Annotated in this window: 111 protein-coding genes and 3 pseudogenes (1 of these 114 cut by a window edge); 53 read left to right on the top strand and 61 right to left on the bottom strand. The window is 59.5% G+C overall.

The genetic code is table 11. The features are described from left to right. The first annotated feature begins 625 nt into the window (after positions 1-625). Positions 626-832: a hypothetical protein gene (locus GGD53_RS04235; RefSeq protein ID WP_004676311.1), complete on the top strand. Its 207-nt coding sequence runs from the start codon at positions 626-628 to the stop codon at positions 830-832. 486 nt (positions 833-1,318) lie between these two features. Here the strand turns inward: GGD53_RS04235 and GGD53_RS04230 are convergent, their stop codons facing one another. The 7 genes from GGD53_RS04230 to GGD53_RS04200 form a co-directional block, all read right to left on the bottom strand. Further along, positions 1,319-1,567, bottom strand: a complete 249-nt coding sequence (locus GGD53_RS04230) for a hypothetical protein (RefSeq protein ID WP_184453874.1) — start codon at positions 1,565-1,567, stop codon at positions 1,319-1,321. A gap of 103 nt (positions 1,568-1,670) precedes the next feature. Beyond that, entirely contained in the window at positions 1,671-2,378 is a 708-nt protein-coding gene (locus GGD53_RS04225; RefSeq protein WP_184453872.1) for a TfuA-like protein, read from the bottom strand. Then, positions 2,375-3,562: a YcaO-like family protein gene (locus tag GGD53_RS04220; RefSeq protein WP_184454315.1), complete on the bottom strand. Its 1,188-nt coding sequence runs from the start codon at positions 3,560-3,562 to the stop codon at positions 2,375-2,377. Before GGD53_RS04220 ends, GGD53_RS04225 begins: the two co-directional genes overlap by 4 nt. 42 nt (positions 3,563-3,604) lie before the next feature. Continuing rightward, a complete protein-coding gene (locus GGD53_RS04215) occupies positions 3,605-3,817 on the bottom strand; it encodes a hypothetical protein (protein ID WP_184453870.1) in 213 nt (70 codons plus the stop codon). Between the two features lie 20 nt (positions 3,818-3,837). Next, positions 3,838-5,682, bottom strand: coding sequence for a peptide antibiotic resistance protein (locus tag GGD53_RS04210; RefSeq protein ID WP_184453868.1), 1,845 nt, complete (start codon positions 5,680-5,682; stop codon positions 3,838-3,840). Between the two features lie 9 nt (positions 5,683-5,691). Beyond that, on the bottom strand, positions 5,692-6,117 hold the full coding sequence (locus GGD53_RS04205; protein WP_064804372.1) for a helix-turn-helix domain-containing protein: 426 nt from the start codon (positions 6,115-6,117) through the stop codon (positions 5,692-5,694). A gap of 163 nt (positions 6,118-6,280) precedes the next feature. Then, positions 6,281-6,913, bottom strand: coding sequence for a class I SAM-dependent methyltransferase (locus tag GGD53_RS04200; RefSeq protein ID WP_184453866.1), 633 nt, complete (start codon positions 6,911-6,913; stop codon positions 6,281-6,283). Between the two features lie 513 nt (positions 6,914-7,426). Between GGD53_RS04200 and GGD53_RS04195 the strand changes: the two genes are divergently transcribed. Continuing rightward, the gene (locus GGD53_RS04195) at positions 7,427-8,296 is read left to right on the top strand and encodes a DUF6030 family protein (RefSeq protein WP_184454313.1); all 870 of its coding nucleotides are present in this window, start codon (positions 7,427-7,429) and stop codon (positions 8,294-8,296) included. A gap of 18 nt (positions 8,297-8,314) precedes the next feature. Here GGD53_RS04195 and GGD53_RS04190 read toward each other — a convergent pair whose 3' ends face one another. Then, positions 8,315-8,668 carry a hypothetical protein gene (locus tag GGD53_RS04190; protein ID WP_184453864.1) on the bottom strand — a complete coding sequence of 118 codons (354 nt, stop codon included), beginning with the start codon at positions 8,666-8,668 and terminating at the stop codon, positions 8,315-8,317. A 193-nt stretch (positions 8,669-8,861) separates the two neighbouring features. On the opposite strand from GGD53_RS04190, the gene GGD53_RS04185 reads away from it, so the two are divergent. From GGD53_RS04185 to GGD53_RS04135, 11 genes are all read left to right on the top strand, one after another. After that, positions 8,862-9,935, top strand: coding sequence for an endo-1,4-beta-xylanase (locus tag GGD53_RS04185; protein WP_184453862.1), 1,074 nt, complete (start codon positions 8,862-8,864; stop codon positions 9,933-9,935). A 31-nt stretch (positions 9,936-9,966) separates the two neighbouring features. Continuing rightward, a complete protein-coding gene (locus GGD53_RS04180) occupies positions 9,967-11,118 on the top strand; it encodes a glycosyltransferase (RefSeq protein ID WP_184453860.1) in 1,152 nt (383 codons plus the stop codon). Beyond that, positions 11,118-11,624: an acyltransferase gene (locus tag GGD53_RS04175; RefSeq protein ID WP_064804382.1), complete on the top strand. Its 507-nt coding sequence runs from the start codon at positions 11,118-11,120 to the stop codon at positions 11,622-11,624. Before GGD53_RS04180 ends, GGD53_RS04175 begins: the two co-directional genes overlap by 1 nt. Further along, entirely contained in the window at positions 11,621-12,523 is a 903-nt protein-coding gene (pssM, locus tag GGD53_RS04170; RefSeq protein ID WP_184453859.1) for an exopolysaccharide glucosyl ketal-pyruvate-transferase, read from the top strand. The genes GGD53_RS04175 and pssM overlap by 4 nt, the downstream gene beginning before the upstream one ends. A 147-nt stretch (positions 12,524-12,670) precedes the next feature. Continuing rightward, the gene (locus tag GGD53_RS04165; RefSeq protein WP_184453857.1) at positions 12,671-14,173 is read left to right on the top strand and encodes a lipopolysaccharide biosynthesis protein; all 1,503 of its coding nucleotides are present in this window, start codon (positions 12,671-12,673) and stop codon (positions 14,171-14,173) included. 30 nt (positions 14,174-14,203) lie between these two features. Beyond that, positions 14,204-15,235, top strand: a complete 1,032-nt coding sequence (locus GGD53_RS04160; protein ID WP_184453854.1) for a polysaccharide pyruvyl transferase family protein — start codon at positions 14,204-14,206, stop codon at positions 15,233-15,235. Between the two features lie 11 nt (positions 15,236-15,246). Beyond that, positions 15,247-16,068 (top strand): galactosyl transferase, encoded by an 822-nt coding sequence (locus tag GGD53_RS04155; RefSeq protein ID WP_184453852.1) that lies wholly within the window; start codon positions 15,247-15,249, stop codon positions 16,066-16,068. A gap of 81 nt (positions 16,069-16,149) precedes the next feature. Further along, positions 16,150-17,088: a glycosyltransferase gene (locus tag GGD53_RS04150; protein WP_184453850.1), complete on the top strand. Its 939-nt coding sequence runs from the start codon at positions 16,150-16,152 to the stop codon at positions 17,086-17,088. 24 nt (positions 17,089-17,112) lie between these two features. Next, a complete protein-coding gene (locus GGD53_RS04145) occupies positions 17,113-17,994 on the top strand; it encodes a glycosyltransferase family 2 protein (protein WP_184453848.1) in 882 nt (293 codons plus the stop codon). Then, entirely contained in the window at positions 17,991-18,974 is a 984-nt protein-coding gene (locus tag GGD53_RS04140; RefSeq protein WP_184453846.1) for a glycosyltransferase family A protein, read from the top strand. Before GGD53_RS04145 ends, GGD53_RS04140 begins: the two co-directional genes overlap by 4 nt. A gap of 24 nt (positions 18,975-18,998) precedes the next feature. Next, positions 18,999-20,339: an O-antigen ligase family protein gene (locus GGD53_RS04135; protein ID WP_184453844.1), complete on the top strand. Its 1,341-nt coding sequence runs from the start codon at positions 18,999-19,001 to the stop codon at positions 20,337-20,339. A gap of 340 nt (positions 20,340-20,679) precedes the next feature. Here the strand turns inward: GGD53_RS04135 and GGD53_RS04130 are convergent, their stop codons facing one another. Then, the gene (locus GGD53_RS04130; RefSeq protein WP_184453842.1) at positions 20,680-22,776 is read right to left on the bottom strand and encodes an acyltransferase family protein; all 2,097 of its coding nucleotides are present in this window, start codon (positions 22,774-22,776) and stop codon (positions 20,680-20,682) included. A gap of 223 nt (positions 22,777-22,999) precedes the next feature. On the opposite strand from GGD53_RS04130, the gene GGD53_RS04125 reads away from it, so the two are divergent. Beyond that, complete coding sequence (locus GGD53_RS04125; protein WP_184453839.1) at positions 23,000-23,461, top strand: glucuronosyltransferase; 462 nt, start codon at positions 23,000-23,002, stop codon at positions 23,459-23,461. Beyond that, complete coding sequence (locus tag GGD53_RS04120) at positions 23,458-23,934, top strand: glycosyltransferase (protein WP_184453837.1); 477 nt, start codon at positions 23,458-23,460, stop codon at positions 23,932-23,934. Before GGD53_RS04125 ends, GGD53_RS04120 begins: the two co-directional genes overlap by 4 nt. 39 nt (positions 23,935-23,973) lie before the next feature. Here the strand turns inward: GGD53_RS04120 and GGD53_RS04115 are convergent, their stop codons facing one another. The 4 genes from GGD53_RS04115 to GGD53_RS04100 all read right to left on the bottom strand — a co-directional run bounded on the left by GGD53_RS04115 (position 23,974) and on the right by GGD53_RS04100 (position 30,067). Beyond that, positions 23,974-24,669 carry an SGNH/GDSL hydrolase family protein gene (locus GGD53_RS04115; RefSeq protein ID WP_184453834.1) on the bottom strand — a complete coding sequence of 232 codons (696 nt, stop codon included), beginning with the start codon at positions 24,667-24,669 and terminating at the stop codon, positions 23,974-23,976. 212 nt (positions 24,670-24,881) lie between these two features. Next, positions 24,882-26,189, bottom strand: coding sequence for an HlyD family type I secretion periplasmic adaptor subunit (locus tag GGD53_RS04110; protein ID WP_184453832.1), 1,308 nt, complete (start codon positions 26,187-26,189; stop codon positions 24,882-24,884). Between the two features lie 15 nt (positions 26,190-26,204). Beyond that, positions 26,205-27,968, bottom strand: coding sequence for a type I secretion system permease/ATPase (locus tag GGD53_RS04105; RefSeq protein ID WP_184453830.1), 1,764 nt, complete (start codon positions 27,966-27,968; stop codon positions 26,205-26,207). A 479-nt stretch (positions 27,969-28,447) separates the two neighbouring features. Continuing rightward, positions 28,448-30,067: a right-handed parallel beta-helix repeat-containing protein gene (locus tag GGD53_RS04100; RefSeq protein ID WP_184453828.1), complete on the bottom strand. Its 1,620-nt coding sequence runs from the start codon at positions 30,065-30,067 to the stop codon at positions 28,448-28,450. 689 nt (positions 30,068-30,756) lie between these two features. Between GGD53_RS04100 and GGD53_RS04095 the strand changes: the two genes are divergently transcribed. Beyond that, positions 30,757-31,464, top strand: a complete 708-nt coding sequence (locus GGD53_RS04095; RefSeq protein ID WP_184453826.1) for an Ig-like domain-containing protein — start codon at positions 30,757-30,759, stop codon at positions 31,462-31,464. A gap of 331 nt (positions 31,465-31,795) precedes the next feature. Here GGD53_RS04095 and GGD53_RS04090 read toward each other — a convergent pair whose 3' ends face one another. From GGD53_RS04090 to GGD53_RS04070, 5 genes are all read right to left on the bottom strand, one after another. Continuing rightward, positions 31,796-32,500, bottom strand: a complete 705-nt coding sequence (locus tag GGD53_RS04090; RefSeq protein ID WP_184453823.1) for a hypothetical protein — start codon at positions 32,498-32,500, stop codon at positions 31,796-31,798. Next, positions 32,500-34,776: a polysaccharide biosynthesis tyrosine autokinase gene (locus tag GGD53_RS04085; protein WP_184453821.1), complete on the bottom strand. Its 2,277-nt coding sequence runs from the start codon at positions 34,774-34,776 to the stop codon at positions 32,500-32,502. Before GGD53_RS04085 ends, GGD53_RS04090 begins: the two co-directional genes overlap by 1 nt. 51 nt (positions 34,777-34,827) lie before the next feature. Next, a complete protein-coding gene (locus tag GGD53_RS04080) occupies positions 34,828-35,547 on the bottom strand; it encodes a sugar transporter (protein ID WP_184453819.1) in 720 nt (239 codons plus the stop codon). 85 nt (positions 35,548-35,632) lie between these two features. Next, positions 35,633-36,844, bottom strand: coding sequence for a polysaccharide biosynthesis/export family protein (locus GGD53_RS04075; RefSeq protein WP_064804417.1), 1,212 nt, complete (start codon positions 36,842-36,844; stop codon positions 35,633-35,635). Between the two features lie 302 nt (positions 36,845-37,146). Beyond that, complete coding sequence (locus tag GGD53_RS04070) at positions 37,147-38,556, bottom strand: O-antigen ligase family protein (RefSeq protein ID WP_184453817.1); 1,410 nt, start codon at positions 38,554-38,556, stop codon at positions 37,147-37,149. A 302-nt stretch (positions 38,557-38,858) separates the two neighbouring features. On the opposite strand from GGD53_RS04070, the gene GGD53_RS04065 reads away from it, so the two are divergent. Together GGD53_RS04065 and GGD53_RS04060 are read left to right on the top strand one after the other, a co-directional pair. Further along, positions 38,859-39,458 carry a transglutaminase-like cysteine peptidase gene (locus tag GGD53_RS04065; RefSeq protein ID WP_184453815.1) on the top strand — a complete coding sequence of 200 codons (600 nt, stop codon included), beginning with the start codon at positions 38,859-38,861 and terminating at the stop codon, positions 39,456-39,458. A gap of 268 nt (positions 39,459-39,726) precedes the next feature. Continuing rightward, positions 39,727-41,046 (top strand): UDP-glucose dehydrogenase family protein, encoded by a 1,320-nt coding sequence (locus GGD53_RS04060; protein ID WP_085779128.1) that lies wholly within the window; start codon positions 39,727-39,729, stop codon positions 41,044-41,046. 174 nt (positions 41,047-41,220) lie between these two features. On the opposite strand, the gene GGD53_RS04055 is transcribed toward GGD53_RS04060, so the two are convergent. Both GGD53_RS04055 and GGD53_RS31600 read right to left on the bottom strand, forming a co-directional pair. Next, positions 41,221-42,012 (bottom strand): metallophosphoesterase family protein, encoded by a 792-nt coding sequence (locus tag GGD53_RS04055; protein ID WP_184453813.1) that lies wholly within the window; start codon positions 42,010-42,012, stop codon positions 41,221-41,223. Between the two features lie 71 nt (positions 42,013-42,083). Further along, positions 42,084-42,320, bottom strand: a pseudogene (locus GGD53_RS31600) (TolC family protein); the annotation flags it as partial. Between the two features lie 352 nt (positions 42,321-42,672). Between GGD53_RS31600 and GGD53_RS04050 the strand changes: the two are divergent. Further along, the gene (locus tag GGD53_RS04050) at positions 42,673-42,915 is read left to right on the top strand and encodes a KTSC domain-containing protein (protein WP_184453811.1); all 243 of its coding nucleotides are present in this window, start codon (positions 42,673-42,675) and stop codon (positions 42,913-42,915) included. A 161-nt stretch (positions 42,916-43,076) separates the two neighbouring features. On the opposite strand, the gene GGD53_RS04045 is transcribed toward GGD53_RS04050, so the two are convergent. From GGD53_RS04045 to ung, 3 genes are all read right to left on the bottom strand, one after another. Further along, on the bottom strand, positions 43,077-43,682 hold the full coding sequence (locus GGD53_RS04045; protein ID WP_184453809.1) for an alpha/beta hydrolase: 606 nt from the start codon (positions 43,680-43,682) through the stop codon (positions 43,077-43,079). Between the two features lie 10 nt (positions 43,683-43,692). After that, positions 43,693-44,625, bottom strand: a complete 933-nt coding sequence (locus tag GGD53_RS04040) for a VOC family protein (RefSeq protein WP_184453807.1) — start codon at positions 44,623-44,625, stop codon at positions 43,693-43,695. A gap of 134 nt (positions 44,626-44,759) precedes the next feature. Then, positions 44,760-45,461: a uracil-DNA glycosylase gene (ung, locus tag GGD53_RS04035; protein ID WP_184453805.1), complete on the bottom strand. Its 702-nt coding sequence runs from the start codon at positions 45,459-45,461 to the stop codon at positions 44,760-44,762. A 230-nt stretch (positions 45,462-45,691) separates the two neighbouring features. Between ung and GGD53_RS04030 the strand changes: the two genes are divergently transcribed. The 3 genes from GGD53_RS04030 (at position 45,692) to GGD53_RS04020 (ending at position 49,024) form a co-directional block, all read left to right on the top strand. Further along, on the top strand, positions 45,692-47,116 hold the full coding sequence (locus GGD53_RS04030) for a phosphomannomutase (RefSeq protein ID WP_184453803.1): 1,425 nt from the start codon (positions 45,692-45,694) through the stop codon (positions 47,114-47,116). A gap of 40 nt (positions 47,117-47,156) precedes the next feature. Continuing rightward, positions 47,157-48,584: a mannose-1-phosphate guanylyltransferase/mannose-6-phosphate isomerase gene (locus GGD53_RS04025; protein WP_088392964.1), complete on the top strand. Its 1,428-nt coding sequence runs from the start codon at positions 47,157-47,159 to the stop codon at positions 48,582-48,584. Between the two features lie 134 nt (positions 48,585-48,718). Next, entirely contained in the window at positions 48,719-49,024 is a 306-nt protein-coding gene (locus GGD53_RS04020) for a hypothetical protein (RefSeq protein WP_088392962.1), read from the top strand. Between the two features lie 25 nt (positions 49,025-49,049). On the opposite strand, the gene GGD53_RS04015 is transcribed toward GGD53_RS04020, so the two are convergent. After that, positions 49,050-50,006, bottom strand: coding sequence for an endonuclease/exonuclease/phosphatase family protein (locus tag GGD53_RS04015; protein ID WP_184453801.1), 957 nt, complete (start codon positions 50,004-50,006; stop codon positions 49,050-49,052). 259 nt (positions 50,007-50,265) lie between these two features. Between GGD53_RS04015 and GGD53_RS04010 the strand changes: the two genes are divergently transcribed. Further along, positions 50,266-51,282: an NAD-dependent epimerase/dehydratase family protein gene (locus tag GGD53_RS04010; protein WP_184453799.1), complete on the top strand. Its 1,017-nt coding sequence runs from the start codon at positions 50,266-50,268 to the stop codon at positions 51,280-51,282. A 36-nt stretch (positions 51,283-51,318) separates the two neighbouring features. Here GGD53_RS04010 and GGD53_RS04005 read toward each other — a convergent pair whose 3' ends face one another. Beyond that, positions 51,319-51,705 carry a hypothetical protein gene (locus GGD53_RS04005; protein ID WP_184453797.1) on the bottom strand — a complete coding sequence of 129 codons (387 nt, stop codon included), beginning with the start codon at positions 51,703-51,705 and terminating at the stop codon, positions 51,319-51,321. 184 nt (positions 51,706-51,889) lie between these two features. After that, a complete protein-coding gene (locus GGD53_RS04000) occupies positions 51,890-52,042 on the bottom strand; it encodes a hypothetical protein (RefSeq protein ID WP_009988813.1) in 153 nt (50 codons plus the stop codon). 235 nt (positions 52,043-52,277) lie between these two features. On the opposite strand from GGD53_RS04000, the gene GGD53_RS03995 reads away from it, so the two are divergent. The 6 genes from GGD53_RS03995 (at position 52,278) to GGD53_RS03970 (ending at position 58,499) form a co-directional block, all read left to right on the top strand. Then, positions 52,278-52,982, top strand: a complete 705-nt coding sequence (locus GGD53_RS03995; protein ID WP_184453795.1) for a CerR family C-terminal domain-containing protein — start codon at positions 52,278-52,280, stop codon at positions 52,980-52,982. Next, positions 52,979-53,992 (top strand): secretion protein HlyD, encoded by a 1,014-nt coding sequence (hlyD, locus tag GGD53_RS03990; protein WP_184453793.1) that lies wholly within the window; start codon positions 52,979-52,981, stop codon positions 53,990-53,992. Before GGD53_RS03995 ends, hlyD begins: the two co-directional genes overlap by 4 nt. Further along, positions 53,989-55,734 carry an ATP-binding cassette domain-containing protein gene (locus GGD53_RS03985; RefSeq protein ID WP_184453791.1) on the top strand — a complete coding sequence of 582 codons (1,746 nt, stop codon included), beginning with the start codon at positions 53,989-53,991 and terminating at the stop codon, positions 55,732-55,734. The genes hlyD and GGD53_RS03985 overlap by 4 nt, the downstream gene beginning before the upstream one ends. Next, a complete protein-coding gene (locus GGD53_RS03980; RefSeq protein ID WP_184453789.1) occupies positions 55,731-56,858 on the top strand; it encodes an ABC transporter permease in 1,128 nt (375 codons plus the stop codon). Before GGD53_RS03985 ends, GGD53_RS03980 begins: the two co-directional genes overlap by 4 nt. 1 nt (position 56,859) lies before the next feature. Then, the gene (locus tag GGD53_RS03975) at positions 56,860-57,972 is read left to right on the top strand and encodes an ABC transporter permease (protein ID WP_184453787.1); all 1,113 of its coding nucleotides are present in this window, start codon (positions 56,860-56,862) and stop codon (positions 57,970-57,972) included. Positions 57,973-58,103: 131 nt separating this feature from the next. Next, positions 58,104-58,499: a DUF1236 domain-containing protein gene (locus GGD53_RS03970; protein ID WP_064804450.1), complete on the top strand. Its 396-nt coding sequence runs from the start codon at positions 58,104-58,106 to the stop codon at positions 58,497-58,499. 150 nt (positions 58,500-58,649) lie between these two features. On the opposite strand, the gene GGD53_RS03965 is transcribed toward GGD53_RS03970, so the two are convergent. The 4 genes from GGD53_RS03965 to GGD53_RS03950 all read right to left on the bottom strand — a co-directional run bounded on the left by GGD53_RS03965 (position 58,650) and on the right by GGD53_RS03950 (position 61,605). Next, positions 58,650-59,693 (bottom strand): Gfo/Idh/MocA family protein, encoded by a 1,044-nt coding sequence (locus GGD53_RS03965; RefSeq protein ID WP_184453785.1) that lies wholly within the window; start codon positions 59,691-59,693, stop codon positions 58,650-58,652. A gap of 9 nt (positions 59,694-59,702) precedes the next feature. Further along, positions 59,703-60,488, bottom strand: coding sequence for a ThuA domain-containing protein (locus GGD53_RS03960; RefSeq protein ID WP_184453783.1), 786 nt, complete (start codon positions 60,486-60,488; stop codon positions 59,703-59,705). 193 nt (positions 60,489-60,681) lie between these two features. Continuing rightward, positions 60,682-61,023 carry a DMT family transporter gene (locus GGD53_RS03955; RefSeq protein ID WP_064804454.1) on the bottom strand — a complete coding sequence of 114 codons (342 nt, stop codon included), beginning with the start codon at positions 61,021-61,023 and terminating at the stop codon, positions 60,682-60,684. Positions 61,024-61,041: 18 nt separating this feature from the next. Then, positions 61,042-61,605: a TetR/AcrR family transcriptional regulator gene (locus GGD53_RS03950; RefSeq protein ID WP_184453781.1), complete on the bottom strand. Its 564-nt coding sequence runs from the start codon at positions 61,603-61,605 to the stop codon at positions 61,042-61,044. 166 nt (positions 61,606-61,771) lie between these two features. On the opposite strand from GGD53_RS03950, the gene GGD53_RS03945 reads away from it, so the two are divergent. Further along, on the top strand, positions 61,772-62,182 hold the full coding sequence (locus GGD53_RS03945; RefSeq protein ID WP_184453779.1) for a group II truncated hemoglobin: 411 nt from the start codon (positions 61,772-61,774) through the stop codon (positions 62,180-62,182). Beyond that, a complete protein-coding gene (locus GGD53_RS03940) occupies positions 62,179-62,550 on the top strand; it encodes a DUF423 domain-containing protein (protein ID WP_184453777.1) in 372 nt (123 codons plus the stop codon). The genes GGD53_RS03945 and GGD53_RS03940 overlap by 4 nt, the downstream gene beginning before the upstream one ends. A 254-nt stretch (positions 62,551-62,804) precedes the next feature. Here the strand turns inward: GGD53_RS03940 and GGD53_RS03935 are convergent. The 5 genes and pseudogenes from GGD53_RS03935 to GGD53_RS03915 form a co-directional block, all read right to left on the bottom strand. Then, a pseudogene (locus tag GGD53_RS03935) lies at positions 62,805-63,101 on the bottom strand (antibiotic biosynthesis monooxygenase family protein); the annotation flags it as partial. A 9-nt stretch (positions 63,102-63,110) separates the two neighbouring features. Beyond that, entirely contained in the window at positions 63,111-63,383 is a 273-nt protein-coding gene (locus tag GGD53_RS03930) for a hypothetical protein (protein WP_184453775.1), read from the bottom strand. Continuing rightward, positions 63,380-63,787: a DUF2325 domain-containing protein gene (locus GGD53_RS03925; protein WP_184453773.1), complete on the bottom strand. Its 408-nt coding sequence runs from the start codon at positions 63,785-63,787 to the stop codon at positions 63,380-63,382. Before GGD53_RS03925 ends, GGD53_RS03930 begins: the two co-directional genes overlap by 4 nt. 107 nt (positions 63,788-63,894) lie before the next feature. Continuing rightward, a complete protein-coding gene (locus tag GGD53_RS03920) occupies positions 63,895-65,244 on the bottom strand; it encodes a cell envelope integrity protein TolA (RefSeq protein ID WP_184453771.1) in 1,350 nt (449 codons plus the stop codon). Between the two features lie 56 nt (positions 65,245-65,300). After that, positions 65,301-65,726, bottom strand: coding sequence for a hypothetical protein (locus GGD53_RS03915; protein WP_184453769.1), 426 nt, complete (start codon positions 65,724-65,726; stop codon positions 65,301-65,303). A 255-nt stretch (positions 65,727-65,981) separates the two neighbouring features. Here GGD53_RS03915 and GGD53_RS31595 point away from each other — a divergent pair. The 3 genes and pseudogenes from GGD53_RS31595 to GGD53_RS03905 all read left to right on the top strand — a co-directional run. Beyond that, positions 65,982-66,481: pseudogene (locus GGD53_RS31595) on the top strand (hypothetical protein); the annotation flags it as partial. Between the two features lie 94 nt (positions 66,482-66,575). Next, a complete protein-coding gene (locus GGD53_RS03910) occupies positions 66,576-66,920 on the top strand; it encodes a glycine zipper domain-containing protein (RefSeq protein WP_184453767.1) in 345 nt (114 codons plus the stop codon). Positions 66,921-66,929: 9 nt separating this feature from the next. Further along, positions 66,930-67,328 (top strand): hypothetical protein, encoded by a 399-nt coding sequence (locus GGD53_RS03905; RefSeq protein ID WP_184453765.1) that lies wholly within the window; start codon positions 66,930-66,932, stop codon positions 67,326-67,328. Positions 67,329-67,674: 346 nt separating this feature from the next. On the opposite strand, the gene GGD53_RS03900 is transcribed toward GGD53_RS03905, so the two are convergent. Together GGD53_RS03900 and GGD53_RS03895 are read right to left on the bottom strand one after the other, a co-directional pair. Beyond that, positions 67,675-68,232 carry an RNA polymerase sigma factor gene (locus tag GGD53_RS03900; RefSeq protein WP_011426507.1) on the bottom strand — a complete coding sequence of 186 codons (558 nt, stop codon included), beginning with the start codon at positions 68,230-68,232 and terminating at the stop codon, positions 67,675-67,677. 9 nt (positions 68,233-68,241) lie between these two features. Then, positions 68,242-68,448 (bottom strand): NepR family anti-sigma factor, encoded by a 207-nt coding sequence (locus GGD53_RS03895; RefSeq protein WP_011426508.1) that lies wholly within the window; start codon positions 68,446-68,448, stop codon positions 68,242-68,244. Positions 68,449-68,696: 248 nt separating this feature from the next. On the opposite strand from GGD53_RS03895, the gene GGD53_RS03890 reads away from it, so the two are divergent. The 5 genes from GGD53_RS03890 (at position 68,697) to treZ (ending at position 75,903) form a co-directional block, all read left to right on the top strand. Next, complete coding sequence (locus GGD53_RS03890; protein ID WP_184453763.1) at positions 68,697-69,491, top strand: response regulator; 795 nt, start codon at positions 68,697-68,699, stop codon at positions 69,489-69,491. Between the two features lie 192 nt (positions 69,492-69,683). Next, positions 69,684-70,679 carry a sensor histidine kinase gene (locus GGD53_RS03885; RefSeq protein WP_184454311.1) on the top strand — a complete coding sequence of 332 codons (996 nt, stop codon included), beginning with the start codon at positions 69,684-69,686 and terminating at the stop codon, positions 70,677-70,679. A 403-nt stretch (positions 70,680-71,082) separates the two neighbouring features. Further along, positions 71,083-72,444 carry an NAD(P)-dependent oxidoreductase gene (locus GGD53_RS03880; RefSeq protein WP_184453760.1) on the top strand — a complete coding sequence of 454 codons (1,362 nt, stop codon included), beginning with the start codon at positions 71,083-71,085 and terminating at the stop codon, positions 72,442-72,444. 15 nt (positions 72,445-72,459) lie between these two features. After that, on the top strand, positions 72,460-73,773 hold the full coding sequence (preA, locus tag GGD53_RS03875) for an NAD-dependent dihydropyrimidine dehydrogenase subunit PreA (RefSeq protein WP_184453758.1): 1,314 nt from the start codon (positions 72,460-72,462) through the stop codon (positions 73,771-73,773). 141 nt (positions 73,774-73,914) lie between these two features. Continuing rightward, on the top strand, positions 73,915-75,903 hold the full coding sequence (treZ, locus tag GGD53_RS03870) for a malto-oligosyltrehalose trehalohydrolase (RefSeq protein WP_184453756.1): 1,989 nt from the start codon (positions 73,915-73,917) through the stop codon (positions 75,901-75,903). Between the two features lie 69 nt (positions 75,904-75,972). Here treZ and GGD53_RS03865 read toward each other — a convergent pair whose 3' ends face one another. Next, complete coding sequence (locus GGD53_RS03865; RefSeq protein ID WP_184453754.1) at positions 75,973-76,407, bottom strand: DUF6766 family protein; 435 nt, start codon at positions 76,405-76,407, stop codon at positions 75,973-75,975. Between the two features lie 430 nt (positions 76,408-76,837). On the opposite strand from GGD53_RS03865, the gene GGD53_RS03860 reads away from it, so the two are divergent. Beyond that, on the top strand, positions 76,838-78,517 hold the full coding sequence (locus GGD53_RS03860) for a glycoside hydrolase family 13 protein (protein ID WP_184453752.1): 1,680 nt from the start codon (positions 76,838-76,840) through the stop codon (positions 78,515-78,517). 99 nt (positions 78,518-78,616) lie between these two features. Here GGD53_RS03860 and ftrA read toward each other — a convergent pair whose 3' ends face one another. Then, positions 78,617-79,615: a transcriptional regulator FtrA gene (gene ftrA, locus GGD53_RS03855; protein ID WP_184453750.1), complete on the bottom strand. Its 999-nt coding sequence runs from the start codon at positions 79,613-79,615 to the stop codon at positions 78,617-78,619. Positions 79,616-79,684: 69 nt separating this feature from the next. On the opposite strand from ftrA, the gene GGD53_RS03850 reads away from it, so the two are divergent. Further along, on the top strand, positions 79,685-80,095 hold the full coding sequence (locus tag GGD53_RS03850) for a rhodanese-like domain-containing protein (RefSeq protein WP_184453747.1): 411 nt from the start codon (positions 79,685-79,687) through the stop codon (positions 80,093-80,095). Positions 80,096-80,134: 39 nt separating this feature from the next. Here the strand turns inward: GGD53_RS03850 and GGD53_RS03845 are convergent, their stop codons facing one another. Further along, positions 80,135-81,157: a zinc-dependent alcohol dehydrogenase family protein gene (locus GGD53_RS03845; RefSeq protein ID WP_184453745.1), complete on the bottom strand. Its 1,023-nt coding sequence runs from the start codon at positions 81,155-81,157 to the stop codon at positions 80,135-80,137. A gap of 102 nt (positions 81,158-81,259) precedes the next feature. Here GGD53_RS03845 and GGD53_RS03840 point away from each other — a divergent pair, with 102 nt between their 5' ends. Then, a complete protein-coding gene (locus GGD53_RS03840; RefSeq protein ID WP_184453743.1) occupies positions 81,260-82,159 on the top strand; it encodes a LysR family transcriptional regulator in 900 nt (299 codons plus the stop codon). A gap of 29 nt (positions 82,160-82,188) precedes the next feature. On the opposite strand, the gene GGD53_RS03835 is transcribed toward GGD53_RS03840, so the two are convergent. After that, positions 82,189-82,833: a TetR family transcriptional regulator C-terminal domain-containing protein gene (locus GGD53_RS03835; RefSeq protein ID WP_184453741.1), complete on the bottom strand. Its 645-nt coding sequence runs from the start codon at positions 82,831-82,833 to the stop codon at positions 82,189-82,191. Positions 82,834-83,132: 299 nt separating this feature from the next. On the opposite strand from GGD53_RS03835, the gene GGD53_RS03830 reads away from it, so the two are divergent. The 3 genes from GGD53_RS03830 to hydA are packed head-to-tail and all read left to right on the top strand — an operon-like array spanning position 83,133 to position 86,426. Beyond that, on the top strand, positions 83,133-84,386 hold the full coding sequence (locus tag GGD53_RS03830; protein ID WP_184453739.1) for a Zn-dependent hydrolase: 1,254 nt from the start codon (positions 83,133-83,135) through the stop codon (positions 84,384-84,386). Further along, on the top strand, positions 84,386-84,955 hold the full coding sequence (locus GGD53_RS03825; RefSeq protein WP_184453737.1) for an endonuclease domain-containing protein: 570 nt from the start codon (positions 84,386-84,388) through the stop codon (positions 84,953-84,955). Before GGD53_RS03830 ends, GGD53_RS03825 begins: the two co-directional genes overlap by 1 nt. A 16-nt stretch (positions 84,956-84,971) precedes the next feature. Then, positions 84,972-86,426: a dihydropyrimidinase gene (gene hydA, locus GGD53_RS03820; protein WP_184453735.1), complete on the top strand. Its 1,455-nt coding sequence runs from the start codon at positions 84,972-84,974 to the stop codon at positions 86,424-86,426. A 58-nt stretch (positions 86,427-86,484) separates the two neighbouring features. Here hydA and GGD53_RS03815 read toward each other — a convergent pair whose 3' ends face one another. Next, on the bottom strand, positions 86,485-86,898 hold the full coding sequence (locus tag GGD53_RS03815) for a cupin domain-containing protein (RefSeq protein ID WP_184453733.1): 414 nt from the start codon (positions 86,896-86,898) through the stop codon (positions 86,485-86,487). Between the two features lie 94 nt (positions 86,899-86,992). Between GGD53_RS03815 and GGD53_RS03810 the strand changes: the two genes are divergently transcribed. From GGD53_RS03810 to GGD53_RS03780, 7 genes are all read left to right on the top strand, one after another. Beyond that, positions 86,993-87,778, top strand: a complete 786-nt coding sequence (locus GGD53_RS03810) for an ABC transporter ATP-binding protein (protein WP_184453731.1) — start codon at positions 86,993-86,995, stop codon at positions 87,776-87,778. A 211-nt stretch (positions 87,779-87,989) separates the two neighbouring features. Then, on the top strand, positions 87,990-88,370 hold the full coding sequence (locus GGD53_RS03805; protein WP_184453729.1) for an endonuclease domain-containing protein: 381 nt from the start codon (positions 87,990-87,992) through the stop codon (positions 88,368-88,370). Further along, the gene (locus GGD53_RS03800; RefSeq protein WP_184453727.1) at positions 88,367-89,296 is read left to right on the top strand and encodes an ABC transporter permease; all 930 of its coding nucleotides are present in this window, start codon (positions 88,367-88,369) and stop codon (positions 89,294-89,296) included. Before GGD53_RS03805 ends, GGD53_RS03800 begins: the two co-directional genes overlap by 4 nt. Continuing rightward, positions 89,293-90,420 carry an ABC transporter permease gene (locus tag GGD53_RS03795; protein ID WP_184453725.1) on the top strand — a complete coding sequence of 376 codons (1,128 nt, stop codon included), beginning with the start codon at positions 89,293-89,295 and terminating at the stop codon, positions 90,418-90,420. Before GGD53_RS03800 ends, GGD53_RS03795 begins: the two co-directional genes overlap by 4 nt. A gap of 59 nt (positions 90,421-90,479) precedes the next feature. After that, complete coding sequence (locus tag GGD53_RS03790; protein WP_184453723.1) at positions 90,480-91,451, top strand: ABC transporter substrate-binding protein; 972 nt, start codon at positions 90,480-90,482, stop codon at positions 91,449-91,451. Between the two features lie 395 nt (positions 91,452-91,846). Next, the gene (locus tag GGD53_RS03785; protein WP_184453721.1) at positions 91,847-93,037 is read left to right on the top strand and encodes an efflux RND transporter periplasmic adaptor subunit; all 1,191 of its coding nucleotides are present in this window, start codon (positions 91,847-91,849) and stop codon (positions 93,035-93,037) included. A gap of 12 nt (positions 93,038-93,049) precedes the next feature. Beyond that, positions 93,050-96,370 carry an efflux RND transporter permease subunit gene (locus tag GGD53_RS03780; RefSeq protein ID WP_184453719.1) on the top strand — a complete coding sequence of 1,107 codons (3,321 nt, stop codon included), beginning with the start codon at positions 93,050-93,052 and terminating at the stop codon, positions 96,368-96,370. A 112-nt stretch (positions 96,371-96,482) separates the two neighbouring features. Here the strand turns inward: GGD53_RS03780 and ureG are convergent, their stop codons facing one another. The 19 genes from ureG to GGD53_RS03685 form a co-directional block, all read right to left on the bottom strand. Next, the gene (ureG, locus tag GGD53_RS03775) at positions 96,483-97,094 is read right to left on the bottom strand and encodes an urease accessory protein UreG (RefSeq protein WP_184453717.1); all 612 of its coding nucleotides are present in this window, start codon (positions 97,092-97,094) and stop codon (positions 96,483-96,485) included. 89 nt (positions 97,095-97,183) lie between these two features. Beyond that, positions 97,184-97,855 carry an urease accessory protein UreF gene (locus GGD53_RS03770; protein WP_184453715.1) on the bottom strand — a complete coding sequence of 224 codons (672 nt, stop codon included), beginning with the start codon at positions 97,853-97,855 and terminating at the stop codon, positions 97,184-97,186. Positions 97,856-97,861: 6 nt separating this feature from the next. Next, positions 97,862-98,476 carry an urease accessory protein UreE gene (gene ureE / locus GGD53_RS03765; RefSeq protein ID WP_184453714.1) on the bottom strand — a complete coding sequence of 205 codons (615 nt, stop codon included), beginning with the start codon at positions 98,474-98,476 and terminating at the stop codon, positions 97,862-97,864. An 88-nt stretch (positions 98,477-98,564) separates the two neighbouring features. Continuing rightward, positions 98,565-99,428: a GGDEF domain-containing protein gene (locus GGD53_RS03760; RefSeq protein WP_184453712.1), complete on the bottom strand. Its 864-nt coding sequence runs from the start codon at positions 99,426-99,428 to the stop codon at positions 98,565-98,567. 330 nt (positions 99,429-99,758) lie between these two features. After that, a complete protein-coding gene (locus GGD53_RS03755) occupies positions 99,759-100,430 on the bottom strand; it encodes a TIGR02117 family protein (protein WP_184453710.1) in 672 nt (223 codons plus the stop codon). A gap of 28 nt (positions 100,431-100,458) precedes the next feature. Next, complete coding sequence (gene ureC, locus GGD53_RS03750; protein ID WP_184453708.1) at positions 100,459-102,171, bottom strand: urease subunit alpha; 1,713 nt, start codon at positions 102,169-102,171, stop codon at positions 100,459-100,461. A 3-nt stretch (positions 102,172-102,174) separates the two neighbouring features. Continuing rightward, entirely contained in the window at positions 102,175-102,813 is a 639-nt protein-coding gene (locus GGD53_RS03745) for a Urease operon accessory protein (protein ID WP_184453706.1), read from the bottom strand. Between the two features lies 1 nt (position 102,814). Beyond that, on the bottom strand, positions 102,815-103,222 hold the full coding sequence (locus tag GGD53_RS03740; RefSeq protein WP_184453704.1) for a lysozyme inhibitor LprI family protein: 408 nt from the start codon (positions 103,220-103,222) through the stop codon (positions 102,815-102,817). A gap of 17 nt (positions 103,223-103,239) precedes the next feature. After that, positions 103,240-103,545, bottom strand: coding sequence for an urease subunit beta (locus GGD53_RS03735; protein WP_003542314.1), 306 nt, complete (start codon positions 103,543-103,545; stop codon positions 103,240-103,242). 10 nt (positions 103,546-103,555) lie between these two features. After that, positions 103,556-103,807, bottom strand: coding sequence for a DUF1272 domain-containing protein (locus GGD53_RS03730; RefSeq protein WP_184453702.1), 252 nt, complete (start codon positions 103,805-103,807; stop codon positions 103,556-103,558). Between the two features lie 9 nt (positions 103,808-103,816). Then, positions 103,817-104,119, bottom strand: a complete 303-nt coding sequence (locus GGD53_RS03725) for an urease subunit gamma (protein ID WP_064695492.1) — start codon at positions 104,117-104,119, stop codon at positions 103,817-103,819. Positions 104,120-104,147: 28 nt separating this feature from the next. Continuing rightward, entirely contained in the window at positions 104,148-104,969 is an 822-nt protein-coding gene (locus GGD53_RS03720) for an urease accessory protein UreD (RefSeq protein ID WP_184454309.1), read from the bottom strand. A 138-nt stretch (positions 104,970-105,107) separates the two neighbouring features. Further along, the gene (gene urtE, locus GGD53_RS03715; RefSeq protein WP_184453700.1) at positions 105,108-105,803 is read right to left on the bottom strand and encodes an urea ABC transporter ATP-binding subunit UrtE; all 696 of its coding nucleotides are present in this window, start codon (positions 105,801-105,803) and stop codon (positions 105,108-105,110) included. A gap of 18 nt (positions 105,804-105,821) precedes the next feature. After that, positions 105,822-106,340 (bottom strand): hypothetical protein, encoded by a 519-nt coding sequence (locus GGD53_RS03710; protein ID WP_184453698.1) that lies wholly within the window; start codon positions 106,338-106,340, stop codon positions 105,822-105,824. 77 nt (positions 106,341-106,417) lie between these two features. After that, a complete protein-coding gene (gene urtD / locus GGD53_RS03705) occupies positions 106,418-107,173 on the bottom strand; it encodes an urea ABC transporter ATP-binding protein UrtD (protein WP_184454307.1) in 756 nt (251 codons plus the stop codon). A 5-nt stretch (positions 107,174-107,178) separates the two neighbouring features. Further along, the gene (urtC, locus tag GGD53_RS03700) at positions 107,179-108,342 is read right to left on the bottom strand and encodes an urea ABC transporter permease subunit UrtC (RefSeq protein WP_184453696.1); all 1,164 of its coding nucleotides are present in this window, start codon (positions 108,340-108,342) and stop codon (positions 107,179-107,181) included. Beyond that, positions 108,339-109,964 (bottom strand): urea ABC transporter permease subunit UrtB, encoded by a 1,626-nt coding sequence (urtB, locus tag GGD53_RS03695; RefSeq protein WP_184453694.1) that lies wholly within the window; start codon positions 109,962-109,964, stop codon positions 108,339-108,341. Before urtB ends, urtC begins: the two co-directional genes overlap by 4 nt. A gap of 111 nt (positions 109,965-110,075) precedes the next feature. After that, positions 110,076-111,368, bottom strand: coding sequence for an urea ABC transporter substrate-binding protein (gene urtA / locus GGD53_RS03690; protein ID WP_184453692.1), 1,293 nt, complete (start codon positions 111,366-111,368; stop codon positions 110,076-110,078). A 181-nt stretch (positions 111,369-111,549) separates the two neighbouring features. Continuing rightward, positions 111,550-113,454, bottom strand: a complete 1,905-nt coding sequence (locus tag GGD53_RS03685) for an acid phosphatase (RefSeq protein WP_184453690.1) — start codon at positions 113,452-113,454, stop codon at positions 111,550-111,552. Between the two features lie 178 nt (positions 113,455-113,632). Between GGD53_RS03685 and GGD53_RS03680 the strand changes: the two genes are divergently transcribed. Next, positions 113,633-114,143, top strand: the 5' end (the start) of a protein-coding gene (locus tag GGD53_RS03680; protein WP_184453688.1) for a hybrid sensor histidine kinase/response regulator. The gene runs 2,873 nt beyond the window's last position; the window shows 511 of its 3,384 coding nt (coding positions 1-511); the start codon lies at positions 113,633-113,635; the stop codon falls past the right edge of the window.

The following is a 114,143-nucleotide window of genomic DNA, read 5'->3' as shown; positions in this document are numbered from 1 at the left end:
TGAAATAAATATTTTTACCTTTTGGTAAAATTTTATTAATACTTTACTCATCCATGGGATTATTAAATTTTGAACCCACAGCGAACAGCGACGAATTCTTTCAGAAAAAAGTAAAACTGCCGACGTTATTTCCGATTTGCCCTTGTCGGCAGCGGCGTGACTATAAACGAGGCGGCCACGACCGATTGCCCGGCAGTGTCTGGACTGGCCGGCTCCAAAGACCTGGCGACGTAATTCAACATCAACGAATGATGATCTGGAGACGAATGAAACTTTAATATGCCGGCAAATCAAATGATTATCACCGTTCATCACGCCACTGGCCAGATCGGTATAAGGGCAGCCTTCGACTGATCATGACAAGTTCTCCTGATGAGCCGAGACCCTCGAAACGACAAGCCGCAGCCTAAGAGAAGACCAGCTTCGATCGAGCGGCTCCCCCGACATGGAACGATGAACCTCCGGCACGAAAGACCTCACCTCATTCAACGGCTGAATGTCTGCTTATGACCAAACCTGTGTCGAAATGGTCGCACCCGCCGTCGAATTAACCGTTCATAAAGCATTTGCTTGCTCAACTTATAATTTGTGTCATGGTCACTGTAAGTAGTGAGGAGCCGACCTGATGAGTGATATGGCATCGCAGATTCCGGAATTTGGTTATGATGAACGCGTGATGATCTGCCGGAAACAGATTGAGAAGGCGGTTTATCAGTTCATTGCAAACACGAAGGTCGAGGGGTGCGATCCGGCAGAAGTCGCAATGGCCATCGCGGACATTGCCGACGATTACATTTTACTGCTGGCACAGAAGCGCAATTTGACCCATTGAGATCAAGGATCGGCCAGGCTGGCCGGTCGGCAGACGACCGCTGAAACGACAATCGTCGCCGTCTCCTTGCCCGGAGACAACGTCAACGAAACCGCTTACCATTCATTTGAACCTATCTTTTATGCAAGGCGTCGAATAAGCTCTGAACGAGCGGCAGTCGTCCGGCGGCCCGCGAAATGCCGGGGACCTCTTCGAAGCTAACAATTCAGATGATTGCCGATACATTGAGTCTGCAGGGCAGCTCGTATTCACCCGGCACCACTCGTCTCTTGAACCGATCAAGCCCCACTATTCGCGACCCATCACCGGTACAAGGGCGCTCATAACCTCGAAGCCCAAGTTAATTTTCACGGGTTATCCAAAGTTCTGAAGCAGCAAGGCGCCGCCCGGCGCATCGGCCCGGAACCGCAATCGATTCTCGCAAAGCGCGATGCGTAGATCGGATGTTAAAGCGTCCTTTGTGCGTCCGATAGGACGCACGGCGCTTTAATGACTTTTTATGCTCACCAGGGGAACCGGAGAGCTCAATTCGGCCAACTCTCTGGTCAGCCCCTCCCCGACTTCCTGCTTCACCGCCTCAAGAGCAAGGTCGAGGCAATTCGTCGCGAATTGCAGTTTGACATCCTGAGCAACCTGTCGCGCATAGGCGATCATCCGTGCCAGTGCAACCAGTTCGTCCAGAGCGTCTTTCGCCCCCGGATCTCCATCTAGCTTAATAGTCGATGTCACGCCCATGCCCATTTTCTCCAACGAATGGAAGGAATGATACGCGGGCTGACGTGGTCGAGCCCGTGAAAAAAGCGTGACACAACTCTCGGTGACGATCGTCGTCTTCGCTTCACAATGCGGACCGTGTGGAGAACGAGGTTTCGCGCAGTTTCCAGGACAAATCGGCATTCACGCGAATATCGGCGGTCGACTGCACCACCTCCAGCAATTCCAGCGCATCGATGCGTTTTTGATCAACGGAATGCGACACGAGGGTGGCCAGAAGGTGCGGGCGATCCGGCTCGGCTACGTCAGCGCATTGCTCGACGATTGCCCGCCACGTCCGCCTCTTGAAAAATATTGCGCTCGCGGCGTCTTCGATGACTTGGCGCAGCCCATCTGGGAGCAACTCATTCCTTTCCATGGCATCGAGCGTGGCGCTGACATTGACGAGCGGCATCGTCAGCGGCTTGCCGCCCAGCGCGCTCGGCGCGTGCACGAGCGCAACGGCGGCATCGTCGACCAGCCGACCCGTCCGATAGTCTTCGAAAATGCGGCCGACCCCGATCATCCCGAATGAATGACATTCCGCAGCGCGTAGCGCGCCCATGCTTGCCGCCCCGAGGACCGCCACGCCAAGCGAAAGAGCATGCAGAATTTCCTTATGCCAGACCGGTGCAGCGTATTCGAAACCGCCATCGATCAGGCCGATGACATTGGCACCCTGTTCCACCACAGCCAGAACATCGCCCTGCGTAGCGGGCGGCAGGACCCGTATCCCCTCGCCGGCAAGTGAGGCTGCGTCGGGAAGACTGGGACCCGCGAAAATGAACTTCAAAAACCTATCGCTCTCGCGAGCGCCCTTGTTCCAAACTGGCGAGCACGCGGCCCTTCCGGATTTTCGAGTTCGGGGATAACCACCTTGACGACGCCAAAAGGAAGCGTGTCGTCGCTGAGGCGTACGGCGATGACCGAACCGATCCCTTTGTCTCGCAAAGCCTCCAGCACATGCTGCAGCAAATGCGCCAGATCCCGATGTCCCGGCGTTCGGTGGTGGACAGGACCGGCAGCCGGCGAGACGGGAACTGCGTCGAAGGCTCGCCGCATCAGCGGCGGCAAGGATCTCGAAAACGTGGCGGGAGAAATATCGTCCCTGGCTCCGCTGATATAGGTGAGTCTGGATTGCGCGGCTTCCGTTACCGCTCGGATGGCCGCGCGCACGGGAGACGGATGGGCCCCCGTACCGCCGGTCACCTCGACAAGGCGAATGTCGCTGCCGCCGTGGCGATCCCGCTGGCCTGGAACGGAACCCCCAGGCCCCAGAATGGCGGTGAAACAGGGAATGGCGATGTCGCTTGTGATATCGAAGAGCCGGAGCGCCAATCCTGATTTTTCGATCTTGTCGATCAACCCGGTCAGTGCATCATTCTGAAAGCCGCGGGGGTCTACGCAGCCGGCATAACGATCCCTTTCCGCGCCAACCTGCCATAGTACATGCGCATCCCGCTCGATCCGCTCGAGCACACCGTGGAAAACGGCCTCCTCGATATTATTTCCCGATGCCAAGCCGTCAGATGACATCCAGTATCGCGCATCGCGCGTGCGGTCGAGCAGCACCGCTTCAAAAGGGATATGAATCGTCTCGCCGGTGAGGATATTGATGCCGGCCACCCATTCCGTCTCCTCGTCCGGCCCGAGATCGGGTTTATGCATGGCGATCAGGCAGCTCAGCGTATCGATCTTGTGCCCCATCGCCTGCAGACCGAACGAGGTGCTGCGGACAAGATCGACGAAAGGCTCGCCGGCAACTGCCCGTTCCACGGCTTCCATGACGGTGGATACTTTGGCGCCGATATCGGTCAGACCCTTCCCCTGAGCAATCACGATTGAGCGCGAATTCGGAGTATAGGCGCACCAGACGGGAATTCCGACGTCATCAAGCCCGGTATGTCGTGCAACTCTTGTTATACCGAACCGAGCTAAAAAAGGCTCGACGCGGGAAAGAGTTTCCCGCGGCGATATGATCCTGTCGGAATATATCGACCGGTCCGTCAGAATGCCGGCTCAGCCGTCGACGTGACCGGAAAGCGCGACCTGCGCCGACGAAACGGCGACGGCCAAATCGACGCCCTTCACGAATATGCCGCCGGCTTTGCGCAGGCTGCTCGCCGTCGTCAATTCCCCCGTCGGATTGAGCGGTTTGACGGTGCCTGCGTCGAGATCGGCGAGCCAAAGCCCTTCCTCGCCCGGTATTCCTATAATGACAGCTTTCGCCATGGTTTGCCCCTCAGCTATTGTTAAAAACCAGCCTTCAACAGGCCCTCCCGATATAGCTCTTTTTGCCAGTGCTCCTTGAAGGGAACGATGGCGAGCCACTTCTCGACGTCGAACACCGGATTGATGCTTTCGGCGCGCTGCCGATGGAAGAGTGCCCGTTTTCGATCGCCGATCATTGCGCAACTGGCCGCGGCGATACGATGGGCCGGCGCTTTGTCTTTCATCGCCTCGACATAGGCGATGGCCTCCTCATACTGTTCCAGGAAGAAACTTGCTCCCGCGGCACACCAGAGATAGGCGTCAGGCGCAATCGGATTGAGCGAAATTGCCTTTCTGATCTTGGCGAGCGCGTCGCCGGGGCGGGATGCATGCACAAGCGTGTCGGCATGGCTGTAGATGACATCGGCAAAATGCGGACTGAGCTCTTCCGCCAGATGAAGGGCTGCAACGCTGGCATCCACATCACCAAGATAAAGTCTGGTGACCCCGAGCTCGCGATGGCCCGCCGCCGATCCCGGATCTCGTTCGATTGCGCGAAGCGCATGCTGCTCCGCCAGGTGCAGCAGTTCATTGTTTCCCTGCGCCGTCACGAGCCACTCGCTGGTGAAAGTTCTTGCCAGCCCGGTAAATGACGGAGAGAAATCCGACCTATGCGACAGCGACTGTTTGAACGCCTTCCTTGCCCGGCGGATATGCGGCAGCGTCAGCTTGCTCATCAGGCTGGAGCCGATGAGATAGGCGTGATACGCCTCAGGATTGGCTTCGAAACGTAGCCGTTCCTCCTCGTTTTCAGCCAGCTCACGCGCCACCGATTCGGTCAACTGCTGGGCGAGAACGCGCCTTTGACGCGGCAATATATCGGGGGTCATCTTAAAGCGATTGGCCCAGACGATCTCATCGGTGGGGAAATAGATCAGCTGGGCGAACAATCCCTCTTCGGAAAATCGGGTGTCGAGAAGATACGTGATCGAGTGCCTGGCGACCACCGTCGCTTTTTCGGAGTCGCGGCGGATCTGTCCGGCCGTATGCGGAGCGACGATGGAAATATGCCGAAGCGCACAGAGTTCGATTGTGACGTCTTCGATCAGGGCGTTGGCAAGTGCAAGTCCGGCATCGGCGTGCTTCGCCGTCGGGGGAAGTAACACCAGACGGGGAAGGATCCGCGGGATCGGCGATATGTGTTCAATATTGGTCGACTGGCTGCCGGGCTCGGGACGCTTCACCTCCACCCTTGCTTGGCCGCCGCCTTCCGGCAATCTCTCGCCGAACGATGCGCCGCCGGATAGCCGATGCAGCAATGCCCTGACCTGCTCGTCATTCGGATCCCGCTCGAGGATTTGCAGGGCGGCGCTGGAAATGATGCGCGCCGCGCCCGGCTTTTGCACATCGGGCAACGCCTCCAGCAATGCTTGACGCAATTGCAGCGCATGGGCGTCCCGCTGCGCCCTGATCCAGGCATCTATCTGCTTTGTCGCCGGCTTGATATTTCCGATGAAACCGCGCTGCGTCGATTCGGCGATCGCCTGTAGTCGATCCAGCGGCGGGCCGCCGGCCCGAAAGACATCCAAATCGCTGGAAACCACCTGCTTGTTGAGGCACACCGTCGTGGCAGTGAAATCGAAAGCTATGTCAGTGCGTCCGCCGTCCATCTCGCGGATGCGGGATAGCATTTTGCGCAAATTGAGCCGCGCCAATTCGGGCTCGACGTCGCTCCATAGAAACTGGGCCAGTTCATAACGGCTGAGTTCATGGCTCGCACCCGCATAGATGTGGGCCATCATCAACAGACCTTTGATCGGATAGCGAACCGGCTCGCCATCCGACTCAGTCAGCCGCAGATCGCCGAATGTCTGCAGATGAAGCACGATCCATCCTCAGTTGTGTACAACCGGATCCTGCAGGTCGCTATCGACGTCAGGCAATCCCGTCATCGCCAGACTTTTGGCCAACGCCACCAGCTTCTGCCTGATGTTGGGATCCTCGATGGCGATGAACGCTTTATTGAGCGCGAGCCCTTCCTTCGAGGACAAAAACTTGTTCAATTCGCTCGTCTCGCCTTCGATCGGCCCGGAACCGCCGTTCTCGAAGAAGAAGCCGACCGGCACGCGAAGGATCTCGGAAATGCGCTGAAGGCGGCTGGCGCCGATCCGGTTCGTTCCTTTTTCGTATTTTTGAATCTGTTGGAAGGTGATGCCAAGAAGTTCGGCCAAACCATGCTGGGTCATGCCGAGCGTCTTTCGCCGAACTCTCACGCGGTTGCCAACATAGACATCGATGGAGTTCGGCGATTTGGCCTTCATCTGCTTAAGTCTCCCGCTTCATCAATACGCCCGCTGTATAATGGAGAGTTTAAGCAAGAATGCAACTAAAAGTAAATATTTCATCACGGTTTTTTTTGCACAGCACGCAGTAGAAACAACCTCCGGACTACTGCGGCGAACGGCGCAATGTCGCGCCGACCGGCTAAAGCGGCTTGTCGGCGACGGCGATCATTGATTTGGCAAAGGCAGGAATTCTTCCAACATATTCGAAACGGACGTTATCGAAGCCGGTCTCCAGCAACAGTGTGCGCAATGTGTTTTTCGACCAGAACTTGATATGCCCATGATCCTTCAACGGCATGAAGTGATCGTCCATTTTTCCCGTCGCAGCCAGTGCAAGATTCTTCAGATAGCCGTGATAGGGCGTCGATATCACCGCGATGCCGCCCGGCTTGACGAGATCAAACATCGTCGAGGTGAAGCTCTTCGGATCGTAGACATGCTCGACGACCTCCAGGCTGATAACGGCACTGAAACTGCCATAATCCCGGGACAGGTCGTCATAGGCAGAACCGACGCTCAGCGCCAGACCTGGATGACGGATATTGGCCTTGCCGATCCCGTCGCTGGAGGGATCGACGCCGACGACATCATATCCTGCTTTCGCAAGAGCCGCAGCGGCACCGCCGGTGCCGCATCCGAGATCGAAGACGTCATTTTCCGCAGAACCGTCGAAATGATCCCCCAGTACATCGAAGATCTTGGGCAAGATGTAGGAGTGCGCGGTTGTCGGTTTGGCGTGAATATAAGTGGTTGCGTCTAGCTCGATGGACATGGTCTCTCCTTTCTGCTGTTGCACGCAACCCTATCGATTAATGCGTCGAAAATTTGATCTAATTCGCCTAAATCCGTTCAGGATATAAATATAGGTCCGGCATAATTTAGAATTCATCAGATAACTTTGAACGCTCTGCGCGAAAAAATTGCTGAAATTAAGCCAATTTACCCCAAATCGCCATTAAATATCTTAATACTCTCGACCGAGAGCTGAAATTAAACATGTCAATTCAACAATATTTTCAAAAAACTCGGATTTATTTCAATCCAATTCGGATAACGCCCCTCTATGCCACCACAGAAGCGGCAAGATCAGCGGCTAGCCCTCGCCGAATTGCCGAACGCTGTATTGGAATTCTCGGCTGGAATCCTGTTGAAGCGCTCTCGGCGAACATGCGGGCGCGGATGAAAGGGCGCTCGGTTGCAGACACGAAGCCAAGGATATTTAACCGGATCATGTATACTCCAGACAGACCAACGAAACCCTTCTCGCGTGCCGGAGAAGACAAGCTTGCCCGATAATTCGCCCCCCGCATATGCGAAACAGCCGGCAGGAAAACCGCGGATTCCCGTGATCTTCTGGTTGTTGCTGACGATTTCCCTCTCGCTGGTCATCGGAACGGTGCTTCTGTCCAACGACATGAAACATTTAAAGGCGGTTGGCCATTATTTCGGCTTCGACCTTTTCCCCCCTGAGGTTAAGCCGCCGCCGCCCAAAGCCCTTCCCAGACCGGCGCCGCCGGCGGTCTACAAGCTTCCCCTGCATGCCACCGAAGCGCCCGTGGCACAGACCGCGTCGGCCTTTCTGCGCACATGGCGCATATCCGGGCCTGCAATGTGCGCGGCGCTGCGCCAGGCGGGCGTTCAGACCAGCGAATGGGCGGCGGCCAGCTTCAACGCCGACACGTTCGAATGCTTTTACGAGCACAGCGCCAAGCGTGAAAAGGATCAGCTTGCGAATTCCATCTTCGTCATTGTTCGTGGCGATGCCGCTGGCACGATCAGCAGCATGCGCGTGAAGATCGTCAATCCCGGAACGGATCAGAATGGCCAGCTCGATCCGGCTATCCTGCGAGTTTTCGAAACCATGCTGCTTCAACCGCAATGGCTCGATTTTCATGAGACCCTGAATGCGATAAAAAACCTGAAGGATGTCAAGGAAGACGGCTTCGGAGCCAATATCGCCTTCACCCACGAAGTGCTCAATCCGCAGCGATACAATTTTACCCTCACGCTGGAGGCAACGTCGGGCCCCCAGAAAAGGGCGAGGAATTACTTTTCCGGCAGAACATGGCTTCCCGCGCCGGAGCCCGCAATTGCGGCCAACCGCACGCAGCCGGAACTTCCCCATCAAGAGCCGCCGGCAGTAAATCACAATTAGAACCGCATGCGGCGCACTTCAGGCGATGCGACCTGCATCACCGTGATGCCGGGACAGGACCCTGTAAAGCTCCGTCAAGCTGTCTGGACCTGGCCGTTCGGCCCCTTCACCGTCGGCCAGACGCCAGAGACGCTCTACATTGAGATCCTGAGTAGCCTGCGCAAGTTCGTCGTTGAGCGAGCGAACGACGCGTGCCGATCGACGCAATAGCAACGAGGTTCTGACGAGCGCGCCGAACAGGATGAGAATGATGCCGACAACGCCGAGAGCAAACGCCGCGAACTGCCGATCATCAAAAAGGGATACGCCGCTGCGAACGGTCGCCATAAAAAAAGCGGCATAGCTCATCAGATAGTTAAACCAATCTTCCATAACGAGCTCCCTCCGCAGCGGTTTAATATCTTGGATTACGCAGAAAAGTCTAACAATTGCCGTCGCTATCCACGCCGCCGAAAATACGTACCGATGTATTAATTAAGATCGAAGCCGCGATGGATCGTAATCCGCAAGCTTGGCCCTTCGATTCCGCCGAAGACGTTAAACACAGCCAACAGTGAGAGAAAGAATGAATAGAAGACGTTTCCTCGCCTCCGTTCCGCTCGCCCTGTTATCTGCCCGCGCCGGTCAGGCTTTGGCGCAGGTGCCGCCGTCCGCGGGGCTGCGCGCCCTTGCCGACAGAAAATCGTTTCGATTCGGTTCGGCGATCGATCCGGAGGATGTCGGCAATCCGATTGCGTCGCAGATATACATCGACAACGTCAATTCGATAACGCCGCGAAACCAGCTGAAGTGGAATGCAACGGAAAAAAGGCCAGGCGTCTTTTCCTTCGGCCCTGCCGATCAAATCGTTGCGTTTGCACGCAAAAACAACATGAGGGTTTATGGACACACGCTTGTCTGGTATCGCACGCCCGACTGGGTGTCCGCCATCACCGATGCTGCGACCATTCGGGCGGCGATGAACCGTCATATAAAACAGGTTGTCGGTCGCTATAAGGAGTCGATCGATGCGTGGGATGTGGTGAACGAGCCGTTGGAATATGATGTGCCGGATCTGCGGAACTGCGTTTTCCGACGCCTTCTTGGCGACGACTATATCCGCATGAGCTTCGACATGGCACACGAGGCCAATCCCGACGCGATGCTGGTTCTCAACGAGACGCACCTGGAGAAAAAATCCGACGTGTTCGAACAGAAGCGTGCACGCATCCTGAAGATTGTCGAGGATCTCGTCGCCAGAAAGACGCCGATCTGCGCCGTCGGGCTGCAATCGCATTTCCGCCCCGGTCTTGATCGGATCGATCCGGAGGGCATGGGCCGATTCTGTGCAACGCTGAAGGATATGGGTGTCGGGGTTTTTATCACCGAACTCGATGCGTCCTGCCACTTCCTCAACCGCGACAAAGGCTCCGCACCGGTCTCCTATGCCGAGATTTTCGGTGACGTGATCACCATCGCAGCCGAGCGTGGTGACTTGAAAGGCGCCACCGTTTGGGGCATGTCGGAGAAATATGGCGGGCTTGACGAGAAGGACACCAACCCCGGCGCGGCATGCACGAAGCGCGTTAATCTTTACGACGAAAACAACGATCCGAGAAGTTCGATTGACGGCATCAAGCGGGCAATAAAGGCAATGTGATCGCCAAGACAGTGGAGACGCGAACAGATTCATGAGAAAAGCCGTTATTTACGTGGAAAAATTTCTGCCTGCCAGCCAGGCATTTGTTCTCAACCAGGCGGTGGCGTTTCGCTCCTTCGAAGCTGAAATTCTTGCCGGTTCGCGAATCTCTTCCGCCCATACAAAAAAATCGACTGTCCCGGTTCATGACATTCGTCGGTCTCCCGTTGCGCGGGCCGGTGAGCTACTTCTGAAAATCCCGCAGGTCGGCCTGCCTTTTCTCTTTCCCGCGATCAGCCAAGCCGATCTTGTCCATGCCCATTTCGGCAAGAACGGCTATGTCATCGGTCCGCTCGCGCGCGCCGCCGGCAAGCCGCTCGTCACGACGTTTCATGGCTTCGACGCCACCTATCGTGGCGATCCGAAAAAACCGGGCGGCTTCAATCAGGTGCGTTTCTTCGCCAAGGGCCGGAGCGAGATGGCAGGCTGGAACAGCTGGAACATCGCCGTTTCCGATTTCATCCGAGAGCGGTTGCTGGCGCTCGGCTTCCGCGCCGACCGCGTCTTTCGCCATCACATCGGCATCGATCTCGATCTCTTCAAAATGGAGCCGCGTCCACGAAAAAAGGGGCTGGTGGTTTCCATTGCCCGTTTCGTCGACTATAAGGGCCACCGCTTCATGATCGACGCGCTTTCACGCGTGGCGGCCGCCGGCACCCCGGTTGAATTCGTCATGGTCGGACAGGGACCATTGAAGGAGGAAATCGAAGCCTTGGCGCGCCGTTCCTTGCCAAGCGTCACGATCCATGAAAATCTGTCGCAGACGGAGATAAGGGATCTGCTCGCCAGTGCGGAACTCTATCTTCACGGCAGCGTGACGCTCGACAATGGTCACGCGGAAGCCTTCGGCCTCGCCAATCTGGAGGCCGAAGCCGTCGGCACTCCGGTAGTCGCATTCCGCTCGGGAGGCGTGGGCGAAGCGATCGAAGAGGGGAAAACTGGTTATCTCGTGGAGGAGCGGGATGTCGCGGGCATGGCGGAAGCGGTCGGAAGGCTGCTCAACGACCAGGCCCTGTGGACAGCCTTCAGCGCGCGGGCACCGCTTCTGGTGGCCGAGCGCTTCGACATACGTCGTCAAACGGGGATGCTAGAGGACTATTACAGTTCCGTACTAGACCAATTTTCCAGCCGGGGTCGGACTTGATGGTGCAGACAGGAAAGAAGCCGAAGTGGGGACTGAACGTATTTCGGCCGCTGCGGAACGGGATCGTTAAGGCCAAGTGGCTCTATTATACGAAATTCTGGGGTATGGACATCGATCCCACTGCCAGTTTTTCGCTGAGCGTGCGCTTCGACAAGACCAACCCGAAGGGACTGCATATCGGCGCCGAAACCTACGTCGCCTTTGAAGCCGCCATCCTGACCCACGACCTCACACGCGGGCTCTACCTTCACACGAGGATCGGCAAACGCTGCTTCATCGGCGCCCGCAGCATCATCCTGCCCGGCGTGGAGATCGGCGACGAATGCGTCATCGGCTCCGGCTCGGTGGTGACCAAGAGCGTGCCGCCGCGCTCGCTCGTGGCCGGCAACCCGGCCAAGATAATCCGCAGCGACATCAAGATCATTTCGCGTTACGGACGCATGGCCCGCGAGGACGAAACGGTCACGCAGATCGTGACGCACTTGCCGACTGGAGAAGCACGATGAAGATGTTTGCCTATCGCGGGAAACACGAGAATTTCGGCGACGAACTGAACCATTGGCTCTGGGAACGTCTGCTGCCCGGCTTCTTCAATGACGACGAGAGCCAGCTCTTTCTCGGCATCGGTTCGATCCTCTACGATAATTTCGACCCGAACATACAGAAGATCGTCTTCGGCTCGGGCTATGGCGGCTACACCAACGCGCCGAAGGTCGACGGCAACTGGACCTTCTACTTCGTGCGCGGAAAAAAGACCGCCGAGGTCCTCGGCATCGATCCGAGCTACGCCATCGGCGATTCGGGCATCCTGACGCGCAGCTGCTGGGATGCGAAGAGCGTTGAGAAGCGCTACCCCGTCTCCTTTATGCCGCACTACGAAAGCGCCATGTACGGCAGCTGGGACAAGGTCTGCGACCTCGCCGGCATCCATTATATCGATCCCCGCTGGTCGGTGGAAACGGTTCTGACCGAACTCAGCGCATCGCAGAAGGTCGTCTCCGAAGCGATGCATGGCTGCATTATCTCAGATGCGCTGCGCGTTCCGTGGCGGGCGATCCGGCCGATCGCGCCGGGCAATCGCGCCAAGTGGCATGACTGGGCGAGTGCGCTCGATCTGGAGATCGATTTCGATCCGATCGGCCCGTCGAACCTCGTCGAAGCAGGCGCATCTTTGGTGCGGAAAAACACATATCTGTTGAAGAACATCACGTTCCGCCACCGCCGCATCCGGCAACTGACCGGCAACTATGTCTTCGGCTCGACCGTCAAGACGTTGCAGCGGGTGGCTGAGAAGCCGGGACAGCTCAGCTCCGACGAGGCTATCGTAAGAGCCCACGAGAAAATGCTGGTCGAGCTGGATCGGCTGAAGCAGGATTTTTCCACGAAGACGGCCAGCGCCCTTTGATGTCGCAGACTCCGTGACGAGGCAATAAGGCATGATGCTTTCTAATTCCGCCAATACTCTCCGCTTCCGCAAGGGCAAGAAGCACTCCGGATGGGCCTGCAGCCCGATGAAATGGTCAACGTCATCGACCTCGGGAGCCGTTCGCCCATGAGCAGTGTTACCGACCGGCTGATTCAAGGCAGCATGTGGCTGAGTTTGTCCCGCGCCATCGTCAACGGACTCTCGGCGCTCAGCACCTTCGTACTCGCCTGGTACCTGGTGCCGGCTGACTTCGGTCTCGTCGCCATTGCAACGACGATCCAGGTCATTCTGAGTTCGGTCACCGAACTCTCGCTCAATCAGGCGCTTATCCGCCACGAGTCGCCCAGCGAAACGCACTTCAGCGCGGTCTGGACCTTGAGCGTGACGAGAAGCGCGATATTGGCGCTGCTGTTTGCCGCCGCGTCCTATCCGATCGCCGAATTTTATGATGAGCCGCGGCTGACGAGCGTCATGCTTGCCTTGAGTTTCAGCCTGCTCTTGAGCGGTCTTGCCAATCCACGCCGTGTCATGCTCCAGCGCGATCTGATCTTCTGGCAGGAATTCGTCCTCAACGTCTCGCAAAAGCTGGTCGGCTTCATCGTGACGGTGGCGATTGCGGCCATCTATCAGAGTTACTGGGCCCTCGTGATCGGCACCCTCGCCTATCAGGTGACCAATATCATCGTTTCCTACACCGTCCTGCCATTCTGGCCGCGCATCACCTTTCGGCACGCACGCGAATTGTTTTCGTTCTCGGTGTGGCTGACGGCCGGACAGATCGTCAACACGCTGAATTGGCGGATCGAATATCTGCTGATCGGAAAGTTGCTCGGCGCCACGCAGCTCGGCCACTACACCGTCGGCAACACCCTTTCGACGCTGCCGACGCGCGAGGCCACGGCGCCGTTGAATCAGACGATCTACCCAGGCTTCTCGAAGGTCCGCAACGATCCGGTCCGGCTGATCGCAGCCTATCAGCGCGCACAGGCGCTGCTGGCCGCTGTGGCGCTCCCGGCGGGCATCGGCATGGCCGTGGTGGCCGAGCCGATGATGCGGCTTGCCTTGGGAGAGAAGTGGATTCCCGCCATCTTCATCGTCCAGGCGCTCGCATCGGTCTTTGCCCTGCAGACGCTCGGCTCGCTCGTCCAACCGCTCGGCATGGCGAAGGGCCATACGAAGATGCTGTTCATCCGCGACACGCAGATGCTGGTGGTCCGCATTCCCATCATCATCGCCGGCCTGATGATGGCCGGGCTTCCGGGTGTCGTTTATGCCCGGGTGTTGACCGGCCTGATTTCCACCGTGGTCAACATGCTTCTCGTCAAGCGCTTGATCAATCTGCCGTTCTTCCAGCAGCTCGCGGCCAACTTCCGCGCGCTTGCCAGCGTCGTCTTGATGGCCGCCGGCGTCTGGGGATTGTCGCACATTCTGAGCATGCCTACAGACAAGCTGCATCTGGCGCTCTATCTCGCCTTCCTCGTCACCACGGGCGGCATCATCTACGCCGGGTCGAGCTTTGTTCTCTGGGTGGCGATGAAGAAGCCAAATGGCCCGGAAACTGAAGTTCAGCGTATCGTTGTCAAGTTCCTGTCAAAAGCAAAACGTATTGCCGTACCCAAATCGGCCTGAAGTTAAACGAACATCAACAAGAGAGGCAGAATGACCAGCCAATCCAGACCGGAGCTGATCGCAAAACTCAACGGCATGATCCATGATTGCCTGAAGGACTATGTCTCGCGCGATGAACCGCTTGCGATTCTCGACTTTCCCGACATCCGCAATTGCGGCGACTCGGCGATCTGGCTGGGAGAGATGGCCTATCTCAGGGATCGCTTCGGCAAGCGCCCGGACTATGTTTCCAGGCTCTACGACTTCTCCGCCGACGAGCTGAAACGACGTGTGCCGACCGGTCCGATCTTCATTCACGGCGGCGGCAATTTCGGCGATATCTGGGTCGCCCACCAGGACTTCCGCGAAATGATCATGGAACGCTTCCCGGATCGGCAGATCATCCAGTTCCCGCAATCGATCCACTACAGTTCGCCCGAGCGCATCGAGCAGTCCAAAAAGGCCATCGGACGCCACAAGAATTTCGTACTGCTGGTGCGCGATGAAGAATCGAAGGAGTTTTCCGAGAAGCACTTCGACTGCACCGTGCGGCTGTGCCCGGATATGGCTTTCGCCATCGGCCCGCTGCCGGAAAGGGCGACGCAGATTCCCGTCCTCGCCATGTTGCGGGAGGATGCGGAACGCGTCGGCGGCGGTGATCGCAAGATTCCTTCCGATATTCCTGTGGAAGACTGGATTACGGAATCGAAGCGGAAGGTGGACATCGCCAAGAAGTTGGGCGTAGCCTCCGCTTATCTCGCATTGAAGCCGAGCGAGGTTGCCTTGCGCAGGTTGGACGCTGCGGCTCATAACCGCTTCGAGCGTGGCATCAGTCAGATTTCGCGCGCCCGCGCGATCGTGACCGACCGCCTGCACGTCCATATCTGCTCGCTGCTGCTCGGCCGTCCGCATGCGGTGCTGGACAACAGCTATGGAAAGATCCGCCGCTTCATGAATGCCTTCTCCGGCGGAACCGACCTTTCCTACAAAGCGACCTCGCTCGAAGACGGAATCGAGTGGGCGCGTCAGCAGGCTGCCAAGGGGCGCGTCGCTGAAAAAGAAGCTGTGGGCCTGCGGGCTTAAGGGGGAATTCGATGCCACTTGTCACCTTCATCATCCCGGTCCGACATCAGGACAACGCGCGCGATTGGAGCAAGCTGAAGGCAAATCTCAGCCAGACCGTGGCCTCCATTTCCAATCAGACCAATGGCGATTGGCGCGGCATCATCGTAGCCAACGAAGGGGCCGATCTGCCTGATCTGCCGGAGAAATTTTCCGCCGTTCGTGTGACGTTTCCACCGAACGACATGCACGAACTCGGAAAGGGCAGCAAGGAAGACTTCCTCGATGCCTTCCGCGCAGACAAAGGCCGGCGCGTTCTGAGCGGCATGCTGGCCGCGGCCGACAGCCGCTTTTTCATGATTGTCGATGACGACGATTTCGTCAGCTCCCGGATCGTGCAATATGTATCGGAAAACCGGGATGCCAACGGATGGACGATCGACAACGGTTACATCTGGGACGACGGCGGCAATTTTCTGCTCGGCCATGATGACTTCAGCCATCTCTGCGGCACCTCGCTGATCATTCGCGCCGATCTGTATGAGCTGCCGCAGCGGTTTGAAGACGCCTCTCTCGGCTGGATCAAGTCGATGCTGGGCAGCCACGTCCGCATTGCGGGCATTCTTGCCCAGCGCGGAGCGCCCCTGACCAAACTGCCCTTCCGGGGGGCAGTCTACCGGGTCGCCCATGGTGGATCGCACAGCCGCGCGCCGAGCCTGATGCGGCAGTATTTTCTCAATCGCGGCGTACTTCTGAAGCCGCGACGGTTGTTGCGCAATTTTCGCAAGCTGAGGGTTCTCGGCGGCGGTTACCGGCGCGAATTCTTCGGCGGGGCGCGGTCGAATCCCGCATAGCAAACCGATCCGTCCAATAGGCATAGGCAGTCAAATCATGAGGCTTTTCTCTTTCGACTTCACCAAAAGGGTTGGTAACTGATGTCGGATCTTTTCGTCAGCGTGCTCTTTTCATCCTATAATGGCGCCAGCCGCCGGCTGCGCCATACTTTGGATTCATTGGTGAGCCAGGAGCTTCCCCATGATCGATGGGAATTGATCGCTGTCGACAACAATAGCAAGGACGATACGTTCGACCTTCTGAAATCGTATAGCGAAAAACTTCCGATCACCATCCTGCAGCAGCGCAAGCCGGGGAAGTCCAGCGCGCTGAATCTGGCCTTGGATCGGGTGAAGGGGGATCTCGTTGTCCTTACCGACGACGACATCCGCGCCGAACCAAATTGGCTGAAAGCGATCGTCGATTGTGCCGCAGCCCATCCGAGCTTTGGCGTCTTCGGCGGCAGAATCGTTCCAGATTGGGAGGAGGAGCCGAAGGACCGCTTTATCGACTGGATTCCCATGGGATCGACATTCGCGATCGTCGATGAAACACAAAGCGGACCGTGCGATCCGACAAAGGTTTGGGGCCCGAACACGATCGTTCGGCGAGAGTTGCTGGGGACGAGCGTACGCTATCGAGAAGACATCGGCCCTCTTCCGGGAAAGATGTTCGCGATGGGTGAGGATGCTGAAATCATCATCCGCCTGGCCGCGGGCGGAGCCAAATCCTATCGATGCGCCGAAGCCGTGGTTCACCACTGGATCCCGGCGTCGAGCGTGACCGAGAATTGGGTGCAGAAACGCGGCGAGCGGCTTGGCTACGGCATGCCGGCACTCTTTCCTGATGAGGTGCCGGAAGGCGTGAGGATAAGCGGCGTTCCATTGCCGACCTGGATCGAAAGCGCACAGTGGGCTTTCCGAGCAGCCCTCCTCTATCTCCTGCCGCGGTCGAAGAAGCGTTTCTGGGCGATTTGGAAATACTACTACATGCGCGGGTATCGTGCCGGGATTCGCCGATACGCGCCGCTGGGGCGGTGATCGATTGGCCCAGGAGACGGTAATTTGAAACTTTCGGTGCTGATCAACAATTTCAATTATGGGCAGTTCTTGCGCCCATGCATCGACAGCGTCCTGTCGCAGACCTATCCCGACTACGAGGTGATTGTCGTCGACGATGGCTCCACGGATGATTCCAGGGAGATCCTCGCTTCCTACGGCGAGCAGATCCGATCCGTATTGAAGGAAAACGGCGGCCAGGCCTCAAGCTTCAACGCAGGTTTTGCGGCTGCAAGCGGCGATATCCTCTTTCTCCTCGATGCCGATGATGCGTTTCTGCCTGGCAAACTCGCGCGCATCGTCGAGGTCTATGACCGCAACGAGATCGACTGGTGTTTCGACCGTGTGACGACCAACCAAGACGACCAGTCTCCCGCGCAGTTGCAGGTGACGCTGTTCGACAAACGGGACACGTTGCGCAGGGGCGGCTTTCCCTCGCTTCCGGTGCCGACCTCCGGCTTGAGCTTCCGCCGCGACCTTCTGTCCCAGATCCTGCCGATGTCGGTCGCGAAAGACGTCGTGCTCAGCGACAATTACATCAAGTTTGCAGCCGCCTATCTCGGTCGCGGCGCCATCGTCGAAACGCCGCTGACCTTTCAGCGCATTCATGCCTCGAACCGCTATACGGGCACGAGCAGGGCAAAAACACTGCGCCCACGGATCATGATCGCCACAGGATTGGAGCTGGCGCGCCGCTATGACGGGCTGCATGCGCTGGGCAAGAGCCTGGTGGCCGGAGGCATTGCCGAAACGACATCGCTTTTGAAACTGAGGAGCGAAGCTCGCAACACGGTGGCCGGCGGTCCGTTCGGCGATGCCGTCAACGAAGTGGCCCTTATGGCCGTGCGCAAGCGTTTGGGCACTATGCTGCGGAGAGGACAGTCATGAACCAGCAGGACACTTTTCCGCGTTCATCAGCCGGAACTGATCCGTCAGGCGCGTCGCCGTTGAACATCGCCGTCGGCGTGCTGACCTATCGGCGGCTGGACGGAATTGCCAAGCTGCTCGACGTGATGACACGCCAGACCAGGCATCCGGCTCGCCCCTATCACCTGACGATGGTGATCGTCGACAACGATGCCGCCGGCAGCGCAAGAGCCACGGTCGAGGCCTTTGGCCAAACGGGCGCCTACGATCTGATCTATGTCGTCGAACCGAACCAGGGCATACCCTTTGCGCGCAATCGCGCGCTCGATTCAGCCCCTGCCGGCACCGATCTCTTCTGCTTTCTTGACGATGACGAATGGCCGGTCGACAGCTGGCTCGATGCAATGCTGGAGACCCGGGAGAAAAACCGCGCCGATTGCGTCTACGGTCCGGTCCAGCCGGTCTATCCCGAGAATCCGCCGGAATATTTCATCAAGGCAAGGGTGTTCGAGCGCAAGAAGAATAAGGACGGTCAGCGCATTTCCTATGCGGCTTCGAACAATGTCATGTTCGATTATCCCCTCATCCGCTCGTGGAATTTGCGCTTCGAAGAGAAAATGCGCTTCACCGGCGGCACTGACTATCTCTTCTTCAATCAGGCAATTCGTCGTGGCATGCAGGTTTTCTGGGCTGACAAGGCGCTCGTCTATGATATCGTTCCCGCCAGCCGCATGACTTGGAAATGGGTGTTGCAGCGACAATACCGGCTCGGCAACACTTTCGCCGTCAGCGAAGTCCTGCACGGCAACCTCAAGCGCCGGCTCTATCGCGCGGCCTATGGCGCCACGAGAGTGATGCTTGGGCTGGTCATGCTGCCGGCGATCCTGGTTTCACCCTATTGGGGCATGCGGGCACTCACCCATGTACTACGCGGTGCCGGCATGGTGAACGGAATTCTCGGACACGCATACCAGGAATACAGGCCCAATGCCGCCTTCTGATACTGTTTGCAGGAGTACACTCGGATGAGTCTCGGCCATTCTTATCTTTCGGACCAGGAAGTCATCCTGCGGCCAGTCGTCCGACCGCGGCCACGTCGCGGCATCAGAAAGGAAACGCTTGTCCGCGTGCTCCTCACCGGAATGTTCTATCTAACACTCTTGCGAACAACCGGGATGTGGTATGGCTATCCCTCAAACTTCAATGAAGATGCATCTGTTGATCCGTTCGCGCAGAAACTGATGCTGTACAGCCTCATTCCGCTGATCGGCCTTTACTTCGTATTGGAACCAAACCGTTTCCTTTCCTATTTTCGTAGGATACCGGTTCTGGTTTTCATCGTTATTATAATTTCAATCATTTCCCTTGGGCTTTCCATCAGTTTTAGCGCATCCGTGCGCGGCATAGCCGCCGTCGCCGTGCTGACAGTAGCGCCGTTGCTTTACCGACATCGATACGGCAGCGTTGAAACCTTCCGGCTCCTGGCGACCTTTGGTATGTTCGCGGCGTTTGCGAACATCCTGTATACCGTGGCCTTGCCAAGATATGGTGTGATGGGAGGATCCTATGCCGGCATGGTTAAGGGTCTATTCTACCACAAGAACGGCCTAGGTCAGTTTTGCGCCGTTAGTTTCATAACCATGCTGTCGCTGGGAATGCCGAGGGGGCCATTACGCTATAGCCAACTTCTACGCTGGGCGGCGTTGCTGTGTACTCTCCTACTCATCGTTGTTTCCAAATCCTCGACTGCGGTTGTTATGGTGGCTATCGGCGTGGCCACATTGGCCGGCTCACGTATGATGCAAACCGTGAGAAACTCACTGGCGCGCTCCTTCATTGTTTTCTTCTTCTGCATTATTTTGGGAGTGGCGGCATCCTTCGCCTATCTTGGCGTTGCACAAGTGATTGCGGACGCATTTGGAAAAGACCTTACCTTTTCCGGACGCACCAACATCTGGGAACAATTGCTGCCTCTGGTATACGACCGCCCTCTTTTTGGTTACGGTTTTGCCGTTTTCCGTCAGCCTGAAATTATGGAGCAATATGTCTCGCTGACCTTCGACGCACGCTCCACCCATAACACCTACTTGGAACTTGCGCTCAACATCGGGGTGCCGGGCATGATTGCCTGGACAGCCTTTATTCTCCAGCGTTTGGGCGGCCGTCTAGTAACGATCCAACGTTCTACCGAGCTTCGTGCCACACACTCCAAGGAAGTTGCAATCATTCTTCTGATCGTGGTTGGCTCAATGATGGAAGCGGGAATGATGCTGGCACCAGTCATTCTCTGGCCCTACCTGGTTGTCTCGCTTCCGCTAAGCAGAATGAAGAGCGGTGGCTCGTCGATGAACACACACAGTGGATAGAAGTTTTACTTATTTTGCGATCGCTGCCGGTGGCCGTGCTTTGATTTATACGTTCATCGAAAAGCCAGTGGGGCGCTACTTCAAATCCATCAGCCTCAGAGCTAAGGTTGTTGCGGCTTAGCGCCTTGGCCTGAAAGTTGGAATCGATCTTTCGGAAAGCACGATGCCTAGACGCACGGCTCCCAGCGCACTGGAAGCCGCCCATTTTTCAACTGGTCGATCTCACACGGCGTCGAGGCCGTGGATGACAGCGCATTAGTTGAATCGGTGCTTGGGCGCATTCGTTGCGGGATGTGTAGAGGTGAAAGTCACCACTGTTCACACAGGAGCTGAAGCGAATTCAGCGCACCGGCGTATCAATATGCCTCACAATACCAGTCACCCAAGACTGTTTGTCGGAAAAAGACGTCGTCCTCATTTTCTCCTCGCCATCCGCCGGAAGGACTGCCCTGGCGGCAACCTCCGAGCCGACCGTCGATAGATGCTGGTTGTCTATGAACAACGGGGCGCCGTCGGCGGCGGAAAAACTGCACCGAGCTCCCGGGCAAAGCGCGTTGAAAGGATCGACCAGGGCCACGCCAGGCGGTGATTTCTCCGCGACACGCGTGATGATATCCCTGACCGGATCGTTGAAATTCGCGACAGCTTTCATCGGAGCATCATATGGTGTCAGATCACGATCGCCGTCGATCCATCTTCCAAACGCCGCTCTGAAGGGTATCGCACGCTGGAGCACGGCACGGACAGGGTTAAAGTTGAACAGCGGAACGTCTTGCAGAAGGACGACATCCTTGTTCATGGCCCGCAATTGGGCGACCTGCGATGCAAGTGCCGACTCCAGGGTCGGCCCATTTTGGTTTTCGGCCTGCTCTGCGCCATTGGCGCCTGGGCTGATATAGCGCGAACCGGTCTCTGCCTCACGCATCGGAGCAGACCAGTACCCGGCCAGGATAACTTTCTTGATCGCGTCGTTTTCACGCAGCAAACCCAATACTTTGGCGTTATAAGCCGAGCATTCTGCAGCATGGAGCGGATGATTGGGCATATAGCGCGTGGCGTCTGTCAGCGGCGGGCAGGATGTTTTGGTAAAGACGTAAAGCTGGTAACCCCGCTCTTGCGCGATGGCTCGCAATCCGGGCGCAAGTGCAGCCGCATGGCTGTCGCCGATCAAGGCTATCGCAGGCTCGGTATTGCCTGCAGGTTGGCAGTTGCTGCCGAGAGCTGGGGCGGTTGCACCATAAGATACGAGGCACGCTTCACGCCCGCCTGCGATCTCTTCAATCCTGGCAACCTGTGAACCAAATCTCTGTGGAACGCCGGCCAGTAGCGCGGTCAGCGCGAAAGGAAGCGCGAAAACCGCCAGGGCCGTTGCGTAGCGCCAAAGTGTGCGGCCATTGGAAAGGCCCGGGCGCCGAAACGGTTTCTCCACGAGATAATACGTCAGAACCGCCAAAATAAATGAGAGTCCAACGATGAGCAAAGCCGTCGATTGCGGCAATGGCCAGACGGATGCGACGCTGGCGAAGCTCAAAAGAGGCCAATGCCACAGATACCAGGAATATGAGACAAGCCCGATAAAAACGAACGGCCGCGAACCGAGTGCAAAAGCCAAGATCGAGCTTGGCGTCGCAATCAGCAGCGCCGACCCGAGAACCGGCAAAAGCGCCGCAGCTCCGGGAAAAGGCGTGGAATCGTTGTAGACGCAGATCGGGACGACAATCAATATCGCGCCGATCAATGCAATGGCATTGACGACTGCGCTTCCCCCCCGATCGAGACGCAAACCCTTTGTCTCCATCACAGCGAGAATGCCGCCAATCCCCAGCTCCCACGCGCGTGTCGGAAGCAGGTAAAAGGTGAAAGCCGGATTGATCTTCAACGCTGCAACGGAAAATATGAAGGAGAGTACGACAAGCGATGCGATTGCGGGAAGAATAGCCCGCTTGAAGTAGCGGTTCAGGAACAAAATGACCCAGGGAAAGACCATATAAAACTGTTCCTCCACGCCGAGACTCCAGGTCATCAGCATGGGCAGCTGGTCGGATGCCGGCGAGAAGTAGTTGCTGGAAAGCCAATAATAGACGTTAGAAAAGCCTAACATGGCGGCAACGGCACTATGCGAAAATTTCCTGAACTCGCCCGGGGACAAGAGGAGAAAACCGATCAGAAACGAAACAGCCAATACGAAAAACAGCGCCGGCAAGATGCGCCGTGCCCGCCGCGCATAGAATCTTGTGAATTTGAATTCCGATTTTAGAATGTCGCCATAAATGTGTCCTGTAATGAGATACCCGGAGATGACGAAGAAAATGTCGACACCAACGAATCCGCCGGAAAATGACCTCAAACCTGCATGAAACAGCACAACGGAAATGACGGCAACCGAACGAAGACCATCTATATCGGGACGGTAAGTGCGTACGGGATTGTTGTGCATCCGATTGTCCTTTCGAGGTGATACAAGACGATACACTGTCACTCGCGAAGTCAATGCCGGCCGAGCCACTCACATTGCATTGCATTCAAAAATGGTGCATTGCAATAGGAAATCACACTCTCCAACGCATGGCTCGCAAAATGTGAACAATTCGCAACGGGCCTAAATATGCTGAGACACCATAGCAGCGCGAACCATAAGATAGTGCGAGGATGGATCTAATATGACTGACGGAAAAAAACGGAAAATTCTCGCCGCTTCGTCCGGAGGTGGTCACTGGGAACAGATGATGGCTATGCGCGCCGCCTTCGAGGGTAGCGAGGTATTTTTCGCCACCACGATTCCCGGTCTCTTAAAAAAGTACGATATCAGCAATGGCTTGGTTTTGCCCGATTGCAGTCGGGATTCAATCGTTATGTCAATCAAGTGTTTTTTCAGCGCGTTCTACATTGTCTTCAAGCTGAAGCCCGATGTCATCCTGTCGACGGGAGCAGCTCCAGGCCTGTTCTGCCTGTTGGCCGGCAGGCTCATGGGCAAACAAACGATCTGGATCGATAGCGTCGCCAATGTCGAGAAACTGTCCTTATCGGGAAAATTGGCCGGCCATATTGCAACGCTCTGGCTCACGCAATGGCAACATCTCTCGCGGCCGGATGGCCCCCATTACGCAGGAGCTGTCCTTTGATCCTTGTCACCGTCGGAACGCAGCTGCCGTTTGATCGCCTCGTCAAGGCGGTCGATACCTTCGCCAAGGATCTGACCAGACCGGTGCTGGCGCAGATCGGCAAGGGCACCTATACTCCACAGAACATGAAATGGATCAAGAATATCGAGCCTGCGGACTTCGATAGGGTCTTTCGCGATGCGACTGTCATCGTCTCTCATGCGGGAATCGGCACCGTCCTCACGGCGAAGCGTTTCGGCAAACCGATCATTCTTGTTCCGCGGAAGGCGGCTCTTGGTGAGCACCGAAACGATCACCAGCTTGCCACGGTCAGCCAGCTTGTCGGCCGGCCGGGCATCTATGTCGCCCAGAACGATGACGAGCTCAAAGACTATCTCCTCCAGGACCTGGACAGCCCCTCTCATCAAGACGTGTCGGATGCCGGCCGGACGTCGCTGGTCAACTATTTGAAGGGTTATCTCGCAACAGGTTGAACCCGCCGACAGGTGCAGACACCCACAGGCGGGGGAGATTCATTCTCCGCAACCGCGGCCGGCTATGTGCCGGGCCAGTTGGGGCACGATGATTTTAGAAGCGACTTCGGGCCGCGGATGTGCGCCGTCAGGAATTGCAGCGGCCAGATCGTCAGGGGTCAGACGCTCCCAATCGGGCCGATAGTCGATAAACTCTAGGCCGCGTTTCCGAGCCTCCGCCTGATGAGCCGAAATATAGCTGCCGACGAAAGGACGGATCAGCCCACGCAGCCCCGAAAACGGATTCATCGCCATGAGGATGATCCGCGCCCGCGGCACGCGTTGATGAAGCTGATCGAGAATGTCGGCAATATTCCTTCGGCTTTGCGCCAGCGACACGAACCGATGCAATGTCGCGTCATTGGCGTAGAGCTCGATCAGAATAATATCCGGCTGCTCGGCAACGACCCGATCCAGTTGGGTCAAAGCCCATGTGGACGTCTCGCCGCTCTTTGCTACGCTGTCGACTCTCACGGATCTCTGCAGGCAGGCAGAAAGCCTTGTCTGGAGGCCGGGCTGCCATCCCCCGCGCGCTGTCAGCGATGTTCCGAAAGCCACTATTTTCAGCGGTGGAAGGTTCTCGGCATCACTCTTTCCAGTCATCAAAACCATCACGAGGCAGGCTAAAAGCAGAACCAGACCCGAGACCAGTCGCCTCTCGGTCGGCGCCGCTCGCCAAAGCCGCAAACATATCATGACAGAACCATATCTCGGCGAGAGCTATACGTCACCGGCAGGAGAACCTTGTGGAACGGCTGGCAGGCCGTTGAAGCCAGCCTTGCAGCAGGCTTGAGACAATATCATGAAGGACAGATTGTCACGTCCGCTTCAGTGCGCAAGTCAGCCTTGCATCCAACCGGGCGATAGCAGCTGCCTCGACATGCCGCAACGACGCCGAGGAGCGCCAATCACTCCTCACGAAATACATGCTGCATCTGATCGGTCAGCGGTTTTGTAAGATAAGAGATAACGGTCCGGTCGCCGATCTTGATAAAGACTTCGGCCGGCATGCCGGGATAGAGCTTTATCGATTTCAGCTTCGCGATACTTTGAGCCTCCGGCTTGACGCGCACCGGATAATAGCTGATCCCCGTCCGCTCATCCTTGACGATATCAGGCGCAATTGAGGTGATCACCGCCTGCACATCGGGCGTCGTGCGCTGATCAAAAGCGCTGAAACGCACATCGACGGATTGGCCGACATGGACCTGGTCGATATCGCGGGTGGCGACCTTCGCCTGAACGGTAAGATCGTCATTTTCGGGAACGACAAGCCCCAGCGTCTGACCGGCTTCGATAACGCCATTGACGGTGTGCACCGACAATTCGTGAACGCGGCCACTGAGCGGCGCGGTGATGTCGAGACGGCGGAGTTGATCGAGCGCAGTGCCGCGGCGCTCCTCATTTTCGGCGATTTGAGCTTCGACATCGGTCAGGTCCTTTGCGATCTCCGAACGACGGTCCTCATCCAGCTGAATCGACTGTCGGTCGATTTCGATCGCCTTGCCTTCGGCCTCCGCCTTTGCAGCGATTTCCTGACCGCTGTTACCCTGGAGATCGGCGCGGGCGCGCTTGAGCGTATTCAAACGCTGAAGCGTGACCAGACCCTTCTTGTAGAGAACATCGACGGCTTCGAGCTCCTGTTCGATCAAGCCGAGGGAATCGCCGGTGGCGTTGATCTGAACAACCAAGCCTTTGATCTGCTCGCCCAATTGATCTTTGCGCGACGCCAGCTGACTCTTCATTCCGATCAGCGCTGACCTGCGGCTGTCGAACAACTTCCGCTCGCCGTCGAGCAGCTGCTGCGCCGCGGTGCTGGATGTCAGATCGCTGAGGTTTTCTTCGACTTCGAACGACTCGGCGCCGATCCGCTCCGCCTTCAGGCGAGCGCGGCGCGCATAAAGCTGAGCAAGCGTACTCTCGACAATCGACAGCTGTGCTCTTGTCGCCGTTCCATCAAGCCGTATCAAAACCTGTCCGGCCGACACATGCTCGTTTTCGGAGACCAGAAGTTCCGAGACGATACCGCCCGTCAGATGCTGGATCTTCTTGACGTCGCCGTCGACGACAACGACGCCTTCGCCAATGACGGCGCTCGAAAGTTCCGTCGTCGCCGCCCAACCGCCGATGCCGCAAACCAACGCTATGGACAGCGCGCCGACAACCGCCACATGGCGATTGAGGGAGCGTTTGGATTCACTAATAACTTTGCTCACGATCTTCCTTCCGGCCTATTCCGCCGCATTGCCGTCGACCACGACCTTAAGCTGAGCCACGCGCTCGGCAATCGGCGTGCGCGCTGCCTCGGTCCGGCTGACCCGCGCCAGTACTTCTTCCTTAGGACCGAATGCGATCATCCTGCCCTCCTGCATCATCAGCACGAAGTCGCACACCGCCAGAACGCCGGAGCGATGCGCGATGACAACGACGATGCCGCCACGTGCACGCACGCTCATGATCGCAGCACTCAGCGCCCGCTCGCCTTCCTCATCGAGATTGGAATTCGGTTCATCGAGCACGACGAGGAATGGTTCGCCGTAGAGCGCTCTCGCAAGCGCGATACGCTGTCTCTGCCCGGCTGAAAGCGCAGCACCGCCTTCGCCGATTTCGGTCTCGTAACCGTTCGGCAGACGCAGAATGAGGTCGTGAACGCGCGCCGCCCTCGCCGCGGTAACCACCGCTTCCGGCGACATCTCTTTGGCGAAGCGGCAGATATTCTGCGCGACGGTGCCGGAGAAGAGCTCGACATCCTGCGGAAGATAACCGATATGCCGGCCGAGTGCGTCGCCGTCCCACTGGTCAAGCGCCGCGCCATCCAGGCGAATGGATCCTCTGACCGTCGGCCAGATGCCCATCATCGCCCGCGCCAGCGACGATTTGCCCGAGGCGCTGTAGCCGATGACACCAAGCGCGCTCCCGGCTTTCAGGCCGAAGCTGATATCGGAGATGACCAGCCGCTGGCCGGCTGGCGGTCCGCTGGCGACGCCTTCAACCGTGACCTGCTTGGAAGGTGCAGCCAGCGCGAGAGGGGCTTGGATCTCCGGAATTGTCTTCAGGAGGTTCGCAAGCCGCGCCCAGCTCTGCTGGGCGGAAACGAAACCGCGCCAATTTCCGATCGCCGCCTCTACAGGCGCCAGAGCGCGGGACGTCAGGATGGAGCCGGCGATGATAATACCCGAAGAGGCCTGACCTTGAATGACCAGGATCGCGCCTGTTGCCAGCGTTCCCGACTGCAGGGCGATACGGAAAATCTTCGACAGCGTCGCATAACCGTTGCCGACATCCGATGCCTGCCGGGTGATGTTCCGGTATTCGCCGTTCTTGCGGTCCCAGATCTCAGCCATGGTGCCTGCCATGCCCATGGCATGAATGACCTCGGAATTGCGGATCGAGCTCTGCGCAAATCCGTTGCGCATGTTGGCGGCTTCCGATTGCCGCTTGGAGAGCGTACGCGTGCCCTGGTTGGTCAGGAACGTCAGAATGGCGAGAACGAGCGATCCGCCGATCGCGATATATCCAATTGCCGGATGGAACAAGAAACAGATAACGAGATAGAAAGGAAGCCAGGGCAGATCGAACATTGCCGTCGGGCCCATGCCGGACAGGAAGGTTCTTATCTGATCGAAATCCCGCAGGGGCTGAAGCCCGTCTCCGCCGATCTTGACCTTCAGCGGCGCTTTGATCAACGCCCGAAACACCCGCCCATTCACCATCTCGTCAAGCGCACCGGCAACGCGAACGAGCATTCTGCTCCTGAGAACTTCGAACGCGCCCTGGAAAGCATAAAGAGTCAGCGCAAGTATTGCCAAGGCGGCCAGCGTCGGTATGCTTTTGCTTGGAATGACCCGATCATACACCTCAAGCATAAAAAATGAACTTGTCAGATAAAGTATATTGATAAGCGCGCTGGCTATACCAATGAAGATCAATCCTCCTTTGCATTTCCGCAAGGCTTTGGACGGTTCATTGACGTCAGCTGCTGAAATTTGAAACACGAAGCAATCCTCTCTACCGCATCGCGCACCAACGAATGCTGGTCCACAGTGCAGTTACAGGCCCTCAAACCCGATCATTGACATGGCTGCCTTCGGATCCCCGGCATCGTTGCCGATCCCGCTTGCGAGCCCTAACATAGAACATAAATCCCACTGAAAAATGACCGAAAATACAAACCTATCACGAGCAATTTCAGGGGGTCTAACTTTAACACTACGATAAGCAAACCAGCCGAAGCAAGTGAATATCGCAAAACCGCCAATAAGGGTTAAAAGCGGCGAGCGTGTGGCAGCTTAAATCCGACCTTTACTAACGAATTAAACTATAAATGCAATCTATAGTTTGTTTTGGCTATGTCAGACGCGAATTTTTTCGATTAAGAGGGTGCCTTTTGCATCGCCCGTTGGCGAAAACTTGGCTGCCTCGCAAATTGAGACCGCCCGCGGCTCACGGGAATGCGCCAGAATCCCGTCCAGCCTCACGCCAGGACGTACGAGGCGTGACTGCCATGGAATGCGTCGACGTTGATCGACACGCTCAAGCTGTCGGTATCGATATGGGAAGCGCCATCGGAGATTTTGTATTGGAAGAACTCACTGACTTTGCCGCTGAGGCCTGCGAGTTTGGTGGCATCGACCGTATAACTATAATCGCCGTCGCTTTCGATGTGGATGACGCCGTATTTTCCGGTCAGCGTCAGGCCGTGCTTGTCCACCGCGTTGTCCCCGAAGCGGCGCAGCAGTATTGTGCCGTTACTCGCATTGTCGTTATCAAGCAGATTTCCGTGATAGGCACTGCCGGTATCTTCCGCAATCTTCAAGCTATCGTGAACCGCAACAATTTTCGGAACGACCGCTGCAGGCACGGTCGCGGCCGGCGTTTCCACGCTAGGCGCCGGAGAAGCTACCTGAGGCGCCGGCACCTCCACATGCTCGGAAACCGGTGCGACAGGAGTCTGCCCATTGCTCGACGACGTGTCGCCGCTCGCGCTGCCCGCTGCGCTGTCAAGCTCGGCCTGCGCTTGTTCGAGCGTCTTGTTTTCACCGATGGAGAACGTGTTCTGCGCAGCGATTGTGGCGGGCATCGTCAGCGTCGACACCGAACTATCGATGACATTGTCGTAGAAGGAGCCCGAAGCAGACCTGTCGACCTTCAGTGCCGACGCGGTCAGGTCGTCGAAGACATTGTCGTGGACAATGATGTTCTCGCGGACATAGGCGGGATTGCCGACAGCGCTGACCAGAACGCCGTAGACGCCGTCGTGCAGGTAATTTCCGCTAATGTCGTAATTTTTCGCGTCGCCGGAGTCGCCAAGGCCGATGCCGTACGACCAGCTGTAGCCGCCATATCCAGAGATGTCATTGTCATGGATGGCGATGTTCGTGCCCGCCTGAGCGCTCAGCCCGAAACCGCCGCCGATAAGCGTATTGCCCTCAACCACGGCATCTTGAGCCCGGATCAGCACCAGGACGCCCTTGGCGCTATTGGTTTCCGTCTGCTCGAGATGATTGTCCTTGATCAGGATATTGCTGCTGTTGTTGAGCTGAATGGCGTCAGCCACGCTCCCCTGACTGTTGGTAACTGTATTGTTGACGAGGGTGACGCCCTTGACCTTATCCATCCAAATGCCATCGGCATGGACACCGGTCAGGGTGCTATTCTCGATCGTGATGTTCTGGCTGCTTTGAAAGCTGAGCGAGCCGGCCTTTCCGGCCAAACCGGTATTCGAGACCTCGACGTTGCGGACGATCCAGTTCGATACACTCCCGGCATAGATCGCGTTGGCGCCAGTATCGGCGATCTTGATGTTCTCGACAATGATGTTCGAAGCCTTGGAACCGTGTATCCCGTTATTGCTGCTGTGAATGACTGGCGCATCACCGATGCCATAGCTGCCGATGGTGATCGGAGCGCTGACAGTGCCGGAATATTTCAGGTCGAACTGTTCGTTAAATACACTCCCGGCAGCAAGCAACACGCTGTCACCAGGATTTAGTTTCAAGGCTTCAACAGCGGACAACGTCGCAAAGGCTGAACTCTCACCGGTTCCGCTGTTATAATCGGATCCCGTCACTGAATTCACGTAATAGACGGTCATGCTGCGATCTCCCGAGGTTATGGAAGACCTTCTAACTGCGGACATCTCTCCGGCTGCTAAAATGAAACACTAAAATGCGCGATATCTCGGAATATTCTTACATTCTGAGCATGATTATTTTAGTGTACTCAAAATATTGTATCGCGATAAGGTTGTAGAGCCAACCCACGCCCATTCTACCTCGATTCGGCACACTACCGCACTGTTATCCGGAGCAAGATGAAGCCGGCATATGCCCCGCTCCAGCGCAGCACAACGTTCCCCAACTAAACCTATATGCGGTTACGGAGGCGTTTATTTCGGCGATATACTACAACCAAGAGGTAATAGGGTCCTACGACATTGCAACTCCGCGTAATAATCCGTCATGATTACCCAATAGCCCTGCAGGGTAATACACCGCAGGACAACATTACTGCATTTGTCATAGAATAACGATTTTCTCAGTACGAAGAATCATCCAAGAGAGATTGCCACGACGTAGGCGATCACTAATTGTTAAAATTATAATATTTATGACTTTCATCGACTTACGCACATTGCACGCGTTTAATTATCGATCAATACACTCTCAAGTGCTTGTCTGTTGTTAACTACACGCTTGACTCTATGTATTAAGATAATCTTAATCATGCGGCTCGCCGAAGTCAAAAGTGACCGGCGAAGATCAATTTCAAGGAGAGACACAGATGGCTATTCACGCAACCGACGATACTGCAACATTTCTGGAAACCGACGTCATTTCCGGGAACCTGCTCAGCAACGACACATCCGATGGCAACCTTTTCCTTCGCGCCTTCGACCAGCAGAGCGTTGGTGCTAAGCAGGGCAACAATCAGATTACCGCAATCGCAGGCGACTACGGCACGTTCTACGTCAAGCCGGACGGAAGCTATACTTACGTATTGAGTGATGCTGCAAAGGTCGGCTTCACTGCCGGTGAGACGCTCCACGAACGGGTTTCCTACAAGATCTCCGATGGCGCCGGCCATACCGATTTCGGCCTATTCACGCTGAATATCCAGGGCGTCACTCAGGTAAAGCCGATTGCTGTTGACGACCATCTCAGCTTCAATGAGGGCGACGCCGTCGGCGGCAATCTGCTGACCAACGACATTCCTGGCGACAATGGCCATCTTTTCCTGCGTCAGTTCGCCAACACCAGCGTAAACGGCGACCCGACCGCAACAACGAACATTGCCGGCACCTATGGAACCTTCCATGTCAAGGCGGACGGCTCGTTTACCTATGATCTAGCCTCGGATATCGCTCCGGGCGACCATATCACCGAAACCATCCAGTACTACAAGATCTCCGATGGTCAGGGCCATACGGATGTCGGCGTTCTAACGCTCAACATCACGGGCACGGACGTCGTCTCCGGCGCCACCGTCTGATCAACGATAAACCGTCTATGATGCAACGCCCGCTGCTTACGCGGCGGACGTTGTCGGTTATCAACCAGTACCGTCACGAAATTTGGCCGTTGGCATCACTGACTAACGGGCGTCTTATCGGACGCGCAAAGGACGCTGTTACGTTCGCAATTCTCGTGTCGCGCTTTCCGAAAATCGAATTCCGCTTTTCGCGCTGATACGCTAGCTCTTTATTTCTCGCATGTCGTTATCACGACGTGCTTTGTCCGCGCTGGCAATGTTTCATCTCAGATGCGGGTGCGGGTTTAGACAGCTTAAGCTTGCTACGCTCTTCAGGAATGGCGGAGAACGATTATCTGCCGCAGCGCTGTCGAAACCGCGCTGTCGCCCCCTCTCCTACGCTCGCCCAAGTTCGATCGAAGATCGGGCGGAGCTGCGGGTTGACCTTCTTTATCGCGGCATTGACCATACAGCGATCGCCAAGTTTCAGCATTGTGGTGAGATCGCTATCAAGCGCAATCTTTGCAGCGGAAAGGGTTACGCTGGTAAAATCGTTCCAGAAATAAAACCGCGACAAAATCATTCCTTGATCGTGGGGCGCGAGCACGACCGAACGCTTCATCATTTCCGCAATCGAAACCGGCTCTTCTGCGATTTTCGACTGCACGGCCGCAAGTCGAAGCCAAAAGTTGCTGTTCGTCGGCATGCACGAGAGGGCATGCCGTAAATATTGACGCGCATTTGACGCCGCAGCTGCCCAAGCGTCGTAGTTGACATTGACGTTCTGTCGATCGAGCTGCGTCAGAATGAGCGTGACGCCGGCGGCGACGATGTCAGATCGGCAATAGTGCCCTTCGACCACCTCGACAGTACGCGCCGCATATCTGGCCGTGACATCGTTCGCGACAGTTTCGCCGCGTTCTATCCTCTCGGCGACGAGCGAAATGCTGGCCGTCCTTATCGAAGCATAGAGCTCCCGGCCGGCCAGCACCGTAAAGACCACGGCGACGATGAGGAAAACGATTCTCGTGGGCGAAACATACCGAATGCCGAGCATCAGCTTTCGGTATAGTATCGCGAATAGCGCTTATAATAATACTCGCTGGAACCGAACGTCCGGTAGAGCTTCATCTGCGCCGGATCGACCTTGGTCAATATAGCGCCGACGCACTTCGTATAGAGATCCGGTTCGGACAACAGTGTCGACTGAACCACCTTCCGCGAAGTCTTGCCCCACTCGATCACGAACACGACCGCGTCGAGCTTCGGGTTAATGGCACGTGCATCCACCACCGGAGCCAGAGGAGGCAAGTCGACGATAATGTAATCGAAACTTTGACGCGCAAACTCGAGAAGCTGATCCATACCGCGCGACGCAAGCAGCTCCGACGAATGCGGAACGCGATACCGCGCCACGGTCGGGAGGAATGCGAGCTTTGTTTTGGGGTCAAGGAGAATGAGATCCTTCAGCGGGCGATTGTCGACGATTGCTTCAAGCAAGCCGGCTTCCGCGTGGCGGCCGATGGCCCGCGTCGCTCCCGGATTGCGCATATCGGCGTCGATAAGCAGGCACCGTGCCCCTTGCATGGCCAAAAGCTTGGCAAAATTGATGGCGGTCGTCGACTTGCCTTCACCGGGCAAGCTCGAAACCACACCGATAACTTTGCAGCGCTGATCGGAGGCACTGATATCGATCGCGATTTTTGCGCTGCGAAGCGTCTCGGCGAATGCCGACAGCGGATGCTCCTCGACATAGGTCGTGGTCTTGCCGCCTCTGGCGATGCTTCGCGGGTTCCCCGGATCGACGAGCGTCGGATCATCGACGTTGTTCTCAATCAGCGGCATCACGCCAAGAGATTCGACGTCGAGCATATCCTTGACATCATCACCGGTGCGGAAGAAGCGATCGCGGAATTCACGGAAAGCTCCAATGCCGCTACCGAACGCGCATCCCAGGAACATGGCGAAAGCGATGACGAGGCTTCTTTTCGGCGCGCTCGGCTTCGTCGGCGTCTCCGCAGTCGTGATGATACGTGCGGCGGTAATTGGGAAGCTCTGCTGCTGGATCGCTTCTTGATAACGCGCCAGGAAGCTCTGATAGAGGTTCTTATAAGTATCCCGCGTCCGCTCGAGCTCGCGGAGCTGCACCTGCGTCTCGCCCGCCGTTGCGGCCACACCCGTTGCCTTATCAACGCTGTCGCGCAGCGATTTTTCGCGGGATTGCGCAACCGTGAGTTCGCTCTGATAGCTCTCGGCGATGCGATTCAGCTCGTCGAACATAAGCCGTTCGTATTCGGCCATCTCCGCACGGAGCCGGACTGCCTGAACGTGGTCGGGGCCAAGCCGCGCCTCGATCTCGGCCTCGAGCTTCGAAGCTTCCAGATATTTCTTGCGAAGGTCGTTTGAAATCGAGCTGTCGAGCACATCGGTCACGATCGCATCGGTCTGCTTGGCTTCGATGATCGACTTGATGCGGGTATATTTCGCCTCCGCCTGCGCCGTTTCGGCCTGAGCCTTGATCAACTGGCTGTTCAGCTCGGAAAGCTGCTGCTCGCTGAGCAAGGTGCCCGATCCTGCCTCGACAAGCCCATGCTCGCTGCGGAATTTCTGCACTGCGAGATCGGTGTCCAGCGCCTGCTGCCGGAGTTCTTCGATACGCTCCTGCAGCCACTCGCCGGCCCGGCGTGTCGCTTCATATTTCGAATTGAGCTTATCGACCAGGTAAACATCGGCGATGGCGGCGGCGATTTCTCGCGCCAGATCCGGCGACTGCGAGGTATAGCTGAGGTCGAGGACGTAGGATTTGCCGACACGCTCGACGTCGATATTTCCGGCGACCGTTTCCGCAGCCCATCGCCGCTTCATTTCCGCATCGGGAGCAACGGCCCCGTCGTCGGCAAACCAGGAGCGAAAATTCAGCAGAGATTTCAGCGTTGCGACAGAAAAGAGTGAGTTCTTCTGTGCAGTGAACACCGGATCATCGACAAGTTTCAGCTTGTCGACAACCGCATAGGCAATCGTATCGGACTTCAACAGCTCGACTTGGCTGAGGACCGTGCCCTCGTCATCGTCCAGCTGGCCGAAAGCCGCCAATTGGTTAATCATCTGATTGTCACTGCGGTCGATCAGCACTTTGGTCTCGGCCGTGTAGACCGGCACCGCAGTCAGGACATAGACGACACCAAGAATGGCAAAGGCGAAAGCGCACACCGCGACGATCCGCCACTGCCGGCGAACGATTGCGATAAGCTTGTCGAAATCGATGAAATCAGCTTCGTTTCCCGTATCGCGGGAAGCGTCGATACGCGGCGTAAGTTTATCTGGTGACAGCAATTTCGATCTCCAACAATGGCGTCAAGCGCTAAGATCTACAGGCAATTCCAGCTATTGTGTGACGGGGATGCTCTGACTGGTCGACTCCGTCGTATCAGAGGACGACTGCCCCGCTCCTCCCGCGCTGACGACTGTCGTCGTCGAAGTCGTCGAACTCGTGGACGAGCTGTCCTCATCGTTCGTATCCGAAACCCTCAGCGTGCCGGCAGTCGTGGTGCTGCCGTCAAACGGCGTACCGTCATCCGACCCGGGACCTGTCTGCCCGATCGAACCGGTGTTGCCGATACCGGATGCTGCCGCTGGCGCACCTGTGCCCGGACCGAGCGCCGCCGTCCCGCCTTCAGCCAGAACCTTTGCAAAGGCTGTCAGCAGCGGCGCAAGATTGGGATCGGCGCCGGCCGCCTCGGCAACAGCTTTTTCGATCGCCAGTTTGAACTGCGGATCCGAGACTTGGCAACTGTTTGCGGCTCGCCCGAGACCGGATCCGATCGCCGCCATCTGTGCGGCATTGGCCTTCTTGGCCTGCTCGAGTACCGGCAATAGGGCGTCGTTACTGCTCCCTACCAGCGCTCGAACACGCGATGACAGAACCAAGGGATCGGACATGTCGAGCAGAACAGCGGGATTGGCGGTAAATCCGCCGACGTCTGCGGGTGTGAGATTTGCGGGACCCAGGCAAGCAGCCGCAAAGGCGCTCGAAGTCATGCCGACAAAAATTGCCGCGGCAATTCCGCTATATGCAAGTTTACGATGAACACTAAACCTTGCCATATAAGTGGCTTCCTTCATCAAATCCGCTATCGGAAACAGGCCACCGGCACCGATCGTTTGCGATCGGCGCCGGCCATTTCCTCAATTAACGCCCGAGCTCTCGCACCGCACTACGAGTATCGCGTGCGTCGTCCGTCACGCCGGCAACAGTGGACGATACCGAGTTTACGATGTCAAGGAACTTGACCAATTCGATAGAGTCCGAATTGGAAACATAGATAATATCCTTGTCTTCCATCTTGAATTGCTGTGCGGCAAACAGGGTTGCCGGATCACGAAGATTGACGCGGATAATCACCGGAACCGTATCGCCCGCAAACCGCGTCGTATCTACATGCATCGCCGCAAGCGTCTTCCTCGGGACAAGGCGATAGAGCAGGACCTGCGCCGGATCCGCACGGTCGTCGCGCAGGCCGCCCGCCTTGGCGATGGCCTCCCCGAGGGTTAGATCCGACTCTTCGAAATCGAACCGGCCGCTGGTGCCGGCGGCGCCGAGCGCGAGGAACGTACGGCGCTCATGATCGACCGAGATCGTATCATCCGGCGCGACATAGATATTCTCCGCTGGGTTTTTCAACAGCGTATTGTAGGCGACGGTAGCCGTTCTGCCGCGGCGCTGCAGCGTCACATTCGTTTCGATGTTATTGGTCGTCAAACCACCCGCGGCGGAAATGACGTCGAGAATGCGCTCACCGGCCGGACTGATCTGAACGCGCTGAGGATTGTTGACGTCACCGAGCACGGCTACCTGACTGGAGCGGTTGGTCGTCGTGGTGATAACAACCTGCGGCTCGATCGCGCGGCTGGCCAGTCGATCTTCGACATCCTGCTCGACGGTCTCCTTCAGGCGGCCGGCAGCCGGAACACGACCCGCATAGGGGATCGTGATCGTTCCATTTCTATCGATGGTCTGCGCCGGCAGAGAGATATAATTGCCGGGCCGGCTACCGGCGTCGGAGGGAATGAAGAGACCGCCGGACTGAGCTTCGAAAATCGCAACCTCGACGACATCGCCGTAACCGAGCGGAATTTCAGGCGCACCGCCACGACCACCGCCAAAACCCTTGAAGGAGGTCGGCTGCGGAGAGGTGAAATAGGACAGGACGTTCTTGCTGAGATCAACCAAGGCGTAGTCGATACCGACGCGACGCTCCTTCGTTGTTACCTTTACCGCCGCCCCTCGATCGACATCTTTGTGATCGGGACCGGATCTTGGCAAGGACGTGCAGCTTGCCAATATACTCGTTAGCGCTACAACAATGGCGACGCGTGTACTACCGACAGGAAAACAACCCATAGAATAACCCGTGTTGACGCCCTTGAAGCTACTGCTCCGCAATCGGACAAATTACAAGACAATCCCTGATCAATAATTACCGAACGCCGTTTATCATTCTCTAACTGTGGCAGCCCGGCAACGCCGAGCCCTTCAGCAAACGAACGGCCTCAGCCCGGCTCTCTGACGCCGGCAATAATCTAAAGGCTGCGTCCGCTATAAAATTTCTTGCGTTTAAGAGTCAACCCGCAGCCCTCAATCAATCGGTATTTTCGAAAAACCTTCATAAATTCCATTCATTTAAACCTTTGTGTGAGGACCGGTTACACATATTGGCGATCCGTTTGGCCGTGACTGCGACCGAGGCTGATCGCAACGACGGCGCTCAGGAATGCGGAAAAAAATACCGCAAAACCAGGGATTTGCAGCGAAAAGTCGACGGCCGCATGAAGGGCGACCAAAACCGTCGCCGCTATTCCGAGCAGAACATAATGCCTCAGGCGCCGCCGCTCGGAGAGCCCGCGCCAGAAAACCTTCGCAAGCACTGCGAAAGTAAGAAACGTCGCAACCGGAAACGTAACCCCCAGCCCCAGAAATCCTTCGAGATAGAAATTATGTGCGCGGTCAAAGATCCCGAAGATGCCGCAGGCCGGATCGCGGTACGCAGAAAACACGGTGCGGAAGGTTCCAAGGCCCGTCCCGGTTAACCAATGATCCGAAATGGCACGCCATATGCCCGGCAGAATACAGAAACGATCATCATCCTCGAGCCGCCGCTCCTGCGCGCGCAAAATCGCCTGCCCTGCAAACATGCTCAACAGCAGAACGATGAAAATGACCGCCGAGAGAAGCTTCAATACCGAGCGCCATCTCGGCGCCGGTGTTAAATATCGCCTCGAGCTGTTCCAATTGATGACAAGCCAGGGAAAATAGATGATCGCGGCAATAAAGGTCGCGAATATTCCGGCGCGTGATCGGCTCAGCATCAATGCGGTGAAACATGCGCACAGGAGCAAAACATAGATCCACGTTCTCAAGAGCAGAAGGTTTCGGCCCGGCTCGCCGGGCGGGTGGATTGAATAGGAACGGGCAATGTCCCTGACCAGCGTCAGCATGAGCAACGTTCCCAGCCCGAGGAAGGTCGCAGCGGTATTGCGGTTGACGAAGACCGCTGTCAGGCTGTCGAGGTAGGCGTGTTTTTCTATGACGATCAGGATGTTGGGAAACAGCGAAAATTGCAGCAGGCCGAAAACGGCGATGCCCCCCGCCGCGAGCCCCAGGCTGGCCAGCACTTTCCGCGCTCGTTGATCGGTATCGCATAAGATAAGTCCGGTCAGAAAGGTCACGAAAGGCAGGGCCACCCAGAGTATCGAGGCAAGCGTGTCCGCCGGTTCGACGGAGATCGCCGCATATTGGACGCCCGCCAGATCGCGCGCAGCGCCCCAGGCTGGATTTGCCAGCCGATTGACCGGCAGTTCGATCGTTTGAATAAATGTCCAGCTCGTCAGCACGACGAGCAAAAGCAAGGCGATCTTGAACACCCACCTGCTTTGTCGTGGCTCCGCAAACAGCAATATCGAAACGATGGCGAGAGCAAACATTCCGATTGCGGCGAAGGCGAAGGGCAAAGGTGTGACACTTCCAAAAGGAATGAGCGTCAATATCACCAGGCCGATGAAGGCAACGAGAATCGCCTCCCGCAAGACCTGCCTGTTGATGAGGTTGGATAACATTTGACTTCACTCACCAGCAGTCAAAACGAGGCAATCACAACCATTACGGTTAATATACTCGTACTAACATAAGTTGCAGATCAAGCGCTTGCGTGTTAAAGTGCAACAGAATTCCACATCGTTAAAATTGTCGCGAATGGCTTAAGCCAATCGAGACAGGACCCCGCTTATGCTCCTTCAAGCAGCAGAAACGGGACAGACGTTCTGTGCCCAATACTTGGCAGATCACTAAATCGCCATGCCATTGACTGAGCCAAAAGGCAAGCCTGATCTCAATCGCTTGCCCTGACGGAGATTAAGAGATGAAGAAAACCTTCGTTACACTTCTGGCACTGGCTTTTACAGCGGGGAATGCCTGCTCTGCATTCGCGGCCGGCCCCGCAGGTTTCGCTCGCGGCCTGACCAACGGTTCGGAGGTCAGCTATATCTCCGAAAAAGGAAAGATCGTTCCGCCCTTCGCCCAGGTGCTGTTCTGCGCCCAGAACCCTGCCGAATGCCGCGACAACAACGGACTGTCGGTGATCGCACTGACGGACAAGGAAATGCTGCAGCTGAAGAATGTGAACAACACCGTCAATCGTACCATGATTGGCCGCAACGATTCCCGCAACGAACTGAACGGCGATGTCTGGAAGGTGAATGTGCGCAGCGGCGACTGCGAAGATTTTGCATTGACCAAGCGCAGCCGGCTGATGGCGATGGGCTGGTCATCGCGCGCCTTGCGGATCGCAACGGCCTATACACCCTCCGGCGAAGGGCACGCCGTCCTCGTGGTCAGAACCGACAAGGGCGATCTGGTGCTCGACAACAGGCAAAGCAGCATCAAGAACTGGCGCGATACAGATCTGCGCTGGGACAAGATCCAATCGGGAACGGACCCGTACGTCTGGTACCGGCTGTAGCAGCCGAGGCAGCCGATAGAGCAATTCGTCTCATTCCAGGATTGAAGTCGAGCCGGCACTCACGAACGGCTCGACTTGTCATATCGCCCACATAAACCTATGTTTTTGCTGTCGAGCGGGTGGCTGGCAGCAAACAGCGGCACCCGCAATACGACTTCCGATGTGGGTATTAAGCGATCTTCGATATTGTCTTTTGGCCCAGATTCAGTATGACGAACGCCATGCTGCGACGCAGCATGACGTTCTACTCTAATGATTTGAGGGAAATATGCGCATCACGATGATTGGATCAGGCTATGTCGGCCTCGTTTCAGGCGTTTGCTTTGCGGATTTCGGCCACGACGTCATCTGCGTCGACAAGGATCTGAGTAAGATCGAGGCCCTTCGCGAGGGCCGTATTCCGATCTACGAGCCGGGTCTCGATCAATTGGTTGCTGAAAACACCAGCACCGGCCGCTTGTCGTTTTCGACGGATGTCGGCGAAAGCGTTCGTGGCGCCGACGTCGTGTTCATCGCGGTCGGCACGCCGTCCCGCCGCGGCGACGGCCATGCCGATCTCTCCTACGTCTATGCCGCTGCGCGCGAGATTGCCACCTATGTGGAGGGCTTCACCGTCATCGTCACCAAGTCGACGGTGCCGGTCGGCACCGGCGATGAGGTTGAGCGCATCGTGCGGGAAACCAATCCTTCGGCTGACGTCGCCGTCGTCTCCAATCCCGAATTCCTGCGTGAAGGCGCGGCGATCGAGGATTTCAAGCGTCCTGATCGGATCGTCGTCGGACTGAATGACGACCGGGCACGCGAGACCATGACCGAAGTCTATCGTCCGCTCTACCTCAACCAGGCTCCCCTGGTCTTCACGAGCCGCCGCACCTCCGAGCTCATCAAATATGCGGCCAACGCCTTCCTGGCCATGAAGATCACCTTCATCAACGAGATCGCCGATCTCTGCGAAAGGGTCGACGCAAACGTCCAGGACGTTTCGCGCGGCATCGGCCTCGATGGCCGTATCGGCTCCAAGTTCCTGCATGCCGGTCCGGGTTACGGCGGTTCGTGCTTCCCCAAGGATACGCTTGCCCTTGCCAAGACGGCGCAGGATTATGACGCACCGGTCCGTCTGATCGAAACGACGATCTCGATCAACGACAACCGCAAGCGGGCGATGGGCCGCAAGGTCATTTCGGCCGTCGGCGGAGACATTCGCGGCAAGAAAGTCGCCATCCTCGGACTGACCTTCAAGCCGAACACCGACGACATGCGCGACAGCCCGGCGATCGCCATTATCCAGACGCTGCAGGACGCCGGCGCCCAGGTCGTCGGCTATGATCCCGAGGGTATGGACAATGCCCGCAAGGTCATCGAGAACATCGAATATGCGAACGGCCCTTACGAAGCCGCTGCCGACGCCGATGCCCTCGTCATCGTCACCGAATGGAACCAGTTCCGCGCCCTCGATTTCAATCGCCTGAAGCAGTCGATGCGCGCTCCGGTCCTGGTCGATCTGCGTAACATCTACCGCAGCGACGAGATCCGCAAACACGGCTTTACCTATACCGGTATCGGCACCAATCTTTATCAGGACGCCTGACAGCGCCTGGCAACTCTCTGAATCTTCTGACGCCGCGGGCACAATCCCGCGGCGTTTGTTTTTGGAGCATGCGCCACGCTCTCTTCGCCCAGCGCATTGGCTTGAAGGCCGGAATCGATTTTCGGAAAGCACGACACGGATAGGGCAGCGCGTCCTTTTTGCGTCCGAAGGGCTCTAAAGCAGCCCTACCCGCGTCCCCTTGATCGTCAGTACGGTCAGCCGGCCCGTCGCCGAAACCGCGGTGTCGATGCCGATGCGTTGCGGACCGAATGTCGGGGCTCGCCCCGGAGTATGTCCGTGGATCACGAGGACAGGAAGCTGTGGCCCCTCGTCCAGGAAGGGCTGCCGGATCCACATGAGGTCGCTGTCTTTTTGTTTCTTGAGATCGATGCCGGGTCTGACGCCTGCATGCACAAACACCACCCTGCCTATCCGCAGCATGATCGGCAGCGATTCCAGGAACTGGATATGCCGCTCGGGTATCATATTGCGAATGACGCGGGCGATCGTTTCATTTCCCGCCGCCGACTGCAGGAGATGCTCGATATCGATGCCGTAGGAGTGCAGCGTCTCCGTCCCGGCGAAACCCAGCCATTCGAGAATGCCCGCCGGTTTGCGATAGAGCTTCACCAGTTCTGCATCGTGATTGCCGCAAAGAACCAGGCGCTGAAATCCTGGCGGCGGGTTCTTGCTCAGGAACTCCAGAACTGCGCTCGAATCGGGTCCACGATCGACATAATCGCCGAGCATGACGATGAGTTTCGGCCCCTGAATGCGTGCTGCGTCCTCCTCGATGCGGCGATGCACCTCGACGAGCTCGTCGTAACATCCGTGAACATCGCTCATGGCGTAGACCGCAGCGAAGTCGCCTTCGGCAAAGCTCAGCCGAGCGCGCTGCTTACGGTTGGCGGCCAATATCGGTATCTGTTGTCGCCACCGTCCTAGATAATTAGACATGTAACCCATTTATGAGACCCGACCACGTGGCGGGTTGATCGATTTCCCATCTATCGCTGCAACGGCACGAATCACAGTGTTCATATGAAGTTGGCCTGATCGCGGCGTCGACAGTGTAGCCGGAACCTGTTTGCCATATTCAGAATGACATGATCCTTCGCCGTTTGCTGAACCGCCTGCGCCATGCTCGCCTGGGCGGCCGTGACAGAACGCTGCGCGTCCAACACATCAAGCAATGAGGATTTGCCATCCTTGTAGCTCCCGATTGAAAGCGCAAGGGTCTCCGGCGTGATCTTCACCTGGGTGCGAAGCGCCGCAGCTCGCCAGCGATAGCGAAACGGCTGCCGCGGAGAACGGCGTTCTGTACTTATCCATAGTTGAGAAGACATCGCGACTAATATTAGGTTGTATTTTAGCACATGATGGTTAACTGCCGGTTAAGCTTATGTCTACAGGATCGATTCTTTCACCTTCAGCTGTGTCATCCAACATTTCCAAAGCTGGGAGAACTCGAAACCGTCGGCTTTCCACAGGCGAAGCCTCCGAAAAAGCTGCATAAATCAACTATAGCGAGAGGCGCTGTGAAAAAATGAACGTTAAAGCAGATCACGCTTGACGACCCTGCGACGCCGCCTAAATATGGTGCGCTGCGAGCGTGAATGACAATATTTGATCAGGAAGCTCAGATCCAAAACTGCGGGGTGCAAAGTGGAAACTGCGGTTGATTCGAAACTTATCGAGGCGATCAGCTACGACGAAGACAGCCGGCATCTACGGGTCTATCTGACCAACGGCCAGAGACGAGAATATGAAGGTGTTCCCAAAGGCGTCGTCGTCGGTTTGACGATGGCAGAATCACCGGGGAATTTTTACATGAAGGCAATAAGAGGCAAATATCCTCATCGCCCCTAAGCATGTCGCGGCAACGACATGCGCAAGGAGCGAATCTGAAAGATCGCGGCGCGCTTTAGATAATCTGTCGATCAACGACGACATGATTGTCATTTCAGCAACGTTGCGGGGCCGGCATTCGCCGGTCCCGCTCAATATCTTGGCCACTGTGCTGGCACAGATCAATAGCCGCCGAGGAAGTCGCCAACCGCATTGATCTCCGATGGCGCGATCTCGTGCCCACCGGCATGCCAGACCGTCCTGACCTCCGCGCCCCGGCCCTCCAGGTGCGCAGACAGCGCCTGGGTCATCGCGACCGGAGCGATGGGATCCCGCTGCCCGGCTGTCACCAGCACCTTTCTTCCCGCGAGCGTCGACCGGGCCTCGGGCTGAAACGGAATGAGCGGATGCATCAAAACCGCCGCGTCGAAGATGCCCTTTTCGATCAGCACATTGGCCAGAATATTTGCGCCGTTCGAGAAACCCAGGCCGAGAATCTGGGAAGCCCGGTATTCATCGGCAAACGCCTTGACGTAGGCCGCCATCTTCTCCGTCGCGCGTGAAAGGTCGGACATGTCGTAGACCCCTTCCCCGGTGCGGCGGAAGAACCGCGCCGCGCCGTATTCGGAAACATCGCCGCGCGGCGAAAGAATCGTTGCTTCGGGCAGCAGCCGTCGGCCGAAATCGAAGAACTGGTTTTCATCGCCGCCGGTGCCGTGCAGCACGAGCAGAATGGGTTTGTCAGGTGCACCGGCATGCAGCCGGTGCACATATCCGGTTTCGGTCATTTCGCCCTCCTTACGCTTCGAGCGGCTGCAGATGCTGCTCGAGCAAGGCGCGAAGATGAGCGTGCTGCTGTGGCAGCTTCAGCGCTTCGCCGAGATGAGCCGTGTCCTCGTCACGGTCGAAGCCGGGCTCGTTGGTCGCGACCTCGAACAAAACACCGCCCGGCGTGCGGAAATAGATCGCCCAGAAATAATCCCGGTCGATGACAGGTGTGACCTGATAGCCCGTATCCATCAGCGCCTTGCGCACTTCGAGCTGCTTTTCGCGATTTTCGACGGCAAAGGCAACATGGTGGACGGAGCCGGCGCCGGGAAGTGCGCGGGCAATGTTCGGCATGGTTTCAAGGTCGATGAGGTGCGCGCCGTTGCCGCCGGGCCTGATCAGCCGTTTGACCCCGTCCCTTTCCTCGGCGACTTCGTAGCCCATGAACTTCAGCAGTTCGCCCGTCGCGCCTTCATCCCTCAGCCGCAAGGCAACGGAATGGAAGCCGCGAATAGCGTGATCCTCGCTGATGCCGCCATGCGTCCACGGCTGGCGGCCATCGTCCTTGACCTCGACGAGCGCAAAGCCGTCGCCATCCGGCCCGGAGAAGTTCAGACGTTTTTCGCCGAAGCTTTCCTCAGCCTTCAGGCCGCCGAGACCAAGCGCGGCGAAACGGTCGCTCCAGAAGCCGAGTGAGTCTTGCGGGACGGAAAATACCGTCGTGCCGACCTCCCCGGTCCCGGGCCGGCCCTGCGCCATCTTCGGGAACGGGAAATAGGTCATGATCGTGCCGGGCGCACCGGTCTCGTCACCGTAGTAGAGGTGATAGACATCGGGCGCATCGAAATTGACGGTCTTCTTGACGCGACGCAGGCCGAGCGCATGGGTGAAAAACTGGTTGTTGGTGCGGGCGTCCTCCGCCATCGACGTGACGTGGTGCAGACCCTTGATCTGATCGAGCATGTGAGACCCCTTTCTGCCCGCCGTTCGCGGGCTTTTGATGGATCATAAATGCGCCTCACCCGGCCTCCGGAATAGACCCTGAGACCAAAACGCATTGTCTATTATTAGTGAACGAAGATCGGGCCGCGTTCACTTCATGCGCCGTGAGGATCTGCCGGCAATTGCCAGTCGATCGGCGCCCGGCCGCGGGACTGGAGGAAGGCATTCGCCTTGGAAAAATGTTTGCAGCCAAAGAAGCCGTTATGGGCCGAAAGCGGCGAGGGATGCGGCGCCTTGAGCACCAGATGCCGCGCCGTATCGACAAATGCGGCCTTGCGCTGGGCATAGGAGCCCCAGAGCATGAAGACGACGGATTCGCATTCGTCATTGACTTTGCCGATAATGGCATCGGTGAAGCGCTCCCACCCCTTGCCCTGATGGGCCGCCGCTTGGCCCTCCTCGACCGTCAGCACGCTGTTCAGCAGGAGCACGCCCTGCCTGGCCCAATGTTCGAGAAAACCATGGCGCGCTGGCGTTATGCCGAGATCCGTCTCCATCTCCTTGTAGATATTGACGAGCGAGGGCGGTATGCGCACGCCGGGTCGGACGCTGAAGCATAGTCCATGAGCCTGCCCAAGTCCGTGATAGGGATCCTGTCCGAGGATGACGGCCTTGACGTTGGCAATCGGCGTCAGATCAAGAGCGCGGAAATATTCGCTGCCCTTCGGGAAGATCCGCTTGCCCACCTGTTTCTGCGCGACGAGGAAGGATTTGAGTTGTTGCATATAGGGGCTTGAAAACTCCCCTGCCAGCGCGGCCTTCCAGCTCTCATCGAGACTAACGGATGTATCGCTCATCAGGAACCCTTCGGCATAGGACGAAACAATGGACACACGGTTCTAACAAAATAGGCTGATGTCGCAATGCCTGCGCTCTCGCGGCGGCTTCAGCCCATCGAAAACCGGCAGCGGGCTGCAGAGCTTGTTCGAGACGTCATCGTCGGTGTTTACTATATGCCCGCTTCGGTATTTACGCCGACTGGCGGGGTGAGTAGAACCTTATTGTGACAATCGGGGCATGTCTTCACATGAAATTCGGCACGAGCGGCCTTCGCGGACTTTCAGTCGATCTCAAGGGACGCGCTTCCGCCCTTTACGCCGCCGCGTTCGGCAAATATCTGCTGCGGACCGGCAGGGCGCAGGCGGGCGACGTTATTCTGATCGGCCGCGACTTTCGCGATTCAAGCCCTGAAATCTCGGCGAATTGCGCCGGCGCGCTGACGGCGCTCGGCTTCCGGATCTTCGATTGCGGCAATGTGCCGACACCGGCCCTTGCCCTTTATGGCCTCGAACGCAAGGCTGCATGCCTGATGATTACGGGCTCGCACATCCCGGCGGACCGCAACGGCATCAAATTTTATCGCCCGGACGGCGAAATCGACAAATCGGACGAGGCAGCCATTACTGCAGAGGCAGCCGAAATCGAGCGGAGCGGTGAAGCGCCGGTCGTGGCGCCGGCCAAGATGGAAGAGCATGAAGCGATCTGCCGCCAGCTCTTTTTCGAACGCAATGCCATGCTGCTTCCAAAAGGCGCGCTGTCGGGCTTGAAGATCGGCATCTATCAGCACAGCACCGTCGCGCGCGACCTGATGGTCGACGTTCTCACCCATTACGGTGCCGAGATCATCGCTCTCGGACGCTCGGAGAGTTTCATTCCCGTCGACACCGAAGCCGTGTCCGACGAGACGATCACGCTGATGAAACGCTGGGTGTCCGAGCACCAGCTCGATGCGATCGTTTCGACCGATGGCGACGGCGACCGCCCCCTTGTCGCGGATGAAACCGGTGCGCCGCTGCGCGGCGACCTCCTCGGCCTTATGGCAGCCAATTTCTTGGGAGCTCGCATAGTGGTGACGCCCGTCACCTCCAATTCCGGCATCGAGGTCGCAGGCTCCTTCGCCGTCAAGCGCACCCGTGTCGGCTCTCCCTTCGTCATAACAGGCATGGAAGAGGCCGTGGCCGCCGGCAACGATCGCGTCATGGGCTTTGAAGCCAATGGCGGTTTGCTGACCGCCAGCCCTTTCGATGTCAACGGGCAGAACGTCCGCGCCCTGCCGACGCGCGATTGTTTTATTCCGATGCTCGCAGTCCTGTCGCTTGCGGCCGCTCGCAGGCAGCCGCTCTCTGCCATTGCGACCTCCTATAAGCTGCCCTTCGCCGCTGCCGATCGTCTGGAGAATTTCCCGGTGGAGACGAGCGCAGCGCTGATGCAACACTTGCGCGCCTCGGATGAAAATCTCCGTTCTTTCCTGCAGCCGATCGGCGCTGTCGCGACCAAATCCGATATTGACGGGCTTCGGGTGACACTGACGGACGGCCGGATCATCCATTTCCGCCCATCCGGCAATGCGCCGGAAATGCGCTGCTACGTGGAAGCCGGCAGCGAGCCTGCAGCTCTCGACCTGCTGCACGCCGGTCTCAACAGGATAAGAGGCTGGGCAGCAGCCCGCTGACATGCAACCATTAAGGTCGTCTATCTCAAGGAACCCGCCTATGACGCAGAAAATCGTTCCCGTGATCATGGCCGGCGGCAAAGGCACGCGGCTCTGGCCGCTTTCCCGTGCGACCGCGCCGAAACAATTCATCCAATTCGTTGGCAATAAGACGCTGTTTCAGGAAACGCTCGAACGCGTTTCCGATCCCGAGCTCTATGAAGCTCCGATCGTCGTCACCAATGAGGAGTTCCGCTTCCTGGTCGCCGAGCAGGCGCGCGAGCTTGCCATCCCGCTCGCCGCCGTGCTGCTCGAACCGGTCGCCCGCAACACCGCCGCCGCGGTCGCTGCCGCCGCGACGCTTGCCGCTGACCTCTTTGGCAAGGGCACCATCATCCAGATGCTCGCCTCAGACCATGAAATCCTCGCCGACAAGAGCTATTTCGACTGTATCCGCATCGCTCGCGAGGCGGCGGCCGACGGCAGGCTCGTCACCTTCGGCATCAACCCGACCGAGCCGGCGACGGGTTATGGCTATATCGAGATCGGCGATGCGCTTGATAATGGCGCCCACAAGGTGAGCCGCTTCGTCGAGAAGCCGATATTGGATGAAGCCCAGCGGATGCTCGCCGACGGCGGCTTCTACTGGAACTCGGGCATCTTCATGTTCCCGGTGACGGAACTTCTTGCCGAGCTGCAGGAATATGCGCCCGAGGTGCTGAAGGCTGCAAGCAAGGCTGTTTCCAAGGCAAGCCGCGATCTCGACTTCACCCGCCTCGATGCCGACCATTTCGCCAAGAGCCCGGATATATCGATCGATTATGCGGTCATGGAAAAGACCTCGAAGGCCGCGGTCGTCCCCTCGCCATTTCGGTGGTCGGACATGGGAAGCTGGGATGCCGTTTGGAAATCGGGCAAACGCGACGATAACGGCAATGTCGCCGCCGCCAACACGACCGTCGTCAACACCCGCAACTCGCTGGTCATGACGCATGGCGTGCACCTTGCCGTCCAAGGCATGGAGGATGTCGCCGTCATCGCCAGCGAAGACGCCGTCTATGTCGGACCGCTGAAGGACAGCCAGAATGTCGGGCAGTTGGTCAAGATGCTGGCCTCCTCCTCGGCGACGGCAAAATTCGCCGAAACGCATCCGACATCGTACCGACCGTGGGGCGGCTATACCTCTATCTTCAACGGCGACCGCTTTCAGGTGAAGCGCATCTTCGTCACGCCGGGCAAGAAGCTTTCGCTGCAAAAACACCACCATCGCTCCGAGCACTGGGTCGTCGTAAAGGGAACGGCCGAGGTGACGATCGGCGACAATGTGCAGATGCTGCGCGAGAACGAAAGCGTCTATATCCCACTCGGGGAAGTCCATCGTCTCGCCAACCCCGGCAAGATCGTCCTCGAGCTCATCGAGGTTCAGACGGGCTCCTATCTCGGCGAGGACGATATCATCCGCATCGTCGACGAATTCGGAAGAACGTAAGCCAAGCGCCGGAACGGCCGGCGGGCCAGGTCAGCCCGCCGGCCGTTCCGGCATGCCCACCATCCCTGTTGAATTCCCTTGCGGGATTCTCGTAGAATGAATGAGCCGACAGACCTGACAGGAGATGTCCTCTGATGCGTACCCTGCCCGCCCTCGCCGGATCTCTTTCAATCCTGCTGCCGGCAATCGCCTTTGCCCAGACGGCGAACATGCGCGCCGCAAGCGAGGCGGAAATCCGCCAGCATCTGCCCGGCACGTCGGAGCTGAAAGAAAGCAGCAACGGCTATGAATATCGTGAGGGCAGCAAGAATGGCTACAAGATCAACAATGGCGAGGTCTGTGTCCGGTTTCCCGACAAGTCGACCGACTGCGTCAACGTAAAGACTGACGGCAAGAATTTTCAGATGATCGACCGCAAGGGCGGCCGAACCAGATTCTGATTTCGGCCCGGCTTATCTTGCCTGTTTATCTTGCCGGCGCCGTCTCACCGCTCTTGTCGACAACGAATTCGGCGATCAGCCCTGAATGGTTGGAGCCGAGATTGTCGTCGAGGCGTTTCAACGACGTCAGGTGAAGCGGCGCGCGCGCGAATATGTGATCGATGGCGATCCCGAACCGACCGGCGGCGATCGGCCATGTCGCCGGTTCTGGCGCCATAGTCTTCAGCTTCTGCTTGCGCAGGAGAAGCTGAATGCTGGGGGCGATCGACGACGAATTGAAATCGCCGGACAGCACCAGCGGACCTGAGATCGCATCAAGCGCTCTGCTGAGATCTTCCAACTCTTCCATCTGGTAATCGTCGAAATAGGGTTTGGTCAGATGGGCCGATACGAGATTGACGGTTTGCCCACCAAAATCGACGCTCGCTGCGACCAGCCTGTCTTTCCGCAAGCTGCCGATGCTCGCGACCCGGCGGGTCACGAACGGGCGTTTGGACAGCACCAGCGTATCGCAGCTGTCTTTGCCGTTGTCGCAGCCGATATGATACGGATAGACCTTGAACAATCGCTGCAGATGGAACGTCAGCGGCTTGGCTTCGAGCAGATTGACGACATCGGCATTCGAAGCGATCACCACATCCGCGATGGCGGTCGAATTTTTCCAGTTATCGATCGCAACGTTGAACGACATCAGCCGGAAAAGCGGCGCCGTTCCCGTTCCCCTGTCGTCCTCCGCAAATTCACGCAGCATGATAACGCCGTGCGCCGTGAGGAACAGCGAGACAAGCAGAAGGACAAAGCCGTAGGCATGTCTTCTGACAGCCAGGATGACGAGGCTGGCAGCAGCGAATGTGAGGCAGAGATGGATCTGAAAGCTGTAGATGAAGGAGAGCAGCCAGAAGTTCGTGAGATAACGCAGCGACACGACCGCAATGGCCAGGGTCAGAAACGCAGAGAGAATCCAATAAACTATGTTTCTCATCAATCCCTGGTTCCCTGAACAGGATGTCGCCCGAAAACCGCTCAACCCTTTCGGCATCATGCTCAAGACGACCCGCCGCCCATAACATGCAAGCTATTATGTTGCAATGCAGCATAATGTCCGGAGACGACGACAGCGGCCTCACATCAGGTGCTATCTTTCAAACGCCTATCGACTCGGCCTCTTTTTATCCTGTAAGTGGGTGCCATTTTACGGAATCGGCTTTTGCCGTCGGCAGGGAGCCGAGAAAAAGGTGGGAATGCGCTACTTCATTACAGGCACGGCCGGCTTTATCGGTTTTCATCTGGCCAGGCGCCTGCTGCAGGAAGGGCATGAGGTGACGGGCTTCGACGGCCTCACTCCTTATTACAACGTCAAGCTCAAAGAGATGCGTCACGCGGCACTCTCTCAGTTTCCGGCCTTCCGACCTGTCATTTCAATGCTTGAGGACCGGCCGGCGCTGGAGGCGTCAGTCTCCGCGGCCGCGCCTGACATCCTGATCCATCTCGCCGCGCAAGCCGGAGTCCGCTACAGCCTGGAAAATCCCGAAGCCTATATACATTCGAACGTCGAAGGCTCCTGGAACATCATGGAAATCGCCCGGCGGGTTGAAGTCCGCCATTTGATGCTGGCCTCGACATCATCGATCTATGGCGCCAACGCGACTGTACCCTTCCGCGAGACCGATCGCGCCGACGAACCACTGACCATCTATGCCGCGACGAAGAAATCGATGGAGCTGATGGCGCACAGCTATGCCCATCTGCATAAGATTCCGACGACGGCCTTCCGTTTCTTCACCGTCTATGGCCCATGGGGCCGACCCGATATGGCGCTGTTCAAATTCGCCAAGAACATGCTCGAAGGCCAGCCGATCGAGATCTACGGCGAAGGCAATATGAGCCGCGACTTCACCTATATCGACGACCTCATCGAAGCGATCGTCAGGTTGTCGGCAATTGCCCCGAGCGAGGAAAATCGTCTCGGCGACGCTGGGATCGAAACGCTTTCGCGCCAAGCGCCCTTCCGCGTCGTCAACATCGGCGGCGGTCAGCCCGTCAGCCTGATGGATTTCGTCGAGACGGTGGAAAAAGCGCTCGGCCGTCCTGCCATCCGCAAAATGCTGGCAATGCAGAAGGGCGACGTGCCGCGCACCTTCGCGGCCCCCGATCTGCTCGTGGCACTGACAGGATACAAGCCCGACACGACACTGGATGTCGGCGTCAAGGCCTTCGTCGACTGGTATATCGACGTGCGTCGCGAACTGGACGCCTGAAGCGCGTTGTTAGATTTACGCAATTCCCGGAATTGCTTAGCGGAGAAGCCTGACTGCTTCCACAGCACCGACCGCCGTCGAGAATACATAGCCGGTGGCAATGCTCAGGCTCTGCGAATGGGCCTTGAGCTGAGAGCCCCTACCCTTGACGGCAGCCGGGCCGCGCAGAACGAGAGGAACGCTCGGCCGCACGAAACCGGCGCGCGTCGTCAGGGGAATTTCAGGCGAATGGCCGATGGCGGAAGTGTAGATCAGGTCGCGCGCGAGGCTCGCCGGCCCGATGGCGAAGGCCGGGCCGGCGGCCGCGGCAATGCTCAAGGTCAGGGTGATGGCGGCAAGAGTTTTCTGCATGTCGAAGTCCCCGTTTTCGGATCGGCGGGCTTTCGTTTCGCCCGGCTCCAAGCGATCGACGCGTCTGTCCACGCTTCGTCCGCCTTCATGAGAACACTCTACACGTCAGTATTTGCAGGGCTTTTAAGCAGATCGATCAAATTTTACGAAATTTGACTTTCTATACGGAAGGGCTCGAGGCAGGCATGAAAATGCCTTGGCCGGCGGCTGGACGGCGGCATCGGCAAAACGTCCATGATTGGACGCTGATCGCAATCTAGAGAATGCGATCCAGCTTCTTGTTGATATGCAGGTTCGGCATCAATCCCGCACTTTGGGCGGCATGATAGGACTCTCGCGCCGCATCGAACGAGATCGACCACATAATGGCGCTCAACAGCAGCGCGATAATATAGATCTGAATACGCATCGATCTGCCGATACGGAAAGAGCAAGGCAGTTTTGTGTCAAAAAATGAGCGTATAACGCGAAACAATACGCTTTAAGAGCCGCTGAGATGGGGCGCCGGGCATATCAGAGCGCCGTGCGTGGAATTCATCCTGATCGAGAGTAGGAAAGTCGCAGCTTGCGTCCTCGCCCGGAAGCGCCGCTCGCACAAATAATCAATCGATTGACTTATTTTATCAAAGGCGCTATAAAATGTCATGATCCAAGAACGCGACGACCTAAATCCGCCAGCTTCAGCCCGCGCCGAGATCGCGCGCCAGAAGATGCTGTCCGCTGCTCTCGATGTCTTCGGGCGCTACGGTTTCGATGGCGCCTCGACGCGCCAGCTGACTGAAGCCGCCGGCGTCAACCTGCAGGCGATCCCCTATTATTTCGGCAGCAAGGAAGGCCTCTACATCGCCACCGCCGAATATCTGATGATGAGGATCGATGCGCATGTCAGCGGCATGAGGGCGCGCATCGGCGCGCATCTGATGGCGCTCGACGCGGCCGGCGAGCCGCTCGTCGAAGCCGACGCCCGCCTCTTCCTGACCGAAGTTCTCCAGACCATGGTGACGCTCTTCGTCGCCAAGGAATCAGAACCCTGGGCCCGCTTCCTCATCCGCGAGCAGATGGAGCCGACCGAAGCTTTCAAGCGGGTTTATCGGGGCATCATGCGGCCGATGATCGAAATGGGCCGGCGCCTGGTCGGCGCCATTCTCGGCGAGGACCCGGCGTCCGAACATGTGCGCCTGCGCACTTTCAACCTCGTCGGCAGCATCCTCATCTTCCGCTTTGCCCACGCCTCCGTACTCGCCCAGATGGAATGGGACGCCTTCGGCCCGGAACAGGTGGAAATCCTGCGGGGCCTTGCTGCCGAACTGGTCGATGTCATCGGCCCGCCGAAAGGAGGCGCAGCATGAAACGCATCCTTCCGCTCGTGATCCTTCTCCTCCTTGCCGCAGGTGCCGCCGCCTGGTGGTATGGCTTGCCCGAACGGCTCGGCTGGCTGCCCGAGGCGCGGCGCGAATTCGTTCTTTACGGCAATGTCGATATTCGTCAGGTCTCGCTCGGCTTCCGCGTCAGCGGCCGCCTCTCCGAACTGCGCGTCGACGAGGGCGATGTCGTCAGGAGCGGCACGGTTCTGGCGAAGCTCGACGCCGCCCCCTATGAATTCGCCGTCCGCTCCGGCGAGGCCAATGCTGCGGCCCTTCGCGCGACGCTCGACAAGCTGAAGGCTGGCCCGCGGCCGACCGAGATCGCCCAGGCGCGAGCTGCCTACGACGAAAGCCTCGCGGATCTGCAGAATGCCAACCTCGCTTACGACCGCGCCCGCCAGCTTCGCCCGCAGGGCACGATTTCCGAAGCGAACCTCGACCAGGCGACCGCCGCAAAGGCGATGGCCGCCGCCCGCTCGCAATCCGCCAACGAGGCGCTGAAGCTGCTGCAGGAAGGCTCGCGCGTCGAGGATATCGCCGCCGCCGACGCCCAGCTGAAGGCCGCCGAGGCCACACTCGCCTCGGCCCGAACCTCGCTCGCAGACACCGAACTGCGTGCTCCGAACGACGGCGTCATCCTCTCGCGGGTGCGGGAGAACGGCGCGATCGTCTCGCCGGCCGATACCGTCTTCGTGCTTTCCCTGACAACGCCGGTCTGGGTGCGCAGCTATGTCGCCGAACCCGATCTCGGCCGCATCCACCCCGGCATGAAAGTATCCGTCGCCTCCGATACCCTGCCGGATAGACCCTATGAAGGCACCATCGGCTTCATCTCGCCGGTCGCCGAATTCACGCCGAAGTCGGTGGAAACGCCTGAACTGAGGACCGATCTCGTCTATCGCCTGAGGATCGTCATCGACAGGCCCGGCCCCGACCTGCGGCAGGGCATGCCGGTCACCGTGCGGCTGTCCACGCCGCCGGCAGGCGGACAATGACTGCCCCCGAACCCGGTCGGGACGCCAAGCCGCTCGTTCGGATCGACGGCGTCACCAAACGCTTCGGTGATGCGCCCGCAGCCCTCGACGCCGTCTCCGGCGTCATCGGCGGCGGCGCGATCACCGGCCTCGTTGGCCCCGACGGCGCCGGCAAGACGACGCTGATCCGGCTGATGACCGGCCTGATGCTGCCCGACACCGGAACGATGGAAGTTCTGGGCTTCGACACCAGAAAGAACGCCGCCGCCATTCAGACGGCGATCGGCTACATGCCGCAGCGCTTCGGTCTTTATGAGGATCTCTCGGTGCAGGAGAACCTCGACCTCTATGCCGATTTGCGCGGCCTGCCGAAGAGCGAACGCGCCGGCGCCTTCGACGAACTGCTGACCTTCACCGACCTCAAGCGCTTCACCGGCAGGCTCGCCGGAAAGCTCTCCGGCGGCATGAAACAGAAGCTCGGCCTTGCCTGCGCGCTTCTGAAAAAGCCGCGCCTGCTGCTGCTCGACGAACCGGGCGTCGGCGTCGATCCGATCTCGCGCCGCGACCTCTGGAAGATGGTCGAGAACCTGACGAAGGAAGGCATCGGCGTGGTCTGGTCGACCGCCTATCTCGATGAGGCCGAAGCCTGCGACCACGTGCTGCTCTTGAACCAGGGAAAACTGCTCTTCTCGGGAAAACCGAATGAAATGACCGAGCGCGTCAGCGACCGCGTCTTCCGGGTATCCGATGTCACCGGCCGCCGTCGGCAGGTTCTCGCCGAACTCCTGCAGGCCGATGGCGTCATCGACGGCGTGATTCAGGGCGAGGCGATCCGCCTCGTCGCGGCCAGCGGCAAGACGCCCGATATCGGCAAGGCCGGCAACGGCGCATCGCTTTCCCCTGCCCCACCGCGTTTCGAGGACGCATTCGTCGATATGCTCGGCGGCGGCCCCGGCGGCCGCTCCCGGCTCGCCGAAGCGCAAGAGCCGCTGAAGGCCGAGGGCGACCGCCCGGTGATCGAGGCGAGGGGCTTGACCAAGCGCTTCGGCGATTTCACCGCCGCCGACGACATCAGCTTCGATATCCGCCGCGGCGAGATCTTCGGCCTGCTTGGGCCAAACGGCGCCGGCAAGTCCACCACCTTCAAGATGCTCTGCGGCCTGCTGAAACCGACCGGCGGCGAAGGCCGTGTCGCCGGTTTCGATCTTCGCCGCGACGCTGCCGAAGCGCGCAATCAGCTCGGCTATATGGCACAGAAATTCTCGCTCTATGGCGATCTTACAGTCATGCAGAACCTGGAATTCTTCGCCGGCGTCTATGGCCTTCGCGGGCAGCGAAGACGCGAGCGCATAGAGCTGATGGCCGATATTTTCGATTTCGGCCGCCACGCCCGTGAACCCGCCAAGGACCTGCCGCTCGGGCTCAAGCAACGCCTGGCGCTTGCCTGCGCCGTCATGCACGAACCGCGTGCCCTCTTCCTCGATGAACCGACCTCGGGCGTCGATCCGATCACTCGCCGCGAGTTCTGGACGCATATCAACGGCTTGGTCGAAAAAGGCGTCACCGTGCTCGTCACCACCCATTTCATGGACGAGGCGGAATATTGCGACCGCATTTCGCTGATCTACCGCGGCCGCTCGATCGCACTCGGTTCTCCCGATGAGTTGAAGGCACGCGTCGCGACAAAGGACGCGCCGGATCCGACGATGGAGGACACCTTCATCGCGCTGGTGCAACAATCGGAAGCGGAGGATGCGGCATGAGCATTTCCTCCGGCCGGCTCCGGCGTCTTGCAGCTCTGGTGCGCAAGGAAAGCTTCCAGGCGATCCGCGACCCGAGCAGCATCCTCATCGCCTTCGTGTTGCCGCTGATCCTGCTCTTCCTCTTCGGCTACGGCGTCTCGCTCGATACAACGCGTACCCGCATAGGCCTCGTGACCGAGGAGATGACGCCGCTGACGCAGGACCTCGCGGCCAGCTTCCGGGCCTCGCGCTATTTCGACGTGGCGATCGGCCGTGACCGCCGCCTGTTCGAAGAAGATCTCGTGATCGGACAGGTGCGCGGCATCGTCGTCATCCCGGCCGATTTCACCACCCGTTATACCGCCGGCAACCGCCCGCAGGTCCAAGTGATTGTCGACGGCTCCGATCCGAACACGGCGAACTTCGTCCAGAACTATGCGCAGGGCGCCGTTGTCAACTGGGAACAGCAGAGGCAGGCGGACGTCGCCTCCCACAGTCCCGCCATCACAGTCGAGCAGCGCTTCTGGTTCAATCCGGAGCTGACCAGCCGCAATTTCCTCGTGCCGGGCTCGATCGCCATCGTCATGACGCTGGTCGGCACGCTGCTGACCTCACTCGTCGTCGCCCGCGAATGGGAGCGCGGGACGATGGAAGCAATGATGGCGACGCCGGTGACGGCCGTCGAGCTGCTTGCCGGCAAGATCCTGCCCTATTTTCTGCTCGGCCTCACCTCGATGACGCTCTGCGTGCTGCTTGCGGTCTTTCTCTTCGGCGTGCCGTTCCGCGGCTCCGTCGCCGGCCTTTATGCGCTGTCGGCCGCCTTCCTGATCCCGGCGCTCGGGCAAGGCCTGTTGATCTCGACGGCAACCAAGAACCAGTTCCTCGCCTCGCAGCTGGCGCTGATCTCCGCCTTCCTGCCGGCCTTCCTGCTCTCGGGCTTCCTGTTCGAGATCAACTCCATGCCCAAGATCATCCAGTGGATCACCTTCATCGTGCCGGCGCGCTACCTGATCCCCAGCCTGCAGACGGTGTTTCTCGCCGGCGACATCTGGCCGATGTTCGGTCGAGCAGTCTCGGTCATGCTGACGATCGGCGGCGTCATGTTCGTCCTGGCCGCACGCAGCACCAGAAAGAGGATCGGCTGAGATGGGATGGACAAGGCTCTACGCCCTCATCGTCAAGGAATTGCTCGCCGTGCTGCGCGACCCCAAGGGCCGCGCCATCCTGATCGGCCCGCCGATCGTCCAGCTCCTCGTCTTTTCGTATGCGGCGACGCTCGAAGTGCGCAATGTCGACGTCATGATCCTCAACCGCGACAGCGGCCATTGGGGCCAGGAGCTGATCGAGCGCATCGATGGCTCGCCGACCTTCCGCAATATCGAGATCGCCGCCGAACAGGCGCAGGTCCAGGTGGCTATCGACAATCAGGCGGTCATCGCGGCGGTCGAAATCGGCCCGGATTTCTCCCGCAATATCGAAGCGGGAACGCCGACCGACCTGCAGGTGGTGCTCGACGGCCGCCGTTCCAACGCCTCGCAGATCGTCGCGGGCTACCTCTCGCAGATCGGCGCGACGCTTGCCGCCGAGACACCGGCCGGCAAACGCGCCGGCGCCAGCATCGTCTCATCCGTGCCGCGCAACTGGTTCAACCCGAACCTCACCTATCAATGGTTCATGGTGCCGAACCTGATCGCCAGCATCGCGCTCCTGATCGGCCTGATCGTCACGGCGCTGTCGATCGCCCGCGAGCGCGAGCTCGGCACCTTCGACCAACTGATGGTCTCGCCGTTGCGCCTGCACGAGATCCTGATCGGCAAGCTGATCCCGCCGATGATGATCGGCCTCTTCCACATCACCGTCTATATCCTCGCCGCCGTCTTCCTCTTCGAGGTGCCGCTGCGCGGCTCGCTCTTCCTGCTTTACGGCAGCGCCATCTTCTATCTCGGTTCTGTCGCCGGCCTCGGTCTTTTCATCTCGGCGCTGTCGATGACGCAGCAGCAGGCGATCCTCGGCGCCTTCCTCTTCATGGTCCCGGCCATGCTGCTCTCCGGCTTCGCGACCCCGATCGAAAACATGCCGGGCTGGCTGCAGCCGATAACCTACGTCAATCCGCTGCGCTATTTCCTGGTGATCGTCAAAGGCGTTTTCCTCAAGGATATCCCGTTGAGCGAAGTGGTGAACCAGACCATCCCGCTGGCGCTGATCGCCACCGTCACGCTCAGCGCCGCCGCCTGGCTCTTCCGCCGGCGCCTGGAATAATCCCAGTCCCACACATGCTGCGGCCGTCTCACAGAATGTAAACCGGCCTTCCAAAGCGTGACTCTTTGCTGCTGGAACCTCGATTTGGCGTCGTCGTTACCCAAACGCAACCCCAGCAAAGGAGAAGCAAAATGTACAAGATTCTACTTGTCTCCAGCGCCCTTGCGCTGTCGTCGCTTGCCACCAACGCCCTGGCTGACGGAGCCGTGACCGGCGCTGCCGGCGGCGCCATCACCGGCGCGATCGTCGGTGGCCCCGTAGGCGCTGCCGTGGGCGGCATAGCCGGCGGTGTTGCCGGCGCCGTGGTCGATCCGCCGCCGCGTGAGGTCGTTACCTACGTTCAGCAGCAGCCGGCCCCGACCTCCCGCGTGGTCGTCGAGCAGCCGATCGTCGTCGGCAAGCCGCTTCCGGCCGATGTCGTCGTCACTCCGGTGCCCGACAACCCGAAATACGCCTATACGGTCGTCAACGATCGTCGTGTGATCGTTGAACCCCGCACCCATAGAGTCGTGCAGGTCATCGAATAATCAAGCGGTCGAGACCGCCTGCTGCGGCTCGACCACCTCCGGCCCCGCTTCGGCGGGGCCTTTTTTCTACGTTTGCACCAACAATCAATCGGCGCGCGATAGCACGGCAAACCGTCGTCTGAACGGCGGCTTCCATATTCCAAGCGGAGATCAGACTTTCAGCTCGCGACGCTCGCGCTCCGTCACCATGGCAAGGTCGAGGACCTTCTGCAGGTTGGCGGCGTGGCGGAAGTTGGGGTCGGGCTGGATGCCGCTTGCCACCGCTTCGGCGAAGCGCTGGTAGTTGGTCGGCACCGGCGGCACTTCGATCTCCTTCCAGGTGGCGGTCTCGGCATCCTCTCCGAGGCACCCCCGCAACTCGGACTCGGCCGGGCGATGGATGACCTCGAGGCTGCCCTTTTCGCCATAGATGCGCAGCTTCAGCTCATTCAGATGGCCCGTCGCCCAGCGGCTGGCATGGATGACGCCGAGCGCGCCGTTGGCGAAATCGACAGCCATGGTAAAGCTGTCATTGGCGTCGAGCATATACTCGCCGATCTGGCCGCCCGGCGCCTTGTTGAACGTCTTCAGCCGGGCAAAGACGTGGTCGATGTCGGTCGCGGCGCCATACGCGGCGAAATCGAGGATGTGGATGCCGACATCGCCGAGCACCCCGTTCGAGCCGTGGCCGGTGGAAAGCCGCCACAGCCAGGTCGATTCGGTGCGCCAGTCGCCCCAGGCGCGCGAGACGAGCCAGCTCTGGAGATAGGAGGCCTCCACATGCTTGATCGTGCCGAGTTCGCCGGCGAGCACCATTTCGCGGGCGCGCTGCAGCGGCGCGACGTTGCGATAGGTGAGATTCACCATGTTGATGACACCGGCCTTTTCGGCCGCTTCCGTCATCTCCAGCGCCTTCGGATAGTTTTCCGCCAGCGGCTTCTCGCAGAGCACATGTTTGCCGGCCGCAATCAGCGCCATGGTGGTCGGGTGATGGATGCGATCGGGCGTGATGTTCGTCGCCGCATCGAACTCACCCCAGGCGATCGCCTCATCCAATGAATGAAACCGCTTCTCGATGTTGAACTTGTCGGCAAAGGCGGAAAGCCGATCGGGATCGGTGTCGACGGCGCCAACCACCGTCACGCCGTCGATTTTGCTGAAGTGGGTGAGCTGGTTTTTCGCCATCACGCCCGTGCCAAGAACGAGTAGTCGCATGAATGCTCCTCAGCGGTAACCGGCTTCGCCGGCGTGGTGCAGTTTCGGGCCGCGTTCGACGATCGGCTCCAATGCCTTTTCCACCGGCACATTTGGAGCGTCGGTAATGCCAGTCAACGCGCCTTCAGGGTTGTAGGCCCACTTGACGCCGTTGATCAGCACCTTCTGGACGGTGGCGTCGTGATAGGTCGGATAGGTCTCATGGCCCGGGCGGAAATAGAAGATGTTGCCGGCGCCGCGGCGCCAGGTCAGGCCCGAGCGGAACACTTCCCCGCCCTGGAACCAGGAGATGAACACCGTTTCGAGCGGCTCCGGCACCGAGAACTGCTCGCCATACATTTCCTCGTTCTCGAGCTCGAAATGCTCGCCGATGCCGGCGGCGATCGGATGGCGGGGGTTGATCGTCCACAGCCGCTCGCGCTCGCCCGCCTCGCGCCATTTCAGCGCGCAGGGCGTGCCCATCAGCCGCTTGAAGATCTTCGAGAAATGGCCGGAATGCAGGACGAGAAGCCCCATCCCTTCCCAGACGCGCTTGGCGACGCGCTCGACGACGACATCGGAGACCGCGCCATGATCCTTGTGACCCCACCAGGTCAGGACGTCGATTTCGGCAAGGCGGGCCTCGCTCAGCCCGTGCTCCGGCTCCTGCAGCGTCGCCGTGATCGCGGAGATGGCGGGATCGGTATTCAGCGCATTGGCGATCGTCGTATGCATGCCTTCCGGGTAGATGCCCCGGACGACCGCATTGGTATTCTCGTGGATATTCTCTCCCCAGACGACGGTGCGTATGGCCATGCTGTGCTCCTCTGGAAGCTGGAAGGATCGTTAGGTGGGAAAGGCAGAATTCAAAGCGCTTTGGAAAAAGGCGCCGGGTGCGCCTCGATCTCCACAACGTCCGAGCAACACATAGCGCTTTGTCAGGAGTTTGACAAAGGGGAAATTTTCTCTCGTGAGACGCCGGAGGATCCTCTGAGATATAACAATGAAATCAATGAGAAACGGATTTCGAGAACAGATTGACGACGATGACGCCCGATATGATCAGTCCGAGGCCGACAATGGCCGGCAGGTCGAGGCGCTGCTTGAAAAAGATCAGGCCGACCGAAGAAATCAGCACGATTCCCAAAGCGCTCCAAATCGCATAGGCGATGCCGACGGGAATGCTCTTCAGCGTCAAGGACAGGCAATAGAAGGCCGCCGCATAACAGGCGACGACAAGCGCCGTCGGCCCGATGCGGGTAAACTGCTGCGACAATTGCAGCGCCGTAGTGCCGATGACTTCGAGCACGATGGCTGCAAAGAGCAGCCCGTAGATGGCGGCCTGGCTCATGACGAATTCCTTTTCGGATTACTTTCCCGTGAGCTCGACGAGACGGCTGATGAGATTCCGCCTCAGAGCACTGCTGATGTCGTGGCTCTCCAACGTGTCGGCGAACCACAGCCCGTCGGCGGCGAACCGCACGATTTGTGCATCGAGCGAGGAGTCGGTGCCGACATATTCCTCAGCCCGCGCCTGCACCCATTGGCGCCAGCGAAGGCGCGGCCTGGGTTCGGCGAGAAGCGCGATCGTCACCTGCGTCCAGCTCCTGGAATCGTCGGGGCGATCCTTGAGACCGGACACCGCCCTGAGATAGGCCCGGGTGAAGCGCCCCTGCGGCACGGGATCGCCGCGCATCAGCTCCTCGATATCCGCATCGAACCTTTCGAGCAGACTCTCGAAAAGCGCGTCGAGCAGCGCATTCTTCGTCGGGAAGTGATGCAGCAATCCGCCCTTGCTGACGCTGGAGGCGGCGGAGACCGCATCAAGTGTCACGGCCGCCATGCCTTCGCTGGCTGCAAGACGCGCTGCGACCTCCAGCAATTCCTGGCGCACGAGAGCCGGTTGTTTCTTGCGATGATGAGCGTTTGACATGAAAAATAAAGATACCGTCCAGACGGTTTTGTCAAGAGGAATCGGTGCAAACCCCTGCTCCACAGGCATTATGCGCGAAACGCCGCGGCACCTTGATGACAGTTGCGATCATTTTCCATCAGGTGCATGAAGGATCGGGGAATGGCATGATATCGGGGATGGTTTCGTGACGGAGAAGGTCACCACTCTATACGAGGCGATCGGCGGCGATCCCGCCGTGCGGGCGCTGACCAACCGCTTCTATGCGCTGATGGATACGCTGCCGGAGGCAAGCAACGTGCGTGCTGTGCACCCGCCGAGCCTCGAAGGCAGCGAAGAGAAATTCTACGAATATATGACCGGCTATCTCGGCGGCCCGTCGCTTTATACCGACAAGCGCGGCCATCCGCGCCTGCGCAGCCGCCATTTCGTCGCCGAGATCGGCCCGGTCGAGCGCGACGAATGGCTGCTCTGTTTCCGCCGCGCGCTCGACGAGACGATATCGAGCCAGGCGCTGCGCGATCTCATCTGGGCGCCGGTCGAGCGCCTTGCCTATCACATGCAGAATAAGGCCCCTGACGACAAGGAACAACCATGAGCCTGAACGCGCGCCTGGAGCCGGTGCTCTATCTCTTTGCCGGCCTGTTCGGCGTCGCCGGCGTGGCGCTCGCCGCGCTTGCCGCCCATGGCGGCGGTGAGGCCAACCTTGCGGCATCCGCCTCCGCCATGTGCCTCGCGCACGCCCCCGCCCTGCTCGCCTTGGCTCTCGGCAGCGCCAAGCTCAAAAGCGCCTGGCTGGCCGGTTTTCTGATGATTGTCGGAACGCTGCTCTTTGCCGGCGATCTGGTCTCGCTGCGTTTTGCCGGTTCCGGCCTCTTCCCTTATGCCGCGCCCACCGGCGGCTGGGCGATGATGCTCGGCTGGCTGGCCGTGGCGGCGGGTGCTGTCTTGCGAGTTCGCTCCTGAGAGAGCTTTGACTCATCCGCAACTGGGCGGCGTATGGAAGGCACCCCCTCTCCTCCCTCATCCCTGTGCTCGTCACAGGGATCCAGTGCGCCCAAGTCCTTGGGCGCGGAAGACTCATTCATTGCAGAGAGTTAATCACGGCGCGGACGCGCCGTGGCTGGATTCCTGTGACGAGCACAGGAATGAGGGAGGATAAAGAACCCTCGCCTTCTCCATACAAACGCATCAACCGCTATCAGATACCCTCGACCAAAATTAAAACCGTCAAAAACCGGCGGCCCTTTATACATCGCCTTGTGGTCTCCGGCATTGCGATGCGCAGCGCGAAAATTCTCGGACTTCGTCCAGTTCTGAAAATCCTCTTCGCTCTTCCAGACCGTGTGCGAGGAATAGAGCGTATAACCCTCTTCTTCGTTGCCCTTGCCGCGCAGCAGCCGGAATTCGACGAAACCGGGCACCTCGGCCAGGCCGGAATCGCGATTGCGCCAGACCGTCTCGAAATCGCCCTCACTCCAGGTTACGACCTTGAAGCGGTTCATTGCGATATACATGGAATCTCCTCAGGCTTTCCGTTTGCCCGCCCTTATCGCAGGTGAGGGAAAGGCGAGAATATTATTGCCGTTTGCCGCCGCCGCGCCAAGCGGTCTTGTCGCCGCTTCCCCAGGCATTCGCGCCTCCCAGGTCGGGAACAGCGTCACATTCTGGTAGATCTGCCGGCGTTCGGCATGCTGCTGAAAAAGCTCGTAAAGCTCGGGCACGAGGCCGTCGCCGCTCTGCGCGGCGAGCTTGTGCAGGCCGATCATGGTGAAGCCGTCGGGGCGCTTGTCATTCATCGGGAATTGTCTCGTTCGTTCATCGTCTGCAGCGCACGTTCCAGGCTGGACTTGCTGCCGTTTCGAAGCGGGATGAAGGCCTTGCTGAACTTCTTGCAGCCGGTCTTCACGCGCAGGCAGGCATCATGGCTGATACAGTCGATGGGGCAGAACACGCAGTCGACAGAGGGTAGCAAGGTGTCGATGCGCGAAACCGCCTCGCGCAGGCCGCCATCGTGATGAATGAGCTCGGCGCCGAAATTACTGGCGATCTGGCGCAGATGCGCCACCTGGCAGTCGCGGCCGCCGACATAAAGGAAACTGCGGCCATCCAGTTTGGTTCGTCCGTTGGATGCCTGGCCGACCTCCTCGCCCGCGCTGTCGCGGACCTCCCGGTTCGATCCCTTCTTGCCCTTGCGAGCCATATGCCACCCGTTCGCTCGTTGATCGTCACACGATTCCTGCGTGTGCAGACGGACATTATTAAACTGGATTTATGCAGTAAAGTATAAAGTTGATTACTTTTATCATATTATCTTGTGACCTGGACCTCCTGGGAAAAGGTCCAGCTAGCCTTCCCCCACTCGGAAGGCAGAGGTGGGAAAGGCGCCGCGCGCCGCACACCATCCAAAACAGCTTTATCCAACTCCGCAACACCCGAACTGCGAGCAACGGAAACCGATGCCACCCTACCTGTTCCGTTAATCGTCAATTGAACCTTGACGGTGATACTACCGCCCTTGTTCTTGTATTCATTGGGCACGCGAACAGCACGCCGGATCCGCTTCTGTACCTTGCCCGGGTAGTTGGCTACGGCCGCGCTTCCCACACCATCACTTCCGCCCGTCGCGGTTGATGTTCCATCAATTTCCGGCCCGTTCTGACCGCTGACCACGCCCCTCGTCCGGTCTTCACGATCTAAGCCCTTGTCCCCACCCGCAGGTTTCGCCTTCTTCTGAAGCTGTTTCTTTTCCACCGGTTTCGGCTTGTCAGCCTTTGGCTTCGGTTTTGTCGCCGGCTTTTCTTCAGGCTCCGGCGAGACCTCTGCAGTCTCGACAGGTTTTATTTCTTCCGGCGGAACTTCGGTGGGCTGTAGCGCCATTGGCGCTATCTCTGCCGGTACTAATGCCTGCTGGACTTCAGGCGTCGGCTGTTCGGGCAAAGTCGTCGCCGTCGGCTGAATGACGGAAGATTCTGCAGGACTCTCCGAGACAAGCACCTCTGGCTCGGCGGCAACAACGGTCTCAGGAGAAACGTGCGTAACGTCCTGCACCGGCGGCACGGACTCCGCCGTTTCGGTTTCTACCGGCTGGATCTGCTCCGGCGGCAGGGCCGTAGCATTTAGCTCAGTGGCCTCTTCCGATTGAACTGTAGCCGGTTCAACCTCTTCCGCCGCAACTTGCTCGGGCTGCCGTTCTAATTCCGGATCACCCGCCGATGTCTGATTAACGTCAGAATCGCCATAAACGACGACGCTGACAGCTTCACCAGCGTCTTCGATTGCTTCGTCCGGCGGTCGTGACACAAATAAGCTGAGAGCAACCACCAAACCTGCGTGAAAAAGGAACGAACCGACACACGTCAGCGCCACCCGCCGCCGCACCGGCTTCTGCTCGTCTTCCTGCTTCTCCACCGCCGCATCCATCGGCGGCGCAGAAGCGGGAGCGGCCGGTTCGGGTTCCGGATGATCGGGAAAGGAAGAGATCTGCGCAAAACGCGTGTAGTGGATCACCGTCTCGCCGGCAGGCTGCCGCTGCGCGTTGCGCAGTTCGGGAAGCTCGTGGCCGGGGTGCATGCCGGGCATGTTGTCGTTCAGGCTGGTGTCGGCGCTCTCCTCCCCGATGAGCACGTGTCTCGATCTGGATTTCGCTGAAATCGCCATTCTTTACGCCTCGGACAGCCGGAAAACATGTCCGCCGGGTTCATCCCGGCGTCTTCTCATCCTTCGAAAGGAACGGAGATCTGCGAGCGGGTGACGAGACCCTTCATGCATTCACCGGCGACCGGCCCGTCGCAGACCGGTGTGTCGTTGATGAGGATGCGGGTCACGCTCTCGCATTTGACATTCGGCATGTCGAACTGGCGCACGCGCTTCTTGCCTTGCGGGAGATCGCGGAAGTCGAGAACGGTGATCCGGTCGACGGCATTCTTGTCGTTGAAGAAGGCAAGCTCGAAGGAAACCTTGTTGATGGCGGCGGGTAGCGTGTTGAGCGCCACGAAAGTCATCATGCAGCCCTTCTGCGAGGGCGCCAGCGCATTGAGTTCGACATCGAGGGAGGCTGCCGGCGCCGCATCCTGCGCCTGGGCTACGCTTGCAACCGTCATCACCAAGCTGGCCGCAAAGGCCGCAAACCTACCCGTCATAATCGTCTCCGCATTGTCGCGAGCCGTCAACGGACGGCTTCGTAGCAGCAATCTCACAAACTTGACTGCATTAGTCTTCTATTGCGTTTTTAAAAAACCATGAGTCTGAAAGTCAAGTTAATTGTAAACCCAATCGGAGAGCGTAGATGGCCGGTCTCACGGAATTGCCAGCCGAAATAACGGTCAAAAGCCAGACACCTTTAAGAATGTGCCACCGTCCTGCGAGCTGCCGGCGCAGCACCGGATCGTCGAAAGCGCATGGGCCTGACCTCGGGCCAAAATCTGCACCCCGTCAAATCAGATCAGACGACCGCCGCAGCTCTCGCCTCCGTCGACCTTGTCGGCTTCGACGGCCGCTTTTGCCAGCGAGCAGCGGCGCGTGCAGCTTACCCGCGTTCTCTGTCAGATTTCCGAACCCGTCGTCGACGGCAAGCCCTGCTGGCTGCTGCTCGACGAAAACCGTTTCGAGCCTCGACATCAGCCCCAGCTGACGATCATGATGCACGACCTGAACCTGACCGCTCTTTTTGCCGACCGCGTCGTCCTGATCAAATCACCCGGCTCGCCCCGCCGGAAGCATCAAGGAAGTGCTGACAGACGAGACGATGCTCTCGGCCTTCGGTTGCGCGCTGCGAATCAACCAGATCCCGGCCGACGGCACGCCTTTCGCCCTCGCCCCACAGCGCCCTCTCCCCTGCCGGAGCCTGCGCGGGCGGAACTTTTGCCCCCGCAACACGTTGTCGGCAATGATCTAGGTCAATGCCGGGCGACATCATTCATGCAACGGACGGTGGTGACCCCTCGTGCGAAAATAGGCGGGCTTGCGCGCGCCCACCAATGGAGACAGCCATGAGCTATTCTATATTCCAGTCCGGCCGCAGCCGCCGCAACGGCACCTTCCACAATCTCGAATCCGGTATAGAAGACCAGATCGAAGCATTGCGCGACGAGCTTGCCGAACTGACGCGTCTGGTCGGCAAAAACTCACGACACCAGAGCGAGAAGTTTCGCAGCCAGGCGAGCGCCGGCTTTGAGGAACTGCTCGGCCGCAGCGAGGATCTGCTGCGCGAACTGCAGCACGGTTACGAGCGCGGCGCAACAGAAATGCGCGAGACGGTGCGCAATCATCCGCTGGCAACAATCGGCGCCGCTGCCGCTTTGGGCTTGGCCATCGCCTTCCTCGCCCGTCGCTGAGGAAGCGCGATGCTGTCGATCCTCAGCCTGCTGACGGGCGCAAGCGTGCATCGCACCCTCGCCCGCGCCAAACGCACCAGCATCTTCATCGCGGTTGCCGCGCTCTTCCTCCTCACAGCCTATGCGCTGGCGGTGGCCGCCGGCGCCATTTGGCTCGCCGGCATCTACGGTCCGCTCGCCGCCGTCCTCTTCCTGGCCTTCGGCGCGCTGCTGGTCGCAATCATTGTGCTGGTGGTGATGTCGATCATCAACGCCCGCGAGGCACGCCGCGCCCGCGATCGCCGCGCGGCGCTGGAATCTCTGGCGACGGTAGGCATCGGCCTCGTCCGAGCCCAACCGCTGCTCACCGCCGGGGTTCTAGCCGCGATTGTCGCGGCCAACCTTATGGGTTCGAAGCGGGAGGATTGATCGGCATAGATGCTCCTGATCGTTCTGAGAAGGGGCGATGAAAAGCGAATTTGCACACCAACGGAGGGTTTGGGTAGGACGCCCACCCCAACCTCCCTCATTCCTGTGCCTGTCACAGGAATCCAGCCATGGCGCGTCCGCGCCGTGAATGACTCTCATCAAAACAAAATTAGTCTCTCGCGCCCAAGGACTTGGGCGCACTGTATTCCTGGGACAAGCACAGGAATGAGGGAGGAAAGGTAAGCGCTGGAATGGCGAAGCCATCACGTGGGGCGTCATCGCCCATCCAACGACCCAAAATGCGCGCCCAGGAAGGACGCCCGGCGCCTCCCATTCACAATCCCTCTCAAAACGCAAAAGCCTTCGAGGTCAGCGGCGCCGAAGTGGCGTCGGGGCCGAAATCGGCCTCGCCGGAAATCTGCAGCAGTTCCTGCAGGCGCTGCCGCGCGCGGTTGACGCGGCTCTTGATGGTGCCGACGGCGCAGCCGCAGATTTCCGCGGCCTCCTCGTACGAAAATCCCGAGGCGCCGACGAGGATGATCGCCTCGCGCTGGTCCGGCGGCAGCTGATCGAGCGCCTTCTTGAAATCCTGCAGATCGAGCGCGCCATATTGCGAGGGATGCATGGCCATCGATTCCGTGAACAGCCCATCGCTGTCCTGCACCTCGCGACCGCTCTTGCGCATCTGGCTGTAGAGTTCGTTACGCAGGATTGTGAAGAGCCAGGCCTTCATATTGGTGCCCATCTCAAAATGATCCTGCTTGGCCCAGGCCTTCATGATCGTGTCCTGGACGAGATCGTCGGCGCGATCATGCCGTCCGATCAGCGAAATGGCAAAAGCGCGAAGGCTAGGGAGGGCCGCCAGCAATTCCCGCTTGAAGCTGGGTTGCAGTTTCTCTTCCATGCGACGATCCTATTCGGCCATCTTGGCAGAAGCCATCATTTCAGCATGGTCGAGCTTTTCGAGAAGGTCGAGAAAACGATCGGGGATCGCCTCTTCCTGTGCCGCGGCATAGAGCGACCGCAGCTTGACGCCGATCTGATTGTTCGGGTCCAGAATATCGCTTGCCCGCAGCTCCAGCTTCCGCTGATCCGCCGCCTCTTTATTGCGTGTAGTCATCAACTCGTCTTCTCACCGTTATCTGTTCCAGAGGCGTGCAAATCACGAAATCCACCACCGACACCGACCGTTCCACTATCGATGTCGCTGGTATTTGCCGCGGCATGGGTCAAAATGCTACGCCCTTTCTTTGTCGGGTGGGATAATGCGGCGCGACAAAAAAAGTTCCTGCCCTTCCGGAACTTTTTTACCAAGGCAGCGTTAACCGCCCATTGAACCTACGACCGGCCTGCATACGGGAGCCTTTGATGACACTTTCTACTCGAATTGCGCCGCACCTTCCTTATCTGCGTCGCTATTCCCGCGCCCTTACCGGCACCCAGACTTCAGGTGACGCTTACGTCGCCGCCGTTCTCGAAGCCATTATAGCCGACCTGTCGATCTTCCCGGATACGCCAAATGACCGGGTCGCGCTTTACAAACTGTTCACGCAACTGTTTGGTTCCACTGCGGTCCAGATTCCAGAGCCGACCTCCCCTTATGCGTGGGAACAGCGCGCCACACTCAACCTGTCCAAGGTTTCGCCGGGCGCCCGTCAGGCCTTCCTGCTCGCTTCGGTGGAGAATTTCCGCGTTGGAGAAATCGCGGAAATTCTCGAACTCGATGAACAGGACGTCATGCAGTTGCTCGACAAGGCCTCGCAGGAAATCTCCCGTCAGGTCGCAACCGACATCATGATTATCGAGGATGAACCGCTGATCGCTATGGATATCGAGCAGATGGTCGAAAGCCTCGGCCATCGCGTCACCGGCATTGCCCGCACGCATGCCGAAGCCGTCGCGCTTTACAACAAGACCAAACCGAGCATGGTGCTCGCCGACATCCAGCTTGCCGACGGCAGTTCCGGCATAGACGCGGTCAACGACATCCTCAAGACGTCGAGCGTGCCGGTGATCTTCATCACCGCATTCCCGGAACGGCTTTTGACGGGCGAACGCCCCGAACCCACTTTCCTCGTCACCAAACCGTTCAACCCCGACATGGTCAAGGCCCTGATCAGTCAAGCGCTTTTCTTCAATGAATCGACCAAAGTAGCCGCCTGAGACGCAATTTTCCGGTTCTCGGAACCAAACCGCCGAGACAGGCGTTCCGGTGCTACCGGGGCGCCCCGATGACTTTAACGGTTTTTGCAGCGCTTTATTCTAGAGTTGGCAGGCGGTTTCTCGCGGGCGTCCCGTTCAGCGACGCTCCGAGATGTCACAGGGAAAGGCGGCCGAGTGAATACGACTGAACCATTGTCGGGCACGCCTTTCACCTTCGAAGGCAAAGCCGCAATGATGGAGCGGGCGCTCGGCAGCGCCGGGATTTCGATCCTCTGCCAGGACGCCCGGCTTTCAATCTTCTACGTCGAAAATCTGCCGCCTCATTTCGCAGGGCTTTTTATGCCCGGCGGCAGTGATGCCACCCTTTTCGGCGATGCCCATGGGCAATATCTGACGGCGCTGAAACGCAAGGTGCTGGAGACTGGCATTCCCAACAATGCCGAGGTCGAAATCGATGTCGACGGCGAAATGCGTACCTATGAACTGAAGATCCAACGCACCGGCGACCGTGGCACACTTGGACTTCTGTCCGTGATGACCGAGGTCACTGAAAGCCGACATCGCGAAAAAGTGCTGAAATCGCTGCTGCGTGAGCTCTCGCACCGTTCGAAGAACCTTCTCGCTATCATTCAGGGAATTGCGACCCAAACAGCGCGCAACACGCTCTCGCTCGACAGTTTCCTCCTCAAGTTCCGCGGCAGGCTGCAATCGCTTTCCAACTCCCAGGACCTCGTCACGGATTCGAGCTGGCGGGGCGCCTATCTCTTCGAGCTCGCTGAAAAGCAGTTCGCTCCCTACTGGCCGGAGACATCAGGCTCCATGCCGATCTACGGCATCAATGCCCATCTGACGCCGAATGCCGCCGTGCATCTCGGCCTCGCCCTCCACGAGCTCATTGTCAACTCCGCCTCCTACGGGGCTATATCAGGCGGCGCCGCCTCAATCACGTTGAACTGCCGCGAAGCGATGATCAACGACAGGAAGGCAATCGAGATCGCCTGGGCCGAAGTGCTGCAGGACCAGTCGGAAGTCCATGAGTTCAGCGACAACAGCTTCGGCCGCACCGTGCTCGAGCGTGTCGTGCCCTCGTCTGTCAACGGCAAAGCGGAATTGAGCCTTGTGCCCGGCCGCATCGAATATCGTCTGACTATTCCGGAAACCGAATTCGAAATCTTCAAGCGTGTGTGAAGCCCGACACCGCTAACAACGAAAAACAGCCGGTGCGAGGGCGGCGCACCGGCTGTCTTCACTCACCGGGAGGGGACCGTGAGTACGTCCGGATAGTGGGTTGGGGGCGCGCATGTTGGGTCGATGCGATCACCATCCGGATACCGCAATAACGGTGAAGCTCGTGTTTGGTTCCCTGGCATTCGAAAAAAATCGTGTTTTTTTGATCTTTTTTCCGATGCCCTTCCCTCGCCGCACGCTCACATAAATCATCGGTCAGAACCGAAGAAATTAATGTTTGAAAAACAGATATTTACCGGCGCTTCGCCCAGGAGGATCCGTCAAAATTTTACCGTTTGATAAATTTTTAAACCTGAGTTACGCTTCCCCTCACAGGCCGTTTACCAATAATGAGGGAACTTCAATGGAACGACTGGAAACTGGGATTCATGCCGGCCGGCTTTCGCCCGCTGAGTATGAGGCTAATTTTTCCGATCTGCATCCGCGCCTCGACAATCACGAGGCGCTGGTCGCCGCCGACCGCTGTTATTTCTGTTATGACGCGCCGTGCATGACGGCCTGTCCCACCTCGATCGACATTCCGCTCTTTATCCGCCAGATTTCGACCGGCAATCCGCTGGGTTCGGCCAAGACGATCTTCGACCAGAACATCCTCGGCGGCATGTGCGCCCGTGTCTGTCCCACCGAAGAGCTGTGCGAACAGGCCTGCGTGCGCAACACGGCCGAGGAACGGCCCGTCGAGATCGGCCGCCTGCAGCGTTATGCGACCGATGCCGCTATGCAGACCGGCAAGCAGTTCTATGTCCGCGCTGAGGCGACAGGAAAGAAGATTGCCGTCGTCGGCGCCGGCCCGGCAGGCCTTGCCGCCGCCCATCGCCTGGCCGTGAAGGGTCATTCCGTCACGATTTACGACGGCAGGGAAAAATCCGGCGGCCTCAACGAATACGGCATCGCCACCTATAAAACAGTGGACGATTTCGCCCAGCAGGAAGTCGATTACATCATCTCGGTCGGCGGCATCGACGTCCGCCACGGCGCCCTCCTTGGCCGCGATTTCTCGCTCTCCGATCTGCAGTCGCAATATGACGCCGTCTTTCTCGCTATCGGTCTTGCCGGCGTCAATGCGCTGCGTATCGAGGGCGAAAACCTAGCCGGCGTCGACGACGCGGTCGATTTCATCGCCGCGCTCCGCCAGGCTGAAGACAAAAGCGAAATCGCCATCGGCCGCCGCGTCGTCGTGCTCGGCGGCGGCATGACGGCGATCGACGCTGCCGTGCAGGCAAAGCTGCTTGGCGCCGAGGAAGTGACCATCTGTTACCGCCGCGGCAAGGAGCACATGAACGCCTCGGAATACGAGCAGGATCTGGCCAGCTCGAAGGGCGTCATCATCCGTCACTGGCTGGCGCCGAAATCGATCCTGTCGCAGGACGGCAAAGTTGCCGCGATCGAAGTGGAATACACCAAGATCGTCGAAGGCCGCCTCGTCGGCACCGGCGAGACCGGCGTAATTGCCGCCGACCAGATCTTCAAGGCGATCGGCCAGACCTTTGATGCCGCGGGCCTCGGTGCGCTGCGCATGGAGTCCGGCCGCATCGCGGTCGACGTCGAAGGCCGCACCTCGCTCGACGGCGTCTGGGCCGGCGGCGACTGCGTGTTCGGCGGCGAAGATCTCACGGTTTCCGCCGTCGCCCATGGCCGCGACGCGGCTGAATCCATCCATCGCGCCCTCTCCGCAACAGCCGCTCCGGCTGTCGCGGTTGCTTGAAGGGGAGAATGAACAATGGCTGATCTCCGCAACAATTTCGTCGGCATCAAATCCCCGAACCCGTTCTGGCTGGCCTCCGCGCCGCCGACCGACAAGGCCTATAACGTCGAGCGCGCCTTCAAGGCCGGCTGGGGCGGCGTGGTCTGGAAGACGCTCGGCGAGGAAGGCCCGCCCGTCGTCAACGTCAACGGCCCGCGATACGGCGCGATCTTCGGCGCCGACCGCCGCCTGCTGGGCCTCAACAATATCGAGCTCATCACCGACCGCGACCTCTACACCAACCTGCGTGAAATGAAGCAGGTGAAGATGAACTGGCCGGACCGGGCGCTGATCGCCTCGATCATGGTGCCCTGCGAGGAACAGGCCTGGAAGTCGATCCTGCCGCTGGTCGAAGAGACCGGCGCCGATGGTATCGAACTCAATTTCGGCTGTCCGCACGGCATGTCGGAGCGCGGCATGGGCTCGGCCGTCGGCCAGGTCCCGGAATATATCGAAATGGTCGTGCGCTGGTGCAAGCAGTACACCCGCATGCCCGTCATCACCAAGCTGACGCCCAATATCACCGATATCCGCCGTCCTGCGCGGGCCGCCAAGGCCGGCGGCACCGACGCCGTTTCGCTGATCAACACGATCAATTCGATCGTCTCCGTCGATCTCGACAACTTCGCCCCCAACCCGACGGTCGGCGGCAAGGGCAGCCATGGCGGCTATTGCGGCCCGGCGGTCAAGCCGATCGCGCTCAACATGGTGGCCGAGATCGCCCGTGATCCCGAAACCTACGGCCTGCCGATCTCGGGGATCGGCGGCATCACCACCTGGCGGGACGCAGCCGAATTCCTGGTTCTCGGCGCCGGCAACGTCCAGATCTGCACGGCGGCGATGACCTATGGCTTCAAGATCGTGCAGGAGATGATAACGGGGCTCTCCGACTGGATGGACGAAAAGGGACATCGCAGCCTCGACGATATTACCGGCCGCGCCGTGCCCAACGTCACCGACTGGCAGTATTTGAATCTCAACTACGTCGCCAAGGCGAAGATCGATCAGGATGCCTGCATCAAATGCGGCCGCTGCCACATCGCCTGCGAGGACACCTCCCACCAGGCGATCACCAACGTCGTCAACGGTCTGCGTCATTTCGAGGTGATCGAAGAGGAATGCGTCGGCTGCAATCTCTGCGTCAACGTCTGCCCGGTCGAGAACTGCATCACCATGGAACCGCTTGCTGCCGGCACCGTCGACAGGCGTACCGGCCGTGTCGTCGATCCGAACTATGCCAACTGGACGACCCACCCGAACAATCCGATGGCCCGCCAGGCGGCGGAGTGACGGCTTCGCAACGCCGCGGACCAGCGCGTCCGCGGCGTAACGCTAGATTGCAAATCCGGATTTCCGGCTTGATGGACGACCCTGAAGCGGGAACATCATGAGGCTGCCGAAGTTAGCGCAGGCGATCTCCGCGAGAGAGCCATGCACGACCACTCAAGCAACGAAAAATCGAGACCGGCACCCCCCCATTGGAGCCGACGCCTCCCGATCGGAGCGGAGGTTGATGCCGGCGGCGTTTCGTTCCGGCTATGGGCCCCTGCCAGGGAACGCTGTTTCCTCGTGATCGAGGAAAATTCCGAATACGAGATGACGGCGGAGGAAGGCGGCTACTTCTGCCTCTATCTGCCCGGTCTGGCTGCAGGGACGCGATACCGGTTTCACTTTGGGGACGCAGGTGATCTTCTTGCCGATCCTGCCTCGCGTTTTCAGCCGGATGGTCCATCGGGGCCGTCAGTTGTCGTGGATCCGGCGCGGTATCAGTGGAATGATCACGATTGGCAAGGAATGTCTCCCTTCGGAGCCGCTCTCTACGAGCTGCACGTCGGCACCTTCACAAGGGAGGGGACCTTTGCGGCGGCCCGGGAAAAGCTGGCAAGACTCCGGTCGATTGGCATCAACTGCCTGGAAGTAATGCCGATCAACGAATTTGAAGGCGAGTTCGGCTGGGGTTACGACGGCACGTTGCTCTATGCTCCGACCCGGCTCTATGGACCACCGGATGATGTGCGCGCCTTCGTCGACGAAGCCCACCGGATCGGCATCGGGGTGATCCTCGACGTGGTCTACAATCACTTCGGTAAGGGCGAGCGTTTTTGCGAATTCACACCAGACTATTTTACCGAGCGTTATTCGAACGAGTGGGGCAAATCGATCAACTTCGATGGTCCGAACAGCCGTGGCGTTCGCGAATATGTCGCAAAGAACGCGGCCTATTGGATCGACGAATTTCATTTTGATGGCCTGCGCATCGATGCAACGCAGGCCTTGTTCGACTCAAGCCGCGAACACATCGTCACGGTTATCGTCAGGGAAGCTCGCGCAGCAGCGAGACAGCGTCAAATCTATCTCGTCAGCGAAAATGAGCCGCAACAAACCAATATGGTGCGGCCGGCTGAGGTGGGAGGGCATGGGCTGGACGCCCTGTGGAATGAGGATTTCCACCGCTCCGCGACAGTGGCGCTGACGGGCCGCAACGAAGCCTATTATCATGATTATCGCGGTACGGCTCAGGAGTTCGTTTCCGCCGCCAAATATGGTTGCCTGTTTCAGGGACAAAGATATGATTGGCAGGACAAACCACGGGGCACTGCGGGGCTCGATCTCAAGCCGTGGAATTTCGTACACTTTCTCCAAAATCACGATCAAGTCGCCAACTCCGGCACAGGAGCCAGGATCGGTCACATAACATCGCCGGCTCGCCTTCGAGCCCTGACGGCGCTCCAACTGCTGGGGCCGCAGACGCCCATGCTGTTTCAGGGGCAGGAGTTTGGTTCCTCTTCTCCGTTCTATTATTTCGCCGATCACGACGGAGAAATCGCCGACATCGTACGGCAGGGACGGCGCAGTTTTATCAGCCAATTCCCGAACCTGCGGGATGAAGAACTCATCAGACACATGGCAGACCCATGTGCTCGCGCGACGTTCGACAAGGTGAAGCTTGATTGGGCTGAATGGGAGAGGAACGCGGCAGTCGTTCAGCTTCATTGCGACCTGCTGAATCTGCGCCAGACGGATAAGGCTTTTACTCGCCAGGCCTGCGCCCGCGACGGCGAGATGGATGGCAGTATCTTGTCCAGCACCGCCTTTCTCCTGCGATTCTTCGCGGAGGAGCCCTCTGACGAGAGACTATTGCTGATCAACTTCGGCAATGATCTCGTGATCGACAGTCTGCCGGATCCGCTTTTTGCTTCACCACAAGGTCATCAATGGCGTCTCTCGTGGTCAAGTGAGGATCCCTTATATGGTGGCAGCGGTCGCCGGCCCTATGATTTCCAGAAGCGTTGGGTATTAAACGGGGATATCGCTTTGGTTCTCGCATCCGTAGAAGTCGGCAACCGGCGAAACGCCTCAGAAGTATCCATCAAGAGCTGGCAAGCCGGTATTTCGCGAGCCGAAGACGCTGGCCTCTGACTCAAATATCACTGCGCATAACCGTCCCATGAAGCGTAGCTGATCGGCAGCTCCGTTTCGTGAGCGAAGTCAGGTGGCGCCGCCGATCCTCTCTGGCCCCCTACGAGTTTCCAGATCGTGGGCGTATGGTCCCGCATGTCCACCGGTTCTCATGAAGTGCTTATCAATTTCGGCGATGATCGCTTCAGCGTTCTCTCCGGCATTTAATCGGATCAGAGCGTCCAGCTTCGCTTCCGCACGGTCATCGTTTTCCTTCGAAGACGGAGATCCGATGTAGAGAAAGTAGGCAAGACCGACGACCTGCCAGAGCAATTGCAGGAATTCGGACTGCCAATTTTCAAAGGTGTCTCTGCCCATCTCCATGAGGTAGGCATTGATATCAGGGGCTTGACCGTGGCTCTGCTGCTCGCCGACAAAAGCAAACCAACCAAATAACCAATGGCCGGTGAGCGAAAATAGAAAGAAGCCGACGGTGATCCAGGCGTAGGCGTATTTCTTGAACATGATACCTCCTTTGGACAGGCAACTGGTGCGGCGAGTGCAATATCAGCCGCATTTGAAGTCCTTATCAGTCGACCCCTGGCCTGCCCTTCAAGTTCCCCCCGATTGAGAGATCGGATGCAGCAGCCGTCGCGCCGGCCCTGAAAGCGGGCATCACCTCGCGGCCGTAGTTTTCGATGAATTCGTGCGAATTTCTCGACATCGATGCTGTAGATCACCGCCTCCTCATACCAGCTGTTGCTTCGGTTCGGCACCGCGACGGTCTCCCGTTAATCTCTGTTGCACACCTTCTAACGGTTCCGGAAGGAGGGGGTTCCTTGGGTTGCGCCAGCTCCACCGAGGCCACGGGAAGCCGGATGAAGGTCCGGCCCGGGGGAACCCGCAGGCATCACCGTTGTTCTCCCAAGATCCCAAACAACTAGGAAAGCTTCCGATGGATCATTCCACGACACCGCTGGGAGGTCCCGCGCGATCACCTCTCCAACCGAAATGGTGGCATACGGCAACTGTCTACCAGGTCTATCCGCGCAGCTTCTGCGATTGCAACGGAGATGGCATCGGCGATATTCCGGGCATTACCTCCAAGCTCGATTACCTGAAGAAACTCGGGATCGACATCATCTGGCTGTCGCCGATCTACAAGTCGCCGATGGACGACAACGGCTACGACATATCCGACTATAGGGACATCGCCCCCGAGTTCGGCACACTCGCTGATTTCGACCAGCTGGTGGCGGAGGCGAAAGACCGTGGGATCGGCATCATGCTCGACCTCGTCGTCAACCATACGTCCGACGAGCATCCGTGGTTTCTTCAATCCCGTCAGGGGCCGGACAACCCGTTTCGCGACTTCTACATCTGGCGCAAACCCGCCACGGACGGGGGACCGCCCAACGGCCTGAAATCCTCCTTCGGCGGGCCGGCCTGGACGCTCGACGCGACGACGGGCGAATATTACCTGCACATGTTTTCCCGCCGCCAGCCGGACCTCAACTGGGAGAACGAAAGGGTACGGACAGAAATCTACGACATGATGAACTGGTGGCTCGAGCGCGGCATTGCCGGCTTCCGCATGGATGTCATCGATTATATCGGCAAGCAGGTGGACCGGGAGCTCGTCAAGGACGGACCGCATCTGCACGATTATCTGCAGGAGATGAATGCCAAGACCTTCGGCAGCCGCGATATCCTGACGGTCGGCGAGGCCTGGAGCGCCACACCCGGCGCAGCTCTCCTCTATTCCGGGCGCGAACGCCGGGAACTGTCGATGATCTTCCAGTTCGAGCACGTCACCCAGCAATGGGACGCGGTTTATGGGAAATGGCGCCCGAAGCCGTTCGACCTCGTGAATCTCAAGACGGTCCTCAGCAAGTGGCAGCTTGCCCTATCCGAAGATGGGTGGAATTCGCTCTTCTGGGGTAATCACGATTTGCCGCGCGCCGTTTCGCGCTACGGCAATGTCAGCGGCTATCACGTCGAGTCGGCCAAGATGCTGGCGACCGTGTTGCATCTCCTGAAAGGCACGCCTTTCATCTATCAAGGCGAGGAGATCGACATGACGAACGTCCCCTTCACCTCGATCGAACAATATCGCGATATCGAAACCATCAACATGCACAGGCTGCACGTGGAGGCCGGCCTTTCACCGGAGGAATTCATCCGCGGAGCAAACGAGAACGGCCGCGATAACGCTCGCACGCCGATGCAATGGAGCGCCGCCCCCCATGGCGGTTTTTCCACAGGCGTCCCCTGGATCGAGGTCAATCCCAATTATCCGAAGGTCAACGCCGAAGCGGCCATCAAGGACGAAAAGTCGATCTGGAACCATTATCGCAAGCTGATCGCTCTGCGGAAGACCCACCCTGTCATTGTCTATGGCGAGTACAGATCCTGGCTCGACCAACACCCCGATGTCTTCGTTTATACCCGCACGCTCGACAGGAGCTGGATCATTGTGGTCGCCAACTTCACACCCAGGGACATTACGCTGAGTTTGCCGACGGAGCTCGCTATCAACGGAGAATGCCTCATCTGCAATTATGAACCAGTGCACATGATCAGCGAAACTGTTGAGCTCAAGCCGTACGAAACCTTCGCGATAGAATGTAAGTGAAGCTCTCGCGCCGGTGCGCGCTTTGCCAACCGACGGAGTGACGGTTTTCGGCGATCTCGAACCCTTTGAAAAGTTGCACCCTATGTTGGAATGACGCGATCAGCCGCCGAATGACTTCCGATAGGCATGCGGGCTCGTGCCCAGCCGCTTGCGGAAGTGGTGCCGCATCGTCGCCAGAGTGCCGAAGCCGCTTGATATCGCGATATCGTCGAGCGATACGGCAAGTTCTCTTTCGAGAAGGTCGCGCGCATGGCGCAGCCGCTCCTTCAGCAGCCATTCGCCGACGCTGAGACCCGTCGTCGCTTCGAAGCGGCGCTGGAAAGTGCGTATGCTCATGCCGGCCCTTTTGGCGAGCAGGCTGATCGGCTGTTCCTCGGCAAGGCTTGCGCGCATCCAGTCGATCAGCGGGCTGAGGCGTATGCCCTCACGTTCCTCCGGAACCGGCGCGCCGATGAACTGCGCTTGCCCGCCTTCGCGGTGCGGCGGCACGATGAGGCGGCGGGCGACGCTGTTTGCCGCCTCCGAGCCGAAATCGCCGCGTACCACATGCAGGCAGAGATCGATGCCGGCGGCGCTGCCGGCCGCTGTCAGCAGGCTGCCCTCGTCGATGTAGAGTACATCCGCGTCGAGCGTGATGTCGGGATAACGCGCCGCGATCGAATTGACATAGCGCCAATGTGTTGTCGCCCTGCGGTTGGCAAGCAGTCCGGCGCCGGCAAGGACTGCAACGCCGGAACAGAGCGACATGATGCGCGCGCCGCGCTGATGCGCTGCCCTCAACGCTACCGCAAGCGGTTCCGGCACCGGCGCATCGATCGACCGCCAGCCGGGCGCGACGATCAGGTCCGCCGCGTCGAGCACTTCCAGCCCCCTGTCGACCGCGACCGTCAATCCGCCGGCGGCGCGAAGCGGCCCCGGCTCGATGCCGCAGACGGAGAAGCGATACCACCCCTCGCCCATCTCGGGACGCGGCAGGCCGAAGACCTCATAGGCTATCCCGAATTCGAAGGTGCAGAGCCCGTCATAAGCAAGCACCGCGACCAGCGGTCCGATCGTGTTCGGAGATACGTTTGGCATGATCTTTACGCTGTCAGTCATGATGGCCAATTTCGCCAAGCTTTAACATCGGCGATACCAGGCGGCAATCCAGCACGAAAGGAAAGACCGATGCCAAGCGCCGTCTCCGAAATCCCCGCCGCCGAGCCTGATCTCGCCGCCGCCCATTATGCCGCCAAGCTCGCCTTGGAGACCGATTGTTCGGATGTCCGCGCCGCTTTCGCAGCTGGAAAGGTCGATTTCGTTCTTCTCGATGCGCGCTCGCCGGCGCTGTTTGCGCAGTCCCATGTGCCGGGCGCGATCAACCTGCCGCACGGCAAGATGACCGCGCATCGCATGTCGGAATGGGCAAGAAACACGCTCTTCGTCGTCTATTGCGCCGGCCCGCATTGCAACGGCGCCGACAAGGCGGCCTTTCGCCTTGCCAAGCTCGGCCTCAGAGCCAAGCTGATGATCGGCGGCATGACCGGCTGGGCCGATGAGGGTTTCGCCTTCGAAACCGAAACCATCGCTGCCGAATAACAGAAGGCCCCCCTCCACGATGCGGGGGAGCCTCATCTCTCAAAACTCAATGACGATCTTGCCGAAGGGGCCTCGATAGAGGTGATCGAGCGCCTGCGGCAGCTCCTCGAAGCCATAACGCCTGTCGATAACAGGCTTCAGCCCGATCTGGTCGACGGCGCGCACCAGATCCTCCAGCGCCCTGCGGTGACCGACCGTAATTCCTTGTATGACGGGCGCTTTGAGAAGCAACGGCGCCACCGGCGCCGAGATCTCAAAACCCTCGAGGACGCCGATCACCGAAATGCGGCCGTTAACCGCCACAGCCTTCAGCGCCTGGCCGAGATGCTGTCCGCCGACGATTTCGAGCACGTGGTCGGCGCCGTAATCGCCGGTCAATTGATGGAACTGCTCCACCCAGTCGCCCTTGTGCCGGTTGATCAGGTGATCGGCGCCGAGCGCCAACGCCCGGTCGAGCTTTTCGCTGCTGCCTGACGTGATGAAGACCTCGGCGCCATGCGCCTTGGCGATCTGCAGGCCGAAGAGCGCGACGCCGCCGGTTCCCTGCACCAGCACCTTGTCGCCAGCCTTGAGCTTGCCGCATTCGATCAGCGCGAACCATGCCGTCAGTCCGGCGCAGGACAGCGTGCTCGCTTCGGCGGCATCGAGCGTTTTCGGCGCAGGCGTGAACCACTCCTCGGAAAGCACCGTGTATTCGGTCAGCACGCCCGGATAGAAACCGCCGCGCGTCTGGTAGGGTAGATTACGCGCGGTGCCCGGCCCGCGTCCGTCGATCCAATCCGGGGAAAAGGTGGAGATAACTCGATCTCCGGGTTTGAAGCGTGTGACGTCCGGCCCGACGGCCTCGACCACGCCTGCCATGTCCGAGGCCGGCACAAAGGGAAACTGCAGCGGCAGTCCCATGCCGCTCTCGAGCACAAGCCTGTCGCGGAAATTGAGGGAAACCGCCTGCGTCCGCACCCGGATCATCCTGCCGGACACGTCGGGAATTCTCGCTTCACCGATCTTCAGATTGGCTTCCGGCCCAACGGCATCGGTTTGCCACTGATTTGTCGTCTGCATCTCCTGCTCCTTCTCGATTGGAGGAGCGGCAGGTATATCGTTGAATATTCATCGCCTGTTGCGATATTATATCGTCAAACTGGTGCCATAAAGGAAACAAAGATGGAGCAATTGAAGGGGATTTCGATCTTCGTCCAAACGGTCGAAGCCGGCGGTTTCTCCGCCGCCGCCGAACGGCTTCACCTCACCCGCTCGGCAGTCAGCAAGACGATCGCAAGGCTCGAACAGCGACTCGACGTCCGGCTCTTCAACCGCACGACCCGGACCCAGAGCCTGACCGACGAGGGCCGGTTCTTCTATGAGCGGTGCCTAAGAGCCATCGAGGAAATCCGGATCGGCGAGGCCCAACTTGAATCGGGCAGGCGCGAGGTCCGCGGCAGGCTGAGGGTATCGATGCCGGCGCTGTTTGGGCGCCATTGCGCCGCTCCGATCCTGACCCGCCTGCTCGACGACCACCCCGATCTCGAATTGGACTTATCCTTCAGCGATCGCGTCGTCGATCTCCTGGAGGACGGCTTCGACCTTGCCGTCCGCAACGGTCCGCTGAAGGACAATCCCGACCTGATGGCGCGAACGATCGCCCGGCAGTCCATGACGGTCTGCGCCTCGCCCTCTTATCTCGAAAACTACGGCGTGCCGCAAACGCTCGATGATCTCGCCTGCCATCACGGCATCGTCTATCGCAGGGGTGACAATGACAAGGCCTGGACCTTCCCGACTCCGGCCGGTCCCCCACGCGAAGTTCTGCCGAAATCACGGCTGCGGCTCGACGATCTCGCCTCGATCGCAGACGCCGCGGTTGAAGGCCGCGGGCTTGCCTGGCTGACCTGCTGGCTGGTGCGGGACAAGGTCCTCTCAGGTGCACTCGTGCGGGTTCTGACCGATACACCATCCACCATATTTGAAGCCTATGCCGTCTGGCCGCGATCGCCGGTAATGCTGCCGAAAGTGCGTCTTGCCATCGACACGCTGGCTGCCGAACTGCCGGCGATCATGAGCTGAAAAAGGCACCCTCTCAGGAAATCGAGCTGTCAGCCAAGCTCCGGCCGCAGCCCCCCGATGAAGAGTTGCTCCAGAAACCGCGCGGCATCCTCGAAGCGCCCTTCGCCGGAATGTTCCTGCCCCAGCACCGCGCGCACCTGGACGTCGAAGTCGGCATAATGCTGCGTCGTCGACCAGATCGAGAAGATCAGGTGGTAGGGATCACATTCGACGATCTTGCCTGATTTCGCCCAGGCGCGAATGACCTCCGCCTTCTCGTCGACCAGTTGCTTCAGCGGGCCCTTCAATTCGTCCTCGATATGCGGTGCGCCCTGCAGCACCTCATTGGCGAACAGCCGGCTCTCGCGCGGAAAATCGCGCGCCATCTCCAGCTTGCGCCTGATGTAGCTGCGGATTTCTTCTTCCGGGTTGCCCTCGGCGTCGAAGGCCCGCAGCGGCTCAAGCCAGGTATAGAGGACCCGGTCGATCAGCGCCCGGTGCATCGCTTCCTTGGTGCGGAAATAATAAAGCAGATTGGGTTTCGACATGCCCGCGACTTCGGCGATCTGGTCGATGGTCGAACCGCGAAAGCCGCGTGCGGAAAACACGTCGAGCGCCGCCTCCAGAATCTGCTCCTCCTTCTCCTCCTGGATTCGCGTTCGCCTCAGGGTCTTCGCTGCTCTCGGAATAGCCATCGGCTATTGTTTCCCCTTGATATTCAACTTCTTCGCTCAAGTTTCGGCTGAGGCGGCCCCTGCCGTTTTCTTGAGCAACTGCCCGCATTTTTATCGGCAAATTTCGTGATTTTCGTCTTGAGCCCCGCGGTGGAAGTTGTAATGTTTACCAATCGGTCAAATATCCGCCAGATGAAAAACAAAGGCAACTGGCGATTTTCCGGCGCTCGACAAAACCAACAACAGGCGCGGGAAAGGACCACGGGAACAGGCGGGCATGCCCCTTGCATGACTGCCGCAAACAGGTGAGGGCTTGAAGAATGGTGGCAGCACCAGGCGAGAACATGCGCGTCAATGGCGACCGTCTCTGGGACAGTCTCATGGACATGGCGAAAATCGGCCCCGGAATCGCCGGCGGCAATAACCGCCAGACGCTGACGGATTCGGATGCCGAGGGCCGAAGCCTTTTCAAGACATGGTGCGACGAAGCCGGCCTGACGATGGGCGTCGACCAAATGGGCACGATGTTCGCCACCCGCCCCGGCACCGATCCCGATGCCCTGCCGGTCTATGTCGGTTCGCATCTCGACACCCAGCCGACCGGCGGCAAATATGACGGCGTGCTTGGCGTGCTCTCGGCGCTTGAAGTCGTGCGCACCATGAACGACCTCGGCATCAAGACCAAGCATCCGATCGTCGTCACCAACTGGACGAACGAGGAAGGCGCGCGTTTTGCACCGGCCATGCTCGCTTCGGGCGTCTTCGCCGGCGTGCACAGCCTGGACTTTGCCTATAACCGTAGGGATCCCGAGGGCAATCTCTTCGGCGACGAGTTGAAGCGCATCGGCTGGGTCGGGGACGAAGAGGTCGGCGCCCGGAAGATGCATGCTTATTTCGAATATCACATCGAGCAGGGCCCGATCCTCGAAGCCGAAGACAAGCAGATCGGCGTCGTCACCCACTGCCAGGGCCTGTGGTGGCTGGAATTCACGCTGACCGGCAAGGAAGCTCATACCGGCTCGACGCCGATGAACATGCGCGTCAATGCCGGCCTTGCCATGTCACGCATACTGGAAATGGTGCAGAGCGTGGCGATGGGCGAACAGCCGGGCGCCGTCGGCGGCGTCGGCCAGGTGTTCTTCTCGCCGAATTCCCGGAACGTGCTGCCGGGCAAGGTCGTCTTCACCGTCGACATCCGCTCGCCCGATAAGGCCAAGCTCGACCGCATGCGGGCAAAGATCGAGGCCGACGCGCCCGGCATCTGCGATGCGCTGGGCGTCGGCTGTTCCATCGAGGCGATCGGCCATTTCGCGCCGGTCACCTTCGACGAAAAGCTCGTCACCTCCGTTCGATCAGCCGCCGAACGCCTTGGCTACAGCCACATGAACCTCATCTCCGGCGCCGGCCACGACGCCTGCTGGGCCGCCAAGGTTGCCCCCGCGACCATGGTCATGTGCCCCTGCGTCGGCGGGCTCTCGCACAACGAAGCGGAAGAGATTTCCAAGGAATGGGCGACAGCGGGTGCCGATGTGCTGTTCCATGCGGTGGTCGAGACGGCGGAGATCGTGGCGTGATGTCCAACGCAGCGCCCGGAGCCCCCTCATCCGACCCTTCGGGCCACCTTCTCCCCGCTGGGGAGAAGGAAATGTTGGACGTCGCGGCCTCCCCCTTCTCCCCTCGGGGAGAAGGTGCCCGAAGGGCGGATGAGGGGGCTCCTGGCGCAAGCAAAATTATCAAACAGGATATCCGCAAACATCGTCCGGTCAAAACAGCACAAGCGCGACAACTGCGTCAAAATGAAACCGAAGAGGAATACCACCTCTGGAGCGACCTGCGTGCCCGCCGACTGAACGGCTACAAATTCGCACGGCAAGTCCCGCTCGGCCCATTCATTGTAGACTTCCTCTGTCGTGAAAAACGCTTGATCGTCGAAGTCGACGGCTTCCAGCATGCCGATAGCGTCACCGATCAACCTCGGACCGAATGGCTCAATGCCAACGGCTATTCGGTCCTGCGCTTCTGGAACCACGAAATCTCGCGTGAACGACGTTCGGTTCTTGAAACGATCCTGGCTGCATTGCGGGGCCGACTCGTATTCAGCTCCGAATTGCCGCGCTTTTATTCCCCCGCCGAACAACGATAAAGAATAGGGAACGATCATGACCACAGTCATCAAGAACGGCACCATCGTCACGGCCGACCTCACCTACAAGGCCGACGTCAAGATCGACGGCGACAAGATCGTCGAAATCGGTCCGAACCTCTCGGGCGACGAGGTACTCGATGCCTCCGGCTGTTACGTCATGCCCGGCGGCATCGACCCGCACACCCATCTCGAAATGCCCTTCATGGGCACCTACTCCTCCGACGATTTCGAGAGCGGCACGCGCGCAGCCCTTTCCGGCGGCACGACCATGGTCGTCGATTTTGCCCTTCCCGCCCCCGGCCAATCGCTGCTCGAGGCGCTGACCATGTGGGACAACAAATCCACCCGTGCCAATTGCGACTATTCCTTCCACATGGCCGTCACCTGGTGGAGCGAGCAGGTCTTCAAGGAGATGGAGACCATCGTCCGCGACAAAGGCATCAACACCTTCAAGCACTTCATGGCCTATAAGGGCGCGCTGATGGTCGATGACGACGAGATGTTCGCCTCGTTCCAGCGCTGCGCCGAACTCGGCGCGCTGCCGCTGGTGCATGCCGAAAACGGCGACGTCGTCGCCTCGATGTCGGCAAAGCTACTCGCCGAAGGCAATAACGGCCCCGAGGCGCATGCCTATTCCCGCCCCGCCGAAGTGGAGGGCGAGGCCACCAACCGCGCCATCATGATCGCCGACATGGCCGGCTGCCCCGTCTATATCGTTCACACCTCCTGCGAGCAGGCGCACGAGGCGATCCGCCGCGCCCGCGCCAAGGGCATGCGTGTTTACGGCGAACCGCTGATCCAGCACCTGACGCTCGACGAGAGCGAATATTCCAATCCCGACTGGGATCATGCCGCCCGCCGCGTCATGTCGCCGCCCTTCCGCAGCAAGCAGCATCAGGACTCGCTCTGGGCCGGACTTGCCTCCGGTTCGCTGCAGGTGGTCGCAACCGACCATTGCGCCTTCACCACGGCGCAGAAACGTTTCGGTGTCGGTGACTTCACCAAGATCCCGAACGGCACCGGCGGCCTCGAAGACCGCATGCCGATGCTATGGACACACGGTGTCAATACCGGCCGGCTGACGATGAACGAGTTCGTCGCCGTCACTTCGACCAACATCGCCAAGATTCTCAACATCTATCCGAAGAAGGGCGCGATCCTCGTCGGCGCCGATGCCGATATTGTCGTCTGGGACCCCAACCGTTCGAAGGTCATCTCCTCCAAGAACCAGCAATCGGCGATCGACTACAACGTCTTCGAGGGCAAGGAAGTGACTGGCCTGCCCCGCTACACGCTGACGCGTGGCGTGGTGGCCATCGAGGAAAGCACGATCAAGACCCGCGAGGGGCACGGCGAGTTCGTCAGGCGCGAACCGGTGACAGCCGTCAGCAAGGCACTGTCCACCTGGAAGGAGATCACCTCTCCGCGCAAAGTGGAACGCAGCGGCATCCCGGCAACCGGCGTATGACGATGGCGCATGACGATACGGCCATCAACCGGGGAACGACGCCTCCATGCGGATGACCTCACGCCGGCACCAACGCGTCCAGCTCCGGCAGAAGCACGACGCTTTCCTGCTCGTGCGGATCGGTGCGCGCAATGACCGCCGTGCAGGGCGTGCTGCTGAGGTTCGCAGGCATATGCGGCACGCCGGCCGGGATGTAGAAGAGCTCGCCGGCATGGGTGATGACGTGATTCTCCAGTTGGTCGCCGTACCAGGTATGAGCCTCGCCGGAGAGCACGTAGATCGCCGTCTCATGCGCCTCGTGCAGGTGCGCCTTGGCACGCACGCCGGGCGGGATCGTCAGGAGGTGCATGCAGATGCCCGTGGCGCCGACAGTCTCGGCCGCTATCCCTTCGAAATAGCTGAGCCCCTGCTTGCCGTCATAGGCGTGCTTGGGACGAACGATGTGGCAGGTGGGTTTTGATGTCGCGTCCATTTTCTTCCTCCAAGAATTGCGCCGCCGGCAAAGCCGGCAGCGATGGTAACATGCAAACCGCCGTCAAGCGGGGAAAACAAGATCGGTCGCATTGATGCAAGCACCCTCCGTCGTATCCGCCAAGGACCTCTGTCTCACCTACCAGGCGAATGACGGCCCGGTGCGGGCGCTGAGCAATGTCAATCTCGATGTCCGCAAGGGCGATTTCGTCTCTTTCATCGGCCCGTCCGGCTGCGGCAAGACCACTTTCCTGCGCGTCATCGCCGATCTCGAAAAGAGCACATCAGGCGAGATCTCGATCAACGGCATGACGCCGGAAGAAGCCCGTAAGGCCCGCGCCTACGGTTACGTCTTCCAGGCGCCGGCGCTCTATCCCTGGCGCACCATCGAAAACAATATCGCCCTGCCGTTGGAGATCATGGGTTATGGCGGCGCTGACCGGACAAGGCGGATCGCCGAGGCGCTCGACCTCGTCGGTCTCTCCGGCTTCGAAAAGAAATTTCCCTGGCAGCTTTCCGGCGGCATGCAGCAACGCGCCTCGATCGCCCGCGCACTCGCCTTCGATGCCGACCTGCTGTTGATGGACGAACCCTTCGGCGCGCTGGATGAGATCGTCCGCGACCATCTGAACGAAGAGCTACTGAAGCTCTGGGCCCGCACCAACAAGACGATCTGCTTCGTTACCCACTCCATCCCCGAGGCTGTCTACCTCTCGACCAAGATCGTGGTGATGTCGCCGCGCCCCGGCCGCGTCACCGACGTGATCGACTCCACCCTGCCGGCCGAACGCCCGCTCGACATCCGCGACACCCCGGAATTCCTGGAAATCGCCCACCGCGTGCGCGAGGGGCTGAGGACGGGGCATAGCCATGAGGTTTAGGCGCGAGTTGTTGGAAAAGACCCCTCCCCAACCCCTCCCCACAAGGGGGAGGGGCTTTGGCGCTCGCAGCAATCCCTCGTCTTCTGACGCAACGCTACAACAAGCTGTGATCTTGCTATGGAAGACAACGCGGGCCGTAGGCTTGCCCCTCCCCCTTGTGGGGAGGGGTTGGGGAGGGGTTTTTGCCTCAAACGGCATGGGAGGGGTTTAGATGCCACATTCCAACATCACCCCTAAAACCCGCGAAACGGCAAAACGCCTCCGCCGCGAACTGACAAAGGCAGAGGCAGTCATGTGGGACATGCTTCGCGATTTCAGACCCTGCGGTGGCAGGTTCCGACGAGAAACGCCGATCGGTCCCTATATCGCTGATTTCGCTTGGCTGTCGGCACGCATCATCGTCGAGGTTGATGGCGACAGTCACGAGACCGCCGCTGGCCGGCGCCACGATCTAGCCCGAAATGCATTCCTGCGCGACCAAGGTTTCAAAGTGCTCCGCTTCGACAATGCCCAAGTGCTTGATGGACCTGACTACGTATTCATCACCATCGAGAAACATGCCGCTCCATTCTTGAAGGAGCGTGCCGCATGAAGTCAGACACATTCAAGGACAAGATCGTCCCCGTCACCACCATCCTGCTCGCCCTCATCGCCATCTGGTATGTCGCCGCCATTCTCATGAATGCGCCGTTCCAACGTGACATGGACAGCCGCGCCGGCGTCACGCCGACCACGATGGAATTCATCGGCAAGACGCTGGCGCAGCCGAAGCCGATCCTGCCGGCGCCGCATCAGGTGGCGCAGAATGTCTACGAGAACACCTTCCTGCGCAGCCTTTCGAGCAGCCGCAGCCTCGTCTATCACAGCTGGGTAACACTCTCTTCCACCCTGCTCGGCTTCGGTTTCGGCATGCTGCTCGGCATTCTTCTCGCCGTGCTGATCGTGCATAACCGCGCCATGGACCGCTCGCTGATGCCCTGGCTAGTGGCAAGCCAGACGATACCGATCCTCGCCATCGCGCCGATGATCGTCATCATCTCCTACAACGTGCTGACCGGCGACAATGCGCTGGCGCATCTGCTGAATCTCGATTCCGACGCCTCCCGCCTCGTCTCCAAGGCGCTGATCTCCACCTACCTCTCCTTCTTTCCCGTCGCCGTCGGCATGGTGAAGGGGCTGCGGTCACCCGAAATCCTCTATCTCGACCTCATGCGCACCTATAATGCCAGTCCGATGCAGACCTTTTGGAAATTGCGCGTTCCTGCCTCGATCCCCTTCCTTTTCACCTCGATGAAGGTCGCGATCGCCGCAAGCCTCGTCGGCGCCATCGTCGGCGAATTGCCGACGGGCGCGGTTGCCGGCATTGGTTCGAAGCTTCTCGCCGGCTCCTATTACAGCCAGACGATCGATATTTGGGCGGCGCTTGTCGCCGGCTCGCTGCTTGCAGGCGTCCTGGTCGCGATTGTCGGCGTTGCGGGCAAGATCGTCGACCGCGCCATGGGCGGGAGACCGGCATGAGACGTCTGACCTTCTCCTGGCAAGGCGCGGCCGCTCTTCTTTTCTGCGTCGCGGCGCTGGCAACCCTACCCCTTCTGGCCGACGGCGCAGCGCGTCCGCTAACCGATGGCACCGCGAGCCTTATCTTCATCGTCATCGCCGCGGCTGCTCTCCTGTCCTTTGCGCCGCAATCGCCAGCCTATCGCGCCACCGTGCTGTTCATCGGCGCGCATGGCGCCGCCTGGCTGCTGCTTGCCGCCCTTTCCGGCAACGAGGGCACGGCAACCCGAGCCTACTTCCTGCTGCTCTTCGCCGCCTGGCTGCTCGCCTGGCGATGCGTCACCGAACTTTCGAAAGTGAAGCCTGCCGCCGCTTTCGGTGCATCGCTGCTCGAATTGCTGATTCCGGCGATTTTCGGCGCCTGGATTCTCATCCTCTGGGAGGCGATCACGCGCGGCGCCGGCATTCCGTTCATCCTGCTGCCGCCGCCGAGCGCCATCGGCTCCCGCATCATGGTCTCTCTGCCCATCCTCGGCGACGACGTCAGGCAGACGATCTTCAAGGCAGTGCTGATCGGTTATATCGTCGGCTGTCTGAGCGGCTTCGCCGTCGCGGTGCTGGCCGACCGCATCGCCTTCCTGCGCCGCGGCCTCCTGCCGATCGGCAACATGGTGTCAGCCCTGCCGATCATCGGCATCGCTCCCGTCATGGTCATGTGGTTCGGCTTCGACTGGCCGTCGAAAGCCGCCGTCGTCATCATCATGACCTTCTTCCCAATGCTGGTGAACACCGTCGCAGGCCTTTCCGCCTCCGGCGGCATGGAGCGCGACCTGATGCGCACCTATGCCTCAAGCGACTGGCAGACGCTGTTCAAGCTCAAGCTTCCGGCGGCCATGCCCTTCATTTTCAACGCACTGAAGATCAACTCGACGCTGGCGCTGATTGGTGCCATCGTTGCGGAATTCTTCGGGACGCCGATCGTCGGCATGGGCTTCCGCATCTCGACCGAGATCGGTCGCATGAATGTCGACATGGTCTGGGCGGAAATCGCCATCGCGGCGCTGGCCGGCTCGATCTTCTATGGCATCATCGCCCTGACCGAACGGGCGGTGACATTCTGGCATCCGTCTATCCGTGGTGGCTAGGCGCGCGCAGGCTTCGCAAATGGGGTCTGGGCATAACTTCAGAGGGTAAGGACAAGAAAATGAAAAAGTTGATGGTTGCAATGATGGCAAGCGCCATGACGCTGGCCGCTGCTCATGCGATGGCCGCCGACAAGGTGGTGCTGCAGCTGAAATGGGTCACGCAGAGCCAGTTCGCCGGTTATTACGTCGCCAAGGAGAAGGGTTTCTACAAGGAAGAAGGTCTCGACGTCGACATCAAGCCGGGCGGCCCCGATATCGCGCCTGAGCAGGTAATCGCCGGCGGCGGCGCCGATGTCATCGTCGACTGGATGGGCGGCGCCTTGGTTGCCCGCGAAAAGGGCGTTCCGCTGATCAACATCGCCCAGCCCTATCAGAAGTCCGGCCTGGAAATGATCTGCCGTAAGGACGGTCCTGTTAAAACCGAGGCCGATTTCAAGGGCCACACGCTCGGTGTCTGGTTCTTCGGCAACGAATATCCGTTCTTCGCCTGGATGAACAAGCTGGGCCTCTCCACCGAAGGCGGTCCGAACGGCGTCACCGTGCTGAAGCAGAGCTTCGACGTGCAGCCGCTCGTCCAGAAGCAGGCCGACTGCATCTCCGTCATGACCTACAACGAATACTGGCAGGCGATCGATGCCGGCTTCAAGCCGGAGGAACTGACGGTCTTCAATTATACGCAAATGGGCAACGACCTTCTCGAGGACGGCCTCTACGCCATGGAAGACAAGCTGAAGGACCCGGCCTTCAAGGAGAAGATGGTCAAGTTCGTCCGCGCCTCGATGAAGGGGTGGAAATATGCGACCGAGAACCCGGATGAGGCGGCAGAGATCGTCGTGGACAATGGCGGCCAGGACGAAAACCACCAGAAGCGGATGATGGGCGAAGTTGCCAAGCTGGTCGGCGACGGCTCCGGCAAGCTGGACGAGTCGCTCTATGCCCGCACGGCAAAGGCGCTGCTCGATCAGAAGATCATCAGCAAGGAGCCATCGGGCGCCTGGACGCACGAGATCACCGACGCCGCGTCCAAGTAAGGACGGCTACATTTGAGGCAAACGCGCGGGGACTATTTCCCGCGCGTTCCGTTTTTCCCCGCACTAAAAAAATACCTTGCAGCTGTCGCATTTATCGGACGTCAAACGTCATTAGGGGAGAAGCAAGATCAATCATCGTCATGTTCGCATAATCCTACGATGATTGATTCAGGTTCTGATGGTAATTATTATCGGTTCATGGGGAATTGTTTTCTGCCGGGCTTGCATATCGAGCAAATCGATACCAACTAGAAGCCGATTTGCCGGCGAGGGATGAAGACGGCAAATGATGTGTGGATACCCCTGAGAATGCAGGAAAGGCAGTGGCCTGGTCGCGAGCTCAATGGCAGACGCGCGAATTCGGCTAACCTTATGACGAGATTGGACGAAAACGCATGGCACGCAAGCCGACTGGAATTTTAGGCGCATCCACCCTTTTTGCAGCGGCGCTGGCTGCATCCACCGCATTTTCGCAGGAGGCGCCGGTCGCAAAGCCACAGCAGAACCTGCCGGCGATCGTCGTCACCACAGCTGTGAATCGCACTCTTGTCGACCGTGTCATCGGCACCGGAACGGTCAAGCCCGTCGAGGAAGTCTATATCCAGCCGCAGGTCGAAGGCCTTTCGATCCGCACGCTGAAAGCCGATATCGGCGACAAGGTTCAGGCCGAAAGCACCCTGGCGACGCTTAACGACGATGCGCTGGTCTTGGAGAAGAGCCAGATGATGGCGACGAAGGCCAAGGGCGAGGCCAGTCTCGCCCAGTTGCGCGCTCAGCTCATCGAGGCGCAGGCCAATGCCGAACAGGCAAGACAGCAGCAGGCCCGCGCCCAGGAAATGGTCAAGAAGGGGACGGTTTCCACCGCCCAGGTCGAGCAGGCTGATGCAACCGCCGCTGCCGCCAATGCCCGCGTCGTCTCCGCCGAACAGGCGATCGAGGTCGCCGAAGCCGATCTGAAGGTCTTCGACAGCCAGATCGCCGACGCCGATCTCAAGCTCGCCCGCACCGACGTAAAGACGCCAGTTGCCGGCGTAGTTTCTGCAAAGAACGCCAAGGTCGGCGCGATCGCCGCCGGCAACGGCGATCCGCTGTTCACCATCATCCGCGACGGCGATATCGAGCTTGTCGCCGAAGTCGCCGAAAGCGATATCGTCAGGATCATGGCCGGCCAGAAGGCGACGATTTTCCTTTCCGGCAGCCGCGAAAAGCTTTCCGGTGCCGTGCGCCTGGTTTCACCCACCGTCGATTCCGTGACCCGCCTCGGCCTCGTCCATATCTCCATCGACGATGACAGCAAGGCGCGTTCCGGCATGTATGGCAGCGCCGAGATCATCGTCCGCGAAACCGAGGGCGTATCGCTTCCCCTGACTGCGGTGCTCACCGGCAATGAAGGTGCCTCCGCCCGCAAGGTCGAAGATGGCGTAGTGAAATTTGCCAAGATCGAGACCGGAATCCAGGACGGCGCCTATGTCGAGGTCGTCAATGGATTGAAGAGCGGCGACGAGGTCGTCGCCAAGGCGGGCGCTTATGTCCGCGACGGCGACCACATCACGCCGGTGCGTGAACAGCCTTCGGCTTCCAACTAAAGAGACCATCCGATGAATTTTTCAGCCTGGTCCATCCGAAACCCCATCGCGCCGCTGCTGGCCTTCTGCCTGCTGATCTTCATCGGCATTCAGTCCTTCAACACACTGCCGATCACGCGCTTCCCGAACATCGACGTACCGCTCGTCTCGATCAGCGTCACGCAAAGCGGCGCTTCTCCGGCCGAACTCGAAATGCAGGTGACGAAGGAAATCGAAGACGCGATCGCCTCGATCACCGGTATCGACGAAATCCAGTCGACGGTAACCGACGGCAGCTCGCAGACCAACGTCATGTTCCGGATGGAAGTGCCGACGGAACAGGCCGTACAGGACGTCAAGGACGCGATCGACCGCATCCGCAGCGATCTGCCGGCGACGGCCGAAGCACCAATCGTCACCAAGGTCGATGTCGAGGGTCAGGCGATCCAGACCTTCGCCGTGTCGTCACCCGACATGTCGCTCGAAGAACTGTCCTGGTTCGTCGACGACACGATCAAGCGCGCCCTGCAGGGCCAGGCCGGCATCGGCCGCGTCGATCGTTACGGCGGCGCGGAGCGCGAAGTGCGCATCGAACTCACGCCCGGCAAACTCGATGCTTACGGCATCACGGCTGCAAGCGTGAACGATCAGCTGCGCGGCACCAATGTCGATCTCGGCTCCGGTCGCGGCCAGGTGGCGGGCAGTGAACAGGCAATCCGCGTTCTTGGCGACGCCCGCAACGTCGCCGAACTTGCAGACACGACGATTGCGCTGCCGAGCGGACGCTTCGTCAAGCTGTCCGATCTCGGCGTCATCAAGGACACTTATGAGGAGCCGAAATCCTTTTCGCGCTTCAACGACACACCCGTCGTCACCTTCGGCGTCTTCCGCTCGAAGGGCGCCAGCGAGGTCAGCGTCGCCGAGACGGTCGCGCAGAGCCTCGACAAGGTGCGAAGCGAAAATCCGAACGTAAAGATCGAGATGATCGACGATTCGGTCTATTTCACCTACGGCAATTACGAAGCCGCCATTCATACATTGCTCGAAGGCGCCCTGCTCGCCGTCATCGTCGTTCTGCTGTTCCTCCGAAACTGGCGGGCGACGCTGATTTCGGCCATCGCGCTGCCGCTCTCTGCGATCCCGACCTTCTGGGTCATGGACATGATGGGCTTCTCGCTGAACCTCGTCAGCTTCCTCGCCCTGACGCTCGCGACAGGTATCCTGGTCGACGACGCGATCGTGGAAATCGAGAACATCGCCCGCCATATCAAGATGGGCAAGACGCCCTATCGGGCGGCGATCGAGGCGGCGGATGAAATCGGCCTCGCGGTCATCGCCACCACCTTCACCATCATCGCGGTTTTCGTGCCGGTTTCCTTCATGCCGGGCATTCCGGGCCAGTACTTCATCCAGTTCGGCCTGACCGTCGCCTTCTCCGTCTTCTTCTCGCTGATGGTGGCGCGCCTCATCACCCCGATGATGGCCGCCTATCTCATGCGCGCCGAAGACGGCATGGAAGACCATCATGACAATGACGGTCTGCTGATGAAGGGTTATACGCGCCTGATCCGCGGTACGACCGGGCACAAGTATTCGCGATATCTGACCCTGCTAGCGGCGGTTGGCTTCCTCGTGGGTTCCGTTTTCCTGCTGATGAAGGTTCCGGGCAGCTTCCTGCCGCCGGAAGATGCCTCGCGCATCGTTCTGTCCGTCGAACTGCCGCCCAATGCGCGGCTCGACGACACTGAGAAGACGACGAAGGCGATCTATGACAGGGTCAAGGACATCAATGGCGTCGAAAGCGTCTTCGTTCTCGGCGGCGCGTCGCCGAAGGGTGATCTCGAACTGCGCCGTGCGACCATCACACTGGCGCTTCACAAGCTCGACCAGTCGCTGGTCAAGAAGGTGGTCAACGATGTATTCGGCCGCATTCCAGCCATTGGGCCGATGTTGCCGAAGGTAGAAGTCCAGGGCCGCGAACGCCCGCAATGGGATATCGAAAAGGAAGTCTTCGCCAAGCTGCGCGACATTCCGGACGTCCATATCCTGAAGCTGAACGACCGCGGCGAACGTGACCTCTCCTTCAACTTCCTCTCCAAGAACGAGAAGGACCTGAACGAAGCCGTCGGCATTCTGGAATCGAAGCTCCGCGCCGATCCGCTGCTCGCCAATGTCAGCGCCGACGGCGCCCTGCCCCGTCCGGAGCTGCAGGTCTACCCGCGCAAGGACGAGGCCGCCCGCCTGGGCATCACACCGCAGCAGATCTCCGAGACGATCCGCGTCGCCACCATCGGGGATGTCGACGCGGCTCTCGCCAAAATCTCGCTCGACGATCGCCAGATCCCGATCCGCGTACAGGCGGCGCTCGACATGCGGCGCGATCTCGCGGCGATCCGGGCGCTGAAGATCCAGACCGCCAGCGGCGGCACCGTTCCGCTTTCGAGCGTCGCCAATATCGACTATTCCGAAGGCGTAAGCTCGATCAAGCGCAACAACCGCTACCGCGTCGTCTCGATCGGGTCCGACCTGCCGCAGGGCGTGGCCCTCGATACGGCCTCGGCCCGTTTCCGGGAGATCGTCAACGAGGCCAAGATCCCGGCGGCGGTGCATCTTGCCGAAAGTGGCGATACCAAGGTGCAGACCGAGATGCAGCAGAGCTTCGTCAATGCCATGTTGATGGGCCTGCTGCTGGTGCTGACGGTGCTGATCCTGCTCTTCAAGGACGTGATCCAGCCCTTCACCATCCTGTTCTCGCTGCCGCTCGCCATCGGCGGCGTCGCCGCAGCCCTGATCATCACCAGCAATCCGTTGTCGATGCCCGTGATGATCGGCATTCTGATGCTGATGGGTATCGTCACCAAGAATGCCATCCTGCTCGTCGATTTCGCGATCGAGATGCGCCATCAGGGCATGACGCGGGTCGAAGCCATGGTCGAAGCCGGCCGCAAACGCGCCCGGCCGATCATCATGACCTCGATTGCCATGTCGGCAGGCATGCTGCCCTCGGCGCTCGGCGTCGGCGAAGGCGGCTCGTTCCGCGCGCCGATGGCGATCGCGGTGATCGGCGGCATCATCGTCTCGACGGTGCTTTCGCTCGTCGTCGTACCTTCCTTCTTCCTGATCATGGACGATCTCTCCCGCCTGCTCGGCTGGATATTCGGCCGCCTGGTCGGCAGGAAGGATCAGGAAGACCTGCCGCTATCACGCGAAGATCTCACCCGCGTCACTCGCGAGAACCGCAGCGACATCGAAGCGCTGGAGGGGCGCATCACGGCGATCGAAAAACCGGAAAGCAAGCGCAAGGGCGCCAACGACACTAACGTGCTCCGCCTGCCGCCGTTTGCGGCGGAATAAGCGCAGAATAAGCAGAGCGTGGAAAACGGTACGGGCCGGGAGCAATCTCCCGGCCCGTTTCATTTTGCCGTTCTCGCTGCGGCCAGCGAACCTCAACCTTCTGGAGTTGGCGTCAAAGCCCGCCCTGCTCTCTCAAGAAACTAACGATCGAGCTGACGCCGTCGCCGCGCTTCATGTCGGAGAAGACGAAGGGGCGTGAGGCGCGCATGCGCGTCGCATCCCGGTCCATCACCTCCAGATCGGCGCCGACATAGGGAGCCAGATCCTTCTTGTTGATGACGAGCAGGTCGGAGCGGGTGATGCCGGGCCCGCCCTTGCGCGGGATTTCCTCGCCCTGGCAGACGGAGATGACATAGATAGTGATATCGGCGAGATCCGGCGAAAAGGTTGCCGCCAGATTGTCTCCGCCGGATTCGATGAAGACGACGTCGAGGTCGGGAATCCGCTCGTTGAGGCCGGCGATCGCCTGCAGATTGATCGTCGCATCCTCGCGGATCGCGGTGTGCGGGCAGCCACCGGTCTCGACGCCGACGATGCGGTCCGAAGGCAATGCCTGCATGCGCACCAGCGCCTCCGCATCCTCGGTCGTGTAGATGTCGTTGGTGACGACGGCGACGGAATAGTCGTCACGCATCGCCTTGCAGAGCTTTTCGGTCAGCGCCGTCTTGCCCGAGCCGACCGGCCCGCCGATGCCGACGCGCAAAGGTCCGTTTCTTGATTTCATGTGTTTCACTCCAATAGGATCCCGATGATAGCCACGCCATCGGCGTGCGCCACCGTCAAATGACGCAGTCGCACGGATAATTTGGTCCGCTACGAGCGGAAAAGCCTCGTAGTTTGAGTTTCGTGACGCAGGCTGGCTATATCGGCCTGAACCGTCGCCGAACCGAGATCGTCGAGCGTCGAGCCTGCCGCCCGCCGCGCGACCTCCGCAATATGCTCTTCAAGAGCGGCAAGCATGGCAACGCCACTCGCCTGCCCGGCGACGCCAAGGCGGATGCCTGCTGAGATCGCTTGCGAGGCATAGGCATGCAGGAAGACCGCGAGCACCTTCTCGGGCCCTATGCGATGGGCGCCCGCAACCGCTCCGATTGCGATGGGATAGGCGGCCCTGTCAGGCAGCTTTTCGAAAACCTCGTCCGGCCAGGCCCGCGCCGCCGCGAGGAAGGCCTCACCGAGCAGCGTGGTTTCCTGATGGCGCTCGCGCGATCCGGCAAGCGCCTCGGCAAGTGCGGCGACCTCGGCAAGGCGCGCTGGTTCCGAATGGCACCTATGGCTCTCAGCCAGAAGCACGGCATCGTTCCAGACCGAGCCATGGCCGATCAGCGTGCCGATCCAGACAGCAAGCGAGGCGGCATCGGTGACGAGCCCGTCAGCCACCGCACGCTCCAGACCGCCAGAATAGGCAAAACCGCCGATCGGAAAGGCCGGCGAGAGCCATGCCGTCAGGCGCAGCAATGCCTGCAGCTCAGAATCCTCGGTCATCGAGCCTCAGTCGTGCTTGTGGCCGTGATGCCCGTGGTCGTGATCGTGATCCCGCCCGTGGTCATGGTCATGATTACATCCCGGTCCATGCACGTGGTCATGGCCGTGATCATGTTTGTGGTCATGACCATCGTTATGATCGTGCCCGTGGTCATGATGGGCATGCCCGTGATCATGTGAATGTCCGCCGTGCGAATGATAGGCTCCCCGCGCCGGCTGGAAGGGCTCCTCGATGTCGATGACGGTGGCGCCGAGCCCTTGCAGCATGGAGCGGATAACATGGTCGCGGAGAATGACGATGCGGTCTTCCTCGATCTGTGCGGCCAGATGACGGTTGCCGAGATGCCAGGCAAGCTCGACCAGATGCGTGCGGTTGCGTCCGCGAATTTCAAAGAGCTTCTCGTCGGCCGCGAGGATCTCGATCAGTTCCCCATCCTCACGCACGAGAAGGTCGCCATCAGCAAAAAGCACCGGATCCTTGAGATCGAGCATGACCATCTCGCCATTTTCCAGATGCAGCAGCTTGCGGCGCAGATGGCGCAGATCATGCGGCAGCTTGACCTGGGCGGTCGGGTGGGAGGAAGGGGTTCCGGCAGGAAGATAGGAGGTGACGCGCTGCATGATATGTCCGTTTTGTTAAGACGACGACCATGCAAAATAGCCTTTCCCGATGCAAGCACCAATGGCCTTTCGTTTGGAAGACCGGCTTTTATATTCCGCACGCCTGCATCACGTTGTCGCTGCCCAGCCCCCTGCCCTCGGCGTCGGGACCAGCCTCGGCAAGTCCATGCCAGGCATGATGCAGCCCCTCCCGCTCGTGCACGACGCGATTGCGTCCGAGCGCCTTGGCGAGATAAAGCGCCCGGTCGGCCGAGGCGTAGACCTGCTGTTTGTTGCGCCCAGGAATGAGATCTGCCACGCCGCCGGAAATGGTGATGGCAATATGGTTTCCATCTGCCACGAGCGGCCTGCCAGCGATATCGGCCTGCACGGCCTGGATCCGCTCCAAGCGTTTCTCCAGCGGTTCGCCGGAGACGATGACGCCGAATTCCTCGCCACCGAGGCGCGCAACGACGGACGATTCGTCGAAGGCGGTGATCAGCACCGCCGAGACCGCCGTGATAACCGCATCGCCGCAGGCATGGCCGAAGCGATCGTTGATCGCCTTGAAACGGTCGACGTCGAAAATGACGAGCGAGGCGTCGCCTTCGATCCGATCCAGCGCCTCGGTGAAGGCGCGCCGGTTCAACAGGCCGGAGAGGGTATCCGTGCGGCTGAGCTTTTCGAACTTCGCCCGCGATAGCGTCAGCTCATGCATGGTGAAGCCTGTGGCCAGCGACAGCATTCCGGAAACCGTGCCGCCGACAAGCCAGGAAAAAATGGCGCCGAAACCGATCGCGTGCGAAAGGGTCACCGGCAGCAGCCCGAGAAAACCGAGTGGCGGTATCGTCAGCGCAGTGATGACGCCGGAGAAAATGACGGCAAGAAAGCTCATCTTCAACGCAAAGACGTAGACATGCCTGCGATAGTGAAAATCGCCAAAATCGGCCTGCAGCGACATCCAGTTTCTCATGAGAATCGACCTTCCTGCCCGGCGTTTCAAGGCATTGATAAGAGCCCAATTGCTGCGGGTGTCTTAATCGACTCGCTAAAATTTGAACGATTTCAGACGATTCTCTGGAGAGATTTTTTCTAGCATGGGCTGCAAGTCTCCAATCCCTGAATAGAACAAGGCATGCAAGCACCTAATGGATTGATATATAATAGCTTTCCCGGGCCCTACCGCCGGGCTGTTCCAGAATGGTCTAATCGGAGAAAACGCAGGTTCTCCCACTGATTTCTACAACCGAACGGAGAGTTCCGTTCACAATTTCGTTTAAGCGCGGACGGCCCGGCGAATGCGTCAATTGTAGACACCAACAGACAATCGCAATGATTGTGGAAGCGGGTTCCATAAGCCTGTCCGAAGCCCCGCCGAACGGAGCGCAGCGGCAGTCCAGGTGTTGCAGCCGAAGAGGGCGTTGAAGTATCCCTTGGCTTGGAAAAACCGATCGATCTCCCTGTAACCCGCATCCGGGATCGGCGCGATCTCGCCCGCATTGCGGACGAAGCTGTCCGCAATGAATTGGCGCAGCCGCGTCAATTCATCATCACCAATATCGAATGCGGTAACATCAGGCTGCGGCTCGGCAATATGGCCGGCGAGATCAACATGCAGCACCGAACGGTCGATCGTCAGCGCCCGTAGCACCGGCAGCGGCTTCAGCTCAGCCCAGGTCGGTGCTTCCAGATAGAAGGCGCGGCCGCCCCAGCCGACCACGAGCCATTCCGCATTCGGATGGCCGAGCGGAAAATCGGGATCATCGAGGAAGGAAAAGGCCGCCCGCGTCTCCTCATCGAGCGGAATGGCAATATCGGTATGGATCGGTCCCGACAGCAGAAGCACCTGGTGGGGTGGCATCGCGGACGACGCCTTGACCGGAGCAATCAGCGGCCGGGGAATGAAGGTCCCGCCCGCTGCCAGAATCAGAAGCAGGAATAGGGCCTGCAACAGCCAGCGGATGCCCATCCTCATCAGCCGCCCCGCACGCACGGATGCTGGCCTAAAACAGGAAATAGCGCTGCGCCATCGGCAGCACCGTCGCCGGTTCGCAGGTCAGCAATTCGCCATTCGCCCTGACTTCATAGGTCTCCGGATCGACCTCGATCTCCGGCGTCAGGTCATTGTGGATCATCGATGCCTTGGAAATGCCGCCGCGCGTATTCTTCACCGCCACGAGTTCCTTTGCGACCCCGAGCCTGCCTTTCAGCCCGGCATCGAGCGAAGCCTGGCTGACGAAGGTGACGGAGGAATTGGTGAGGCTCTTGCCATAGGAGGCGAACATCGGCCGATAATGCACCGGCTGCGGCGTCGGGATCGAGGCGTTCGGATCGCCCATCGGGGCGGCGGCAATCGAGCCGCCGAGCAGCACCATGTCGGGCTTCACGCCGAAGAAGGCCGGGTTCCAGAGCACGAGGTCGGCGCGCTTGCCGACCTCGACCGAGCCGATCTCATGGCTGAGACCGTGGGCGATCGCCGGATTGATCGTGTATTTGGCGATATAGCGGCGGACGCGGAAATTGTCGTTATCGCCCTTTTCCTCCTTCAGCCGGCCGCGCTGGCGCTTCATCTTGTCGGCCGTCTGCCAGGTGCGGATCGCCACCTCGCCGACGCGGCCCATGGCCTGGCTGTCGGAGGAGATGATCGAGAAGGCGCCGATATCGTGCAGAATGTCTTCGGCCGCGATCGTCTCCTTGCGGATCCGGCTTTCGGCAAAGGCGATATCCTCGGGGATCGACGGCGACAGGTGATGGCAGACCATCAGCATGTCCAGATGCTCGGCGATGGTGTTGACCGTATAGGGCCGCGTCGGATTGGTGGACGACGGGATAACGTTCGGCTGGCCGCAGATCTTGATGATATCGGGCGCATGGCCGCCGCCCGCCCCTTCCGTGTGGAAGGCATGGATGGTGCGGCCCTTGATGGCGCCGATCGTATCCTCGACGAAGCCGCTTTCGTTCAGCGTATCGGTGTGGATCATCACCTGCACGTCATACTCGTCAGCGACCGACAGGCAGCAGTCGATGGCGCCGGGCGTCGTGCCCCAATCCTCGTGCAGCTTCAGCGAGGTGGCGCCGGCCAGCACCATTTCGGTCAATGCTCCCGGCAGCGAGGCATTGCCCTTGCCGGCGAAGGCCAGGTTCATCGGGAAGGCGTCCGCCGCCTCGATCATGCGGGCGAGATGCCAGGGGCCGGGCGTGCAGGTGGTGGCAAGCGTGCCATGCGCCGGCCCTGTGCCGCCGCCGAGCATGCAGGTCATGCCAGACATCAGCGCTTCCTCGATCTGCTGCGGCGCGATGAAGTGGATATGGCTGTCCATGCCGCCCGCAGTAACGATCTTGCCTTCGGCGGCGATCGCCTCCGTGCCCGGGCCGACAATAATATTGACGCCCGGCTGCATGTCAGGATTGCCCGCCTTGCCGATCGCGACGATGCGTCCGCTCTTCAGCCCGATATCGGCCTTGTAGATGCCGGAATGATCGACGATTACCGCGTTGGTGATGACGGTATCGACCGCGCCGTCCGCCCGCGTCACCTGGCTCTGGCCCATGCCGTCGCGGATCACCTTGCCGCCGCCGAACTTCACCTCCTCGCCATAGGTGGTGAAATCCTTTTCGATCTCGATGAAGAGCTCGGTATCGGCAAGGCGCACCTTGTCGCCGATGGTCGGTCCGAACATGCCGGCATAAGCGGCGCGGGAGATCTTGTAGGGCATTCATCAGGCTCCGTGGGAGGAAGAGACAAGTGTTTTTTCGCCGAGCCGCGTGAGGCGGCTGGCGGTAATATAGCTATCGACAAGATGCCGTTCGGCAGCAAACGGGTGCCATTCCCAGCCGGCGTGACCAAAGCCGGCCAACATTACCTCGGCCTCGGCATATTTGTTCAGCACCTCGACAATGACGATCATGCCGCTGCTCGGCACCACGTAGGGCGCCGGCGCAAAGGCCGAAAGCGAGGCGTCGACGGCCTCGTGGACCGCCTTGCCGATGACGACATGCCTCTTGCCGGTCTCCGCACAGAAGGCGCCGAACGCCTCCGTATAGTCGTCGCAGAAATCGTCGAGCTCCGGATGCGAGACGGCAAGCGGCGCCCGCATCGCGGCGAATTTTTCCGGGTCGCGCGCGCTCCAGATTTCGCGCGCCGCGATGATGCCGGGATGAGCGCGCCACTCAGGCGAGCCGAGCATTGCCTTTGCCGGCCGGCCGGTATTGCAGACCGCAACGGCATCCGTGCGGCTGCCGCCGGCGCCGTAGGAGCGGCAATCGTTGAAGCGGATCACGAAATCGGCGGCATCGATGATGCCTGCCTGTCCTTCCCCGACCTCGCCATTGCCGACGATTACGATCTTTTTGATCACCTTAATTGCTCATCGTATCTTCGAGCTGTTTCAGCTCTTTCGTGCGTTTATCCGTCTCTTCGGCCAGGCATCCGGCAACCAGCATCGGCTCCATCGTGCCGCCACGGGCCTGAAAGCCGAAGGCGTCGCATTCGGCGTCGCGATAATCGATCCAGGCGCGCTGCGCCTTGACCAGCGCCTTTTCCGCGCCCTTCATGTCGCCATCCAGATCCTTGTCGATCGCCACCATGGCGGCCCTCGTCTTCTTGTATTGCTCGTTCAGCGCCTTGTCGGCCGCCTCATGGCGCGCCTCTTCGCAGGAGGTCATGTCCGATTGCGTCTGCGGATTTTTGCAATCGACATCCTGCGCGGACGCACCGCCGGCCACAAACAGCATCGCCGCCCCGATGAGGCAAATATTCAGACGCATTCACCTCTCCCGTTCTTCTAAAGCTTGCCCATCACCAGCTGGCGGAAGCCATAGACCTCGCGCTTGCCGGAAAGTGGGATCAGCGTCACCGAGCGCGTCTGCCCTGGCTCGAAGCGCACTGCCGTTCCCGCCGGAATATCGAGCCGCTTGCCATGCGCCGCGGCGCGGTCGAAGGAAAGCCCGGCATTGGTTTCGGCGAAGTGGTAGTGACTGCCGACCTGCACCGGCCGGTCGCCGGTATTGGAAACCTCCAGCGTCACCGTCGGCGCGCCGGCATTGAGTTCGATGTCGCCGCTTGCGGCAATGATCTCGCCCGGAATCATAGGGTTCTCCTTAAGCCGCCTTGGGCGCGCAGCCCTCGGCCTTCAGCACACGTTTTGTCGAAGCAGGATTTTTGGCAAGCATGGCGGCCGGCCGGATAGGCCTGGCAACGAGATTGCCGCCGCAGTTCGGGCAGGCACCCTTCAACACGCCGTCGACGCAATCGGCGCAGAAGGTGCATTCATAGGTGCAGATCCGCGCCTCCGCGCTATCAGGCGGCAGGTCCTTGTCGCAGCATTCGCAATTGGGCCTGAGCTTGAGCATGCTCTTTCCTCACCGGATCGGTTCGTGGACGGTGACGAGTTTGGTTCCATCCGGGAACGTCGCCTCCACCTGCACGTCGTGGATCATCTCGGCAACGCCTTCCATCACCTGGTCGCGGCCAATCACATGGGCGCCGGCCTCCATCAGCTCGGCGACGGGGCGGCCATCACGGGCGCCTTCGACGACGAAATCGCTGATCAGTGCTATCGCCTCGGGATAGTTCAGCTTGACGCCGCGCTCCAGCCGCCGCCGCGCCACCATCGCCGCCATCGATATCAGCAGCTTGTCTTTTTCTCTCGGAGTGAGGTTCATTACGTACCCATCTGCTTCGTGCTTAAATTCATAGATTCCAGACTTTCGGCACAGGCGCACCATTGCGCAAGGTAGAAATGACCGGGATCAGGATTTTTCTGAGCGAGAAGCCGTCGGCTGCTGCAAGACGCACGACGAGCTTGTCGTTCCAGGCGCTGGCACCACCCATCAGCCCTTCGACGAGCGGCCGCACTTTGCCGAGATAGGCCTCCGCCAGCGGCCCGGTGTAAAGCAAGGTCGCGAAGGCGACCTGCCCGCCGAGCACGGCCTGACGTGCAGCCAGCGCCGAAATACCTTCGGAAAGTTTCAGTTCCTCGGCATGGATCAACCGGCCCGGACGGCGGATACGCCAGCGGTCACGAAAGAGCCCGGTCTCCACCGCCTCGCCCATCGCCTTGCGGCCGAGCAGCACGGCCTCGACGGCCAGGAATTCGGCGTTCTCGTCGAGATCGACATCGAGCCGGCGGAAAAGCGAAGCCCGGTCGAAGAGGATCGTCTCCTGCGGCAGCCAGTCGACGCGTGCTCGCGCGCCGACCTTAATACGGGTCGTCACCTCGGCGGTGCCTGTCGATGCCTTGTAGATCTTCTCGCAGGCCTGGGTAGTGACGTCGATCTTCGTGCCGGCGCCGGCAACGACGCTCCAATCCATCCGGTCCCCGCCGGTCAGCCCGCCCGCGGTGTTGATGATCACGGCTTCCATCGACACATCGAACGTATCTGGCAGGCGGATCTTCGCCGCGCCCTCCTGATAGAGCTCGCGAATGCGCGTGCGGCCATCGAGCAGCCTCGCCGCCAGATGCCCGCGTCCCTCCGCTCTTTGCGGTCTGGTGCTGGCCGCCGCAATCGTCATATCGTCCCTTTCGGTCGCGCTACCGCTTTTCATTCCATCGCGCGGATAACGGAAAGCAAGCAATTCCTATGCCGCCCGAAAGGTGCAGCAGATCGGCGAAGCGCCGCTCCAACTGCCGCAAAATACGGCATCTGCCCGTCAGACGGTCAGATGACGGCGGGCTTCCGGCGTGTCCAGCGTCTCCGCCAGTCCTTCATGCACGATCTCGCCGCGATCCATGATGTAGACGTAATCGGCAAGCTCCCGGCAGAAATCCAGATATTGTTCGACGAGCAGGATCGCCATGCCGGTGGAATCGCGGAGGTAGCGGATCGCCCGGCCGATATCCTTGATGATCGACGGCTGGATGCCCTCGGTCGGCTCGTCGAGCACGAGGATCTTCGGCCGCGTCACCATCGCGCGTCCAATCGCCAACTGCTGCTGCTGTCCGCCGGAAAGATCGCCGCCCCGACGCGACAGCATCGACTTCAGCACCGGAAAGAGACTGAAGATATCGTCGGGAATATTGCGGTCGCGGCGGCTAAGCGGGGCAAAGCCGGTTTCGAGATTTTCCTTCACGGTGAGCAGCGGAAAGATTTCGCGCCCCTGCGGCACGTAGCCGATGCCCTGCTTAGCGCGGGCAAAGGGCGGCAGGCCGTTCAGCTTCGTATCGTTGAAGGTGACGGTGCCGGCCGACAGCGGATGCTGGCCGGTGACGGCGCGCAGCAGCGAGCTCTTGCCGACGCCGTTGCGGCCCAGGACGCAGGTGATCTTGGCCATCTCCGCCTTGATGGAGATGCCGCGCAGCGCCTGCGCCGCGCCATAATGCAGATTTGCGTTCTCGACTGTCAGCATCCGTTCACCCATTCCCCATCAGTTCATCAGGCTGCGCCTCAGCGTCTGCAGGGCATAGTCCTGTTCTTTCGTTCTCCCGCCACCGACCGCAGCTACGTCCTCGGCAATACCGATCAGCTGCTGGCGCTCCTGCATGTCGAGCGCCTTCATCCAGAGGTCTCGAAACCGGCGGATCGGATCTTCGGGACTGGTGACGTTCTTGGACGCCCATTCGCCGAACACCAGCACCTCTTCCATGTCGCCTGGCCGGATGATGCCCGTCATATGGCTGCGGACGACATCCTTCGCCGCGTCGACATACATCGGCTTTTCCTTGGCAAGGCAGAAGAAGAAAGCCACCGCCGCAATCGCCGGGTCGGCGATGGACGCCAGCGGCGCTGCCTCAGCCTGCCTGCGGCGCTTTCCGCGCCTATAAGCGCCCCGCATACGCTCGACGGAATCGATGATCTCGTTTCCAGCCTCACGTATCATTTTGAAACGCCAATACCAGATGACCGCGCCGCTGACCGCCGCGACCAGAATGCCGAGAAAAGCCATGCTGAAACCCCACAAGAATACCCACTCGTTTTTAGAGCTTGTTCTTTTGTCAGGTTCAAGCCTGGAAGTTGCATTGATCACCGCCCCAAATAGTTCTCGATCACCTTCGGATCCGAACTCACGAAATCGATCGATCCTTCCGCAAGCACCGAACCTTCCGCGAGGCAGGTCACCTTGACGCCGAGGTCGCGGATGAAGCCCATATCGTGTTCGACGACGACGACCGAACGGGTCCTGGCGATGTCCTTGAGCAGGATCGCCGTTTCCGCCGTCTCCGCATCCGTCATGCCGGCAACGGGCTCGTCGACCAGCAGCAGCTTCGGTTCTTGCGCGAGCAGCATGCCGATCTCCAGCCACTGCTTCTGCCCGTGCGAGAGATTGGCGGCCAGCTCGTCGCGCCGGTGGGTCAGCCGCACCGTTTCGAGGACTTCCTCGATGCGCGTCCTGTCTTCGCCCGAAAGCCGGTAGAACAGCGTCGAAAACACCCGGCGGCGGCGGTTCAGCGCCAATTCCAGATTGTCCCAGACCGTGTGGCTTTCGAAGACCGTCGGCTTCTGGAACTTGCGGCCGATGCCGAGCTGAGCAATGTCGGCCTCATCCTTCTTGGTGAGATCAACAGTGCCGTTAAAGAACACCTCTCCCTCGTCAGGCCTGGTCTTGCCGGTGATGATATCCATCATCGTCGTCTTGCCAGCGCCGTTCGGGCCGATGATGGCGCGAAGCTCGCCCGGCTCGATGACGATCGAGAGCGAATTCAGCGCCTTGAAGCCGTCGAAGGAAACGGAGACGCCGCTGAGATAGAGCACGCTGGTGGGTTTGACGTCGGGAATCATGGTGCTCACTCCGCTGCCTGGATTTTCGGCTCGATCCCGTCTTCCTTCGCCGGTTGCGGCGCGGGCTCGGAGACGGTCTTCCGCTTGGCGAAATAGTGCGAGATCGTGCCGACGACGCCCTTCGGCAGGAGCAGCGTCACGGCGACGAAGAGGCCGCCGAGCGCAAAGAGCCAGAACTCCGGGAAGAGACCGGTAAAGATCGTCTTGCCGCCGTTGACGAGCATCGCGCCGATGATCGGCCCAATCAGAGTTCCCCGCCCGCCGACCGCCGTCCATATGACGACCTCGATGGAGTTGGCGGGCGCGAATTCGCCGGGATTGATGATGCCGACCTGCGGCACATAGAGCGCGCCGGCAATGCCCGCCATCATCGCCGACACGACGAAGGTGAAGAGCTTGAAATGCTCGACGCGGTAGCCGAGGAAGCGTGTGCGGCTTTCGGCATCGCGCACGCCGACGAGCACCTTGCCGAATTTCGAACGCACGATTGCCGAGGCGATCGTCAGCGACAGCGCCAGGAAGATCGCGGTCGCGGCAAAGAGGCTGGCGCGCGTGCCGTCCGCCTGGATGTTGAAGCCGAGGATATCCTTGAAATCGGTCATGCCGTTATTGCCGCCGAAGCCCATGTCGTTGCGGAAGAAGGCAAGCAGCAGCGCGTATGTCATCGCCTGGGTGATGATCGAGAGGTAAACGCCGTTGACGCGCGAGCGGAAGGCAAACCAACCGAAGACGAAGGCGAGCAGCCCGGGCACGGCGAGCACCATCAGCGCCGCGAACCAGAACTGGTCGAAGCCGTACCAGAACCAGGGCAGTTCCTTCCAGTTCAGGAACACCATGAAGTCTGGCAGCATGGGATCGCCGTAGACGCCGCGCGAGCCGATCTGGCGCATCAGATACATGCCCATCGCATAGCCGCCGAGCGCGAAGAAAGCGCCGTGGCCGAGCGAGAGAATGCCGCAGAAACCCCAGACGAGATCGAGCGCCAGCGCCAGCAAAGCGTAGGTCAGGTATTTGCCGAACAGCGCCATGATATAGGTCGGGATGTGCAGCGGGTGCGTCGGGCCGGTGGCAAGGTTCAGCACCGGCACGAGAATGGCGACCGCCAGCAACAGGGCGACGGCGATGGAGATCCTGCGATCGAGAGACCGGAGAAGGAAGGCCGTTATCATGCTTCCACCGCCCTTCCTTTGAGTGCGAAGAGCCCGCGCGGCCGCTTCTGGATGAAGAGAATGATGAGGACGAGCACCAGGATCTTGCCGAGCACGGCGCCGGCGAAGGGCTCGAGGAACTTGTTGACGACGCCGAGCGACAGCGCGCCGACCAGCGTGCCCCAGAGATTGCCGACACCGCCGAAGACGACGACCATGAAACTGTCGATGATGTAGTTCTGGCCGAGGTTCGGCGAGACGTTGTCGATCTGCGAGAGCGCCACACCGGCCATGCCGGCGATGCCGGAGCCGAGCGCAAAGGTGAAGGCATCGACCCAGCCGGTGCGAATGCCCATCGACGAGGCCATGCGCCGGTTCTGCGTCACCGCCCGCATCTGCAGGCCGAAGGCGGAGCGCTTGAGCAGCATCAACAGCGTCAGGAAAACGACCATCGAGAAGACGATGATCCAGAGTCGGTTCCAGGTGATGACGAGCCCGCCGAAATCGAAGGCGCCGGACATCCAGCTCGGATTGCGGACCTCGCGGTTAGTCGGGCCGAAATAGCTGCGGATCGCCTGCTGCAGGATCAGCGACACGCCCCAGGTGGCAAGCAGCGTTTCCAGCGGCCGGCCGTAGAGGTAGCGGATCACTGCACGTTCGATGACGAGACCGACAAAGCCGGTAAAGACGAAGGCGGCCGGCACCGCGAAAGCCAGCGAATAATCGGCGAGTGACGGGAAGGCCGAAGCGATTGTTTCCTGCACGACATAGGTCGTATAGGCGCCGATCATCACCATCTCGCCATGCGCCATGTTGATGACACCCATGACGCCGAAGGTGATGGCAAGGCCGATTGCAGCCAGCAGCAGCACCGAGCCGAGCGACAGGCCGTACCAGACGTTCTGGACGACGTCCCAGAGCGCCAGGTCGCGGTTGATTGAATTGATCTCCGTCTGGATCGCGGGCTTCAGATCGTCAGGGGCATTCGCCATCGCGGTCGTCAGGATCGTCAGCGCATCGCGGCCGCCGCGGGCGGCGATCATGTCAATGGCGGCCCGCTTCTCCTCGCTCCCGGCATCGCTCTTCAGCACCATCACAGCCCGCGCCGCTTCCATCGTGCTTTTGATCTCCCCGTCCTTCTCGGCTGAAAGAGCCGAATTCAGAAGTTCGAGATTGGCGGGATCGGCATCCCTCAGCATGCCCTCGGCCGCTGCGAGCCGCGCGGAGCGATCCGGGCTCAAAAGTGTCAGCTGGCTCATCACAGTCGTGATCGTGGTGCGCAGCGAATTGTTGATCTTGACCTTCGACATCATGTCGGGGTCGACATCGGCAACCGCCTCGCCGGTGATCGGGTCGGAATAGGTGGGCTCGTCCTCCGTGCCGCCCTGAACGAGAACGGGGCCGCCCTCCGAATTGACGTAGAGCTGGCCGCCGCTCAGTTGCTGCAGGATCTGGCTGACATGCGAATCCCCGGAAGCGGCAAGCGCCCGGATGGCCGCGTCGCGCTCGGGAAAGCCGCCGACGCCGAGCGCATCGACGAGAGCATGCACGTCACCCTCGGCGCGCAGGCTGGCCACCGGAAACGTCAGGCCGGAAAGCATCAGGCAAAATGTCAGAAGAAAAATCGTGATGGCGCGAAACATCGGCTCTCTCGCCTTGAGTGTCGTCGGCCTTTCGGCGCAGCGGTAAGGACGGAGCTTCCGCCCGGATCAGCTCCGGACGGAAGTCTTTAGGCTGTCAACAGTTGGATCTCCTCAGGAGCCCTTGCCGCCGCACTTACCGGTCGCGACGTTGAAGTTGCCGCAGGAGAGAGGCTTGCGCCAATCGGAGATCAGGTCCTTTGAGTCAGGCAGGTAGTCAGACCATTCGTCACCAACGACAGCGGGCGTCTGCTGGACGATCTCGAACTGGCCATCGGCCTGGATTTCACCGATCAGCACCGGCTTAGTGATATGGTGGTTCGGCATGACGGTGGCATAGCCGCCGGAGAGGTTCGGAACGCTGACGCCGATGATGGAGTCGAGAACCTTATCGGTATCGGTCGTGCCGGCAGCCTGGACGGCCTTAACCCAGGCGTTGAAGCCGATATAGGCAGCTTCCATCGGGTCGTTGGTCACGCGCTTGTCGTTCTTGGTGAATGCGTGCCAGTCCTTGATGAACTTCTTGTTGGCAGGGCTTTCCACGGATTCGAAGTAGTTCCAGGCAGCGAGATGGCCGACGAGCGGCTTGGTGTCGAGACCGGCAAGCTCTTCTTCGCCGACCGAGAAGGCGACGACGGGGATGTCGGTTGCCTTGATGCCCTTGTTGCCCAGTTCCTTGTAGAACGGAACGTTGGCATCGCCGTTGATCGTCGAGACGACCGCCGTCTTCTTGCCGGCGGAACCGAATTCCTTGATCTTGGAAACTTCGGTCTGCCAGTCGGAGAAGCCGAACGGCGTGTAGTTGGTCATGATGTCTTCTTTCGGAATACCCTTCGAAATCAGGTATGCCTCGAGAATCTTGTTGGTCGTGCGCGGATAGACGTAGTCGGTACCTTCGAGCACGAAGCGTTTGACGCCTTCTTTTTCCATCAGGTAGTCGACGGCCGGAATTGCCTGCTGGTTCGGAGCCGCACCGGTGTAGAAGATGTTGCGCGAGGATTCTTCGCCTTCGTACTGCACGGGATAGAAGAGCAGCGAATTGAGTTCTTCGAAAACCGGCAGGACGGATTTGCGCGAGGACGAGGTCCAGCAGCCGAAGACGGCGGCGACCTTGTCTTTTTCGATCAGCTCACGCGCCTTTTCGGCAAATAGCGGCCAGTCGGACGCCGGATCGACGACGACGGCTTCGAGCTTCTTGCCGAGAAGGCCGCCCTTCTTGTTCTGCTCGTCAATGAGCATCAGCATGGCGTCTTTCAGCGTGGTTTCGGAAATCGCCATCGTGCCCGAGAGCGAATGCAGCACGCCGACCTTGATCGTATCGTCGGCGGCAATCGCGCTGCTGAAGGCAGCCGACGCTGCCATGACGGCGCCGAGCGCGGCGCCTGTAATCGTGGATTTGAGATTCATATGGTTGATCCCCTCTCTTGTTCCGCAACAGGCCGGAAACGGAGTTAACTGTTGCCGAGGGGACTATCGGGTGCTGCAGCGCAAAAACACATACGCAAAATGACGTAGGCGCAGGGGTCGAATGCGCAGGCCGGCAAAGCACGGGCATCCCCACCAAAGGGGATGTCCTGTCGGTTCGATATTAGTCGTCCATCGTCAAGGTGACCGAGGTCGGGCCGTAGGACAGGGTCGCCCTATGGCCGGAGATTGTGAAATTGCCGAAGGTGCCGGTAATGGCGGCAGCCTTCAGGATTTCGATCTTCGTTCCCGGCGCCGGGGCAAGGCCATGGGCGAGCGCCACGTCGAGATCGCCGGCAAGCGTCGCCTTGCCTGCAACGACCAGCGTGCCGGCGCCATTCGCGCCGAGAGTCGGCTTCGCCGTCGCACTGGCGAGCTGCAGATAGTCGCCGCCCACGGCCAAGGGCTTGTCGGCCGCCACGATGAGCGAACCGCCATTGACCGTCAGCCCGCCGGCGCCGAAGGCCGAAGGCGAGCCGGCCACCAGCACGCCCTCGTCCAGCACGGTACCGCCGGCATAGCTGTTGGCGCCAGAAAGACCGAGAATGCCGCTGCCGCGCTTCACCAGCTTACCCTTGCCGCCGATGTCGTTGCGCCAGCTATCGATCGCATTGAAGCCGCCCTTTGCCGCATCCATGGTCACCGTCACATCCTGGTCAAAAGCGCCATAGCCATCGGCGGCGGCAAACAGGTTCAGGCGGCCGTAGCCTTCCGCGTCGTCGAGAAGCGGATAGCCCGAAGCGATCTCCGTTGTGCCAAGCACCTCGCGGCGCTGTTCACCATCGAGATAGGGCAGACGGGTTTCCAGAAGCGCTTCGGCGCCCTGCGGCACGCGAGCCGGCTGATCGGTCGCATGGATCGTCGGCAGGCCATAGCTCAGGCGCTGCAGAATGTAAGCGCGATTGGCATCATGATCGGCGAAACGGTCCGCCGAAAGCGGCGCCGCATGGGCGGCGACTTCGAGCGCCCCCGCATCCGAAACACCCGACTTGGCGATCAGCCATGACTGCGCCTGGGCGTAGGCAGCGCTCTTCAGCGCTGAATTGTCGGACTTGTTCAGGTTATAGACGACCGTGGCGGTGCCAAGCATGCGGCCGCCCATCACGTCGAGCGGAGAGTGCATGCCGGCAAGGATGCGGTCTTCACCCATTTCGCTGGCGCGCGCGATCATTTCCTGGAATCGCTGCGGCACCAGATAGGCCATGGCGAGCGCATCCCGCCAGGCTTCCGCCGTATGTCCGCTGGGGAAGCCACCGTCCTCGACCGGCTTGCTGCTTTTGACGGGCTCGAGCGTCGGGACGACCGAGACGTCCGGGCTCCAGCGATAGGGACGGCCATATTTGAAATAGCGCTTGGCGGGCTCCGTCGAGCCATCGCCGCTTGCGGCATTGATGAAGTCGATGGCGAGGCCCATGTCCAGGTTGGCGTCGGTCTTGTTTTCCGCGTCCGGTTTGCTGCCGGCGCCGCGATTGTTCCCCTTGTCGTCATATTTGACCGTCGTCGCATCGGCCGCGACTTCGGTGATCGTGGTGGTCTGCTTGGAACCGGCCTTCCAGGCATCGGTCAGCGGGCCGAGGCCATCGACGATGCTGGCATTTTTGCCGCGCCGGTCGTCGAGATAGGCCGCGACTGCCTGTTCGGCAGTACGCGCCTTTGTCGCCTTGATGACATAGCCGATATTCGCATCATGAACGAGCTTGTTGACGATCTGGCCGTCGGTCTTGCTGAAGGGGATGCCGTCCCAATCTGTCTTGGCGACTGCAGGGCAATTGTCCTTGGCCGGAGCTTCTACGCCGGCATCGACGAAGGGCGTGCGCGGCCTCCATACTTCTAAGAAGCCGGAGAGAAGATGGACGGCGGCGTTGGTGTCGGCGGTCGAGAAGCAAGCGTCACCGCGCTTGTTGGTGTTTCCGGTCTCGGCATAGGGCGCTTTCGCGCTTGTGGCTTGCTCTGCCGCGGCAAGCGAGGGCACGACCGAAAGAAGGCTGACGAGAGCGGTGCTCAGGCGGCAAAGTTTTGAAACAGACATGAGTATACCCGGAATGGTTTAACGAACGGCGGTAGGGTTAGAGCGGATACGTGACAGCGCCGTTTCAAAAATATGACTGTTCTGCAAATCCGCCAGTGCTCACCCCTTGCCTTTCCCGTCCATCCCGCCAAAACTGCCGTGGAAACGATGAGCCCAACGAGAGTGCCGGAAAGAGGGCATGACAGCGCGCCAACGCATCATTCCGGTGAGACGCGAATATAATCGCTGGGTCGCCAACCAGACGCTGGAAGATTACGCGCTGCGCTTCACCGCAAAGAGCGCCCGCCATTTTTCCTCCGAGCGCATCTCGCAGACGGCGATCGGCGCAATCTCCTTCCTGGCGCTCGAAGCGATCGGCGCCGCGATCACCCTCTCTTACGGCACCACCAACGCCTTCTACGCCATCATCGTCGCCTCGATCGCCATGCTGGCGATCGGCCTGCCGATCAGCCGCTACGCCATCCGCCACGGCGTCGACATCGATCTTCTGACGCGCGGCGCCGGTTTCGGCTACATCGGCTCGACCATCACCTCGCTGATCTACGCGGGCTTCACCTTCATGCTGTTTGCGATCGAAGCCTCAATCATGTCCGGGGCGCTGGAGCTCACCCTCGGCATTCCGCTCTGGATCGGTTACATCATCAGCGCCGTCATGGTGATCCCGCTGGTGACGCACGGCGTGCGGCTGA

Origin of the sequence: Rhizobium aethiopicum, assembly GCF_014197535.1 — a bacterium.
GTDB classification, from domain to species: Bacteria; Pseudomonadota; Alphaproteobacteria; order Rhizobiales; family Rhizobiaceae; genus Rhizobium; species Rhizobium aethiopicum_A.
This window is presented reverse-complemented; position numbering and strand designations above follow the sequence as displayed.

Coding starts and splice junctions, on each gene's coding strand:
- GGD53_RS03975 (WP_184453787.1), top strand. CDS start 56,860: ATGGGATGGACAAGGCTCTACGCCCTCATCGTCAAGGAATTGCTCGCC.
- GGD53_RS04115 (WP_184453834.1), bottom strand. CDS start 24,669: ATGATATGTTTGCGGCTTTGGCGAGCGGCGCCGACCGAGAGGCGACTG.
- GGD53_RS03795 (WP_184453725.1), top strand. CDS start 89,293: ATGAGACGTCTGACCTTCTCCTGGCAAGGCGCGGCCGCTCTTCTTTTC.
- GGD53_RS04030 (WP_184453803.1), top strand. CDS start 45,692: ATGAAATTCGGCACGAGCGGCCTTCGCGGACTTTCAGTCGATCTCAAG.
- GGD53_RS03940 (WP_184453777.1), top strand. CDS start 62,179: ATGAGCCTGAACGCGCGCCTGGAGCCGGTGCTCTATCTCTTTGCCGGC.
- GGD53_RS04025 (WP_088392964.1), top strand. CDS start 47,157: ATGACGCAGAAAATCGTTCCCGTGATCATGGCCGGCGGCAAAGGCACG.
- GGD53_RS04160 (WP_184453854.1), top strand. CDS start 14,204: ATGACCAGCCAATCCAGACCGGAGCTGATCGCAAAACTCAACGGCATG.
- GGD53_RS03815 (WP_184453733.1), bottom strand. CDS start 86,898: ATGGACGCGACATCAAAACCCACCTGCCACATCGTTCGTCCCAAGCAC.
- GGD53_RS03895 (WP_011426508.1), bottom strand. CDS start 68,448: ATGACTACACGCAATAAAGAGGCGGCGGATCAGCGGAAGCTGGAGCTG.
- GGD53_RS04075 (WP_064804417.1), bottom strand. CDS start 36,844: ATGGGTTGTTTTCCTGTCGGTAGTACACGCGTCGCCATTGTTGTAGCG.
- GGD53_RS04165 (WP_184453857.1), top strand. CDS start 12,671: ATGAGCAGTGTTACCGACCGGCTGATTCAAGGCAGCATGTGGCTGAGT.
- GGD53_RS03785 (WP_184453721.1), top strand. CDS start 91,847: ATGGCACGCAAGCCGACTGGAATTTTAGGCGCATCCACCCTTTTTGCA.
- GGD53_RS04020 (WP_088392962.1), top strand. CDS start 48,719: ATGCGTACCCTGCCCGCCCTCGCCGGATCTCTTTCAATCCTGCTGCCG.
- GGD53_RS03835 (WP_184453741.1), bottom strand. CDS start 82,833: ATGGCTATTCCGAGAGCAGCGAAGACCCTGAGGCGAACGCGAATCCAG.
- GGD53_RS03960 (WP_184453783.1), bottom strand. CDS start 60,488: ATGGCCATACGCACCGTCGTCTGGGGAGAGAATATCCACGAGAATACC.
- GGD53_RS04190 (WP_184453864.1), bottom strand. CDS start 8,668: ATGGAAGATTGGTTTAACTATCTGATGAGCTATGCCGCTTTTTTTATG.
- GGD53_RS03740 (WP_184453704.1), bottom strand. CDS start 103,222: ATGCGTCTGAATATTTGCCTCATCGGGGCGGCGATGCTGTTTGTGGCC.
- GGD53_RS03790 (WP_184453723.1), top strand. CDS start 90,480: ATGAAAAAGTTGATGGTTGCAATGATGGCAAGCGCCATGACGCTGGCC.
- GGD53_RS03860 (WP_184453752.1), top strand. CDS start 76,838: ATGGATCATTCCACGACACCGCTGGGAGGTCCCGCGCGATCACCTCTC.
- GGD53_RS03830 (WP_184453739.1), top strand. CDS start 83,133: ATGGTGGCAGCACCAGGCGAGAACATGCGCGTCAATGGCGACCGTCTC.
- GGD53_RS04140 (WP_184453846.1), top strand. CDS start 17,991: ATGAACCAGCAGGACACTTTTCCGCGTTCATCAGCCGGAACTGATCCG.
- GGD53_RS03840 (WP_184453743.1), top strand. CDS start 81,260: ATGGAGCAATTGAAGGGGATTTCGATCTTCGTCCAAACGGTCGAAGCC.
- ureC (WP_184453708.1), bottom strand. CDS start 102,171: ATGCCCTACAAGATCTCCCGCGCCGCTTATGCCGGCATGTTCGGACCG.
- GGD53_RS04155 (WP_184453852.1), top strand. CDS start 15,247: ATGCCACTTGTCACCTTCATCATCCCGGTCCGACATCAGGACAACGCG.
- GGD53_RS03685 (WP_184453690.1), bottom strand. CDS start 113,454: ATGTCTGTTTCAAAACTTTGCCGCCTGAGCACCGCTCTCGTCAGCCTT.
- GGD53_RS03710 (WP_184453698.1), bottom strand. CDS start 106,340: ATGGCTTTTCTCGGCATTCTGGTCGCGGCGGTCAGCGGCGCGGTCATC.
- GGD53_RS03735 (WP_003542314.1), bottom strand. CDS start 103,545: ATGATTCCGGGCGAGATCATTGCCGCAAGCGGCGACATCGAACTCAAT.
- GGD53_RS04010 (WP_184453799.1), top strand. CDS start 50,266: ATGCGCTACTTCATTACAGGCACGGCCGGCTTTATCGGTTTTCATCTG.
- GGD53_RS04205 (WP_064804372.1), bottom strand. CDS start 6,117: ATGAAGGCCAAATCGCCGAACTCCATCGATGTCTATGTTGGCAACCGC.
- GGD53_RS03730 (WP_184453702.1), bottom strand. CDS start 103,807: ATGCTCAAGCTCAGGCCCAATTGCGAATGCTGCGACAAGGACCTGCCG.
- GGD53_RS04125 (WP_184453839.1), top strand. CDS start 23,000: ATGACTGACGGAAAAAAACGGAAAATTCTCGCCGCTTCGTCCGGAGGT.
- GGD53_RS04100 (WP_184453828.1), bottom strand. CDS start 30,067: ATGACCGTCTATTACGTGAATTCAGTGACGGGATCCGATTATAACAGC.
- GGD53_RS04130 (WP_184453842.1), bottom strand. CDS start 22,776: ATGCACAACAATCCCGTACGCACTTACCGTCCCGATATAGATGGTCTT.
- GGD53_RS04135 (WP_184453844.1), top strand. CDS start 18,999: ATGAGTCTCGGCCATTCTTATCTTTCGGACCAGGAAGTCATCCTGCGG.
- GGD53_RS03880 (WP_184453760.1), top strand. CDS start 71,083: ATGGAACGACTGGAAACTGGGATTCATGCCGGCCGGCTTTCGCCCGCT.
- GGD53_RS04080 (WP_184453819.1), bottom strand. CDS start 35,547: ATGGCAAGGTTTAGTGTTCATCGTAAACTTGCATATAGCGGAATTGCC.
- GGD53_RS03755 (WP_184453710.1), bottom strand. CDS start 100,430: ATGAGGATGGGCATCCGCTGGCTGTTGCAGGCCCTATTCCTGCTTCTG.
- GGD53_RS03920 (WP_184453771.1), bottom strand. CDS start 65,244: ATGGCGATTTCAGCGAAATCCAGATCGAGACACGTGCTCATCGGGGAG.
- GGD53_RS03995 (WP_184453795.1), top strand. CDS start 52,278: ATGATCCAAGAACGCGACGACCTAAATCCGCCAGCTTCAGCCCGCGCC.
- GGD53_RS03725 (WP_064695492.1), bottom strand. CDS start 104,119: ATGAACCTCACTCCGAGAGAAAAAGACAAGCTGCTGATATCGATGGCG.
- GGD53_RS03925 (WP_184453773.1), bottom strand. CDS start 63,787: ATGGCTCGCAAGGGCAAGAAGGGATCGAACCGGGAGGTCCGCGACAGC.
- GGD53_RS04060 (WP_085779128.1), top strand. CDS start 39,727: ATGCGCATCACGATGATTGGATCAGGCTATGTCGGCCTCGTTTCAGGC.
- GGD53_RS03780 (WP_184453719.1), top strand. CDS start 93,050: ATGAATTTTTCAGCCTGGTCCATCCGAAACCCCATCGCGCCGCTGCTG.
- GGD53_RS03810 (WP_184453731.1), top strand. CDS start 86,993: ATGCAAGCACCCTCCGTCGTATCCGCCAAGGACCTCTGTCTCACCTAC.
- GGD53_RS03890 (WP_184453763.1), top strand. CDS start 68,697: ATGACACTTTCTACTCGAATTGCGCCGCACCTTCCTTATCTGCGTCGC.
- ureG (WP_184453717.1), bottom strand. CDS start 97,094: ATGAAATCAAGAAACGGACCTTTGCGCGTCGGCATCGGCGGGCCGGTC.
- GGD53_RS04045 (WP_184453809.1), bottom strand. CDS start 43,682: ATGACCGAAACCGGATATGTGCACCGGCTGCATGCCGGTGCACCTGAC.
- GGD53_RS03865 (WP_184453754.1), bottom strand. CDS start 76,407: ATGTTCAAGAAATACGCCTACGCCTGGATCACCGTCGGCTTCTTTCTA.
- GGD53_RS03985 (WP_184453791.1), top strand. CDS start 53,989: ATGACTGCCCCCGAACCCGGTCGGGACGCCAAGCCGCTCGTTCGGATC.
- ung (WP_184453805.1), bottom strand. CDS start 45,461: ATGAGCGATACATCCGTTAGTCTCGATGAGAGCTGGAAGGCCGCGCTG.
- GGD53_RS03805 (WP_184453729.1), top strand. CDS start 87,990: ATGCCACATTCCAACATCACCCCTAAAACCCGCGAAACGGCAAAACGC.
- GGD53_RS03930 (WP_184453775.1), bottom strand. CDS start 63,383: ATGAATGACAAGCGCCCCGACGGCTTCACCATGATCGGCCTGCACAAG.
- urtB (WP_184453694.1), bottom strand. CDS start 109,964: ATGTTTCGCGCCATCACGATTTTTCTTCTGACATTTTGCCTGATGCTT.
- ftrA (WP_184453750.1), bottom strand. CDS start 79,615: ATGACTGACAGCGTAAAGATCATGCCAAACGTATCTCCGAACACGATC.
- GGD53_RS03980 (WP_184453789.1), top strand. CDS start 55,731: ATGAGCATTTCCTCCGGCCGGCTCCGGCGTCTTGCAGCTCTGGTGCGC.
- GGD53_RS04095 (WP_184453826.1), top strand. CDS start 30,757: ATGGCTATTCACGCAACCGACGATACTGCAACATTTCTGGAAACCGAC.
- pssM (WP_184453859.1), top strand. CDS start 11,621: ATGAAGATGTTTGCCTATCGCGGGAAACACGAGAATTTCGGCGACGAA.
- GGD53_RS04065 (WP_184453815.1), top strand. CDS start 38,859: ATGAAGAAAACCTTCGTTACACTTCTGGCACTGGCTTTTACAGCGGGG.
- GGD53_RS03825 (WP_184453737.1), top strand. CDS start 84,386: ATGTCCAACGCAGCGCCCGGAGCCCCCTCATCCGACCCTTCGGGCCAC.
- urtC (WP_184453696.1), bottom strand. CDS start 108,342: ATGATAACGGCCTTCCTTCTCCGGTCTCTCGATCGCAGGATCTCCATC.
- GGD53_RS03800 (WP_184453727.1), top strand. CDS start 88,367: ATGAAGTCAGACACATTCAAGGACAAGATCGTCCCCGTCACCACCATC.
- GGD53_RS03970 (WP_064804450.1), top strand. CDS start 58,104: ATGTACAAGATTCTACTTGTCTCCAGCGCCCTTGCGCTGTCGTCGCTT.
- GGD53_RS04180 (WP_184453860.1), top strand. CDS start 9,967: ATGAGAAAAGCCGTTATTTACGTGGAAAAATTTCTGCCTGCCAGCCAG.
- GGD53_RS03760 (WP_184453712.1), bottom strand. CDS start 99,428: ATGAGAAACTGGATGTCGCTGCAGGCCGATTTTGGCGATTTTCACTAT.
- treZ (WP_184453756.1), top strand. CDS start 73,915: ATGCACGACCACTCAAGCAACGAAAAATCGAGACCGGCACCCCCCCAT.
- hlyD (WP_184453793.1), top strand. CDS start 52,979: ATGAAACGCATCCTTCCGCTCGTGATCCTTCTCCTCCTTGCCGCAGGT.
- GGD53_RS04150 (WP_184453850.1), top strand. CDS start 16,150: ATGTCGGATCTTTTCGTCAGCGTGCTCTTTTCATCCTATAATGGCGCC.
- GGD53_RS03905 (WP_184453765.1), top strand. CDS start 66,930: ATGCTGTCGATCCTCAGCCTGCTGACGGGCGCAAGCGTGCATCGCACC.
- GGD53_RS03845 (WP_184453745.1), bottom strand. CDS start 81,157: ATGCAGACGACAAATCAGTGGCAAACCGATGCCGTTGGGCCGGAAGCC.
- GGD53_RS04000 (WP_009988813.1), bottom strand. CDS start 52,042: ATGCGTATTCAGATCTATATTATCGCGCTGCTGTTGAGCGCCATTATG.
- urtA (WP_184453692.1), bottom strand. CDS start 111,368: ATGAATCTCAAATCCACGATTACAGGCGCCGCGCTCGGCGCCGTCATG.
- GGD53_RS04055 (WP_184453813.1), bottom strand. CDS start 42,012: ATGGGTTACATGTCTAATTATCTAGGACGGTGGCGACAACAGATACCG.
- GGD53_RS04200 (WP_184453866.1), bottom strand. CDS start 6,913: ATGTCCATCGAGCTAGACGCAACCACTTATATTCACGCCAAACCGACA.
- GGD53_RS03850 (WP_184453747.1), top strand. CDS start 79,685: ATGCCAAGCGCCGTCTCCGAAATCCCCGCCGCCGAGCCTGATCTCGCC.
- GGD53_RS04015 (WP_184453801.1), bottom strand. CDS start 50,006: ATGAGAAACATAGTTTATTGGATTCTCTCTGCGTTTCTGACCCTGGCC.
- GGD53_RS03955 (WP_064804454.1), bottom strand. CDS start 61,023: ATGAGCCAGGCCGCCATCTACGGGCTGCTCTTTGCAGCCATCGTGCTC.
- GGD53_RS04090 (WP_184453823.1), bottom strand. CDS start 32,500: ATGCTCGGCATTCGGTATGTTTCGCCCACGAGAATCGTTTTCCTCATC.
- GGD53_RS03900 (WP_011426507.1), bottom strand. CDS start 68,232: ATGGAAGAGAAACTGCAACCCAGCTTCAAGCGGGAATTGCTGGCGGCC.
- GGD53_RS04070 (WP_184453817.1), bottom strand. CDS start 38,556: ATGTTATCCAACCTCATCAACAGGCAGGTCTTGCGGGAGGCGATTCTC.
- hydA (WP_184453735.1), top strand. CDS start 84,972: ATGACCACAGTCATCAAGAACGGCACCATCGTCACGGCCGACCTCACC.
- urtE (WP_184453700.1), bottom strand. CDS start 105,803: ATGCTGACAGTCGAGAACGCAAATCTGCATTATGGCGCGGCGCAGGCG.
- GGD53_RS03950 (WP_184453781.1), bottom strand. CDS start 61,605: ATGTCAAACGCTCATCATCGCAAGAAACAACCGGCTCTCGTGCGCCAG.
- GGD53_RS03915 (WP_184453769.1), bottom strand. CDS start 65,726: ATGACGGGTAGGTTTGCGGCCTTTGCGGCCAGCTTGGTGATGACGGTT.
- ureE (WP_184453714.1), bottom strand. CDS start 98,476: ATGCAGCGCGTCACCTCCTATCTTCCTGCCGGAACCCCTTCCTCCCAC.
- GGD53_RS04040 (WP_184453807.1), bottom strand. CDS start 44,625: ATGCTCGATCAGATCAAGGGTCTGCACCACGTCACGTCGATGGCGGAG.
- GGD53_RS03720 (WP_184454309.1), bottom strand. CDS start 104,969: ATGACGATTGCGGCGGCCAGCACCAGACCGCAAAGAGCGGAGGGACGC.
- GGD53_RS03965 (WP_184453785.1), bottom strand. CDS start 59,693: ATGCGACTACTCGTTCTTGGCACGGGCGTGATGGCGAAAAACCAGCTC.
- GGD53_RS04215 (WP_184453870.1), bottom strand. CDS start 3,817: ATGGCGAAAGCTGTCATTATAGGAATACCGGGCGAGGAAGGGCTTTGG.
- GGD53_RS04185 (WP_184453862.1), top strand. CDS start 8,862: ATGAATAGAAGACGTTTCCTCGCCTCCGTTCCGCTCGCCCTGTTATCT.
- GGD53_RS04175 (WP_064804382.1), top strand. CDS start 11,118: ATGGTGCAGACAGGAAAGAAGCCGAAGTGGGGACTGAACGTATTTCGG.
- GGD53_RS04235 (WP_004676311.1), top strand. CDS start 626: ATGAGTGATATGGCATCGCAGATTCCGGAATTTGGTTATGATGAACGC.
- GGD53_RS03910 (WP_184453767.1), top strand. CDS start 66,576: ATGAGCTATTCTATATTCCAGTCCGGCCGCAGCCGCCGCAACGGCACC.
- urtD (WP_184454307.1), bottom strand. CDS start 107,173: ATGATTCCCGACGTCAAACCCACCAGCGTGCTCTATCTCAGCGGCGTC.
- GGD53_RS04230 (WP_184453874.1), bottom strand. CDS start 1,567: ATGGGCGTGACATCGACTATTAAGCTAGATGGAGATCCGGGGGCGAAA.
- GGD53_RS03770 (WP_184453715.1), bottom strand. CDS start 97,855: ATGACCGAGGATTCTGAGCTGCAGGCATTGCTGCGCCTGACGGCATGG.
- preA (WP_184453758.1), top strand. CDS start 72,460: ATGGCTGATCTCCGCAACAATTTCGTCGGCATCAAATCCCCGAACCCG.